Annotated in this window: 98 protein-coding genes and 1 pseudogene (2 of these 99 cut by a window edge); 54 read left to right on the forward strand and 45 right to left on the reverse strand. The window is 74.2% G+C overall.

Translation table 11 applies throughout. From position 1 onward, the window contains the following. The 3 genes in view from ACLJTM_RS07585 to ACLJTM_RS07595 are tightly spaced (at most 55 nt apart) and all read left to right on the forward strand, a layout consistent with a single transcriptional unit that may run on beyond the window. Positions 1-194, forward strand: partial view of an SDR family NAD(P)-dependent oxidoreductase gene (locus ACLJTM_RS07585; protein ID WP_411102643.1) — the end only. It extends 568 nt beyond the left edge of the window; 194 of the gene's 762 nt are visible here — the last part of the coding sequence; the start codon falls outside the window, past its left edge; the stop codon is at positions 192-194. Continuing rightward, positions 191-1,252, forward strand: coding sequence for a threonine aldolase family protein (locus tag ACLJTM_RS07590; RefSeq protein WP_411102644.1), 1,062 nt, complete (start codon positions 191-193; stop codon positions 1,250-1,252). The genes ACLJTM_RS07585 and ACLJTM_RS07590 overlap by 4 nt, the downstream gene beginning before the upstream one ends. Before the next feature lie 55 nt (positions 1,253-1,307). Continuing rightward, entirely contained in the window at positions 1,308-1,910 is a 603-nt protein-coding gene (locus ACLJTM_RS07595) for a transglutaminase-like domain-containing protein (RefSeq protein ID WP_411102645.1), read from the forward strand. Here ACLJTM_RS07595 and ACLJTM_RS07600 read toward each other — a convergent pair. Continuing rightward, positions 1,846-3,087, reverse strand: a complete 1,242-nt coding sequence (locus ACLJTM_RS07600) for an MFS transporter (RefSeq protein ID WP_411102646.1) — start codon at positions 3,085-3,087, stop codon at positions 1,846-1,848. The two genes, ACLJTM_RS07595 and ACLJTM_RS07600, sit on opposite strands and share 65 nt — an antisense overlap. Before the next feature lie 79 nt (positions 3,088-3,166). On the opposite strand from ACLJTM_RS07600, the gene ACLJTM_RS07605 reads away from it, so the two are divergent. Next, a complete protein-coding gene (locus ACLJTM_RS07605) occupies positions 3,167-3,727 on the forward strand; it encodes a CGNR zinc finger domain-containing protein (RefSeq protein ID WP_411102647.1) in 561 nt (186 codons plus the stop codon). A 187-nt stretch (positions 3,728-3,914) separates the two neighbouring features. Here ACLJTM_RS07605 and ACLJTM_RS07610 read toward each other — a convergent pair whose 3' ends face one another. Further along, complete coding sequence (locus tag ACLJTM_RS07610; protein ID WP_411102648.1) at positions 3,915-4,637, reverse strand: lysophospholipid acyltransferase family protein; 723 nt, start codon at positions 4,635-4,637, stop codon at positions 3,915-3,917. A gap of 221 nt (positions 4,638-4,858) precedes the next feature. Between ACLJTM_RS07610 and ACLJTM_RS07615 the strand changes: the two genes are divergently transcribed. The 5 genes from ACLJTM_RS07615 to ACLJTM_RS07635 all read left to right on the forward strand — a co-directional run bounded on the left by ACLJTM_RS07615 (position 4,859) and on the right by ACLJTM_RS07635 (position 9,602). Further along, positions 4,859-5,209, forward strand: coding sequence for a thioredoxin family protein (locus tag ACLJTM_RS07615; protein ID WP_411102649.1), 351 nt, complete (start codon positions 4,859-4,861; stop codon positions 5,207-5,209). A 326-nt stretch (positions 5,210-5,535) separates the two neighbouring features. After that, complete coding sequence (locus ACLJTM_RS07620) at positions 5,536-6,075, forward strand: flavin reductase family protein (RefSeq protein WP_411102650.1); 540 nt, start codon at positions 5,536-5,538, stop codon at positions 6,073-6,075. 201 nt (positions 6,076-6,276) lie between these two features. Further along, entirely contained in the window at positions 6,277-7,062 is a 786-nt protein-coding gene (locus tag ACLJTM_RS07625; protein WP_411102651.1) for an electron transfer flavoprotein subunit beta/FixA family protein, read from the forward strand. A gap of 58 nt (positions 7,063-7,120) precedes the next feature. Next, positions 7,121-8,095, forward strand: a complete 975-nt coding sequence (locus ACLJTM_RS07630; protein WP_411102652.1) for an electron transfer flavoprotein subunit alpha/FixB family protein — start codon at positions 7,121-7,123, stop codon at positions 8,093-8,095. Between the two features lie 208 nt (positions 8,096-8,303). Further along, positions 8,304-9,602 (forward strand): DUF6986 family protein, encoded by a 1,299-nt coding sequence (locus ACLJTM_RS07635; protein ID WP_411102653.1) that lies wholly within the window; start codon positions 8,304-8,306, stop codon positions 9,600-9,602. A gap of 95 nt (positions 9,603-9,697) precedes the next feature. Here ACLJTM_RS07635 and ACLJTM_RS07640 read toward each other — a convergent pair whose 3' ends face one another. Both ACLJTM_RS07640 and ACLJTM_RS07645 read right to left on the reverse strand, forming a co-directional pair. After that, complete coding sequence (locus tag ACLJTM_RS07640; RefSeq protein WP_411102654.1) at positions 9,698-10,348, reverse strand: DUF4360 domain-containing protein; 651 nt, start codon at positions 10,346-10,348, stop codon at positions 9,698-9,700. 165 nt (positions 10,349-10,513) lie between these two features. Continuing rightward, a complete protein-coding gene (locus ACLJTM_RS07645) occupies positions 10,514-11,500 on the reverse strand; it encodes a LacI family DNA-binding transcriptional regulator (protein WP_411103264.1) in 987 nt (328 codons plus the stop codon). Between the two features lie 188 nt (positions 11,501-11,688). On the opposite strand from ACLJTM_RS07645, the gene ACLJTM_RS07650 reads away from it, so the two are divergent. Continuing rightward, entirely contained in the window at positions 11,689-12,738 is a 1,050-nt protein-coding gene (locus ACLJTM_RS07650) for an NUDIX domain-containing protein (protein WP_411102655.1), read from the forward strand. 62 nt (positions 12,739-12,800) lie between these two features. Here ACLJTM_RS07650 and ACLJTM_RS07655 read toward each other — a convergent pair whose 3' ends face one another. Both ACLJTM_RS07655 and ACLJTM_RS07660 read right to left on the reverse strand, forming a co-directional pair. After that, entirely contained in the window at positions 12,801-13,529 is a 729-nt protein-coding gene (locus ACLJTM_RS07655) for an MBL fold metallo-hydrolase (RefSeq protein WP_411102656.1), read from the reverse strand. A gap of 471 nt (positions 13,530-14,000) precedes the next feature. After that, a complete protein-coding gene (locus ACLJTM_RS07660) occupies positions 14,001-15,365 on the reverse strand; it encodes a dipeptidase (protein ID WP_411102657.1) in 1,365 nt (454 codons plus the stop codon). A 410-nt stretch (positions 15,366-15,775) separates the two neighbouring features. On the opposite strand from ACLJTM_RS07660, the gene ACLJTM_RS07665 reads away from it, so the two are divergent. The 3 genes from ACLJTM_RS07665 (at position 15,776) to ACLJTM_RS07675 (ending at position 19,123) form a co-directional block, all read left to right on the forward strand. Then, positions 15,776-16,957 (forward strand): geranylgeranyl reductase family protein, encoded by a 1,182-nt coding sequence (locus ACLJTM_RS07665; RefSeq protein ID WP_411103265.1) that lies wholly within the window; start codon positions 15,776-15,778, stop codon positions 16,955-16,957. A gap of 446 nt (positions 16,958-17,403) precedes the next feature. Then, positions 17,404-18,405 carry a spherulation-specific family 4 protein gene (locus ACLJTM_RS07670; RefSeq protein WP_411102658.1) on the forward strand — a complete coding sequence of 334 codons (1,002 nt, stop codon included), beginning with the start codon at positions 17,404-17,406 and terminating at the stop codon, positions 18,403-18,405. Positions 18,406-18,544: 139 nt separating this feature from the next. Next, on the forward strand, positions 18,545-19,123 hold the full coding sequence (locus ACLJTM_RS07675) for a GNAT family N-acetyltransferase (RefSeq protein WP_411102659.1): 579 nt from the start codon (positions 18,545-18,547) through the stop codon (positions 19,121-19,123). A 132-nt stretch (positions 19,124-19,255) separates the two neighbouring features. On the opposite strand, the gene ACLJTM_RS07680 is transcribed toward ACLJTM_RS07675, so the two are convergent. The 3 genes from ACLJTM_RS07680 to ACLJTM_RS07690 all read right to left on the reverse strand — a co-directional run bounded on the left by ACLJTM_RS07680 (position 19,256) and on the right by ACLJTM_RS07690 (position 21,135). Continuing rightward, positions 19,256-19,597: a DUF5713 family protein gene (locus ACLJTM_RS07680; RefSeq protein WP_411102660.1), complete on the reverse strand. Its 342-nt coding sequence runs from the start codon at positions 19,595-19,597 to the stop codon at positions 19,256-19,258. Positions 19,598-19,759: 162 nt separating this feature from the next. Next, entirely contained in the window at positions 19,760-20,248 is a 489-nt protein-coding gene (locus ACLJTM_RS07685; protein ID WP_411102661.1) for a hypothetical protein, read from the reverse strand. Between the two features lie 146 nt (positions 20,249-20,394). Continuing rightward, positions 20,395-21,135, reverse strand: a complete 741-nt coding sequence (locus ACLJTM_RS07690) for a maleylpyruvate isomerase family mycothiol-dependent enzyme (RefSeq protein WP_411102662.1) — start codon at positions 21,133-21,135, stop codon at positions 20,395-20,397. A 39-nt stretch (positions 21,136-21,174) separates the two neighbouring features. Between ACLJTM_RS07690 and ACLJTM_RS07695 the strand changes: the two genes are divergently transcribed. Both ACLJTM_RS07695 and ACLJTM_RS07700 read left to right on the forward strand, forming a co-directional pair. Next, positions 21,175-21,882 (forward strand): alpha-ketoglutarate-dependent dioxygenase AlkB family protein, encoded by a 708-nt coding sequence (locus ACLJTM_RS07695; RefSeq protein ID WP_411102663.1) that lies wholly within the window; start codon positions 21,175-21,177, stop codon positions 21,880-21,882. A 43-nt stretch (positions 21,883-21,925) separates the two neighbouring features. Continuing rightward, on the forward strand, positions 21,926-23,203 hold the full coding sequence (locus ACLJTM_RS07700) for an ROK family protein (protein ID WP_411102664.1): 1,278 nt from the start codon (positions 21,926-21,928) through the stop codon (positions 23,201-23,203). Positions 23,204-23,420: 217 nt separating this feature from the next. Here ACLJTM_RS07700 and ACLJTM_RS07705 read toward each other — a convergent pair whose 3' ends face one another. Further along, a complete protein-coding gene (locus tag ACLJTM_RS07705; RefSeq protein WP_411102665.1) occupies positions 23,421-24,029 on the reverse strand; it encodes an ATP-binding protein in 609 nt (202 codons plus the stop codon). A 200-nt stretch (positions 24,030-24,229) separates the two neighbouring features. Between ACLJTM_RS07705 and ACLJTM_RS07710 the strand changes: the two genes are divergently transcribed. Continuing rightward, positions 24,230-25,357 carry a PLP-dependent cysteine synthase family protein gene (locus ACLJTM_RS07710; RefSeq protein WP_411102666.1) on the forward strand — a complete coding sequence of 376 codons (1,128 nt, stop codon included), beginning with the start codon at positions 24,230-24,232 and terminating at the stop codon, positions 25,355-25,357. Positions 25,358-25,508: 151 nt separating this feature from the next. Here ACLJTM_RS07710 and ACLJTM_RS07715 read toward each other — a convergent pair whose 3' ends face one another. Then, positions 25,509-25,997 (reverse strand): SRPBCC family protein, encoded by a 489-nt coding sequence (locus tag ACLJTM_RS07715; RefSeq protein WP_411102667.1) that lies wholly within the window; start codon positions 25,995-25,997, stop codon positions 25,509-25,511. Between the two features lie 144 nt (positions 25,998-26,141). Between ACLJTM_RS07715 and ACLJTM_RS07720 the strand changes: the two genes are divergently transcribed. Next, entirely contained in the window at positions 26,142-28,721 is a 2,580-nt protein-coding gene (locus ACLJTM_RS07720; protein WP_411103266.1) for a hypothetical protein, read from the forward strand. Here ACLJTM_RS07720 and ACLJTM_RS07725 read toward each other — a convergent pair. From ACLJTM_RS07725 to ACLJTM_RS07745, 5 genes are all read right to left on the reverse strand, one after another. After that, a complete protein-coding gene (locus ACLJTM_RS07725) occupies positions 28,663-31,116 on the reverse strand; it encodes a right-handed parallel beta-helix repeat-containing protein (protein WP_411102668.1) in 2,454 nt (817 codons plus the stop codon). The genes ACLJTM_RS07720 and ACLJTM_RS07725 overlap by 59 nt on opposite strands. 114 nt (positions 31,117-31,230) lie before the next feature. Continuing rightward, a complete protein-coding gene (locus ACLJTM_RS07730) occupies positions 31,231-31,842 on the reverse strand; it encodes a hypothetical protein (RefSeq protein WP_411102669.1) in 612 nt (203 codons plus the stop codon). Positions 31,843-32,059: 217 nt separating this feature from the next. Then, the gene (locus ACLJTM_RS07735) at positions 32,060-32,884 is read right to left on the reverse strand and encodes an MOSC domain-containing protein (protein WP_411102670.1); all 825 of its coding nucleotides are present in this window, start codon (positions 32,882-32,884) and stop codon (positions 32,060-32,062) included. Positions 32,885-32,942: 58 nt separating this feature from the next. Then, positions 32,943-33,443, reverse strand: a complete 501-nt coding sequence (locus ACLJTM_RS07740) for a DUF6643 family protein (RefSeq protein WP_411102671.1) — start codon at positions 33,441-33,443, stop codon at positions 32,943-32,945. A 246-nt stretch (positions 33,444-33,689) separates the two neighbouring features. Next, positions 33,690-34,868 (reverse strand): glycosyltransferase, encoded by a 1,179-nt coding sequence (locus ACLJTM_RS07745; RefSeq protein ID WP_411102672.1) that lies wholly within the window; start codon positions 34,866-34,868, stop codon positions 33,690-33,692. A 181-nt stretch (positions 34,869-35,049) separates the two neighbouring features. Between ACLJTM_RS07745 and ACLJTM_RS07750 the strand changes: the two genes are divergently transcribed. Next, the gene (locus ACLJTM_RS07750; protein ID WP_411102673.1) at positions 35,050-35,841 is read left to right on the forward strand and encodes a glutamate racemase; all 792 of its coding nucleotides are present in this window, start codon (positions 35,050-35,052) and stop codon (positions 35,839-35,841) included. 154 nt (positions 35,842-35,995) lie between these two features. Here ACLJTM_RS07750 and ACLJTM_RS07755 read toward each other — a convergent pair whose 3' ends face one another. Further along, positions 35,996-36,928, reverse strand: coding sequence for an ADP-ribosylglycohydrolase family protein (locus tag ACLJTM_RS07755; RefSeq protein WP_411102674.1), 933 nt, complete (start codon positions 36,926-36,928; stop codon positions 35,996-35,998). Beyond that, a complete protein-coding gene (locus ACLJTM_RS07760) occupies positions 36,925-37,509 on the reverse strand; it encodes a TetR/AcrR family transcriptional regulator (RefSeq protein ID WP_411102675.1) in 585 nt (194 codons plus the stop codon). The genes ACLJTM_RS07755 and ACLJTM_RS07760 overlap by 4 nt, the downstream gene beginning before the upstream one ends. A 93-nt stretch (positions 37,510-37,602) precedes the next feature. Here ACLJTM_RS07760 and ACLJTM_RS07765 point away from each other — a divergent pair, with 93 nt between their 5' ends. The 4 genes from ACLJTM_RS07765 to ACLJTM_RS07780 all read left to right on the forward strand — a co-directional run bounded on the left by ACLJTM_RS07765 (position 37,603) and on the right by ACLJTM_RS07780 (position 41,712). Next, entirely contained in the window at positions 37,603-38,727 is a 1,125-nt protein-coding gene (locus ACLJTM_RS07765; protein WP_411102676.1) for an FAD-dependent oxidoreductase, read from the forward strand. Positions 38,728-38,913: 186 nt separating this feature from the next. Then, complete coding sequence (locus tag ACLJTM_RS07770; protein ID WP_411102677.1) at positions 38,914-39,429, forward strand: hypothetical protein; 516 nt, start codon at positions 38,914-38,916, stop codon at positions 39,427-39,429. Between the two features lie 65 nt (positions 39,430-39,494). Next, a complete protein-coding gene (gene lnt / locus ACLJTM_RS07775; protein WP_411102678.1) occupies positions 39,495-41,189 on the forward strand; it encodes an apolipoprotein N-acyltransferase in 1,695 nt (564 codons plus the stop codon). Positions 41,190-41,226: 37 nt separating this feature from the next. Continuing rightward, positions 41,227-41,712, forward strand: a complete 486-nt coding sequence (locus ACLJTM_RS07780) for an NUDIX hydrolase (protein ID WP_411102679.1) — start codon at positions 41,227-41,229, stop codon at positions 41,710-41,712. Positions 41,713-41,771: 59 nt separating this feature from the next. On the opposite strand, the gene ACLJTM_RS07785 is transcribed toward ACLJTM_RS07780, so the two are convergent. Beyond that, positions 41,772-42,488, reverse strand: a complete 717-nt coding sequence (locus ACLJTM_RS07785; RefSeq protein ID WP_411102680.1) for a trypsin-like serine peptidase — start codon at positions 42,486-42,488, stop codon at positions 41,772-41,774. A gap of 383 nt (positions 42,489-42,871) precedes the next feature. Here ACLJTM_RS07785 and ACLJTM_RS07790 point away from each other — a divergent pair, with 383 nt between their 5' ends. Next, positions 42,872-44,161: an ATP-binding protein gene (locus ACLJTM_RS07790; RefSeq protein ID WP_411102681.1), complete on the forward strand. Its 1,290-nt coding sequence runs from the start codon at positions 42,872-42,874 to the stop codon at positions 44,159-44,161. A 388-nt stretch (positions 44,162-44,549) separates the two neighbouring features. Here the strand turns inward: ACLJTM_RS07790 and ACLJTM_RS07795 are convergent, their stop codons facing one another. The 5 genes from ACLJTM_RS07795 to ACLJTM_RS07815 all read right to left on the reverse strand — a co-directional run bounded on the left by ACLJTM_RS07795 (position 44,550) and on the right by ACLJTM_RS07815 (position 49,928). Further along, positions 44,550-45,200 carry a hypothetical protein gene (locus ACLJTM_RS07795; RefSeq protein ID WP_411102682.1) on the reverse strand — a complete coding sequence of 217 codons (651 nt, stop codon included), beginning with the start codon at positions 45,198-45,200 and terminating at the stop codon, positions 44,550-44,552. Continuing rightward, positions 45,197-46,849 carry a serine/threonine-protein kinase gene (locus tag ACLJTM_RS07800; protein ID WP_411102683.1) on the reverse strand — a complete coding sequence of 551 codons (1,653 nt, stop codon included), beginning with the start codon at positions 46,847-46,849 and terminating at the stop codon, positions 45,197-45,199. Before ACLJTM_RS07800 ends, ACLJTM_RS07795 begins: the two co-directional genes overlap by 4 nt. Before the next feature lie 116 nt (positions 46,850-46,965). Next, entirely contained in the window at positions 46,966-48,222 is a 1,257-nt protein-coding gene (locus ACLJTM_RS07805; protein WP_411102684.1) for a Tm-1-like ATP-binding domain-containing protein, read from the reverse strand. Positions 48,223-48,270: 48 nt separating this feature from the next. Continuing rightward, positions 48,271-48,750, reverse strand: coding sequence for an NUDIX domain-containing protein (locus tag ACLJTM_RS07810; RefSeq protein WP_411102685.1), 480 nt, complete (start codon positions 48,748-48,750; stop codon positions 48,271-48,273). Positions 48,751-48,821: 71 nt separating this feature from the next. After that, positions 48,822-49,928, reverse strand: a complete 1,107-nt coding sequence (locus ACLJTM_RS07815) for a cation diffusion facilitator family transporter (RefSeq protein ID WP_411102686.1) — start codon at positions 49,926-49,928, stop codon at positions 48,822-48,824. A 177-nt stretch (positions 49,929-50,105) separates the two neighbouring features. Between ACLJTM_RS07815 and ACLJTM_RS07820 the strand changes: the two genes are divergently transcribed. Together ACLJTM_RS07820 and ACLJTM_RS07825 are read left to right on the forward strand one after the other, a co-directional pair. Next, positions 50,106-52,520 carry an FHA domain-containing protein gene (locus tag ACLJTM_RS07820; protein WP_411102687.1) on the forward strand — a complete coding sequence of 805 codons (2,415 nt, stop codon included), beginning with the start codon at positions 50,106-50,108 and terminating at the stop codon, positions 52,518-52,520. Then, positions 52,517-53,179, forward strand: a complete 663-nt coding sequence (locus ACLJTM_RS07825; RefSeq protein ID WP_411102688.1) for a hypothetical protein — start codon at positions 52,517-52,519, stop codon at positions 53,177-53,179. The genes ACLJTM_RS07820 and ACLJTM_RS07825 overlap by 4 nt, the downstream gene beginning before the upstream one ends. 116 nt (positions 53,180-53,295) lie before the next feature. Here ACLJTM_RS07825 and ACLJTM_RS07830 read toward each other — a convergent pair whose 3' ends face one another. Continuing rightward, positions 53,296-54,582, reverse strand: a complete 1,287-nt coding sequence (locus tag ACLJTM_RS07830; protein ID WP_411102689.1) for a streptophobe family protein — start codon at positions 54,580-54,582, stop codon at positions 53,296-53,298. 149 nt (positions 54,583-54,731) lie between these two features. On the opposite strand from ACLJTM_RS07830, the pseudogene ACLJTM_RS07835 reads away from it, so the two are divergent. Next, a pseudogene (locus tag ACLJTM_RS07835) lies at positions 54,732-56,033 on the forward strand (DUF6777 domain-containing protein); the annotation flags it as partial. A 264-nt stretch (positions 56,034-56,297) separates the two neighbouring features. On the opposite strand, the gene ACLJTM_RS07840 reads toward ACLJTM_RS07835, so the two are convergent. Then, positions 56,298-56,666, reverse strand: coding sequence for a hypothetical protein (locus tag ACLJTM_RS07840; protein ID WP_411102690.1), 369 nt, complete (start codon positions 56,664-56,666; stop codon positions 56,298-56,300). A 223-nt stretch (positions 56,667-56,889) separates the two neighbouring features. Between ACLJTM_RS07840 and ACLJTM_RS07845 the strand changes: the two genes are divergently transcribed. Continuing rightward, positions 56,890-58,974: a SpoIIE family protein phosphatase gene (locus ACLJTM_RS07845; RefSeq protein WP_411102691.1), complete on the forward strand. Its 2,085-nt coding sequence runs from the start codon at positions 56,890-56,892 to the stop codon at positions 58,972-58,974. 3 nt (positions 58,975-58,977) lie between these two features. Here the strand turns inward: ACLJTM_RS07845 and ACLJTM_RS07850 are convergent, their stop codons facing one another. The 5 genes from ACLJTM_RS07850 to ACLJTM_RS07870 form a co-directional block, all read right to left on the reverse strand. Further along, positions 58,978-59,766 (reverse strand): DUF4328 domain-containing protein, encoded by a 789-nt coding sequence (locus ACLJTM_RS07850; RefSeq protein WP_411102692.1) that lies wholly within the window; start codon positions 59,764-59,766, stop codon positions 58,978-58,980. Between the two features lie 352 nt (positions 59,767-60,118). Continuing rightward, the gene (locus tag ACLJTM_RS07855; RefSeq protein ID WP_411102693.1) at positions 60,119-60,712 is read right to left on the reverse strand and encodes a hypothetical protein; all 594 of its coding nucleotides are present in this window, start codon (positions 60,710-60,712) and stop codon (positions 60,119-60,121) included. A gap of 69 nt (positions 60,713-60,781) precedes the next feature. Next, positions 60,782-62,767, reverse strand: coding sequence for an ABC transporter permease (locus ACLJTM_RS07860; protein WP_411102694.1), 1,986 nt, complete (start codon positions 62,765-62,767; stop codon positions 60,782-60,784). A gap of 603 nt (positions 62,768-63,370) precedes the next feature. Further along, positions 63,371-64,192: a molybdate ABC transporter substrate-binding protein gene (gene modA / locus ACLJTM_RS07865; RefSeq protein WP_411102695.1), complete on the reverse strand. Its 822-nt coding sequence runs from the start codon at positions 64,190-64,192 to the stop codon at positions 63,371-63,373. Positions 64,193-64,401: 209 nt separating this feature from the next. After that, positions 64,402-64,797 carry a TOBE domain-containing protein gene (locus ACLJTM_RS07870; RefSeq protein ID WP_411102696.1) on the reverse strand — a complete coding sequence of 132 codons (396 nt, stop codon included), beginning with the start codon at positions 64,795-64,797 and terminating at the stop codon, positions 64,402-64,404. A gap of 134 nt (positions 64,798-64,931) precedes the next feature. Between ACLJTM_RS07870 and ACLJTM_RS07875 the strand changes: the two genes are divergently transcribed. The 3 genes from ACLJTM_RS07875 to ACLJTM_RS07885 all read left to right on the forward strand — a co-directional run bounded on the left by ACLJTM_RS07875 (position 64,932) and on the right by ACLJTM_RS07885 (position 68,452). Continuing rightward, entirely contained in the window at positions 64,932-65,333 is a 402-nt protein-coding gene (locus tag ACLJTM_RS07875; protein ID WP_411102697.1) for an RNA-binding S4 domain-containing protein, read from the forward strand. Between the two features lie 1,041 nt (positions 65,334-66,374). Next, positions 66,375-67,697: a serine hydrolase domain-containing protein gene (locus ACLJTM_RS07880; protein WP_411102698.1), complete on the forward strand. Its 1,323-nt coding sequence runs from the start codon at positions 66,375-66,377 to the stop codon at positions 67,695-67,697. 110 nt (positions 67,698-67,807) lie between these two features. Beyond that, positions 67,808-68,452, forward strand: coding sequence for an alpha-ketoglutarate-dependent dioxygenase AlkB (locus tag ACLJTM_RS07885; RefSeq protein WP_411102699.1), 645 nt, complete (start codon positions 67,808-67,810; stop codon positions 68,450-68,452). 160 nt (positions 68,453-68,612) lie between these two features. Here the strand turns inward: ACLJTM_RS07885 and ACLJTM_RS07890 are convergent, their stop codons facing one another. Further along, positions 68,613-68,906 (reverse strand): YkvA family protein, encoded by a 294-nt coding sequence (locus tag ACLJTM_RS07890; RefSeq protein ID WP_411102700.1) that lies wholly within the window; start codon positions 68,904-68,906, stop codon positions 68,613-68,615. A 32-nt stretch (positions 68,907-68,938) separates the two neighbouring features. Continuing rightward, a complete protein-coding gene (locus ACLJTM_RS07895) occupies positions 68,939-69,433 on the reverse strand; it encodes a MarR family winged helix-turn-helix transcriptional regulator (protein WP_411102701.1) in 495 nt (164 codons plus the stop codon). A 143-nt stretch (positions 69,434-69,576) separates the two neighbouring features. On the opposite strand from ACLJTM_RS07895, the gene ACLJTM_RS07900 reads away from it, so the two are divergent. Next, positions 69,577-70,140 (forward strand): DoxX family membrane protein, encoded by a 564-nt coding sequence (locus ACLJTM_RS07900; protein ID WP_411102702.1) that lies wholly within the window; start codon positions 69,577-69,579, stop codon positions 70,138-70,140. Positions 70,141-70,225: 85 nt separating this feature from the next. Then, entirely contained in the window at positions 70,226-72,067 is a 1,842-nt protein-coding gene (locus tag ACLJTM_RS07905) for a glycoside hydrolase family 15 protein (RefSeq protein ID WP_411102703.1), read from the forward strand. 127 nt (positions 72,068-72,194) lie between these two features. On the opposite strand, the gene ACLJTM_RS07910 is transcribed toward ACLJTM_RS07905, so the two are convergent. Then, positions 72,195-73,076 (reverse strand): NAD(P)H-binding protein, encoded by an 882-nt coding sequence (locus ACLJTM_RS07910; RefSeq protein ID WP_411102704.1) that lies wholly within the window; start codon positions 73,074-73,076, stop codon positions 72,195-72,197. A 125-nt stretch (positions 73,077-73,201) separates the two neighbouring features. Between ACLJTM_RS07910 and ACLJTM_RS07915 the strand changes: the two genes are divergently transcribed. Next, positions 73,202-74,104 carry a LysR family transcriptional regulator gene (locus ACLJTM_RS07915; RefSeq protein WP_411102705.1) on the forward strand — a complete coding sequence of 301 codons (903 nt, stop codon included), beginning with the start codon at positions 73,202-73,204 and terminating at the stop codon, positions 74,102-74,104. A 73-nt stretch (positions 74,105-74,177) separates the two neighbouring features. Here ACLJTM_RS07915 and ACLJTM_RS07920 read toward each other — a convergent pair whose 3' ends face one another. Continuing rightward, on the reverse strand, positions 74,178-75,584 hold the full coding sequence (locus tag ACLJTM_RS07920; protein WP_411102706.1) for an APC family permease: 1,407 nt from the start codon (positions 75,582-75,584) through the stop codon (positions 74,178-74,180). A 318-nt stretch (positions 75,585-75,902) separates the two neighbouring features. On the opposite strand from ACLJTM_RS07920, the gene ACLJTM_RS07925 reads away from it, so the two are divergent. Both ACLJTM_RS07925 and ACLJTM_RS07930 read left to right on the forward strand, forming a co-directional pair. After that, entirely contained in the window at positions 75,903-76,292 is a 390-nt protein-coding gene (locus tag ACLJTM_RS07925) for a VOC family protein (protein WP_411102707.1), read from the forward strand. A 97-nt stretch (positions 76,293-76,389) separates the two neighbouring features. Then, complete coding sequence (locus ACLJTM_RS07930) at positions 76,390-76,929, forward strand: GNAT family N-acetyltransferase (protein WP_411102708.1); 540 nt, start codon at positions 76,390-76,392, stop codon at positions 76,927-76,929. 3 nt (positions 76,930-76,932) lie between these two features. Here the strand turns inward: ACLJTM_RS07930 and ACLJTM_RS07935 are convergent, their stop codons facing one another. Next, on the reverse strand, positions 76,933-79,197 hold the full coding sequence (locus ACLJTM_RS07935; protein WP_411102709.1) for a SpoIIE family protein phosphatase: 2,265 nt from the start codon (positions 79,195-79,197) through the stop codon (positions 76,933-76,935). A gap of 216 nt (positions 79,198-79,413) precedes the next feature. Here ACLJTM_RS07935 and ACLJTM_RS07940 point away from each other — a divergent pair, with 216 nt between their 5' ends. Then, positions 79,414-80,154, forward strand: coding sequence for a class I SAM-dependent methyltransferase (locus ACLJTM_RS07940; RefSeq protein ID WP_411102710.1), 741 nt, complete (start codon positions 79,414-79,416; stop codon positions 80,152-80,154). A gap of 24 nt (positions 80,155-80,178) precedes the next feature. Here the strand turns inward: ACLJTM_RS07940 and ACLJTM_RS07945 are convergent, their stop codons facing one another. Beyond that, positions 80,179-81,087, reverse strand: coding sequence for an alpha/beta hydrolase fold domain-containing protein (locus ACLJTM_RS07945; protein ID WP_411102711.1), 909 nt, complete (start codon positions 81,085-81,087; stop codon positions 80,179-80,181). Positions 81,088-81,298: 211 nt separating this feature from the next. Here ACLJTM_RS07945 and tdh point away from each other — a divergent pair, with 211 nt between their 5' ends. From tdh to ACLJTM_RS07970, 5 genes are all read left to right on the forward strand, one after another. After that, positions 81,299-82,327, forward strand: coding sequence for an L-threonine 3-dehydrogenase (gene tdh, locus ACLJTM_RS07950; RefSeq protein ID WP_411102712.1), 1,029 nt, complete (start codon positions 81,299-81,301; stop codon positions 82,325-82,327). Between the two features lie 270 nt (positions 82,328-82,597). After that, on the forward strand, positions 82,598-83,875 hold the full coding sequence (locus ACLJTM_RS07955; RefSeq protein WP_411102713.1) for a glycine C-acetyltransferase: 1,278 nt from the start codon (positions 82,598-82,600) through the stop codon (positions 83,873-83,875). Between the two features lie 127 nt (positions 83,876-84,002). Next, entirely contained in the window at positions 84,003-84,917 is a 915-nt protein-coding gene (locus ACLJTM_RS07960) for a LysR family transcriptional regulator (RefSeq protein ID WP_411102714.1), read from the forward strand. A 640-nt stretch (positions 84,918-85,557) separates the two neighbouring features. Then, on the forward strand, positions 85,558-86,175 hold the full coding sequence (locus ACLJTM_RS07965) for a TOPRIM nucleotidyl transferase/hydrolase domain-containing protein (RefSeq protein WP_411102715.1): 618 nt from the start codon (positions 85,558-85,560) through the stop codon (positions 86,173-86,175). 75 nt (positions 86,176-86,250) lie between these two features. Then, on the forward strand, positions 86,251-86,778 hold the full coding sequence (locus tag ACLJTM_RS07970; protein ID WP_411103267.1) for an NUDIX hydrolase family protein: 528 nt from the start codon (positions 86,251-86,253) through the stop codon (positions 86,776-86,778). 788 nt (positions 86,779-87,566) lie between these two features. On the opposite strand, the gene ACLJTM_RS07975 is transcribed toward ACLJTM_RS07970, so the two are convergent. Beyond that, positions 87,567-88,346 (reverse strand): DeoR/GlpR family DNA-binding transcription regulator, encoded by a 780-nt coding sequence (locus tag ACLJTM_RS07975; protein ID WP_411102716.1) that lies wholly within the window; start codon positions 88,344-88,346, stop codon positions 87,567-87,569. A gap of 225 nt (positions 88,347-88,571) precedes the next feature. Here ACLJTM_RS07975 and ACLJTM_RS07980 point away from each other — a divergent pair, with 225 nt between their 5' ends. The 3 genes from ACLJTM_RS07980 to ACLJTM_RS07990 all read left to right on the forward strand — a co-directional run bounded on the left by ACLJTM_RS07980 (position 88,572) and on the right by ACLJTM_RS07990 (position 91,828). Further along, positions 88,572-89,474 carry an SIS domain-containing protein gene (locus tag ACLJTM_RS07980; RefSeq protein WP_411102717.1) on the forward strand — a complete coding sequence of 301 codons (903 nt, stop codon included), beginning with the start codon at positions 88,572-88,574 and terminating at the stop codon, positions 89,472-89,474. Further along, positions 89,471-90,307, forward strand: a complete 837-nt coding sequence (locus ACLJTM_RS07985) for a class II fructose-bisphosphate aldolase (protein ID WP_411102718.1) — start codon at positions 89,471-89,473, stop codon at positions 90,305-90,307. The genes ACLJTM_RS07980 and ACLJTM_RS07985 overlap by 4 nt, the downstream gene beginning before the upstream one ends. A 330-nt stretch (positions 90,308-90,637) precedes the next feature. After that, complete coding sequence (locus ACLJTM_RS07990; protein WP_411102719.1) at positions 90,638-91,828, forward strand: acyl-CoA dehydrogenase family protein; 1,191 nt, start codon at positions 90,638-90,640, stop codon at positions 91,826-91,828. A 169-nt stretch (positions 91,829-91,997) separates the two neighbouring features. On the opposite strand, the gene ACLJTM_RS07995 is transcribed toward ACLJTM_RS07990, so the two are convergent. Continuing rightward, positions 91,998-92,147: a hypothetical protein gene (locus tag ACLJTM_RS07995; protein WP_411102720.1), complete on the reverse strand. Its 150-nt coding sequence runs from the start codon at positions 92,145-92,147 to the stop codon at positions 91,998-92,000. Positions 92,148-92,180: 33 nt separating this feature from the next. On the opposite strand from ACLJTM_RS07995, the gene ACLJTM_RS08000 reads away from it, so the two are divergent. Genes ACLJTM_RS08000 through ACLJTM_RS08010 form a run of 3 tightly spaced genes read left to right on the forward strand, consistent with a single transcriptional unit; the run spans position 92,181 to position 96,789 of the window. Next, positions 92,181-93,107, forward strand: a complete 927-nt coding sequence (locus tag ACLJTM_RS08000) for an oxygenase MpaB family protein (RefSeq protein WP_411102721.1) — start codon at positions 92,181-92,183, stop codon at positions 93,105-93,107. Further along, positions 93,089-95,164 carry a protein kinase domain-containing protein gene (locus tag ACLJTM_RS08005; RefSeq protein WP_411102722.1) on the forward strand — a complete coding sequence of 692 codons (2,076 nt, stop codon included), beginning with the start codon at positions 93,089-93,091 and terminating at the stop codon, positions 95,162-95,164. Before ACLJTM_RS08000 ends, ACLJTM_RS08005 begins: the two co-directional genes overlap by 19 nt. Further along, a complete protein-coding gene (locus tag ACLJTM_RS08010) occupies positions 95,161-96,789 on the forward strand; it encodes a phytoene desaturase family protein (protein ID WP_411102723.1) in 1,629 nt (542 codons plus the stop codon). Before ACLJTM_RS08005 ends, ACLJTM_RS08010 begins: the two co-directional genes overlap by 4 nt. A gap of 17 nt (positions 96,790-96,806) precedes the next feature. Here the strand turns inward: ACLJTM_RS08010 and ACLJTM_RS08015 are convergent, their stop codons facing one another. The 3 genes from ACLJTM_RS08015 to ACLJTM_RS08025 form a co-directional block, all read right to left on the reverse strand. Next, positions 96,807-97,190 (reverse strand): VOC family protein, encoded by a 384-nt coding sequence (locus ACLJTM_RS08015; RefSeq protein WP_411102724.1) that lies wholly within the window; start codon positions 97,188-97,190, stop codon positions 96,807-96,809. Positions 97,191-97,244: 54 nt separating this feature from the next. After that, entirely contained in the window at positions 97,245-97,691 is a 447-nt protein-coding gene (locus ACLJTM_RS08020; RefSeq protein ID WP_411102725.1) for a nitroreductase family deazaflavin-dependent oxidoreductase, read from the reverse strand. 106 nt (positions 97,692-97,797) lie between these two features. Continuing rightward, positions 97,798-99,654, reverse strand: coding sequence for a serine hydrolase (locus ACLJTM_RS08025; protein ID WP_411103268.1), 1,857 nt, complete (start codon positions 99,652-99,654; stop codon positions 97,798-97,800). 273 nt (positions 99,655-99,927) lie between these two features. Here ACLJTM_RS08025 and ACLJTM_RS08030 point away from each other — a divergent pair, with 273 nt between their 5' ends. The 3 genes from ACLJTM_RS08030 (at position 99,928) to ACLJTM_RS08040 (ending at position 104,057) form a co-directional block, all read left to right on the forward strand. Continuing rightward, the gene (locus tag ACLJTM_RS08030; protein WP_411102726.1) at positions 99,928-101,034 is read left to right on the forward strand and encodes an NAD(P)H-dependent flavin oxidoreductase; all 1,107 of its coding nucleotides are present in this window, start codon (positions 99,928-99,930) and stop codon (positions 101,032-101,034) included. Positions 101,035-101,046: 12 nt separating this feature from the next. Further along, entirely contained in the window at positions 101,047-102,615 is a 1,569-nt protein-coding gene (locus tag ACLJTM_RS08035) for an acyl-CoA synthetase (protein ID WP_411102727.1), read from the forward strand. 227 nt (positions 102,616-102,842) lie between these two features. Further along, positions 102,843-104,057: a calcium:proton antiporter gene (locus ACLJTM_RS08040; RefSeq protein ID WP_411102728.1), complete on the forward strand. Its 1,215-nt coding sequence runs from the start codon at positions 102,843-102,845 to the stop codon at positions 104,055-104,057. A gap of 536 nt (positions 104,058-104,593) precedes the next feature. Here ACLJTM_RS08040 and ACLJTM_RS08045 read toward each other — a convergent pair. From ACLJTM_RS08045 to ACLJTM_RS08055, 3 genes are all read right to left on the reverse strand, one after another. Continuing rightward, positions 104,594-105,484: a YhjD/YihY/BrkB family envelope integrity protein gene (locus ACLJTM_RS08045; protein ID WP_411102729.1), complete on the reverse strand. Its 891-nt coding sequence runs from the start codon at positions 105,482-105,484 to the stop codon at positions 104,594-104,596. Between the two features lie 112 nt (positions 105,485-105,596). Next, positions 105,597-106,904, reverse strand: coding sequence for a phenylacetate--CoA ligase PaaK (gene paaK / locus ACLJTM_RS08050; protein ID WP_411102730.1), 1,308 nt, complete (start codon positions 106,902-106,904; stop codon positions 105,597-105,599). A 262-nt stretch (positions 106,905-107,166) separates the two neighbouring features. Beyond that, on the reverse strand, positions 107,167-108,798 hold the full coding sequence (locus ACLJTM_RS08055; RefSeq protein ID WP_411102731.1) for an acyl-CoA synthetase: 1,632 nt from the start codon (positions 108,796-108,798) through the stop codon (positions 107,167-107,169). 199 nt (positions 108,799-108,997) lie between these two features. Between ACLJTM_RS08055 and ACLJTM_RS08060 the strand changes: the two genes are divergently transcribed. From ACLJTM_RS08060 to ACLJTM_RS08075, 4 genes are all read left to right on the forward strand, one after another. Next, the gene (locus tag ACLJTM_RS08060) at positions 108,998-109,798 is read left to right on the forward strand and encodes a crotonase/enoyl-CoA hydratase family protein (protein ID WP_411102732.1); all 801 of its coding nucleotides are present in this window, start codon (positions 108,998-109,000) and stop codon (positions 109,796-109,798) included. 412 nt (positions 109,799-110,210) lie between these two features. After that, positions 110,211-111,185, forward strand: coding sequence for a Zn-ribbon domain-containing OB-fold protein (locus tag ACLJTM_RS08065; protein ID WP_411102733.1), 975 nt, complete (start codon positions 110,211-110,213; stop codon positions 111,183-111,185). Next, positions 111,185-112,252, forward strand: a complete 1,068-nt coding sequence (locus tag ACLJTM_RS08070; RefSeq protein WP_411102734.1) for a thiolase domain-containing protein — start codon at positions 111,185-111,187, stop codon at positions 112,250-112,252. The genes ACLJTM_RS08065 and ACLJTM_RS08070 overlap by 1 nt, the downstream gene beginning before the upstream one ends. After that, a protein-coding gene (locus tag ACLJTM_RS08075; RefSeq protein WP_411102735.1) for a thiolase domain-containing protein crosses the window boundary here: on the forward strand, positions 112,249-112,580 show its 5' end (the start). It continues 835 nt past the right edge of the window; only the first 332 of its 1,167 coding nucleotides appear in the window; it begins with the start codon at positions 112,249-112,251; the stop codon falls past the right edge of the window. Before ACLJTM_RS08070 ends, ACLJTM_RS08075 begins: the two co-directional genes overlap by 4 nt.

The following is a 112,580-nucleotide window of genomic DNA, read 5'->3' on the forward strand; positions in this document are numbered from 1 at the left end:
ACGGCCCGGGCGCCGCAGCTGCGATCCTGGTCATCAAGGCACTGGTGCACGACGCGATGCGCGCCGAGCGTCCCAATGCGAAGTTCGCGGGCTTCACCGACGTCCAGGAGCTGGCCGAGGCCATCGCCGGCGTGTGGGAGCGGCCCGCCACCGATGTGAACGGACAGCGTCTGTGGCTCACTCCGCAACCGTGAGGACCGATGCCCGCCGGCACCACGACCCGGCGGTGCGCGGTTTCGCGAGCGACAACTACGCGGGGGTGCACCCGGAGATCCTGGAGGCCATCGCGCTCGCCAACGGCGGCCACCAGGTGGCCTACGGCGACGACGAGTACACCGAGCACCTGCAGAAGGTCTTCCGCAGCCATTTCGGACCGTACGCGCAGGTCTTCCCGGTCTTCAACGGCACCGGCGCCAACGTCACGGCCCTCCAGGCCATGACCGACCGCTGGGGCGCCGTGGTCTGTGCCGAGTCGGCGCACATCAACGTCGACGAGGGCGGCGCACCGGAGCGGATGGCCGGCCTGAAGCTGCTCACCGTCCCCACCCCGGACGGCAAGCTGACCCCCGAGCTCATCGACCGGCAGGCCTGGGGCTGGGAGGACGAGCACCGGGCCATGCCCCAGGTCGTCTCGATCACCCAGAACACCGAGCTGGGCACGGTCTACACCCCGGACGAGGTCCGGGCGATCTGCGAGCACGCGCACGCCCTGGGCATGAAGGTGCACCTGGACGGGGCGCGGATAGCCAACGCCGCGGCCTCCCTCGACGTGCCGATGCGCACCTTCACGAATACGGCCGGCGTGGACGTGCTGTCCTACGGCGGCACCAAGAACGGCATGATGATGGGCGAGGCGGTGGTCGTGCTCAACCAGGACGCCGTCCGCCAGATGAAGCACATCCGCAAGATGTCGATGCAGCTCGCGTCGAAGATGCGGTTCGTGTCGGTGCAGCTGGAAGCCCTGCTGGCCAAGGACCTGTGGCTGCGCAACGCCCGGCACGCCAATGCCATGGCGCAGCGGCTGGCGGCGGGCGTCCGCGAGACGGACGGGGTGGAGATCCTCTACCCGGTGCAGGCCAACGCGGTGTTCGCCCGGCTGCCCCACGAGGTGTCGCGGCGGCTGCAGAAGCGCTACCGCTTCTACTTCTGGGACGAGATCGCCGGTGACGTCCGCTGGATGTGCGGCTTCGACACCCAGGAGGAGGACGTGGACGGCTTCCTCCAGGCGCTGAAGGAAGAGCTGGCGCGCTGATTCCATAAGCATGCACATGCACATGCAGATATCTGCATAGGTATGCTCCTGGATCATGGAACTGATCCAGGAGCATCCCGGCCTCGCCCGCTATCTGGCGGCCGACGAGGCCATCGACCACGGCCATCCGCTGGTGCAGGAGACCGCCGACGCCCTGTGGGCCGCCGCGGACGGCGATGCCGAGGCCTACGCACGGGTCGCCTTCGCGTTCGTCCGTGACACCGTGCCCCACTCGGCGGACTCCGGCGACCTGCGCGTCGTCTGGCGCGCCTCCGACGTGCTCGCCGCCCGGACCGGCATCTGCCACGCCAAGTCCCACGCGCTGGCCGCCCTGTTGCGGGCCCGCGGCATCCCCACGGCCCTGTGCTACCAGCGCCTCGCCGAGGACGACGGGACCGGGCACCTCCTGCACGGGCTGATCGCCCTGCGGCTGCCCGGGAGCGCCCGGTGGTCGCGCCAGGACCCCCGCGGCAACAAGCCCGGCGTGGACGCGCAGTTCCGTCTCGACCGAGAGCAGCTGGCCTTTCCCGTACGCCCGGAACTGGGGGAGGTCGACCACCCCGTGCTGTACGCCGCCCCGCACCCGGGCGTCCTCACCGCCCTCCGCGGCTCCGCCGACCGGCCGGAACTGTGGCGGACGCTGCCGACGGCCCTGTAGGGCCCTGCGGCGGCGAACCCGGCCGTGCCACCAGCACGTGCAGCAGGGCCGCGGCCAGCTGGAGCGCGGCGATCCCGGCCAGCAGCACCCGCGGGGGCGCGCCGGCCGCGAACCCCACCAGGGCCGCGCCGGCCGAGGCCGCCGTCAGTTTGAGCCCGGCGCCCAGGGTGAAGACCTGCGTACGGGCCTGCGCGGGCGCGTAGTCGGAGCGGATGCGCAGCGTGGCCGTCAGCAGCGGCCCGTCGCAGACCCCCGCCACCAGGAACAGCGCCGCCGTGACGGCCACGGACGGGCCCGCCGCCGCCGCGGCCAGCGCGGCCCCCGTCCCGGCCAGCGCCCACTGCACGAGGCGGCCCGGCGGCACCGAGGTCATCCGCCCCAGCGTCAGCGAACCCGCCAGCGCCCCCACCGCGAAGGCCGTCACCAGCACGCCTCCGGCACCCGGGCTGCCGAGGTCCGCGGCGAGCAGGACCGAGGTGGTGGTGAGCGAGCCGATCCCGACGAAGGCCAGCGTGGTGGCCGCCGTGACGGCCCGCAGCTCCCGGACCTGCCACAGGGCGCGGAGCCCGGCCGTCAGGCCGGAACCGGCCGCGGGCCCGCGGGTCCGCACCTGCGGCCCCCGCTGCTCGTACGGCAGGCCGGCCGCCAGCGCCGCGGCGAGCGCGCCGGAGGCGGCCAGGACCGCCATCGCGGGGGCGGCGGAGGCCAGGGCGGCGACCAGGCCGACCACCGCCGGCGCGGTGACCGCCGCGGCGTTGTACGTGGAGGCGTCCCAGCCGTAGGCCCTGTCCCGCCGGGGTCCCTCCGGCACCAGGCCGGCGACCAGGCTGGACAGCCCGCCGGTGACCATGGGCCCGCAGGACCCGCCGAGGACCGCCACCACGGCCACCAGCGCCACCGGAGCCCGCCCCAGCAGCAGGGACAGTGCGGCCACGGCGGCGGTGAAACCGGCCAGGGCGCCCACGTGGAACAGCCGCGGGCGGCGGGTCCGGGCCGCGGCCGCACCAGCCAGCGGGGCCGCCAGTACGTGCGGGGCCAGCCAGGCCGTCAGCAGGAACGCCCCGTGCGCCGCGCTTCCGGTCCGCTCCAGGGCGAGCAGCACCACGGCCATGCCCATGCCCTCCGAGGCGAACCGGGCAGCTAGCGCCGCCGCCAGGTACCGCCAGAACCCGCCCATCGGACCCCCCAGCCGCCGTGTAACGTGATAAGTGGACAAGACGTTACGCGATACAGGTGTGAGGCGGAAGGATTCAGGGATGGCGGACCCCGGGGCGGGCTTCTCGGCCGGCCGGCGCCTGTTCGACCTGGCCGAGGCCGTGCGTGCGGACCCGGGCCTGTCGCGCGCGGCCCTCGTGGAGCTGCTGGCCCGGCACGGGGAGCACCCGGACGACCTCGCCGAGGAGGCCTTCGGCGAGGCGGACGCCGCGGACCTGCGCGCCGCGGCCGGGAGGATGGCGGCCCTGCTGGCCGAGCCCGACGAGGACCGGGCCGCCGAGGCCCTCAACGGCCTCTTCGCCGCCCACGCCACCCGGCCCCGGCTGACCCGGCACGACGGCAGGGCCTGGCACCTGCACGTGGATCGGGGGGACGGGGCGGGCTGGGGCGACTGGTTCCTGGCCGCCGGGGCCCTCGCGCTGGCCCAACTCCTCACCGAGTACGGCCGGATCGTCTGGGGGGCCTGTCCCGCCGGGGGGTGCGGCCGGATCTTCCTCGCCACCGGCCCGGGCAGCGCGCGCCGGTACTGCTCCACCACCTGCGCGACACGCGCCCGGGTCGCCGCCCACCGCCGCCGCAAGCGGGCGGACGCGGCCGGCTGAGAGGGGCGACGCGGACGGGCCGCGCGGCGCGGCCCGCGATCGTGCCGCACGACCCGGGTCCCGTTCCCGCGCGCTGCGGCGCAAGGGGCCTCGGCCCGGGGCCCGGGTTCCGGGAAGGACCTCCGCAGGAGCACCCGGGGGAAGGCGCCCCGCAGCCGGGCCGGGGAACCACGCTGCGATGGGCGGTTCAGCCCGCCTCGCGGACCTCGGCGGCCGTCGGCGCGGTACCGCCCAGGTGGGCCGGCAGCCACCAGGAGTCCTCGGCGCTGCGGGGCTTCTCCGGGTACGCGCGCTGCGCCGCGTCGAGCAGTTCCTGCACGCGCTCGCGCAGCCGGCGCGTGATGGCTCCCGCGTACTGGTCGGCCGGAGCCTCCACCGGCTCGCCCACCCGCATCGTCACCGGGATGTGGCTGCGCTTGAGGTTCTTCGGCCGGCCCTTGGTCCACAGCCGCTGGGTGCCCCACAGGGCCACCGGGATCAGCGGCACACCGGCCTCCTGGGCCATGCGCGCCGCGCCCGACTTGAAGCTCTTGAGCGTGAAGGACTGGGAGATGGTGGCTTCGGGGAAGACCCCGATGATCTCGCCCGCCCGCAGCGAGTCCAGGGCGTGCTGGTAGGCCGTCTCACCCTGCTTGCGGTCCACCGGGATGTGCTTCATGGCGCGCATCAGCGGTCCGGACACCTTGTGGCGGAACACGGACTCCTTCGCCATGAAGCGCACCAGGCGCTTCTGCGGCCGGGCGGTGAGCCCGGCGAAGATGAAGTCGAGATAGCCGATGTGGTTCGACACCAGGACCGCCCCGCCCGTGCGCGGGATGTTCTCGGTCCCCTTCATGTCGATGCGGACGTCCAGCGCGCGGAAGAGACCGTGCGCGGCACCGATCACCGGAGGGTAGACGAGCTCAGCCATGGTGGGGAGACCCCGCTTTCTGCCTGGGGAGGTTCTCCCGGCCGGAAGTTACGGCAGCGTAGGTTACGCAACCATGGGGATGGTGCCCCATACGCGGGCTGCTGGCCAGCCCAGATGACCGTACCCAGGGAGATTCTCGTCACGCAGGGAATGCGGGGCAAGCACGCGGCGCTCCGCAGAGAGGTGCCTGCCGAGAACGGTGTGGGACGGGTGGGAACAGGGTGACGACGACTGGAGTACGGGTGCGCGGACAGGACGACGGGGAGATCCGGCTGGGGGCCGCCGAACTGGGTGCGCAGCCCGGTCCGCGGGCCAGCCTGGTGCAGTTTTCCAGTGCCTTCTGCCAGCCGTGCCGCGCCACGCGGCGGATCCTCGCGGAGGTGGCGGCGATGGTGGAGGGGGTCGCGCACATCGAGGTCGACGCCGAGCGCCACCTCGGCCTCGTCCGGGCCCTCGGCATCGAGAAGACCCCGACGGTGCTCGTCCTGGACGGGGCGGGGCGGATCGTCCGGCGAGCCGCCGGCATGCCGCGGAAGGCGGACGTCATCGCCGCCCTGGGCGCCGCGGTGTGAGCGCGGGGGTGCACGGGCGCAGGAGCGGCGGGAATGTCAGCAGCATCAGGAGTGCAGGAGGACGGGCTTCCGATCGGGGGCGCCGGAGCCCCGCGGCGCTCGTGGGCACTCCCGCACGCAGCGTGACGCACCTGACATCTGCCCCTTCTCGCTTGACTGGGTACACGGGACATCGCGAGGCTGGCCGCATGCGGTATGAACTCCTGCTCCACGGGCGGGTCCACGTGGACCTCGTCCGGCACGCGAGCGCGCGCTGTCCGGGGCACTGAACGCCCCGACCCCCTCCCGCCAGCGCCCGCCCTCCGTGGCAGTAAGGAAGTTTCCCCATGACGGTCCCGACGGTTCCGACGGTCCCTCCGGCCCCGTTGCCCCGCCCCCGTGCCGGCCGGCCCGGCTCGCCCGACCTCCTGCGCTCCGTGTTCCGGCGGCACGCCGCCGGGGTCGCGGTGATCACGGCCCAGGACGCGGGCCGTCCGGTGGGCTTCACCGCCACCTCGCTCAACTCGGTGTCCGCCGACCCGCCGCTGCTGTCGTTCACCATCGGGACCGGGGCCTCCAGCTGGCCCGCGATCCGGGACTCCGAGTACCTCGGCGTCCACATACTGGGGGAGCACCAGGAGGAGCTGGCCGGCCTGTTCGCCCGTAGCGGAGCCGACCGGTTCGGGCCGGCCACGGCCCACACCCCGGGCCCGTACGGAGTCCCGGTGCTGGACGGCGTGCTGGCGTGGCTGGTGTGCCGCGTGGTGACGCGGGTACCTGCGGGGGAGCACCGGGTGATCATCGGAGAGGCGGTGGCGGGGGACCCCGCGGGAGCGGGCCGCCCGCTGCTGTACCACCAGGGACGCTTCAACGCGTTGCGCGACTGATTCGTGCCGGGTGGAGCGGGTCCGTCCGGCGTTGGCAAGGTCACAGTTCACCGGCCTTGCCCCTCGGTGGGACCCGATGTGTACTGACGAGTAACATTCCCTTCGGAGCGCGGGCCGCCCCGACCGGGATCCGCCCCACATGGCGCCTATGCTGCCTTCACAAGGCGGTACCAGAAATGACGATGCGGTAGGAGAGCCGGCGTGAGCCTGAGGATCGTTGTCTGTGTGAAGTACGTGCCCGACGCCACCGGCGACCGGCAGTTCACCGAGGACTTGACCGTCAACCGTGACGACGTCGACGGCCTGCTGTCGGAGCTCGACGAGTACGCCGTCGAGCAGGCGCTGCAGATCGCCGAAGAGGCCGACGACGCCGAGGTCACCGTCCTGACGGTGGGCCCCGAGGACGCCAAGGACGCGCTGCGCAAGGCGCTCTCCATGGGCGCCGACAAGGCCATCCACGTCGAGGACGACGACCTGCACGGCACCGACGTCATGGGCACCTCGCTGGTGCTCGCCAAGGCGATCGAGAAGGCCGGCTACGACCTGGTCATCACCGGCATGGCGTCGACCGACGCCGCCATGGGCGTGCTCCCGGCGATCCTGGCCGAGCGCCTGGGCGTCCCGCAGGTCACCCTGCTCTCCGAGGTCAAGGTCGAGGACGGCACCGTGACCGGCCGCCGCGACGGCGACACCGCGAGCGAGCAGCTGGAGGCCTCCCTCCCGGCGCTCGTCTCGGTGACAGACCAGTCGGGCGAGGCCCGCTACCCCTCCTTCAAGGGCATCATGGCCGCCAAGAAGAAGCCGGTCGAGTCCTGGGACCTGGAGGAGCTGGAGATCGAGTCCGACGAGGTCGGCCTGGAGGGCTCCTGGACCGCGGTGGACTCCGCGGCGCAGCGCCCGGCCCGCACCGCCGGCACGATCGTCAAGGACGAGGGCGACGGCGGCAAGCAGCTGGCCGAGTTCCTGGCCGGCCAGAAGTTCATCTGAGCTTCGGCCAACCCCTCTCAAGCCCCCAGACACTTCGCAATCGCAGGAGAGCAGTCCCATGGCTGAAGTTCTCGTCTATGTCGACCACGTGGACGGCGCCGTCCGCAAGCCCACCCTTGAGCTGCTGACGCTGGCCCGCCGCATCGGCGAGCCCGTCGCCGTCGCCCTGGGCGCCGGCGCCGCCGACACCGCGGCCGTGCTCGCCGAGCACGGCGCCGTCAAGGTCCTGACCGCCGACGCCCCCGAGTTCACCGAGTACCTCGTGGTACCGAAGGTGGACGCGCTCCAGGCCGCGTACGAGTCCGTGTCCGCCGCCGGCTCCCTCGCCGCCGTGCTCGTGCCCTCCTCCGCCGAGGGCAAGGAGATCGCCGCGCGCCTCGCGCTGCGCATCGGCTCCGGCATCATCACCGACGCCACCGACCTGGAGGCCGGTGAGGAGGGCCCGGTCGCGACGCAGTCCGCCTTCGCCGCTTCCTTCACCACCAAGTCCCGTGTCTCCAAGGGCACTCCGGTCATCACCGTCAAGCCGAACTCGGCTCCGGTGGAGGCCGCCCCGGCCGCGGGCGCCGTCGAGGCCCTCGCCGTCACCTTCGGCGCCCTGGCGACCGGCACCAAGGTCGTCTCCCGCACCCCGCGCGAGTCGACGGGCCGCCCCGAGCTGACCGAGGCCGCGATCGTGGTCTCCGGTGGCCGCGGCGTCAACGGCGCCGAGAACTTCCACGTCATCGAGGCCCTCGCGGACTCCCTCGGTGCCGCGGTCGGCGCCTCGCGCGCCGCGGTCGACGCCGGCTGGTACCCGCACTCCAACCAGGTCGGCCAGACCGGCAAGTCGGTCTCCCCGCAGCTGTACATCGCCTCGGGCATCTCGGGCGCGATCCAGCACCGGGCCGGCATGCAGACCTCGAAGACCATCGTCGCCGTCAACAAGGACGCCGAGGCGCCGATCTTCGACCTCGTCGACTACGGCGTCGTCGGCGACCTGTTCGCCGTCGTCCCGCAGCTGACCGAGGAGATCAAGGCGCGCAAGGGCTAGTCCGCCGCCCGGCGGATCCCCACCGATCCGCCGTATCGGCTTGACCTGCGTATCTCTGTGCCTCCGGGGCCGTGTGGTGATTCTCACCGCGCGGCCCCGAGTCGTTTGCCCGTCAGGAGGGAGGGACCATTGACGGAGCGGAACCCCGTGACTAAATTCTGCAATGCGGATCTAAGCTTCCGTGAAGCGGAAAAGAGGAGAGTGCACGATGGGTCAGCAGGAGAAGGTGGCGACGAGCCTCGCAGGCGCGGTCAGCGAAGGCATCAGCGCCTCCCTGGCGCCGGTGGACGCAGAACTCGCGCGCCACTACCCTGGCGACCCCGGCACCCGCCAGCCCATCCACACGGTCTACGTGCCCGGTGACGTCTTTGCCGCGGACACCATCCGCTCCTGGGGCGACCAGGCCCTGGCCGCGCTCGACGAGCACGCTCCGGACGCCGCCACCTTCGCCAAGGTCCTCGGCATCTCCGACGAACTGGCCGTACCCGTCTACGACCGGGTCCGGGCCAAGCTGGCCTCCGAGCCCGTCGAGGACCTCCGCGTCGACTTCGAGGACGGTTTCGGCGTCCGCTCCGACGAGGAGGAGGACCAGGCCGCCGCCCGCGCCGCCCGCCTCGTCTCCGAGGCCTTCTCCAACGGCACCAACGCCCCGTACATGGGCATCCGCATGAAGTGCATGGAGTCCAACGTCCGCGACCGCGGCATCCGCACCACCGACATCTTCCTGTCCGGCCTGCTCGCGAACGGCGGCCTCCCCGAGGGCCTCGTCCTGACCCTCCCCAAGGTCACCTACGCCGAGCAGGTCAGCGCCTTCGTCACGCTGCTCGAAGCCTTCGAGCGCGCCCGCGGCCTGCGCCCCGGCCGGATCGGCTTCGAGATCCAGATCGAGACCAGCCAGTCCATCGTCGCCTCCGACGGCACCGCCACCGTCGCCCGCATGATCGAGGCGTCGAAGGGCCGCGCCACCGGCCTGCACTACGGCACCTTCGACTACAGCGCCTGCGTCGGCGTCTCCGCCGCCTACCAGTCGAGCGACCACCCCGCCGCCGACCACGCCAAGGCCGTCATGCAGGTCGCGGCCGCGGGCACCGGCGTACGCGTCTCCGACGGCTCGACCAACGTGCTGCCCATCGGCACCACCGAGCACGTCCACGAGGCCTGGAAGCTGCACTACGGCCTCACCCGCCGCGCCCTGGCCCGTGCGTACTACCAGGGCTGGGACATGCACCCGGCGCACCTGCCGACCCGCTACGCCGCCGTCTTCACCTTCTACCGCGAGGGTCTGGAAGCCGCCGCCGGCCGCCTCAAGGCGTACGTCGCCAAGATCGAGGGCGACGTGATGGACGAGCCGGCCACCGCCAAGGCGCTCGCCGGCTACCTGGTGCGCGGCCTGGACTGCGGAGCCGTCGGCGCCGAGGAGGTCACCTCCCTGACCGGCCTGACCCGCGCCGAGCTGGACGCCTTCGCGATCCCGCGCCGCTCGGCCACCCTGAAGGCCGGCAGCTGACCGCCGGAACACCCGAAGGGCGTACGCCCCGCCGCGCGGCGGAGCGTACGCCCTTCGTCGTGCGCGGCCGGGCGGACCCGGCCGGGCACCGCGGCTCAGCGCGCCGGGCACTGCTTCCACGAGAAGTGGTACTTGCTGTTGAAGCTGCCGTCCGTGGAGTCGAGCGCCATGAAGCTGGTCCTCGCCGGGTCGGAGGTGCCGACCTCCGCGCGCAGCTCGGTGTTGATGTTGAAGTTCCGCTTCTCCCCGCACGGCGCGAAGACCAGGGCTTCGATCCCCGTTTCGTCGGTCGCCTGCCAGTTGTCGTCGAGCGCACCGCGGAACTGGTGCGTCCGGTAGGCGGTCTGGCTCATGCCCTGGAAGTAGTAGCTGGCCTTCTGCGTGCCGACGGCGCCGGGCTGCAGGCTGCCGAAGCCCCGGTAGTCGACCTTGCTGACCGCGTACGTGAAGCCCTGCGGGACGTTCACGACCAGGGACAGCAGGCAGTTCTTGCGGCCGTCGACCGCGGCGACGCTCCCGCCGGCCTGGGCGATGTACTCGCTGTAGGTCACGGTGAAGGCCGTGTTGTCCGGTGCGACGGCGACGGCCGCGCTGCCGGGACGGCAGCCCGAACCGTTGACGGTGGCGACGTCCACCGTGATCTGACCGGGCGGCGCGGGCGCGGGCGCAGCCGCCCCGGCCGGTGGGGCGAACGCGGTGAGCAGCAGGACCGTCGCCGATCCGGTGAGGAGCACCGGCTTGAACATGGGACATCCCTTCTCGTCCTGGCGGGCCCCGCGTGGTGGGGGGCCCGTGCCGCCTCCGGGCGGGTGTGGGACGCACACCGGAGGGACGGGACTCAGCCTGGAAGAAGGGCACCGCGCGCGCACCCGAAGGTGGGCCGTCTGGCGCAGCACGGGCAGCCCGCGGGGTCAGGGGGCGGGCGGGAACTCCCCGGAGCCGCGGGGGATCAGCCGGGTCGGCAGCTCGATACGGGCCGCCGGGAGGTCGGCTCCCGCGAGCCGCCGGAACAGCCGGTCCGTCGCCACCCGGCCCAGCGCCGCCGCGTCCTGGGCCACGACCGTGACCCCTGGACGCAACAGGTCCGCGAGCTCGAAGTCGTCGAAGCCCACCAGCGCCACCGCACGCTCCCGGGAGGCCAGGACCCGTACCAGGGTGACCGTCACCCGGTTGTTGCCTGCGAAGACCGCGGTCACCGGCTCCGGGCCGGACAGCATGTCCGCGGCGGCCACCGAGACCCGGCCCGGGTCCGTCGAGCCCAGCGACACCCAGGATCCGGCCACCGCGAGCCCCGCGTCCGCCATCGCCGCCCGGTAGCCGCGCAGCCGCTCCGTCGCCGTGTGGATGCGCGGATGGTCGCCGATGAAGCCGATCCGGCGGTGGCCGCCGGCGATCAGGTGCGCCACCCCGTCGCGGGCTCCGCCGAAACTGTCCGACAGCACCACGTCCGCGTCGATCCGACCGGCGGGCCGGTCCACGAACACCGTCGCCACGCCCGCCCGCATCTCCGGCTCCAGATAGCGGTGGTCGTCCCCGGCCGGGATCACGATCAGCCCGTCCACCCGGCGGGCGCACAGGGCCAGCGCCAACTCCCTTTCCCGGGCCGGGTCCTCGGCGCTGGAGCCGTTGATGAGCAGGGCGCCGTGCGCCCGCGCCACCTCCTCGACGGCCCGGTTCAGCGGCCCGTAGAACGGGTCGGCGAGATCCTCCAGGACCAGCCCCACGGTGGCGGTACGGCCCTTGCGCAGCACGCGCGCGCTGTCGTTGCGGCGGAACCCCAGGGCGTCGATGGCCTCTTGGACCCGCCGTTCCGTGTCGGCAGTGACCCCGGGCTCGCCGTTGACCACCCGCGACACCGTCTTCAGGCCGACGCCGGCCCGGGCCGCCACGTCCTTCATGGTCGGCCGGTTGCCGTAGCGGGGCTCGGACGGGCGGCGGCTCTGGGGCACGGCGGGGAAACCTCCGGGGGATCTGGCACGGCTCTGACCTTGAGGATAAGCACTCGGCTGATAGTGGGGTTTCCGTGGCAGGGTGAGGCGGGCAAGCCATGGGGGGCTCCGGACGAGCCATGGGGAGAGGGGTAGACGTGATTGTCTGGATCAACGGCACCTTCAGCGCCGGGAAGACCAGCACGGCCCGCGAACTGACCGGAATCCTCCCGGACAGCACCCTGTTCGACCCGGAGTCCGTCGGCGACGCGCTGCGGGCGCTGCTCCCGCGCAAGCGCATGGCCGAGGTCGGCGACTACCGGGACCTGCCGGGCTGGCGCCGCCTCGTGGTGGACACGGCCGCGGCGCTGCTCGCCGAAGTGGGCGGGGTGCTCGTCGTACCGATGACCCTGCTGAGGCAGGACCACCGGGACGAGATCTTCGGCGCACTGGCCGCCCGCCGGATCGCGGTGCGGCACGTGCTGCTGGCCCCTGAGGAAACGATCCTGCGGCAGCGCATTGCCGCCCGTCAGGAACCCGGCGCCCCCCAGGAGGCGGACCTCAACGTGCGGCAGTGGGCCTCCGACCACCTCCCCGCCTACCGGCAGGCGCTGGGCTGGCTCACCGCCGACGCGCACGTCATCGACAACGGCGGCCTGACCCCCCGCGAAACCGCCGAGCGCATCGCCGAAGCCGTCCGCACCGACCGGGCCGCGGTCTGCGACATCGTCCAGACACCCGAACCGACCCGCGAGACCGTGGCGGCCGGGGTCCTGCTCTTCGACGAACAGGACCGGGTGCTGCTCGTGGACCCCACGTACAAACCCGACTGGGAGTTCCCCGGCGGCGTCGTCGAGGCGGGCGAGGCCCCGGCGCGCGCGGGGGTGCGGGAGGTCGCCGAGGAACTGGGTCTCGTCCTGGAGAGCGTGCCGCACCTGCTGGTCGTCGACTGGGAGACCCCGCAGCCCCCCGGCTACGGTGGCCTGCGCCTGCTCTTCGACGGCGGCCGCCTCCCCGAAGGCGCCGCGGCCCGGCTCCGCCTCCCCGGACCCGAACTGCGCGCTTGGCGCTTCGTCACGGAGGCCGAGGCCGCCGGCCTCCTCCCGCGGCACCGCTACGCCCGCCTGCGCTGGGCCCTGCGCGCCCGCGAGCAGGGCCGCCCCCTGTACCTGGAGGCGGGCACCCCGGTCGGCACCCCGGTCGGCTGACCGGCAGCAGGGGGCGGGGGCGCGGGCGGGCCGGACCCGGACCCAGGGGGCTGTGGCCCCGGTCAGTCGGCCTGGGGCGTCGCCGACGGGGGCACGGAGGGGTCGGACGCGGCTGCTGCCGCGGCCAGTGCGGCGGCCGTGTCCACCGTCAGGGGGTCGCCGTGGCCGAAACAGGCCACCGAGGGCGCCAGCGCCGCCAGCCGCCGGAAGGACGCGAGCGCCCGGCCGGGATCCACGTTGAACACACCGAGCATCACGGGTCCCACGGCCGCGGCGCAGTCACCCGTGAACAGCACCCCGTGGCGCGGGAGATGGATACCGATGCTGCCGTCCGTGTGCCCCGGCGCATGCACGACGTACGCGCCGTCGCCGAAACCGAGCTCCTCACCGTCCTCCACCTCCCGGTGGACGGGGGTCGGCGGGGCCGCCGGAACGGTCAACCCGCGCTCCCACACGGGGAGTTTCCAGTCGGACAGCACGGGGTCGGGTACCGGCAGCTCCCCGCGGACCACGGGTGCGTCGAGCCGGTGCGCCAGGATCTGCGCGTCCCGCCGGGCCGAGAGCTCACCGGCCGAGCCGACGTGGTCGCGGTGGCAGTGGGTCAGGACGATCCGCTCCAGCCGTGCGGGCAGCAGCCCGAGGGACCGTATCGCCCCCTCGATCTCGTCGGCGGCCCCGGCGTGGCCCGAGTCGACCAGGGTCAGGGCCCCGCCGTCCTGCCAGAGGTACGCCTGGCCGATGGGGAAGCGGAGCATGTGCAGCCGCTGCGGGAGAACTTCCACGAGATCCATGACGCCGACGCTATGCAGCAGGGCCCGCCCCGGGCAGGCGACTTCGCCGTCGGCGCAGTACGCCAGTGCGCCTGAGGCGCGGTGCGTCTGGAGGGCCAGTGCGGCTGAGGCGTCGTATGCCTGGAGCGTCAGTGCGCCTGAGGCGCGGTATGCCTGGAGCGTCAGTGCGCCCGCGAGGCGGTGCGCTTGGAGGGCCAGTGCGCCTGAGGCGCGGTATGCCTGGAGCGTCAGTGCGCCCGAGGCGCGGTACGCCCGGGAAGGCCAGTACGCCCGACAGGCGGTATGCCCGGGAGGGCCAGTGCGCCTAGAGGCGGTATGCCCGGGAGGGCCAGTGCTCCCGAGAGGCGGTGCTTGGAACGCCAGTGCGCCCGAGGCGCGGTGCGCCCCAGACGCAGACGCCCGAGGCGCAGACGCCCGAGGCGCAGACGCCCGGGGCGCCGTGCGCCCCGGGCGAATCGCTGGCCCGCGCGGTCAGCCGCGCTTGGACTCCGCGTAGTTGACGAGGAAGTGGGCCTCGGCGACCGACAGGCGCTCCAGCTCCTGCGGCGAGACGCTCTCGTTCACCGCGTGGATCTGCGCCTCCGGCTCGCTCAGGCCGATCAGCAGCATCTCGGCGTCCGGGTACAGCGACGTCAGCGTGTTGCACAGCGGAATCGACCCGCCCATCCCGCTGACCTGCATCTCCTGGCCGGGGTAGGCCACCCGCATGGCCGCGGCCATCGACGCGTACGCCGGGCTGTCCGTGTCCGCCTGGAAAGGCTGGCCCTGGCCGACGACCTCCAGCTCCAGGCGCGCCTTCCACGGGGTGTGGGCCACCATGTGCGCCTCCAGCAGCTTGATCGCCTCCGTGGTGTCCACGCCCGGCGGCACGCGCAGGCTGATCAGCGCACCCGCGCTCGCGTGCACGGACGGCGTGGCCCCGACCACCGGCGGGCAGTCGATGCCCAGCACGGTCACCGCGGGACGGGCCCACAGCCGGTCGGCGACGGTACCCTCACCGATCAGCTCGACCCCGTCCAGCACCCGCGCATCGGCGCGGAAGTCCTCCTCCGGGTACTGCAGCCCCTCCCACACCGCGTCCGAGGCCAGCCCGTCCACCGTGGTGGAGCCGTCCGCCGCGCGCAGCGAGTCCAGGACGCGGATCAGCGCGGCCAGGGCGTCCGGGGCGGCTCCGCCGAACATGCCGGAGTGCAGGTTGCCGCCCAGCGTGTCGATCTTCACCTTGAGCAGGGTCATCCCGCGCAGGGTGGCCGTCACCGTCGGCAGGCCCAGACGGAAGTTGCCCGCATCGCCGATCACGACGGTGTCCGCGGCCAGCAGCTCGGGGTGCGCCTCGGCGTACTGCTGGAGGCCGCCGGTGCCCTGCTCCTCGGAGCCCTCGACGATCACCTTCACGCTCACCGGCACGCCCCCGTTGGCCTTCAACGCGCGCAGGGCGAGCAGGTGCATGATGAACCCGCCCTTGCAGTCGGCCGAACCGCGCCCGTACCAGCGGCCGTCGCGTTCGGTCAGCTCGAACGCGGGGGAGATCCAGGCGGCGTCGTCCAGGGGCGGCTGCACGTCGTAGTGCGCGTACAGCAGCACCGTCGGCGCACCCTGGGGGCCCGGCAGGAAGCCGTACACCGACTGGGTGCCGTCCGGGGTGTCGAGCAGTGCGACGTCCTGGAACCCCTCGGCGCGCAGCGCGTCGGCGACCCAGCCGGCCGCGGCCTCGCTCTCGCTCCTGGGGAACTGTGCCCAGTCCGCGACCGACTGGAAAGCCACCAGCTCGGTGAGCTCCTGCTTGGCGCGGGGCATCATCGAGGCGATGGTCTCGGCGATCGGGTTCTGGGACATGGGCACGCTCCTCTTGGGTGCGACGTTGTCGTATGTGTACGCCGCCCGCATCCGCGTGGTACGCGTGCGCCGGGCAGGCGAAAGTCAGTCCCGATCCTCGCACAGCAGGACGAGGCGGACGCGCGCCGTAGGATTTCCCCGGCATCGGAGCAACGGGTGATCAGGAGCAGCAGCACATCGTGAGCAGCGACGACGGACGCGACGCAGGCACGGGCGCAGGCACGGGCGAGGACTCAGACCGGGCATCGGCCACGGGGCCGGGCACGGCGCCGGGTGGGGAATCGGGCGCGCTGGGCGAGCAGGACGAGCAGGACGAGCACGGCGAGCAGGACGAGCACGGCGGGCAGGGCGGCCCGGCTGAGCAGGGTGCGGGCGACGGGACGGCAGGCGGGGCCGGCGAGGTCTGGGACGTGGTCGTGGTCGGGGCCGGACCGGCCGGCGCCTCGGCCGCGCACGCCGCAGCCACGGCGGGGCGGCGCGTGCTGCTCTTGGAGAAGGCCGCCCTGCCCCGCTACAAGACCTGCGGCGGCGGCATCATCGGTCCCTCGCGCGACGCCCTCCCACCGGGCTTCGTCCTGCCGCTGAAGGACCGCATCCACGCGGTCACCTTCTCGCTCAACGGCAGACTGGCCCGCACCCGGCGCTCCCGGCAGATGCTGTTCGGGCTGATCAACCGGGCGGAGTTCGACGCCGGACTGGTCGAGGAGGCCGAGAAGGCGGGCGCGACCGTGCGCACCGGCACCGCCGTCGCCCGGGTCGAGCAGCACGGCGCCGCCGTGCCGGACCGGCGCACCGTCGCCGTGGTGCTCGCCGACGGGGAGACCGTCCTGGCCCGCGCCGTGGTCGGTGCGGACGGCAGCGCCAGCCGGATCGGCGCGCACGTCGGGGTCGAGATGGACCAGGTGGACCTGGGCCTGGAAGCGGAGATCCCGGTACCGGCGACGGTCGCGGAGGACTGGAAGGGCCGGGTGCTCATCGACTGGGGCCCCCTGCCCGGCAGTTACGGCTGGGTCTTCCCCAAGGGGGACACCCTGACCGTCGGGGTGATCTCGGCGAAGGGCGAAGGCGCGGCCACCAAGCGCTATCTGGACGACTTCATCGCCGCGCTGGGACTCGCCGGCTTCGAGGCGGCCGTCTCCTCCGGGCACCTGACCCGCTGCCGCACGCCGGACTCCCCGCTCTCGCGGGGCCGCGTACTGGTCGCGGGAGACGCGGCCGGACTCCTGGAGCCGTGGACCCGCGAGGGCATCTCCTTCGCGCTGCGCTCGGGACGGCTCGCGGGGGAGTGGGCCGTGAAGATCTCCGAGGCGCAGGACGCGGTCGACGCCCGGCGCCAGGCCCTCAACTACGCCTTCGCCGTCAAGGCCGGCCTGGGCGTGGAGATGGCGGTGGGCAAGCGGATGCTCACCGCCTTCGAGAGCCGCCCCGGCCTCATGCACGCGGCGATCACCGGCCTGCGTCCCGCCTGGCTGGCCTTCGCGCAGATCACCCGCGGCAAGGCGACCCTGGCGGACATGGTCCGCACCTACCCGCTGGCCCGCAAGGCCCTGCACCTCCTGGACGCCCGCCAGGCGGGCCGCACCGGCAGGTAACCGAAACCCGCGGCCCGGCCCCGCGGAGCTGCGAACCGGCGCCCACCCCGCCGCACCGTGCGTGGACACCCCGGGGGTACGGGCCTCGCGGCCGGGCCCCGTAGCGACCGGCCTCCCCCGGGGGCAGGGGCAGGGGTTGGGGGCCGGGGCCGGCCGCGCGGAGCACGGCCGCGTGGGCACGGGGCCAGGCAGCCCGCCTCTCGCGGGGGCCGACCGGGCCGTGCGCCCACACCGATGCCGGCAAGGGGCCGGCGACCAGTCGGCGCGGGCCGGGGGCTTCCTGCCGCATGAGTCGTCCCTGCGCGTCATCCTGGCGGAAATTCACCTGACGGGACGCCAGGTCGTACTCCTGTTCCCCGGGGCGATGAAGGCGTTCCCTCCTGCGGGGAGGAGAGCGCGTCTAGTGTTCTTCGGGTCGCCCCCCTGCCGCCGCCGGAGGAACGTTCATGCGCCGCGCCGTCAAGGCTCTCTACGCCATCCTGGTCACCGCCGTGCTGGCCGCGCCGGCACCTGCCGTCACGGCGTCGGCCCGTGGCGAGGATCAGGCGACGGCCGGTGACGCGCAGCGGTCGGACCGGTCACGGCCGCAGACCGGGCGGATCGCCCCGGCCCCGGCGCCCAGCGTGCCTCCCGTCCCGCGGGCGCCCGGCGTAAGGGGGCTGGAGATCGCGGTCCCCGCCTACGTCTGGGCGAACGACCACATGCTGAGCGACCTCACCGCGACCGGCCCCGCCGCCTCGATCGTGGTCCTCAACCCCGGCAACGGGGACGCTCCGTTCGACGCACCCTGGCAGGCCCGCGCCGACGCCCTGCGCGGCGGCACGACCGCCACCGGCGAGAGGACCAAGGTCCTCGGGTACGTCCACACCGACCACGGCAACCGCGACCCCGCAGCCGTACGGACCTCCGTCGACAACTACCTGAAGACCCGCGACGGCCGGCTGCACGTCGACGGCATCTTCTTCGACGTCGTCAGCCGCGACTGCGGCCCGGGCAACGCCACCCGCGACCTCTACGCGGACCTGCGCCGCTACGTCCAGGACAGCATGGACGCCGTCGACCCCGCCGCCCCCGACCTGGTGGTCAACAACCCCGGCACCGCCATAGCCGACTGCTACCTGGACCCGGCCCGGCGCACCGCGGACGTCTTCGTCACCTACGAGGACACCTACGCCGCCTACACCGCCGGCGGCTGGCTGGGCGGCAACGTCTTCGACCACCGCTCCGGATACCGCGCCGGATCCGAACTCGACTCCGACGGCACGGCGTTCTGGCACCTGGTCCACGAAGTCCCGGACGTCCAGGCGATGCAGACCACGCTGCGCACCGCCTTCGAACGCGGGGCGGGCTACGCCTACGCGACGGGCGCACGCATGCCCAACCCCTGGAACACGGGCCCGTCCTGGAAGTACCACCCCCAGACCAGCTACGCCGCCACCCTGGGATAAGGGTCTCCGATGCACCGCGCGAAGGGGGTCGCATGCCGCGCGGTACCGCCGAAGTCGAAGTCGAAGCCGAAGCCGAAGCCGAAGTCGAGGGGTGATGGCGCCGCGTTGGTGCTCCACGGCTTGCCGTAGGTTGCCGGGCATGACCGCAGTCGGCCCCGTCGCCTGGCCGCCCGTTCCGCTACGGACCGAGCGGCTCGTGCTCCGCGCGTCCGAGGCGCGCGACCGGGCGGTGTTCATCGAGCTGTTCGCCTCACCGGAGGTACGCACGTACCTCGGAGGCCCCCGACCGCGTGAGGAACTGGAACGGGTGGTTCCCGAGGTTCCCGGCCGGCGTCCCGGCGTCTTCGTGATCGAACGGGCGGGGGCGATGATCGGCACCGTCTCGCTCGACCGCCGCGACGCGGCCCGTCCGGGGCACGTCCGTCCCGAGGCCGACGAGGCCGAACTCGGCTACCTGCTGCTGCCCGAGGCGTGGGGGCGCGGATACGCCGCCGAGGCCTGCGCGGCGGTCCTCGACTGGTGTGACGCCGCGCTTCCCACCGAGCCGGTGGTGCTCTGCACCCAGACCGCCCACGTACGCTCGATGCGCCTGGCGGCGAAGCTGGGGTTCGCCGAGGCGGACCGGTTCGAGGAGTTCGGCGCCGAGCAGTGGTTCGGCGTACGGCCCCCGGCACGGGCCGCCGCCGCGAGTACCGCCTCGACCGCGGTCCCGGGGTGAGCGGGGGCCACGGTCGCGAGGTGAGCGGGGACGCGAAGGCCGCGCCGGGGCGCCCCGCGGGCCGCGTACGGGCGGCCGCCGCTGCCCCGCGGCCGGTGGATGCCGCCCGACGGGTCGTCGCGGGGGTCCGCTTCACCAGTCGCGGTTGGCGATCAGTTCCTCCAGGTCCGCGTCCGGGAAGCCGTACGCCGACGCCACGAACCAGAAGTCCTCGGCGATCGCCTCACGCGCCGTCGTCTCGATCCCGCTCCCGACCGCCTCGAACTCGGTGTCCAGGAGGTTGAACTCCTCCGTCGCGGCCTGGGTGAGCGGGTACAGGGCCGACAGGTCCGGCGGTTGTTCGGCCTCGATCCGCGCGCACAGCCGCAGCAGGACCGCCCTTCCGCGGTCGACGACCTGATCGGGGAAGTACGGGTCCCGGTACAGCGGGCGCAGGAACGCGTGCCCGGCCACCTGCTCGTTCGTGATCGACATGGTGCCTCCCCGTCGCGGTCGTCAGGGGCCGATCATGCACGACGGCTCTGACAACGACGCTCTGACAACGACGTTCGGACGACGACGCTCTGACCATGAGGCTCTGGCAGCGGCGCGGCCCGCCCGCCCGCCGGTACCCGCGGGCGCGCCGCACGTCGTGCGTCAGCGGTAGTCGTCCGGGTGGCCCTGCATCCAGGTGTTGATCTTGTCGCGGGTGCCCAGCAGGGACGTCTGGTGCTTCTTCAGGTTCTCGAAGGTGCGGTCTCCGCCGAGTTCCTTGTCGAGCGCGGCGATCTGGGCGATCGGCTCGGGGAAATGACCGGGGCCCTTGGCGTCGGCTTTCATCGCGCGGTCCAGCCGGTGGAGTTCGTCGTAGACCCGGCCCAGGAAGTAGGCGCAGTTGCCCGGGGTGCAGGAGTCGTTCAGGGTGGCCTGGAGCCCTGCGAAGGCGTCCCGGACGAGTTCCGGCGGCAGGGACGCCGACGCGGACGGGGCGTCGGGAGACGCGGAGGGCGCCGATCCCGACGAGGACACGGACGCGGGCCCGGCTGAGGACGAGGCTGCGGTGGCCGGATCGGACGCGTCCGAGCTGCAGGACACCGCGAACGCCGCCAGCGCGACGGCGAGCACCGCCGCGCTCCGGAACCTCACTGTGGAAACCGACATCGACTACCCCCGTGATCGTTTGAGACAGCCGACCCTATCCAGCGCACGCGACATCCGGCACCCCCGGCCGGGTCCCGGCCCCGGCTGCGGGCCCCCGCCCCGGCCGTCCGCCCCCGACCGTCCGCCCTGCTTCAGATGCCCGCCGTCTCGGTCCACAGCCGGGCCAGCTCCGTATCGCCCGTGACGGCCGGCCCCGCCAGCGGGACCCGGTTCCACAGGGCGGCGTACAGCCAGGACGCCTCGGCCGTCACCTCGCAGTCCGCGGGGGCCGCGTCGCCCAGGACCGTCCGGGCCGGCGCGGGCGACAGGTGTACGGTCCACGCCGCGCCGGTGTCGGCCGCCCGCACCCGCAGCACCCGGGGCTCCGGGCTCCGCACGCGGCTGCGCGGCCGCGCGTGGAAGCCCGTCAGCAGCTCGTCCACCCCGTCCTCCGCGAAACGCGCCTCCAGCGGGGAGAAGAGCGTGCCGAGCGCCGACTCGGCGTCCATCCGGTGCACGGCGGTCTCGTGGGCCTGGCGGCGGGCCCAGAAGGCCAGCGGCGAGGGCGGCGCCGTCGGCAGGAAGGTCCAACACTGCACATCGGCCGGAGCCTCCTGCAGGGTGCGCACCAGATCGGCGTGGCCCGCGCGGAACCACGCGAACAGCTCCGCCCCGGTCAGCTCCGGCGCGTCCGGGAAGGGGCCCGGCTCCGACTGCGCACCGGCGACGTATCCCGCCGCCCAGCGGTGCACCGAGCCGGTGTGCCGCAGCAGGTCCGCGATCCGCCACTGCGGGCAGGTGGGTACGAGGGCATCGGGGCCGGCCTGTTCGGCCGCGTCCGCGAGCAGCCCGCCCTCGTGCTCCAGGGCCTTGACGAAGTCGTTGATCTCCATGGGGGGAGTCTGTCAGAGCAGGTCCGCCACAATGGAGGGATGGACGGGGAACTCTTCCCGCGCGAGCGGACCCTGATCGCCCCCGGCGCCGTGCACGTGCCCGACTGGCTCGGGCCCGGCCGGCAGCGGGAGTTGCTGGCGGCCTGCCGCGCATGGGCCCGGCCACCGGCCGGCCTGCGCACGGTCCACACCCCCGGCGGCGGCGCGATGACCGCCCGGCAGGTCTGCCTCGGACTGCACTGGTACCCGTACGGCTACGCCCGGACCGCCGTGGACGGCGACGGGGAGCCGGTCAAGCCGATGCCGCCCTGGCTCGCCGCACTGGGGCGGGAAGCGGTGGCCGCCGCGTACGGGGACGGTCCGCAGGGCCCGCGGCAACCGGGGGAGCCGCACCTGCCGTCGGGTCCGGGGGAGCCCGGGGCCGGGGCGGCGTACGACATCGCGCTGATCAACTTCTATGGCGCCGACTCCCGGATGGGCATGCACCGCGACTCCGACGAGAAGTCCGCTGCACCGGTCGTCTCGCTGAGCCTCGGCGACACCTGCGTCTTCCGCTTCGGCACCCCGGCCGGGCGCGGACGCCCGTACCGGGACGTGGAGCTGCGCAGCGGTGACCTGTTCGTCTTCGGAGGTCCGAGCCGTCTGGCCTACCACGGGGTGCCGAAGGTCCTGCCGGGTACGGCGCCCCGGGGACTCGGGCTGACCGGGCGGCTGAACATCACGCTCCGCGTCGGCGGGCTCGGCTGAGGGTGGGCGTCCGGGGCCCTCCGGGCGTGCGAGGATCGCTGTCATGAACGGCAACGGGGCCCCGCCGCGGGTGGGGGACGTGACCACGGTGTCCAGTGCTTCCACGAGTTCCACGAGGACCAGACTGGAACGGGGCCGGGGCGCGCTCGGCCCGGCGCTGGAGCTCGTCCACACCGGCCGGGCCCCGACCCGGGCGGTCCTGACGGCCGAGCTGGGCGTCACCCGCGCCACGGCCGGGGCCGTCGCCGCCGAGCTGGAGGCGCTGGGGCTCATCCGGGTCGACTCCCGGCCCGGCGGCGCGGGTGGAGGCGGCACCCAGGGCCGCCCCTCGCACCGGTTGTCCGTGGACGAGAACGGCCCGGTGGCGCTGGCCGCTCAGGTGCACTCGGACGGTTTCCGGGCCGCGCTGGTCGGCCTCGGCGGCCGGATCGTGGCCACCGCCCCCGGCAAGGTCACGGTCTCCGCCGACCCGGCCCAGGTCCTCGGCGCGGTGGTGCGGGCGGGCGCGGAACTGCTCGACCGCACCGGCCGGCGCTGCATCGGCGCGGGACTCGCGGTGCCCTCGGCCGTGGCCGAGCCGGACGGCACCGCGCTGAACCCGCTGCACCTGGCCTGGCCCGCCGGTTCGCCTGTACGGGCCATCTTCGCCGAGTGCGTGAAGGAGGCCGGCATCGACGGCCCCGCGCTGACCGGCAACGACGTCAACCTCGCGGCGCTGGCCGAGCACCGGCACGGCGCGGGCCGCAGCGCCCAGCACCTGCTCTGCGTGGCCACGGGGCACCGGGGTGTCGGCGGGGCGCTGGTGCTGGACGGGCGCCTGCACAGCGGCAGTTCGGGGCTGGCCCTGGAGGTCGGCCACCTCACGGTCAACCCGGAGGGGCGCGCCTGCCACTGCGGAAGCCGCGGCTGCCTGGACGTGGAGGCGGATCCGCTGGCCTTCCTGACCGCGGCGGGCCGCACGCCCGGCCCCGAGGTGTCGCTGCTCCAGCAGGCCCGCGAGCTGCTGCGCGGGGAGTACGCGGAGCCGGCGGTACGGGCGGCCGCCGAGGAGCTCATCGACCGTCTCGGGCTGGGCCTCGCCGGCCTGGTGAACATCCTGAACCCGGACCGGATCATCCTGGGCGGCCTGCACCGGGAACTGCTGGACGCCGACCCGGAGCGGCTGCGCGCGGTGGTCGCCGACCGGAGCCTGTGGGGGCGCAGCGGCGGCGTGCCGATCCTGCCCTGCACCCTGGACCACAACAGCCTGGTCGGCGCGGCGGAACTCGCCTGGCAGCCGGTGCTCGACGACCCGCTGGGCACCCTGGGCGCGGCGGCCTAGGCGACGTCCTGCCGGCTGGGCCGGTCAGGCTGGTCAGGCCGGTCAGGCTGGTCAGGCCGGCCGGCGCCCCAGGCCCTCGGCCGACCGGCGCCGGGCCGGCCGGACGGCCCCGGCCGCCCCGACCACCCGTCCCGGTTCGTGGCCGTCCCCGCTCGTGCCCGTCCCGGTTCGTGCCCTGCCTGGGAGAGACGGTTCAGCGCGGCGCGGCAGAGACGGCTCAGCCCGGGCGGGCGCCGGCCGACGCGCCAACCGACGCGGCGACCGACGCACCAACCGACGCGCCGACCGACGCGCCGACCGACGCGGCCACCGGTACGGCCGCCGGGGCGGCCCCGGGTTCCACGGCCACGACCACCGTCCGCGCCGGTTCCCGTACGGGTTTCGCGCCGATCGACACCGGGTGCGGGGGCGCCGAGTGCGCGGGCTGCGCGCGCAGCGAGAACCAGACCACTTTGCCGGGGCCGTCGCCCTGGAGCCGGGCGCCCCAGGCCTCGCTGACCGCGGCGACCAGCGCCAGACCGCGTCCACAGGTCTCCAGGGACCCCGGACGCGTGTCCCGCAGCTCCGGGAGCCGGGGATCGCTGTCGAAGACCGAGACGGTCAGCCGCCCGAGGCGGAGCTCGATCTCCACGATGCAGGTCTTGTCCGGTTGCGCGTGGCGGTGGACATTGCTGAGCAGTTCCGTCACGCCGAGCGCGGCCCGGTCGATGAGCGGATCGAGCTGCCAGTGGCGCAATTGCGCAGAAACGATTCTGCGGATCTGGCCTATCCGCGACGGCAAGGCCTGCAGTTCGACGACGCAGTGCCTGCGGGAATGACTGATCACGGCTGCGACTCCCCGACATGAGTGTTACGGGTGCTGCACCCTCGGTAATGCTCCACCAGGGTCACCCACGGTGCGCCACAGTGCAACCGAACGCGACCGAAAGCGATCCGCATGGAAACCCAAAGTGACTGTTTGCGCAGGTGAGGGAGGTACATTGCGAAAGCAGGGGGCGAAAAGAAGCACACGAAGGAGCACGGCGCATGAGCACGACCCGTACGACTGCCACGACCGCCGACGTCGACCGCAGCGACGCGGACTACCGCGCCTGGCTGAAGGAAGCCGTCCGGAAGGTGCAGGCGGACGCCAACCGCTCCGCCGACACCCACTTGCTGCGCTTCCCGCTCCCCGAGGCCTGGGGCATCGACCTCTACCTCAAGGACGAGTCCACGCATCCGACGGGCTCCCTCAAACACCGACTCGCCCGTTCGCTCTTCCTGTACGCCCTCTGCAACGGCTGGATCCGCCCGGGCCGCCCGGTCATCGAGGCCTCCTCCGGTTCCACCGCCGTCTCCGAGGCGTACTTCGCCAAGCTGATCGGCGTCCGGTTCATCGCCGTCATGCCCCGCACGACCAGCCCGGAGAAGTGCCGGCTGATCGAATTCCACGGCGGCGAATGCCACTTCGTGGACGATCCGATGAAGATGTACGAGGAGTCGGCCGAGCTCGCGGCCCGCACCGGCGGGCACTACATGGACCAGTTCACCTACGCGGAGCGGGCCACCGACTGGCGCGGCAACAACAACATCGCAGAATCGATTTATCAGCAGCTGCGCCTGGAGCGCTACCCCGAGCCCTCCTGGATCGTCGCCACGGCGGGCACCGGCGGCACCTCCGCGACCATCGCCCGCTACGTGCACTACATGCAGCACGACACCCGCGTGTGCGTCCCCGACCCGGAGAACTCCTGCTTCTTCGACGGCTGGACCCGCCACGACCCCCATGCGAGCAGCGACTGCGGCTCCCGCATCGAGGGCATCGGCCGGCCGCGGATGGAGCCGAGCTTCGTCCCCGGTGCCATCGACCGGATGATGAAGGTCCCGGACGCGGCAAGCGTCGCCGCCTGCCGGGCGCTGGAGGCGGCCATCGGCCGCAAGGCGGGCGGTTCGACCGGCACCGGCCTGTGGAGCGCACTGAAGATCGTCTCGGAGATGGCGGCGGAGGGCCGCAAGGGCAGTGTCGTCACCCTGCTGTGCGACCCGGGCGACCGCTACCTCGACAAGTACTACTCCGACGAGTGGCTGGCGGCCCAGGGGCTCGACATCGCCCCGTACGCCGCGACCCTCGACACCCTGCTGGCGAGCGGCGTCTGGCGCGAACCGGCCGCCTGACCGGCCTCCTGACCGGCCGGGACCTGACCGCCCGGGCCCGACCCCGCGGCCGACCCCGCGGCACGAGCCGTGCACCGGCCGGAGGTCGGCCCGTCGGACCGGACGACGAGCCGTGCACCGGCCGGAGGTCGCCCGTCCGACCGGACGGGGGCTACCGGCCCGACCCGCCACCCGCGGTGAGGCGGCGGTCCAGAGTGCGCACGGCCGTGCGGAACGCCTGGCCCAGGCCCGGACGGGCGGCCCTGAGCGCCAGCCGGAAGGGGGCCGGGCCGTCGGCGGCGAAGGTCCAGCGCACGCGCGTTCCCGTACCGTCCGGGACCAGCCGCCACTCCTCCAACAGGGCCCGCACCCCGGGGGCGTTGGTCTCGTCCACCCGGTACGCGTAGCGCTGCTCCGGGTCCGCCGTCATGACCGTCTCCTGGAAGCGGACCCCGCCCCGCAGCCGGATCTCCCGTCCGGCCCCGCCGTGCGCAGGGCGGGCCAGGGTGACCGCCCCGAACCACCGCGGCCAGTCCTCCACCTCCTGGGCCAGGGCCCGGTACACGTCCTGCGGCGGCGCCGCCGTACCCGCCGTGAAGACCAGGCGGACCGGCGCCTCCTCGGCGAAGTCCAGTCCCACCGGACGGAGTCGGCGAGCCATGGGGGTACCTCCTGCGGCGTTGCCCCGGCACGCGGAGTCCGGAGCGCGAATGCGGGCCACCCTAACCGTGCCGCCGTCAGATGTCCGCTCCGCAGGGGGAATCGGCCGCGGGGGGCTTGGCCCGGCCGTGTCCTGCACGGGATGATGTACCGCGCACACACCGCCCCGCGAGCGGAGCCCGCCGTGCCGGACAGCCCGGAAACCAGCACCCCCCTGACGCCTGCCAGCACCCCCCTGACGCCCGCCCCGCCCCCCGCCGCCGTCCCTCCCCTCGCCCTGGAACTGCTGGTCCACGGGGTCGGCGGCGCCACCCCCGGCGAACTCCTCGGCGACCCGCGCACCGTCCGCGTCACGGGGGACTCCACCGCCGCCGTATTCCGCCGCACCGAGGACGTCGACGCCGAAGAGCACCCCGAGCGGTACGCGGCCCGGCCCGTCCCGGAGGCCTACTGCTGGTCCCGGCTCACCTCCGGCAACGGCGCCCGCGCCCTGTGGCTGCTGCTCCTGCCCTTCATGGTCGTCAACCTGGCCCACTGGGCCCGCCCGGCCGCCCCCGCCCCCCGCCCGGCCCGCCGCGCAGTGCGCGCGTACGGAGTCCTCGTGCGGATCCTCGCCCTCAGCCTCACCGTGCTCCTGGTGGCCGCCGCCTGCGAGGTCGCCCTCGACCTGGTCGCCTGGCAGTGCGCGGGCTCCGGATCCTGCGCCGGCCGCCATGGCTGGCTCACCTTCCTGCGGGACGGCTGGTGGTCGCAGCCCGGCCGCCGCCTCGCGCTCGGTGCGCTGGTCCCGGCCGCCCTGACCGGGCTCCTCTGGTACCTGTCGAACCGGACGTGGAGCGCGTACGAGTCCCAGCAGCCCCCCGACGGCTTCGCCGGCCCCCGGACTCCGCCCGACCCCGCCTCCGACGCCGTTCCCGCCCTCGGCCGCCCCGGGTTCTGGTACGGACGCAGGCTCGTGGCCCGGCTCCGCGCCGCCCACACCGCCGCCGGGCTGCTCACCGTCGCCGCCGCGGTCGCCCTGCCCACCGCCCGCCACGACCGCCGCGCCGACGCCCCGGTACTGGAGGCCCTGGGCTGGGTACTGGAGGCACTGCTGTGCGCCGGAGCCTTGTCGGTGGCCTGGGTCGTGTGCCGCCGCGGCCGCACCGAGGCCCGGCCCGACCACCACCTCGACCGCGCCGCCGTCACCCTGCTGCCGGGCGCCGCCCTCGCGCTCCTCCTCGCCGTGCTCCTGCACGCCGGATGGTCGCGGCCCGGCTGGGCCCCGGCGGGGCGGCTCCCGGGCGACTTCGCCTTCGGAGCCCTCATGCTGGGCCAGGGCCTGTGCGTCCTCGCCCTCGCCGCGGCCGCCGCGCACCTGTACCACCGGGCACCCGATCCCGCCGCCGCCCTGCGCGGCCTCGGCGGGCCCGCCATCGCGGTGCTGGGCTGCGCCCTCGGCGGGGTGATGTCCGGCGGGGTCGCCCAGCGCGTCGCCGACTGGCTCGACGGGGGAGCCACCCCCGGGATGGCCGGCGCGCCGCTGCCCGGACCGCCCGTCCTGCTGTCCTGGCAGGCCGCCGTACTGCCCCCGATGCTCCTGGTCCTTGCCCTGCTCGCCGCCTGGTTCGCCGGGCGCGGCGCCCGGGCCCGGCGCGAACTCGCCCGGGCCGTCGCCGCCGAGTACCCGGGGGCGCCGCCCGACCTCGCCCGCAGCCGGCACATCGCCGGAGCCCGGGCCGCCGCCGCGCTCACCGACTCCGCGCCCTGGTTCGTGGCAACCGTCTCCGGCATCACCCTGCTGCTCGGCGCCGGCGCCCTCGCCGGAGCCTGGGCCAGCGGGAAGGTCCCCGGGGAGGCCGCCCGCGGCACCCACCCGCTGTGGGAGACCGCCGCCCGAGCCGCCCAGGACACCGGTTCCTGGCTCGTCGGCTTCGGGTTCGTGCTCTTCGTCGCCTGGGGGCGCCGCGCCTACCGGGACCCCGCGGCCCGCCGCACCATAGGGATCCTGTGGGACGTGGGCACCTTCTGGCCGCGCGCCGCCCACCCGTTCGCACCGCCCTGCTACGCCGAGCGGGCCGTACCCGACCTGACGTGGCGGATGGCCGGCTGGACCGTCCGCACGGGCGGCCGCCTGGTGATCTCCGGACACTCCCAGGGCAGCGTGCTCGCCGCGGCCGCCGTCTGGCAGCTGCCGTCGGTGGTCCGCCGGCGGGTGGCCCTGCTCACCTACGGATCACCGATCAGCCGGCTCTACGGACGCTGGTTCCCCGCCCACTTCGGCCCCGGCCCGCTCGCCGTACTGCACCGGGAGGTCGACTGCTGGCGGAACCTGTGGCGGGCCACCGACCCCATCGGGGGACCGGTGTTCCCCGGCACCGCGGAGCGCGTCGACCGCGGCCCGCTCGCGGATCCGGTCGCCTACGGGCGCAGCGCCCGCCATCCGCTGCCCGCCCCGATCCTCGGCCACTCCGACTACCAGGCGGACCCTGCCTTCGCCGCCGAACGCGACGCCCTGCTCAGCCGGCTCGCCGAGTCCGCACGCGCCGCCGTACCGCACGGCCCGCAACACGGCCCGGACGGTCCGGCAGGCCGGCCCGGACCGCAGCGACCGCAGCCACCCGAGCGGGCGGGCGGGCCGCAGGTGCCGCAGGCGCCGGACGGGACGGACGTGCCCGGTCAGCGGCTCAGCACGGAGCGCCCACGGCCGGCAGCAGGGGCAGATCCGCCGGGAACAGCAGGGTGAGCTCGTCCTTGTTCGGCTCCGACAGCTGCGCCACCCGTCCCGCGTGCCGTTCGACCATCGACTCGAAGGTCTGGCGCGCGGTGCGGCCGTTGCCGAAGGCCGGGCCCTTGGGCAGCTGCGTGAAGTAGTCCAGCAGTGCCTCGGCCGTGCCCTCGCCCAGCCGGTACTCGTGCTCCTCGGCCTGCTGCTCCACGATCCGCAGCAGCTCCTGCGGGCCGTAGTCGCCGAAGGTGATCGTCCGTGAGAACCGGGACGCCACCCCGGGGTTCACGGTCAGGAACCGCTCCATCTCCGCCGTGTACCCGGCGACGATCACCACCACTGCGTCCCGGTGGTCCTCCATCAGCTTCACCAGCGTGTCGATCGCCTCGCGCCCGAAGTCCCGCCCCGAGTCCTCCGGAGCCAGCGCGTACGCCTCGTCGATGAACAGCACCCCGCCACGCGCCCGTTCGAAGGCCTCCTGCGTACGGATCGCCGTGGACCCGATGTGCTCGCCGACCAGGTCCACCCGGGAGACCTCGACCAGGTGCCCGCGCTCCAGCACCCCGAGGGAGGCGAGGATCTCCCCGTACAGCCGGGCCACCGTGGTCTTGCCGGTGCCGGGGGAGCCCGTGAAGACCAGATGGCGCCGGACCGAAGCCGCTTTGAGCCCGGCCTGCTGCCTGCGCCGGCCCACCTCGATCATGTCGGTCAGCGCACGCACCTCGCGCTTGACGCTCTCCAGCCCGACCAGGGCGTCGAGCTGGCCCAGGACCTCGCCGGAACCCCGTACGGGCCCTCCCGCCGCCGGGTCGTCCGGCAGGTCGGCGGGCCGGGGCGCGGGCATGGCCGACGCACCCGGTACGGCGCTCTGCGCCGCGGTGGCCGTCCGGATCGCGGGCTGCGCTCCGGCCGAGGCGCCCGCCGCCTGGGCGGCCGACCGGGCACCCGACCCGTCGCTCGTGCACTCCTGCGCGAGGGGGCCGTCCTCGGCGAACTCGTAGCCCCCGCGCGCGCACCGCTCGGTGTGGCAGCGCGTGAGCGTGGTGCGGCAGCCGTCGAGGACGTGGAAGCCGAAACCGGAACTGTCGGTGACCCGGCAGGCGGTGAAGGTGCCGCGGCCGCCGGCCGACACGTAGAACCCGGCCTCGGCGGGGGAGCTGACCGTGCACCGCTCCAGCGTGGGATCGGCGCCCTTGGTGACGATCACACCGGTCTGGACGGCGTCGACGGTGCAGTTCGCGAGGGTGCCGCCGCTGCCGTGGTCGCGGAACCATGCGCCCGTCGCCGCCTCCCGAATACGGCAGTCGTCGAGCTGGGCGGTGGCCCCGTCGCTGACCGAGACGGCCGTGTTGCGCACCTGGGACAGGTCGCTGTCCACCACGTCGGCGCGCGAACCGCGGTCCAGCACGAACACCGCGTCCGGAACGTCGTGGACCCGGCAGGCGTGCAGTGAGGCCGTGGCCCCGTCGCTGATCCACACCGCCGGGTAGTCGCCCGTACTGTCGTGGATCTCGCAGGACTCCGCGTCGACCCGGGTGCCCGGGTCCCACACCGACAGGCCGTTGCGCCCGAACCGGCGCACCGTGGTGCGGCTGAGCGTGAGCACCGAACGGGACCGCAGGTCCACCGCGTTCTCCGGGATGTCGTGGATGTCGCAGCCGGCCAGCATCAGCACCGCGTCGGTGTCCAGGGTGACGCCGTCCGCCGAGGTGCGGTGCACGGCGCAGTCCGTGAGGCGGGCCGTGGCCCGCGCGGCCACCTGTACTCCGGCTCCCTTGATCTCGTAGACCTCGCAGCCCAGCGCCTCCAGGCCCGAGCCCTCGCCGGTCACCGCGATGCCCGCGCCCGTGGCGTGGTGGACCCGGCAGCGCTCCAGCCGCGGGTGGCCGCCGCCGCGGACCGCGATCCCGCTCTGTCCGGCGGCCACCACCTCGCACTCCTCGAACACCCCGCCGCCGCCGTCCAGTACGGCGATGCCGACCCCGGTCGGATTCTCGACGGTGCACCGCCGCACCAGGGGCCGGGCCCCGCTGCCGCGGACCTCGATCCCGGCCGCCGAGCGGGTCTGCACCCGCAGGTCGGTCAGCTCCGGTGCGCCGTCCTCAACGAGCAGCGCGGGAGCAGCCCGGTCCTGCCCCTCCAGGTGCAGGTCCTGGACCACGGCCGAGGCGCGCACGGTCAGCGCGATACCGTCGAGCGGGGCGATCCGCACCGACCCGAGCCCGCCCTCGGGGCCGCGCAGGGTGACGGCGTGGTGCAGCACCAGGTTCTCCCGGTAGGTGCCGGGCGCGATGGACAGGACGTCCCCGTCGCCCGCGACGGCCAGCGCGGCGGTCAGCGTCGGATACTCACCGGAGCGGCGCCGCCACCGCGATGTGCCGCCGTGCGTCACCTGGACCGTGCCCTGAGCCATGGTGCTGTCGTGCCCCCACCCTCGTCCTCACGCTGTCGCAGCGACCGGAGCCGCACGAAGCCGACTGATCTGGCCGTCCCACCGTAGCGCGCGCGGAGCCGGTGAGTTGCCAGGTCAGCTGCCCGCACCCGCCCGGCCCCAGTCCGGTCCGGCCGCCGCCCACGCACGGTCCAGACATATGTACCGCCGATGCATGAGCCGGCGTACGACCAGCCGCCGGACCGTCTCCACCAGCACGGCCGCGCAGATGGCGGCCGCCAGACCCGCCACGCCCGCATGGAAGGAGGCCGAGGACGGGTCGAGCGGCTGTCCCACCACCCGGCCGTGCGTGTCGGTCCAGATCCGGAACCGGTCGCCGGGGCGCGGGGGTTCCTCCGCGGCCGGCACCGTGCCCTCGTGCGGGCTGCCGTCGGGCGCCGTCCAGGATGCCACGATCGGCGTGCGCTCCGGGGCCTGCTGCTGCGCCGACGGGTCGGCCGAGGCGCCCGCGAGTGACGCGGGAGCCCGGCGCACCACCGTCGCCGGCACGAGGTACCGCTCCTGCTGCTGCTCCCGCGCCGCCTGCTGCAGCGTGCTGTCCACCCGGATTCCCGCGAGGCAGCCCACGGCAGGGGCCACCACCAGCAGGCACACCAGGGCGGCGAAGGCCACCCAGGCCTCGACGAGGTCGGTCGGTCTGCGCAGCGGATTGCGCCGCCAGCGCCATACACCCATCACTGTCCGCACGGTCCGGCTCCCCCTCGCCCCCGTCTGTCCGTCAGTCCTGCTGCCGTCCCGGTCCGGTGCGCGGTCGACGCACCGTCCCGGCAGGCCCCACTCCCTCATGACGCGTCACGGGTGTGCAAGGCCTCGGTTGATCCAACGGCCCTGCCGTGCACGTTGGTTCCAGTCGTTCTCGAGAGCCCCTCGAAGGTGTCATTCCCGCAGGGGTGTTCGTGGGGAGTCATCCCAGGACGCGGACTTCGTCCCCCACGCGCACGGTGCCCGGCCGCACCGGCACCAGCTGTCTGCCGAAGGCCAGCGACGTGCCGATCCGCCGGTGCCGGGCCAGCGTCGCCAGCGGCTCCTTGCCCCGCCGCGCCGTGCGCTGGTCGGTGGTGGTGACGATGCACCTGCCGCACTCGCGTACCCCGCGGAAGACGGCGTCGCCGATGGCGAGGCGCTCCCAGGCGTCCTCGGCCCACGGCTCTCCGCCGCCGACCACCACGCTGGGCCGGAACCGGTCCATGGGCAGCGGGCCCTCCTGCGGATGGTCCCCCTGCGCGATCAGCGCGTTCAGTGCCTCCAACGAGGCGAGGGTGGTGGCCAGCAGGGGATAGCCGTCGGCCAGGCTCACGGTTTCGCCCGGCAGTGCGTAGTGCGGGTCCACGGGCCGGCGTACGGCCGGATCGTCCAGGTGCACGAGCCGTGCGGGGACCCCGAGGTAGGCGCCGAACCAGTCGGCCGCGGCGCCGGCCGCGGCCACGGTCGGGACCTTCTTGCCGAACAGGAGGACCGGCTCCAGCCTCCCGTGCACAGGCACCTCCACGACCAGTTCGGCCATGCCCGGCGCGGACACCGCGACCGCCCCGCCCCCGGCCGGACGGGCCGAGGCCAGGGCGAGGCGCGGCTGCTGGCGCTGGGTGATGACCGTGCCCCCGGCGTCCACCAGCGCCCACCGCCGGTCCCCGGACAGGCCCCAGGGCTCCACGACCGCCTCGCCGGGGGCGGTCCCCGCCAGCGACTTGACGGGGTGCATGTGGAGCGCCTGGACATACAGATTCGCCATGGGGGCATCCTGCCAGCCGCCCCCGGTGCCTCCCCAGTGGGTGTGTCCGGCGGGTCGGTCAGTAGCCGCGCCCCTGGTACGGGCGGCCGTACGGGTCCTCGTACAGGGCTCCCGGAGCCTGGGCCTGTGCGGGGCGCGGCGCGGCGGGGCGCATGGCCTCGTACCCGGTGCCCGCGGCGACCGGGCGGGGCTGCTGCTGCTGGGGGTGCGGCACGTACCCGGCGCGGGCTGCGACGGGCTGCTGCTGGGGGATGTACGGCGCAGGGGCGTGCTGCAGGGGCATCGGCTGCGGCGCTGCCTGCTGCTGGTACGGGTAGCCGTACGCCGGGGCCTGCTGCTGGGGCATGGCCGGGGGCAGCGCGGGCAGGGAGGAGGCGAGGGCCGGCAGGTACCCGCCGCTCGAATACCCGGCACTCGGGGAGTCGTAGGCGGCGGGGACGCGGATCGGGGCGATCTGCGGGGTCCCGCGTTCGGCGACGAGGGAGTCGTAGATGGGGGTGTCCGGGAAGGAGGGCGCGGAGTAGTAACCGCCGCCATAAGTGGAGCGGGGGGAGGTCATGGGACCTAAGTTAAGCCCACGACTTCACGGGGTCCATAGCGAGGTGTGACCAACACCGCCCTGACCTGCATATTCGCAGGTCAGAACCCCAGGTTCCCCTGGGCGATCACGTGCACGATTCGCCACTTCCGCCCCATCTTGCTCCTACTCGTACTCATCCGTTGTGCCGTGCACCGACTTGCTGTTGACGCACCGTCACCACGCGATGACCTCGCAGAACGCCCTTGAGCACCGCAGTTCACCGCGTCAGGCGTCGCTCGGGCGGGCGTAGGTCCGTCCCTTCCAGGCGGCCCCGCGGCCCTGGTAGTGGCGGACGGCCGAGTCGACGGTCATCAGCAGGTACAGCAGTGCCGTGAAGGGGAGCAGCAGCGCCAGCGCCGCGGGCTGGCGGTAGTGGCGCACCATCGGCAGGTAGGTGCCCGCCATCAGCAGCCAGGCCAGGCCGCCGGCCCAGGCGAGGACCGGCCGGCCGGCTCCCAGCCCGCCGAGCAGCGCCGCCGGCGGCACCAGGTAGACGAGGACCAGCCCGGCGACCGTGCCGGCCAGCAGCGCCGGCCGGTGGCGCAGTTGCGCGTACGCGCTGCGCGCAACCATCCGCCACAGGTCGGCGAGGGCCGGGTACGGGCGCACGCTGTCCACCCGCTCCGCGAGCCCGAGCCAGATCCGGCCGCCGGCGCCCTGGACCGCGCGGGCGAGCGACACGTCGTCGATGACGGCCTGCCGGATGGAGTCGGGCACGCCCGCCCGGACGGCGGTGGCGGTGCGCAGCAGGACGCAGCCGCCCGCGGCCGCCGCGGTGCGGGAGCCCGGGCGGTTGATCCGGCGGAACGGGTAGAGCTGGGCGAAGAAGTAGACGAAGGCCGGGACGACGAGCCGCTCCCAGAAGCCCACCGTGCGCAGCCGCGCCATCTGGGACACCAGGTCGAGGTCGGCGGAGGTCGCGGCGGCCACCAGTTCGCGGAGGCTGTCGGGCTCGTGCGCGATGTCGGCGTCCGTGAGCAGCAGGTACTCGGGCTCATCGGCGTGCGCGGTACGGGCGAGCGCGATCCCGTGCCGCAGCGCCCACAGCTTTCCGGTCCAGCCGGGGCCGGGGTCACCGGGGGAGACGACCGTCAGGGGCAGCCCGGGCTGCTCGTGGGACAGCCGCCGCGCGAGCTCGCCGGTGCCGTCCGTGCTGCCGTCGTCGACCAGGATCACCTCGGCCTCACCGGGATAGTCCTGGGCGATGAGGGAGGGCAGGCTGTACGGCAGCACCTGCGCCTCGTCCCGGGCCGGGACGACGATCGCGACCGAAGGCCACCGGGCCGGTGCGGCGCGCGGCGGCAGACGCACGTCGGTACGCCAGAACATGCCCTGCGCGAAGGTCAGCCAGAGCCAGGCGCCGAGGGAGGCGCAGGCGGCACAGACGGCGAGAAGGGTCCCCATGGCGGCAGTGTCCCGCGCTGCGCCCCGGCTGTCGCGCACCCGCGCGGCCCCGCGCGCCGCGGGCTCCCGGCGGAAGGCCCCCGGCGGAGGGCCCCCGGCGGAGGGCTGCCCGGTGGCCGGACGGCGCCCCGGGCGGCCGGACCGGGCCGGTGCCCGCAGGGGTGTCGACTAAGGTGGCCGCGTGAAGATCGCGCTCATGGACTCCGGAATCGGCCTCCTCGCGGCGGCCGCCGCGATGCGGCGGCTGCGGCCGGACGCCGATCTGCTGCTGTCCTCCGACCCCGACGGAATGCCCTGGGGGCCGCGGACCCCCGCCTCGCTCACCGGACGGGCGCTGTCCGTCGCCCGGGCCGCCGCGGCCCACCGGCCCGACGCGCTCATCGTGGCCTGCAACACCGCCACCGTGCACGCCCTGCCGACGCTGCGGGCCGAGCTGGAGCCCGCAATCCCCGTCATCGGGACCGTCCCGGCGATCAAACCCGCCGCCGCCGGCCGCGGCCGCGTGGCCATCTGGGCCACCCCCGCCACCACGGGCAGCCCCTACCAGCGCGCACTGATCCGCGACTTCGCCGACGGAGTCCCCGTGACCGAGGTGCCCTGCCCCGGGCTCGCCGACGCGGTGGAGCACGCGGACGGGGCAGCCGTCACCGCCGCCGTGGCCGCGGCCGCCGCCCTCACCCCCGCCGAGGTCACGGACGTGGTCCTCGGCTGCACCCACTACGAACTGGTCGAGACGGCCATCCGGGCCGCCCTCGCCGACCGGACCGGCGGCGCCGGCCTCACCTTCCACGGCTCCGCCGACGCCGTCGCCGTCCAGGCGCTGCGCCGCATCGGCGCCCGGCCCGAGCCCGGCCCGCCCGCCACCGGCACCCTGACGGTCCTGCGCAGCGGCCGCCAGGAGGACCTGCCGGCCGCCGCCTTCGCCTACGCGGAGGGCCGCCTCCTCGCCGGCCGGGGCGCCGTCGTCGCCTAGTGCCGCTGACCGGAGAGGTTCACCGGGTCGCGGCGGCCCGGCACGGTACCTCGCGGCGTTGTCGGACCCCGCACGTCCGGTACGAGACATGGCCTCCGCCTTGCGATGAACCGCACCGGACGCCGCGACCCGGCACACCTCTCCGGTCACGGCACTAGCGGCCCCCCGGGCCGGCCTCCGCCAGCCGGCGGGCCAGCTCCCGCAGGTCGCCGGCGTCCAGCACACGGCCTCCGTGGCCGGGCAGCGGGACGTGCAGGGGGCCGGTCCACTGCTCCGGTACCGCGTCCTGTCCGTACCGGGCCCCGGCGAGCGCTCCCGTCACGGCCGCCACCGTGTCGGTGTCCCCGCCCAGGTCCACGGCTGCCCGGACGGCCTCCGCGAACCCCCCGGTCGTCCGCACGGCCCAGACGGCCGAGCCCAGGCAGGGCCAGACCGCGCCGTTGAACTCGGTGGCCAGGTCCGGGTGCCAGTCGGGGTCCAGCACCCGGCCGTACCGCTCACGGTGGTCCGGGTGCACCGCGGCCAGCGCCCCGGGGAGGGCGGCCAGCGGATCGGCGCCGTCCAGGGCCGCCCGTACCAGCTCGTGCAGCAGGGCCGTCCCCTCCCATGCGGCCCGGTCGCCGTGGGTCAGGGCGGCGATCCGCCGGGCCGCGGCCATGCTCCGCTCCCGGCCGGCGGCGGCGAAGTACACCGCCGAGGTGGCGGCCCGCATCAGCGAACCATTGCCCGCCGCCCGGATGTTGACCTGAAAGTGCAGGGCGGCAGCCGTGTCCCACGGGTCGCCGCTCGTCAGCACCGCCTCGGTCTGGAGTCCGATGTCCTTGGGCTCCCCCGCGGCCCACCGCCGGAACCGGTCGAAGACGTCGGGCAGTTCGAGCCCGCCGCACTCCAGCAGGGACTCCGCCACCAGGACGGCCATCTGCGTGTCGTCCGTGGCCTCGCCGGGATCCCAGCCGCCGCCCCCGCGCATCTCCGTTCCGCCCGCGGCAAGTCGGCCCGCGGGGCCGAACTCGTACGGGGCCCCCAGGGCGTCCCCGGCGGCCGAGCCGAGGACGGCGCCCACGGCCCGGTCGAGCCGCGTGGTCATCTCGGCTCTTCCCGGCGCAGGGCGGCGACCAGGCCGCGGGCGAAGCCGTCCAGGTCGTCGAGGCCGGCGGCGGCCAGTGTGCCGGGGGAGTCGGCCAGCAGGTGCAGGAGGGCCCCGTGCAGGGCGAGCGTCAGGGTGCGGGCCTGCTCCGGCCCGCCGAGCAGCCCGGCGGAGCGCAGCAGCTCCGCGTGTGCGGCGAAGTCGGCCGCGCCGATCGGGTCGAGCAGGGCGCCCAGCCAGGGCTGCCGGGCCGCTTCCGTCCGGAGTTCCTGGTAGGCCAGGAGGCGCCTGCGGCCCGGCCCGCGGACGTCGTGGAGCATTGCGGCGAGCAGCGCCGCCAACTCCCCGGCGTCGGCGGGGCCGGGTCCCGTCAGTGCCGCGGCCAGGTCCCGGTACTGCTCCAGGCACCGTTCGGCCACGGCCCGCAGCAGTGCGTCACGCGTGGGGAAGTAGTTCTTGGCGGTACCGGCGGGCACCGCCGCGGCCGCATCGACCGCCCGGTGCGTCAGCCCGCGTCCGCCGGCTTCCGCGAGCACCCCGACGGCGGCATCCCGCAGCCGGTCCCTCCGTTCCGGATTCACCTGGCCAGGATAACCACATCCGTGGTACCACAGGTGTGGCACCACGGATGTGGTGGACGGCCGGTCGCGCACGCTGAAGGCGAAGGGATCGCCATGGGACGCACCACGGGCAGGAGCAGGGGCACGGGCAGGGGCAGGGCCGTCGTCGTCGGAGCCGGGGTCGGCGGGCTGGCCGTGGCCGTCGGCCTGCGCCGGGCGGGCTGGGAGGTGGCCGTCCTGGAACGCCGCAGCGCCCTCGACGGCTACGGGACGGCCTTCGGCATCCACCCCACCGCCCAGGCCGCGCTCGACCGCCTCGGCCTGGGCGACGCCCTGCGGGCCCGCGCAGTGCCCTACCGTGCAGCCCGGATCCGGCGCCCCGACGGCACGGTCCTGGCCGCCCTCCCGCTCGAACGGATCGAACGGAAGGCAGGTCGACCCGAACTCCTGATATCGCGGCCCTATCTGATGGACATCCTGCTCAACGGCCCGGACGGGCCCGGCGGCGCGGGGATCGCCTACGGGCAGCACCTCACCGACCCGGCCGCCCTCGACGCCGACCTCGTCGTCGGCGCCGACGGCATCAACAGCGCCGTTCGCACCGCCTGTTTCGGCCACCGCAGCCGCCCGCGCGGACTCGGCACGGTCGCCTGGATCGGCACCGCCGGATTCGAGGCCGGCCGGTACGGGGAGACCTGGGGTGCGGGCCGCTTCTTCGGGACGACCCCGGTGGAGCCGGGGCGCACCAACTGGTACGCCACCCTCCCCGGCCCCTTCCCGGCCTCCTCCACCACCGGCCCCGCCGAACAGCTGCGGGCGGCCTTCGCCGGGTGGCACGACCCGATCCCGCGCATCCTGGCCGAAGGCGACCCGGCCGAGTGGATCCGGTACGAGCTGCGCCACCTCTACCCGGCGCTCCCTGCCTTCACCGCCGCCGGCCGGGTCGCCCTCGTCGGCGACGCCGCCCACGCCATGACGCCCCACCTCGGCCAGGGCGCCTGCACGGCCCTCCTCGACGCGGAGGCCCTGACCCGCGCCGTGGCGGCGGCCGGGCCGGAGCGGCTGCCCGCCGCCCTGCGCGCCTACGACGCCGAGCGCCGCCGCAGCGCCCAGCGGGTGGCCTTCGCCTCGCGCACGCTGCACCGCTTCATGACCGGCCGCCGCCCGGCGCTGCGCGACGCCCTCGTCGCCCTGCTGCCCGGCGGGAGCCCCGCCGGGGACGCCGACCCGCGGCCCTGAGGCGCCGGGCCCGCTCGGCGTCGTCCCCATCGTCCGGACGGGCCAGTGACACCCGCGTGTCCCGGCCCCGAGGACCCCGGCTCCGGTCCAGGTCACGAGCGCGCGGGCGGGCCGTGCACGAGGCACGCCGAACCGGCGGGCCGGGAGGCGGTGGCGGGCCTGCGGAACGTGAGTACGCTGCTAGTCATGACCGGTCACCCCCCGGGTCCGCTCTGGACGGGCCGGGCCTCCAACCGAGCGCAGTGGCTGCTCGCGGCGGCCGGCGCCGCCTGCCTGGCCCTCGGTATCGAACTCGCCGTCGACAACGCCTGGACCGCCGGCATCATCCCGCTGCTGATGGCGGTGACCGGCTGCCTCGCCGCCGGACTGCTGATCCTCTACGGCACCCTCGCCTTCGTCCACGTCGCGGTGACCGTCGACTCCGAGGCCCTGGAGGTGCGCTGCGGCCACATGGGCCTGCCCCGCCGCACCATCCGGCTCACCCAGGTGGCCTCCGCCGAGTTCCTTCCGTGGGTCACCCCCCAGCAGTGGGGCGGCTGGGGCCACCGCTGGCGGCCGGAGAAGGGCACCGCGATCATCGTCCGGCGGGGCGAGGGCCTCCAGTTGCAGCTGGCCGACGGCAAGCGGTTCACCGTCACCGTCGACGATGCGGAGAACGCCGTCCTCGTCATCCGGGCCCACCTGCGGGCGCTGGCCCGCTGACGGCCGGGCGGACTCCCGGCGGTCCTTGACCGGCCCCCGGCCGGGGGCCACGTACACTCCGCCAGATGAGCAGCAGCGCCACCCGCGCGGCCGGGAACGAGCCCGCGCAGCCCCCCGACCGGACCGCACCGGACTCCGCGGCCCTCCGCGCCGGATCCGCCGGCCACGACGCCCCCGAGGCCGGGACGCCCGCCGCACGGAAGGCAGCGCAGAAGAGCGCGCGGAAGGCAGGGCGCAGGGACGCGCGCACGGCGTTCTGGCCGCGCGCCGCGGCGGCCGCGGCCGCCGGCGTCCTGCTCTACCTCAGCTTCCCGCCGCGCCCGCTGTGGTGGCTGGCCCCCTTCGCCTTGGCGCTGCTCGCCGGGTGCCTGTACGGCCGCCGCGCCCGGTCCGGCTTCGGCATCGGCTTCTTCGCCGGGCTGGGCTTCCTGCTGCCACTGCTCGCCTGGACGGGCGCGGAGGTCGGCCCAGTGCCGTGGCTGGCGCTGGCCGCCGTCGAAGCCCTGTACCTCGGCCTCACCGGCCTCGGCATCGCCCTCGTGAGCAGGCTCCCCGCCTGGCCGCTGTTCGCCGCCGCCGTCTGGGTCGCGGGCGAGGCACTGCGCGCCCGGGCGCCCTTCGGCGGTTTCCCCTGGGGCAAGCTCGCCTTCGGCCAGGCCGACGGGGTCTTCGCCCCGCTCGCCGCCCTCGGCGGCACCCCGGTGCTGTCCTTCGCCGTGGCGCTGAGCGGATTCGCGCTCTACGCCCTCCTGCGCACCGCCCGCAACCAGCCGCGCCGGACCGCCGCCGCGCTGGCCGTACTCACCGTCGCCGCCCCGATCGGCGCCGGCCTCGCCGCGCGCCCCTTGGTCTCCGACGCGGCCGAGGACGGCACCGCCGTGGCCGCCGTCATCCAGGGCAACGTGCCGCGCCTCGGACTCGACTTCAACGCGCAGCGCCGCCAGGTCCTGGACAACCACGCCCTGCGCACCCGCCAGCTCGCCGAGGAGGTCACGGCAGGGACCGTCCCCCGCCCCGACTTCGTCCTCTGGCCGGAGAACTCCTCCGACCTCGACCCGTACCTGGAAGCGGACGCCTACGCGGCCATCGACTCGGCCGTCAAGGCCATCGGGGTCCCGGTGGCGATCGGATCCGTCCTGGTGCCGGAATCCGGACCGCTGCGCAACACCATGATCCTCTGGGACCCGGTCGCGGGACCGACCCGGACCTACGACAAGCGCAAGATCCAGCCCTTCGGTGAACGCATCCCCATGCGGTCCGTCGTGCGCCTCTTCAGCTCCGACGTGGACCGGGTCCGCCGCGACTTCGGCCCCGGCAAGGAGCCCGGGGTCTTCGACATGGCCGGCAGCCGCGTCGGCATGGTCACCTGCTTCGAGGCGGCCTTCGACGACGCCGTCCGCTCCACCGTCCGGGCCGGGGCCCAGGTCATCGCCGTACCCAGCAACAACGCCACCTTCGGCCGGTCCCAGATGACCTACCAGCAGCTCGCCATGGACCGGATCCGGGCCATCGAGCACAGCCGGACCGTCCTCGTCCCCGTCACCAGCGGTGTCAGCGCGGTCATCCGCCCCGACGGCAGGATCGTGCAGCAGACGAAGCTGTTCACCGCGGACGCGCTGGTCGCCGAGATCCCGCTGCGCTCCTCCCGCACCCCCGCCACGGTCGTCGGACCGCTGCCCGAGTACGCCCTGCTGCTCGCCGCCGCGTCCGGTCTCGGCTGGGCCGTGACGCGCCGGATGCGCGACCGCCGCGCCGCGTGACCCCGTCCGGCCGCGCGGGGCCTCGTAGGGTCGGGGCATGACCACACCCGATTACATCCGCGCGATCCGCGCCACCGCCGGGCACCAGCTGCTCCTGCTGCCGGGCGTCACGGCCGTCGTCTTCGACGACCTGGGCCGGGTGCTGCTCGGCCGCCGGTCCGACACCGGCCGGTGGTCCGTGATCGGCGGGATCGCGGAGCCGGGCGAACAGCCCGCGGAGACCGCGGTGCGCGAGGTGTACGAGGAGACGGCGGTGCGCTGCGTCCCGGAACGGGTCGTCCTCGTCCAGATGCTGGCGCCCATCACCTACGGGAACGGCGACGTCTGCCAGTTCCAGGACATCACCTTCCGCTGCCGGGCGACCGGCGGTGAGGCGCGGGTCAACGACCACGAATCCCTCGAAGTGGCCTGGTTCGCGGTGGACGCGCTGCCCGAGCTGGAGCCTTTCGCGCTCGACCGGATCCGGCAGGCACTGCGCGACGAACCGACCTGGTTCGAGGCGCCGGGCCTGGTCCTCGACTAGACCGCGGCTCGCGGCTCGCGGCACTCTCGGCTGTCGGCTCCCGCCGGGGCGGACGGCGGTCAGCCGGCGTCGGACGCCTCCCGGTACAGCTCCACCGCCCGGTCGCCCAGCACCGCGCTGTACGAGACCTCCGGCACGGCCCCGCCCTCCTCGTACCCCCCGAGCACTCCGGCCAGCGCACCGTCCACCAGCCAGGGGCTGCCGCTGGTGCCGCCGCTGAGGTCCGGGCAGCCGATCCGGCGCTGCGTCTCGGAGAACAGGTCGGTGGTGTTGGCGCAGCGCACCGGGGCCTCGTCGTCCCGCGGGTACCCGAGGACGGTCACCGTGGCCTCGTCCGGCTGCCCGGCGGCCACCGGGAAGCCGCCCACGAGGTCCTCGACGTTCCCGGCCGCACCGTCCCCGGCCGGGGCCACCGTGGCGAAGGCGACGTCCGCGTCCGGGTCCCCGCCGTCGGTCCAGGCCCGCGCCACGTACACGCCGGTGACCTGCCAGGTGCCGTACGGGGCCCTGCCGTCCCGGTAGCCCGGCGCGAAGACGGTGCCCTCCGGGTCGTCCAGGCAGTGCGCGGCCGTGGCGATCACGTCGTGGCCGTCGCTGCGCACCACGGCGGCGGTGCAGAAGTGCCCGCCGTCCAGGCCCCCGGCGAACAGGGCGCCGACCCGGTCGGCCGTGGCGCCGGGCGCGGCCGGAGCACTCTCGCCGAGCGGCGGGAGTGCCGGGGCATCGGGCAGGTCCACGCTGATCAGCGCGGCCATCGCGGCCAGCGCGAGCAGCATCCGGGACGCCCGTCGGGCACGGGCTCGGGTCCGGCGTGCCGGGTGGGGGCGCGGGGGCATGCGGTGGATCATGCCCCGAGCCTGCCCGTCGAACCTTTGCCCGGAGCAAGAAATTCCGTATGAATCCGCTGTGAATCCGGTGCGCCCGGTGTGAAACCCGGACCAGGCGGCCCTTTCCGGCCGGTGAGGCTGCGCCGGCGGACCGTGCCCGTCCATGTCGGCGTCCATGCCGGCGTTCATGCCGGTGTCCATGCCGGTGTCCGCGCCGGTCTATGGACGCGGCGGAGGGTTTGCGGACCCGCTGTTGTGCACCACGGAGCGTGAGCGCCCGGGCCGGGCGCCCCTAACCTCGCCGCAGGAGCACGAACGAGGGGCGGTACCCGGTGAACTGGCTCATCCACGACTACCGCGAGAGCGATCTCGCAGCGGTGGTCCACCTGATCGACACCACGGCCGAACTCGGCCAGGAGTCGGTCTTCTCGCTCGCCGAGTGCATCAGCGCCCTCACCGACCGGCAGCCCTGCGTGGTCGCCGTCCACCAGGGCGTCCCGATCGGCGCGGCCCTGGCCTGCGTCACCGGGGAGCGCGCCTGGGTCATGCGGATCGCCATCGCCGGCGGGTGGCGGGGCCGCGGCCTGGCCTCCGCCCTGCTCGTCGAGCTGGAGCGGCGGCTCATCGCCGCCCGGGTGGGCCGCATCGCGTACGTCCTTCCCGAGGAGGACCTGCTCGGCGAGGGACTGCTCAACGCCGGGTACACCCGGCAGCCCGCCGTCGCCTACTTCGAGAAGACCGAGCCGCTGCACGGGCCGTCCGCGGGCCTCCTCGACGACCTCGGCGGCCGTTTCCTGCCCAGTGGCCTGTGGGCCGCGGTCGCGGGCATGGAGAAGGAGAAGGACCTCATCGAGCGGCGCGTGGTGCTGCCGCTGGCCGAGCCGGAGCGCGCCGCCTCCCACGGGGTCCGGCCGCCCCGCGCCATCACCCTCTTCGGCCCACCCGGCACCGGCAAGACCACCTTCGCCCGGGCCATCGCCTCCCGGCTGGGCTGGCCCTTCGTGGAACTGCTGCCCTCCCGCCTCGCGGACGAGGGCAACCTGGCCGCCGCCCTGCGCGACGCCTTCGCCCGGATCGCCGAACTGGAACGGGTCCTGGTCTTCATCGACGAGGTCGAGGAGATCGCCCCGGTGCGCACCGAGCCGGCGCAGCCCGGCGGGATCCACGGGGTGACCAACGAGCTGCTGAAACTGATACCCGGCTTCCGCGAGGGCGACGAGCGGCTGCTGGTGTGCGCCACGAACTCGATCCGCTCCCTCGACCCCGCCTTCCTGCGACCCGGGCGCTTCGACTACCTGATCCCGATCGGGACCCCGGATGCCGGGGCGCGCGCCGCGATCTGGTCGCGCTACACGGCGGGGCGCGCGGGCGTCGACGTGGACGCCCTGGTGGAGGCGACGCACCTGTTCACCCCCGCCGACATCGAGCACGCCGCACGGATCGCAGCCCAGGTGTCCTTCGAGCGGGACCTGGAGGCGGTGGGTGCGCGCGGCGCGTCGGCCGCGCAGCTCGGCGCCACCACACAGGACTACCTGGCGGCGGTCCGGCAGTGCCGGCCGACGGTGACCCCGGCGATGACGGACGCCTTCGAGGCGGACATCACCGCCCACGCCAGGTTCTGAACCCCGTCCCCCGGTTGCGGCGGGGGACGGACAGGCGAGGCGGCCCGCAGCCACTCCCCAAAGCGGCTGCGGGCCTCCCCGCACGGACATGGCGTCCGTGCGGGACGGTCACGTTCCGGTTGGGGTGTTCGCCGGCTGGAACGTGACACGCAGGGTTGCCCGAGGACGGCCCTGAGCCCTCGTCAACACCTGTGAGTCAACCAGCGGACGGCAGGTCCGGGCTTCGGCCGGACGGCCGGAACCGCCTCGGTCGAACGGCCGAAACGAGCCCACCGCAGCGAACGCCCGGCGGCGAGCACCCCCGCCGCGACCACCCCCGGCGAGCCCCCCGCGAGCGCCGCCGCACCAACCGGACCACCGCGCACCGGCAGAAGCCGGCCGGGACGGACTACGGGCGGCAGCTGTACGTGAAGTCCACCGCGGCCGTGCGCCGCTCCGGGGAGACCAGGTGGAGCTCGGCCCGCGCGCGGTGGCTCCCCGCGCCCCGGAAGGTCCACAGCAGGTGCAGCCGCGCCTCGTGCCGACCGCGCGGAACCCGCTCCGTCAGCTCCTCCGAGCGCGTTCCGTCGCTGCGCACCCAGCGGTACGTCAGGGTCCCGGGCCGCCCGTCGGTCTTCACGACGGCCACCACGTCCGCCGTCGTGTCGCAGGTCGGTCCCGCGGGGTCCGTGGTGACGGCCAGGTCCCGGACCCCGACCGTGGGGGAGAGGCGCTGCCAGCCCAGGTACCCGAGGACCGCGAGCAGGACGCATGCGGCCAGCGCGTACCGGCGCAGGCCCCCGCCCCGGCGGCGCCGCGGCGGGGCGGCGGCGGCCACCGGGAACGGCGCGGGCAGGGCCGCCGTCACCCCGGGCCCGAACCGCAGCACGGACCCGTCGACCCGGTCCGGCGCCACCTCGGCGGGCGCGGCGGGCCCTACGGACACGGCGGGCGCGGCGGGCGCTGCGGGCCCGGCGGTCTCGGCGGGACCGCTGAACCAGTGGCTGCCGAGGACGGTGGCGCTGTAGTCCTCGTCCTGCGGCGGGCGCGGATCGCTCATCGGGGGACCTCCTGGCAGCGCGGAAGGTACTGCGAGGCGGCCGCGGAACCGTTGCCCGCCGCCGGCTTGGTGGTGACCCGGACCCCTCCGTAGCAGCCGCGGTCCCTGCTGAAGGCGTGGGAGCGGACCACGGAGGACGAGCCGGCGGGGAGCACGACCGTCTCCGTCCCGTCGGGCACGGTGTACGCACCCTGCACCCCGCCGAGGAACCACTCCAGGACGACGGTGACCGGACCGGCGGGCCCGGACGTGGCGATCGAGACGGTCGCCTCCCCCCGGTACACGCCGGTCCGCAGCGACACGTCCACCGCGGTGACCTTCAGCGTCGGGGTCGGCATGGGGGTCGGCGTCGGCGTCGGGGCCGGGGTCGGAGTGGGTGTGGGCGTGGGCGTCGGGGTCGGCGCCCCGCCGGCCGTCGGCTTCGGCGTCGTGGTCCCGCTCGCGGAAGCGGAGGGCGAGGCGGAAGCGGAGGGCGACGGGGACGCCGAGGCGGTGGCCGACGCGGAGGTGCTCGGCGACGCGGACGGTCCGGCGCCCGGCGCGGGCGACGGCGGGGCCGAACCCGCGGCGGCCGGGCCCGTCGTCGCGAACGCGCTCAGCGCCGAGGCGCCGCCCGCGGGCGTACCGATCGCGTCGGTGGCGACCAGCAGCACCGTGCCCAGTACCAGCGCGATCCCCGCCGCCAGCCAGCCGCGCCGGCCGGGCGCCCAGCCCGAGCCGCTGCTCAGCGTGGTCGTCGCCAGGGCCGTGGTGCCCGCCGCCTGGGCGGCCGCCGACGGGAACAGCAGCGGCAGCAGGGCCGCCAGCGCGGCCAGCTTGCGCTGGCCGCGCTCCTCCCACTCGGGTCCGTACGCGGCGAGGGCCACGCCCTCCAGCTCCGCCACGAACGCCTCCGCGTTCTCCGGCCGCTCCTCGGGACGCTTCGCCAGGCCCCGCCGGATCAGCGGGCGCACCGGCTCCGGGGCCTCCGTCTCCGGCACCGGCGCCTCGATGTGCTGGACCGCCAGCTCGGCGAAGTTCTCGCCGTCGTAGGGCTTGCGACCGGTCAGGCACTCGAAGAAGGTCGCGGTCGCCGCGTACACGTCGGCCGCGGGCGAAGCCGGACGGCCCTGCCACTGCTCGGGCGCCATGTAGGCGGGCGTGCCGGCCACCCCGGGTGTCGCCCCGTGGTCCGCCGCGATGCCGAAGTCCACCAGCTTCGACGAGCCGTCTCGGGAGACCAGCACGTTCTCCGGCTTGTAGTCCCGGTGGACGACCCCGGCCCGGTGCGCGGCGGCCAGCCCGAGGAGGGAGCCCTTCAGCACCACGAGCGCGGCCTCGGCATCGGCCCGACCGGACTCCTTCAGCACGGCGCGCAGGGAGATCCCGTCCACCAGCTCCATGACGATGGCCGCGCCGCCGGGCGCCTCCACGTACTCGTACAGCCCCACCACACAGGGCGACCGGAGCCCCCCGAGCAGGCGTGCCTCGGCCCGGAACCCGCCCACGAAGGCCGGGTCACGGCGCAGCCGCTCGCTGAGGTACTTCACCGCGACCGCCGTGCCGGTGGCCTCGTGCACCGCCAGCACCACGCGGCCGCTGCCCCCCGAGCCGAGCTCCCTGACCTCCGTGTACCCGGGGACCGACCATGCCGTCCACGTGTCCTTCATCGTTCCCGTCCCCCCTGCCGTGGCGCCGTCGTGTCCCACGGGCGGCCGGTCCCCTGACCGGCCATTCCCTGGGACACGATTTCCGCCACGGCCGGTTCCCTGCCGTGGGGGGTGTCTCAGGCGGCGGCCGAAACCGCTCCGATCATGGCGTGCAGCCGGTCGGCCGCGGCCCGGCCGAACACCGGGTCGTTGATGTGGGTGTCGTAGTCGTAGAGCCGGGCGGCGCTGCCCCGCAAGCCCTCGCGCAGCGCCGAGAACAGGGCCCGGTCCGCGCCGGGGTCATGGTAGGGGCCGCCCGGCGCGCCGAGCGTGGACAGTCCGCGGAGCGGGACGCAGACGGCCGACGGCCCGGTCGACGCCCGCAGTTTGGCGGCGACCCGGCGGCCGAGCTCCGTGCACTCGGCGGCGGTCGTGCGGATCACCGTGATCGACGGGTTGTGCACGTGCACGCGCCGGTAGCGGGCCCGGTCGGGCAGGGTCTCGAACGGCCCGAACTTCACCATGTCCAACGCGCCCAGGCTGACCACCTGCGGTATCCCGGCGCGTCCGGCCGCGGTGAGCCGGTCGGGGCCTGCCGTGAGGATGCCCCCGCACAGGTCGTCGGCGATCTCGCTGAGCGTCAGGTCGAGGACGCCCGCGAAGACCCCCTGGCCTGCCAGGGTCTCCAAGGTCCGGCCGCCGGCGCCGCTGACGTGGAAGACCAGTACCTCGTAGCCGAGCTCGGTCAGCCGTTCGCGGGCCGCGTCCACCCCGGTGGTGGTCACGCCCGCCATGCTCGCCGCGATCAGGGGGCGGGCCCCGCTGCCGAGCCGCGGCGGGCGGCGCCGCTCCCGGCCGGCGCGGGCGTAGGCCCTGGCCATCCCGGCCACCGCCTCGACCGCGTTCGCCAGGACCGGCTCGGAGATGCTGTTGATCCCCGCGATGTCCACCACGCTGTACATCATCGTGATGTCCGCGGTGCCGACGTAGGGGGAGACGTCCCCCGACGCCATGGACGAGACCATGAGCTTGGGTACGCCCAGCGGCAGGGCCCGCATCGCCCGGGAGGCGATGGACGTGCCACCGCTGCCGCCGATCGCGAGTACGCCGTGCAGCCGGCCCTCGGCGTGCAGGCGCAGCAGGGTCGCCTCCGCGCCCCTTGCCATCGTGGTCACGGCCGCGCCCCGGTCGGCGGCCGTGCGCAGGTGCGTCAGTTCCGTTCCCGCGGCCCGGGCCACCGCGTCCCGTGGGACGTCGGCGGGCACCCGCGGCTCGCCCATGATCCCTGTGTCGACCAGTACCACCTCGACGCCGGCGCGCAACAGCCTCTCGCGCAGCCAGCCGTACTCCTCACCCTTGGTGTCCAGGGTTCCCACCAGCACGACGTTCGTCATGTGTGTAATGTCCACGCAGCTCGCCTTCGTTGGCAAGTCAAGGTCGGGTCAACCCTCCAGAAGTTCCTGCAGCCTTTCCAGGAAGGGGACTTGAGGGGGCATCACCTTGACGGCGGCCACCTCGGGGGTGAACCAGGCAACGCTGTCCAGCTCGGGGAAGTCCTGCATCGTCCCGGAGTGCGGGGGCCACTCCATGGAGAAGGTCCCGGGCACCATCAGGGCGGGGTCCAGGTCCGCCTCCACCGCCCAGATGGTCACGAGTTTCCCGCTGGCCAGCCGCACGTCCCCCAGCGGCAGGTACTCGCCCTCCGGCGGCGGCAGCCCGATCTCCTCGGTGAACTCCCGGCGTGCGGCGTCCCGCGGGGTCTCGTCCGGCCCGTACTCGCCCTTCGGAATGGCCCAGCCGCCGGTGTCCCGGCCCGCCCACAGCGGTCCGCCCATGCGGCCGAGCAGGACCTCGAACCCGGGGCCGGGGCCCTCGCCGGTACGGCGGAAGAGGAGCAGCCCGGCACTGCGTTTGCGCGTCATGGGTCCATCCATGCCCCGCCCGCGGCCGGTTCAGTGATCACTGCGCGGCCCGTCGGCGCGGTGGGCTGCGCTCAGTGGTCGTGCGGGCCCTGCCGGTGGACCGGCCCGTGGGCGTCCGCGCAGTGCGGATCGCGGTCGGCGGGCTCCTCGCCGGCCCGGCCGACGGTCAGCACGGAGTCCTGGACGTGGTCCACCTGGAGGGTGGTGTGCGTGATGCCGTACTCCTTGGCCAGCAGCTCCTCCAGGTCGCGCCGGACGGCGTGGCAGTCGCCCTCCTGCTCCACCAGGACGTGAGCGGAGAGCGCCGCCTGCCCGGAGGTGATGGTCCAGATGTGCAGGTCGTGCACCTCGGTGACGGGCGGCTGGCTGACCAGCCGGTCACCCACCACGTCCGGTTCCACGTGGGCCGGAGCAGCCTCCAGGAGGATCCGCCCGGACTCGCGGACCAGGCCGTAGCCCGCCTTCACCATCAGCACCACGACCACGAGCGTGGCGATCGCGTCGGCCTGCCGGAAGCCCGTCGTCAGCACGACCAGACCGGCGACGGCGGTCCCGATGAAGGCGAAGAGGTCGTTCAGGATGTGCTGGTAGGCGCCCTCCACCGCGAGGGAGGAACGATTCGCCCGAGAGATGCACCAGGCCGCCGCCACATTGACCACGATGCCGGCGAGCGCCGTCACCACGACCAGACCGCCCTCCACCGGCGGCGGGTCCACCAGCCGCCGCACCGCCTCGTACGCCAGCCAGACGGCCAGCAGCAGCAAGGTCAGCCCGTTGGCCTGGGCGGACAGTATCTCCGCCCGCTTGAGTCCGTACGTGAAACCGCCGCGCGCCGGGCGGGCGGCCAGCCGCATCGCGATCAGGGCGAGGACGATCGAGACGGCGTCCGTCAGCATGTGGGCCGCGTCGGAGATCAGGGCCAGCGAATGGGCCATGATGCCGACGACCACCTCGACCGCCATGAACGCGGCGATCAGCGTGAGCGCGATCGCCAGCCACCGGCGGTCCGCGTCCGCCGACACCCCGTGGCTGTGGCCACCGGGCCCGTGGCCGTGGTCATGGCCGCCGTGACCACCGTGACCCTGCGCGCCCCGGCCGCCCGGCGCGGGGCCGTCGCCGTGCCCGTGCGCGTGCTCCGGCAGCCGGTCGGCCCCGTACGCGTGGTCGTGCCCGCTCATGACGTCTCCCCCGTCCGGTCGGACCCGCTGGTTCGGTTCCGTCGCGTGAAGTGAAGCGCACCCCGGCGAGATGGGCAAAGGCTGCAACGGGGACCGTTGTCATTACCCATAAGACCGCTCTGACCTGCGCCGACGTCCGCCGCTGCCGGGCGGGGCGGATCGTGGGAAAATCTGCTCATGGTCCAGCGCCCCGGTGTGCCGACCGCGCCCGAGCTTCTCCTGGAGACCGACTCGGGCTCCACGACGATGAGCCCGGACCGCACCTACCACGTCGGCCGCGACCCCCTCTGCGAGATCTGCCTGGAGGACGCCCGCGTCTCCTGGCACCACGCGGTGCTGCGCTCCGTGGGCGACCACTGGACGGTCGAGGACGAGGACAGCACGAACGGGACCTGGGCCGACGGCCACCGCATCCACGCATGGAGCATCGGCGCCGGCACCGAGCTCCGCTTCGGCAACCCCGCGGACGGACCCCGCGCCGTCCTCTCCGGCACCGCGCAGCCGGCCGCGCCCGCACCCCCCGGGCCGCAACCATGGCCCCGCCCGGCGCCCCCGCCCCCGCCGGCAGCGCCCGCGCTGGTCTCCCGCCCCGCCCTGACCGGCACCTTCCGGCAGCCCGCCGCGGTCCGCCCGCTGGCCGCACGCACCGCCGTACGCATCGGCCGCGCCCCCGAGAACGACCTGGTCGTCGACGAACTCGTCGTCTCCCGCCGGCACGCGGAACTGCACTCCCTCGCCGACGGCGGCTACGAGATCACCGACCTCGGCAGCCACAACGGCACCTACCTCAACGGCGCCCCCGTCGATGGCGCCGCCCGCGTGCTGGAGGGCGACATCATCGGCATCGGCCGCTCGGCCTTCTGCCTCATCGGCGACCAGCTCCAGGAGTACGTGGACACCGGCGAGGTCTCCCTCGACGTCCAAGGCCTCACCGTCACCGTCGACCGCGGCCGAAAAACCCTCCTGGACGGGGTCTCCTTCCCGGTCGGCGCCAAATGCCTGCTCGCCGTCGTCGGCCCCAGCGGAGCCGGCAAGTCCACCCTCCTCGGCGCCCTCACCGGCCTGCGCCCCGCCGACCACGGCAGCGTCCTCTACGACGGCCGCGACCTCTACCGCGACTACGCCGAACTGCGCAGCCGCATCGGACTCGTCCCGCAGGACGACATCCTGCACACCCAGCTCACCGTCCGCCGCGCCCTCGGCTACGCAGCCGAACTCCGCTTCCCCCAGGACACCGCCCCGGCCGAACGCCGCGCCCGGGTGGAGGAGGTCATCACCGAGCTGGGGCTCCGGCAGCGCGCCGACCAGAGCATCCACAGCCTCTCCGGCGGCCAGCGCAAACGCGTCTCCGTCGCCCTGGAACTGCTGACCAAGCCCTCGCTGCTGTTCCTCGACGAGCCCACCTCCGGCCTCGACCCCGGCATGGACCGGTCCGTGATGCACATGCTGCGCGGCCTCGCCGACGACGGCAGGACGGTCATCGTCGTCACCCACAGCGTCCTCAGCCTGGACGTCTGCGACCGGCTGCTCGTCCTCGCCCCGGGCGGCCGCACCGCCTACTTCGGACCGCCCGGCGAAACGCTCGGCTTCTTCGGCCACACCCAGTGGCCGGAAGCCTTCGAAGCCTTCGAGAACGAACGGGACCGCGACTGGGCGGGGGAGTACGCCGCCTCACCGCTGCACCGCACGTACGCCGACAGCGCCGGCTTCCCGCACAGCCCCGGCGGGGACCACGCCCACGGCGGATTCCCCGCCGCGCCCCCCAAGGCCCAGAGCTGGGGCTCCCAGCTGTCCACCCTGGTCCGCCGGTACGCGGCCGCACTCAGCGCCGACAAGACCTTCCTCGCCATCATGGTCGCGCTGCCCTTCGTCATGGGAGCCATGGCCCGCGCCCTCGCCGGCAGCTCCCTCACCCGGGAGACCGCCATCAACGCCCTGCTCATCCTGTGCGTCGGCGGAGTCCTGACCGGCGCGGCCAACGCCGTGCGCGAACTGGTCAAGGAGAGAACGATCTACCAGCGGGAACGTGCCGTCGGGCTCTCACGCTCGGCCTACATGATGTCCAAGGTGGTCGTCCTCGGCGCCATCACGGTGGCGCAGGCCGTGGTCCTCACGCTGGTCGCCCTGCTGGGCGTGGACCTCGGCGCCCCGGCCGGCCAGGGCGTCTTCCTGCCACCCCTGGCCGAGATCACCCTCGTCGTCGCCCTGCTCGCGTTCACCGCCATGATGCTCGGCCTGCTGGTCTCCGCCCTCGTCGGCAAGGAAGAGGTCACGATGCCCCTGCTGGTCCTCCTCGCGATCGTGCAGGTGGTCTTCTGCGGAGCCCTCCTCCCGCTGAACGGGGTCCCGGTGATCGGGCAGCTCGCCTGGCTCGTCCCCTCGCGGTGGGCGCTCGGCGCCATGGCGGGCACCATCGACCTCGGCGCGATCGTGCCGGGCACCCTCACGGACGACCCGCTGTTCGCTCACCGCGCCGGAGTGTGGCTGCTGAACGTCGGGATGCTGATCGCCCTGTCCGTCCTGTTCGGCGTCCTCGTCGCCCGCCTGCTGCGGCGCCACGAGCCGGCGATCATGCGGAAGCAGGCCCGATGACCGGCACAGCGGAACCCGGCGGCGAGACGGCGGACTTCCGGCCCACCCACGTCGTGCCCCAGGACGGCATGCCCGCCTGGGAAGCCCCCGACGTCGACCGGCCGACCGCACCCCTGGACCCGTTCCTCCCGGTGCAACTGCTGTCCCGGCGCGGGGCGTGGGCAGAGATCCTCTGCTCCAACGGCTGGTCCGCCTGGGTGGACGGGCGCCTGCTCGTCGCCGTACCGCAGCCGCCGCCGACGGCCGGGGACGAACCCCTGCTGCGCGCCGAGGACCCGCGGCCCCTGCTCGCGCGGAGCGCCGCAGGCCTGGAGCGCTACCGGCAGGCCGTGGAGGAGCTGGCCGCGGGAAACACGGACGCCGAGGGCTTCGGGCGCTCCGTCCACGGCCTGCGCGCCGGGGTCGTCCTCGACGGGGAGTCCGTGTGGCTGTACGACGCCGCCGGCGGGCGCTGGGTGTACGGCGACGGGACCCGCCTGGCGACCTACGCCGTCGACGTACCGCAGGACTCGCAGCCCGACGCACAGACCTCGCCCGCCGGACCCGCCGGACCCGCCGACCCCGTCGAGGTCCAGCTGGACGTCCTGCCCGAGCGGACCGCGGGGAGCGGCCCGACCCGCGTCACGCCCGCACCGGGCGCCGACCCCAGGGAGCAGTGACCGGTACGGGTCACGGGTACGGGTCAGCAGTGACCCGTACGGGTCACGGGTACGGGTCAGCAGTGACCGGTATGGGTCACGGGTACGGGTCAGCACGGGGGCTGCGCCCGCAAGCGTCAGTGGGGGGCGGTCGCAGCGCCCTCCTCGACGCGGCCACCGCGGCGGACCCGCCGGGCCAGAAGGCCGCCCAGGAAGCCCGCGAGCGCGCCCCACAGCAGCGCGAGCCCCACCGTGCGCCACAGCACCGGGTCGAGCGCGGCCGTCCCGCCGAGCCCGTCCACCGACCCGATGCCCAGCAGCGAGAGCCCGAAGCGGGCCTGCACGCGCCCCAGCAGGCACACCGCGAACGTGGCCAGCGCCAAGGACACGCCCAAATGAAGGGCGTGCCCACGGGGCCGGACGTGAGCGGGGGAGCGGACGGCGGCCAGTACACCCGCCGCCAGCAGCAGGCCGGCCGCGACCACCACCAGCCACCAGGCCCGGGAGTCCCGCTCCGCGAGCGAGGCCACGTCGACCGTGGAGGGCGCCGGCCCGCGCAGCAGCTCGTCCAGCAGCTGCGGCACCGGCAGCCCGAACGGCCCCTCCACCCGGCCCTCCCAGGCACCGCCGAACCCGACGGTGAGCGCCATCCAGGCCAGATTGGGCAGCCCGAGCAGCAGCACGGCCCAGGTCCGCGCCGGATGCCCCTGGGTCACCGCCACCACGATCCCGACACCGAGGCCGAGGACGACGTACGCGAGCAGCAGCGCCACCGTGGCGAAGGCCGCGGGGCGCACCGCCGTGTGGAAGCGGACCAGTCCGGCCGGCAGCGGTGCGCGCCGGGAGACGAGCAGCGCGGTCAGCAACAGGCCCAGGATCCAGAGCAGTCCGTACAGCAGGGTGGCGGGCAGGGCGGCACGGAAGCCCGCGGTCGGTGCCGAGTCCAGGAGTTCGCCGATCTCGGAGACGGGGGAGTCGCCGGTCGACAGGCCGAAGGTCCGGCGGGCGAGGAGCCCGGTACCGGTGAGGGCGATCAGCCACAGGACGACCATCGGGACGGCTCGGGCCAGGAGTTCCCCCGGGGCGGCCACCGCCCGGTTGTGCAGCGGGCGCAGGAAGCAGGAGCCGGCCGTGAGGGCGCCGGCCAGGCTCACCGAGAGCGGCACCACCGCCAGGCCCGCGTCCGCCTGCGCCAGGAAGCCCGCCCCGCCGGTGACCTCGACCGAACCCCCCGCCGCCAGCACCACGACGGCCGCCACCACATGCGGAAACGCGCCGTCCGGCAGGTCGCCGGCCCCGGCGCACGCCAGTCCGGCCGCCGCGACCGCGGCCATCACGGCGAAACCCGCGACGACGGCCACCAGGGCGGCACGCCACGCACTGCCGGTCCCTCCGGGCGACGCTGGTGTCGGCGTACGGCTCACCCTCCACGGTAGGCACCCCCGGCGGGCGGCCACCACCCGGACGGCCCAGCCCATGGGCCGCCCGAGTGCACGGCACGGTGACGATCCCGTGCAATGGGTGTGGAACCTTCATCGAGGACCGGAACTCCTCCGCCTGGGAAGAAGAGCCCGTGACCACGCAGCCCGACCACCAGCCGCCCCGCCGTCCGCCGCCGTCCCAGCGCCCCACCACACCGCCCGCAGGCCCCCCGTCCGGCCCCCTCTCGGGCGGCCGGCAAGGACCCCCCGCCGCCCCGCCGCCCGCCCCGCCGTCCGGGCCCGCCGGCCCCGGGCCCGGCAGCACGGGCGGCCCGCCCGCCGGAGGCACCCCGCCGAAGGGGCCCTGGTGGCGGTCCGTCCCGCGGCTCGTCACCGCCCTGGTCGCGGTGGCGGCGGTGGCCGCACTGGTCGTCGTGCTGACCCGGCCCGGCGGCTCCGCCCGGGCCGACGGCGAGGTCTTCCTCCAGCCGGCCGCCGACTCGGGGCCCGACCCCTTCACCGCGTCCACCGCCGCCGACCGGGCCACGCCCCCGCCGACGACGGCGCCGCCCCCGGACGCCACCACCGGGCCCGCCACCGGCACGACGGCCACCCGCAGCGTCAGCGGCGCGGCGCCGGGGCTGTACGGCGGCACCGCGTCCGTCGCGAGCTGCGACGTCGAGAAGCAGATCACGGCCCTCTCCGCGCAGCCCGCCAAGAACAGCGCCTTCGCCTCCGCGCTCGGCCTCCAGCCCGCGGCCGTACCGGGCTACCTGCGCACGCTCACCCCGGTACAGCTGCGCTGGGACACCCGGGTCACCAACCACGGCTACCGGGACGGCGCCGCCACGGCCTACCAGGCGGTCCTCCAGGCCGGCACCGCCGTCCTGGTGGACGGCCGCGGGGTGCCGCGGGTGCGCTGCGCATGCGGCAACCCGCTCGGGACCCCGGTGCCGCTGAAGAGCGATCCGAAACGGACCGGGCAGCCGTGGGCCTCCTACCGGCCCGCGCAGGTCGTGGTCATCGCGCCCTCGGTGAAGATCGTGAACAAGTTCGTCATCTACGACTCCCACGACCGGCGTTGGTACGAGCGCAGCCGCGGCGACCACCAGGGCCGCAACGACAGGCCGGTACCCCCGCCCGTGGTGCCCACCCCGCGCCCCACCCCGACCGGCAGCGTGTCGCCCGGGACCAGCAGCACCCCCTCCGGCCCGACCACCGGCCCCGGCACCTCTCCGGCCGCGCCCGACGGCTCCGGCACCCCCGGGGACGGCGGGACGCCCACCGGCACGCCCTCCGACCCGGACAGTCCGTCGGACTCGGGCACGCCCTCCGATCCGGGCACGCCGTCGGACGCCGACACGCCCTCGGACGCGGGTACGCCCTCCGATTCGGGCTCGTCCAAGGACCTGCGCAGGGACGGGGACGGCACGCCCTCGGACACCGCGACGCCGACGCAGGCGCGTTCGGACACGCCCTCCGACGCCGGCACGCCGGGGGAGCGCACCGAGGACACCGGTACGCCGACGGGTACCGGCACGCCGACCGCGACCGGCACCCGCGCGCGTTCCGGGAAGCCCGCCACCACGGCCACCACCGCCACCGGTTCACCCACCGGTACGGCCACGCCCGGCGGTTCGGCCGCCGCGCCGTGAGGCCGCTCGGCGCCCTCGCGGGCGGAGCAGCACCACAGCGGCCCACGCCCTGCGGCCGGAGCGTCAGCCGATGCCCCGGCCCTGCCCGCCGCCGGACGTGACCGTGCAGTGCGTGGCACCGCCCGTCGCGGGGAGGATCGCGAAATCGGTGCTCTTGCGGAGCCGGACGACGGTGAAGGAACCATCGGGCGCGACGTTCTCCAACTGCGCGACGCCCCCGCCGCCGTCGATCTTGAGCGGCAGGTCCTCGGGGGCCCAGCCGGATCCGCTGACGGTGACGCTCAGCCCGTTGTCCGCCGGCCTCACCGTGCAGGAACCGGAGGCGGCCGCAGGCACGGAGGCCGCCGCCGGCGCCAGTGCGGCCCCGCCGGAGGCAAGGACGGAGCAGGCGAGGAGTGCGACGACCGCGGTACGGCGACTGCGCCGGTTCATGATGGCGTTCTCCCTCGCGCAGGTCCGGTCAAAGGACGGGACGGCGCCCGTGCGGTCCATCGTCTCCCCTGCGGACCAGAGTGTCGATCGGGATGCGGGGCGCGTGCGGAACGCGGTACGGGGGGCTGGGGGAACGGGGCCGCGGGGCCGCCGCGCACCGGCCGGTGGCCCGGTCCGGCCCTCCCGTGGGGACAGGGTCGGGTGGGAGTGAGACCCTGGCAGCATGGCCCAGAGGGGATCTCACTCCGAGGTCGACTGGCCGGCGCGGCCGGACACCAGCCTTGCGCTCAACCGCATGGGCACCTTCGACTGGGACCTCGACAGCGGTCGGATGCACCTGGATCCCACCGCCCTCGAGGTCATCGACCTGCGTCCGGACGAGTTCGACGGCACCCCCGCCGGACTGCGGGCCCGCATCGTCCCCGAAGACGAGGCCCGGCTCGACGCCCGCGTCGCCCAGGCGCTGCGGAACGGCCACAGCCACTACGGGGCCTACACCCGGGTCCGGGGCCGCGACGGCGGCACCGCCTGGCTGCACGTACAGGGCCACATCCTGCGTGACCCGCACGGGCACGCCTACCGCGTCATCGGCATCCTGCGCGACGCCGCGCACGACCCCGCCGACCCCGGCGCCGGCGGCAACCAGGAGGACGACCGCCGGCGGATGACCGGCGTCGTCGAACGGACCACCGCCATCCTCGCCCACGCCCGCACCGTCAACGACGTCACGGACATCCTCAAGGACCCCGAGGCCCTCGGGCACCTCGGCGCGGTCAGCGTGATGCTGGGCATCGTCGACGGCGTCCGCATCCACCTGGTCGCGGAGGGCCAGCTGGGCTCGTACGTCCCCGAGATCGAGTACACGCGCATCGACGCCCGGTTCCCGATGAGCGAGGCCGTACGCAGCATGCAGCCCGTCTTCCTCTCCTCCCGCGAGGAGTTCGAGAACGGCTACCCCCAACTGTGGCCGTACATCGAGCCGCTGGCCGTCCGCAGCGGGGTCTACCTGCCGCTGATCGCCCAGGGCCGGCCCATCGGCGCCCTCGGCCTGCTCTACCGCCGCAACGGTGACTTCACCGCCGAGGAGCGCAACGTGCTGATGGCACTCGGCAGCGGCATCGCCCAGAGCCTCCAGCGCGCCATCCTCTTCGAACAGGAACACGACCTCGCCGAGGGCCTCCAGCGGGCCATGCTGCCCCGCCGCATCCCCGAGGTGCCGGGCGCGCGGATCGCCGTACGCTACCGCGCCGCCCGGATGGGACGGGACATCGGTGGCGACTGGTACGACGTGATCCCGCTGGGCGAGGGCCGGGTCGGCGTGATGATCGGCGACGTGGAGGGCCACGACACCGACGCGGCCGCGGTCATGGGCCAGCTGCGGATCGTGCTGCGCGCGTACATCGTCGAGGGCCACACCCCCGGCACGGCGATGGAGCGGGCCTCCGCCTTCCTGCGCGACCTCGACACGGAACGGTTCGCGACCTGCACCTACGCCGAGGTCGACCTCACCACCGGCATGCTCCGCATGGTCCGCGCCGGGCACCTCGACCCGGTCGTCCGGCGCGGCGACGGCAGCTGCCACCGGATCCAGGTGGCGGGCGGACTGCCCCTCGGACTGCCCGCGCGTGAGCAGCCCGGAACCGGCACCGGCTATCCCGTCACCAGCCTCGAACTGCACCCCGGCGACACCCTGCTGCTGTGCACGGACGGCCTGATCGAACGCCCCGGCGACGACGCCGACACGGGCATGCGGGAGTTCCTGGAGGCCGCCCGCAACGGCCCGGCCGACGTGGAGGAACTCGCCGACGTGCTGTGCGACCTGCTCGGCGACGCGGGCGGTGGGGACGACATGGCCCTGCTCCTGCTCCGCCGCCGCGGCACCGCGACCGCACGCGGCGGCGGACCCCTGCGCCACCGGCTGGACGCCGGAGACCAGGAAGCCCCCGCCCTGGCCCGCCACCTCATCCGGGCGGCCGTGGCCGCCTGGGGAGCGGAGGACAGGGCCGACGCGATCGTGCTGGCGGCGGACGAGCTGATGACCAACGCCCTGGTCCACACCGAGGGCGGCGGCGAGGTCAGCATGCGGCTGACGGCGGAGGGACGGATCCGCATCGAGGTGGAGGACCACAGCAGCGCCCTGCCGCAGCGCCGGGAGGCGGACGACTGGGCGGTGTCGGGGCGCGGGCTGATGCTGGTGGAACAGCTCGCGGACGCCTGGGGCGTGGAGCCCCGGGGCGGCGGGAAGGGCGTGTGGTGCGAGTTCGCCGTCCCCACCCCCGGGAAGCCCGCCGCCGAGCGGCCGGCGTGAGGATCAGACGACGGCGTACGGACCCTCCGCGGCCTTGGTGTTCTGCAGGGCCGTGATCCTGCGCACGACGGCCACGGCGAGGACGGCGGCGACGACGCGCAGCAGGTCCGTGCCGACCCCGAGGGCGTAGGCGTCCTGCATCTCCTCATGGGTGTCCCCGTTGAAGAACAGCCGCCCGGAGACGCGTCCGACGAGTTCCGCGCTCACCCACACCAGCCACCAGGCCGTGACGGGTGCGGTGGAGTACCTCCGGAACGATCCGTCAGGTCCGAGCTGCACGCTGGCCTGCAGGGTCTGCTTGGAGATCAGGTAGGGGAGGACGAGGTTTCCGATGGGGACGAACCACGCGCCGATGGCCCAGCCCGGGCGGTAGGTGAAGGCGTCGGGGCCGAGGATCTCCCCGTTGCAGCGCACCCGGTGGAACCAGACGATGAAGACGGCCGCGATGGCGATGACCGCCAGGGTCTGGAAGACCCCCGCCGCGGCGCTGAGCAGATCGGCCGTGTCGAGGTCGGCGACGGCAGGGGCGGTGGCGGGATCCGCGACGTAGCCGCGCTTCACCGAGTAGCCGTACACGCCGACTCCGACCGCGAAGAGGTCGATGAGGCCCCCCGCCGCGAGCATGACGGTCAGGGCGGTGGCGAGGCCTTGCGGAGAGCGCAGGACCCGGTGCGGTGGCCCGCCGGGTACCGGGGCGGCCGTCCACCCCGGCCGTCCCGGCAGTGCCGGGTGCCCGGACGCAGGTGCGGGCGCGGGCGGCGGCGGTGGCTGGCCGGGTGTGCTGAAGGACATGACGGAGTACCCCCCACGGGTCGTGTCACCGGTGTGTGCCCGCAGACGTGCGCGGGCCCGGTTGAACCTATGCCACCCCGACCGCTCGGTCCAGCCGGTTACCGCTCCCACTGGAGGGCCGAACCCGCAGGTCGGGGCGGTGCGGTCCGCTTCGTCAGGGGATGTCGGGGAGGACCCGGGGCCGGTGCGTGCGCATGGACGGCGGCCGCCGCCGCACGGAGCGCGGACGGGCAGACGGCGGGCGGCGGGCGGGCTCACGGCCGGTTCGGGCTCCGGCGTCGGCCGGGCGGGCCGGGCGGGCCGGGCGGGCCGGGCCCCGGCACGATCCGGAAGAGACGGCCTGGGTGGCCGGTCAGCACTCCTGTTTCTGCAGGGAGTCCTTGACGACCGTCCAACCCCGCGGACCCTTCTCGAAGGTGACTCCGGCCGTGTAGTGCAGGAGCGGTCGGGCCGGCCTGGGGGCTTCTCGCCCCGTGCTCCGCTCGACGGCCTTCCACCGGCTGACGTCGACGCAGTCCGTCAGCTGCGCGGTGCGCACCTCCTGGCCCTCCCTGTGCTCGACGGAGAAGGCCAGGGAGGTGTGCCCGTGCCCCGTCGTGCCGGTGACGGCGTGTCCGCCCTCGCGCAACCGGGCCAGCTCCGCCTCCTTCTGCGCGTACACGGAGGGCGAGGCGACCTCCTCCAGTGCCGTGCCCTTCACGTCCGCCTGCGCATAGGCGGCGGACAGCGCGCTCCAGTACCGGTCGTAGACCGCGAGGACCTCGGCGTGGTCGGGGTCCTGCGCCTGCGCCGCGGACGGTGCGCCGGAAGAGGCACCCGGGCCGGCCGGTGCGGCCGCGCCGCCCCCCGGCGACCCGGCGCAGCCGACCGCCAGGGCGGCCAGGCCGGCGGCGGCGACCACCCGCGGCAGGGCGGCAGGGGCGCGGTGCTCTCGGACCGGTCTCACGCGGATGCTCCACTCGGGCAGGCGGGGTGCACGGGCGCCCCCCGGTGCAGACAGTAGCCGGGCCCGCTGCTAGAGCCGTACCAGGGTGACCTCGGTGGCCTTCACACTGGTCCACACCTCGGAGCCCTCGACGATGCCCAGTTCGGCGGCCGCCTCCGGGGTGATCTCCGCGACCAGGTCGGGTGCCCGGGTGGAGGCGATCAGCACGCGCAGCCGGCTGCCGACCGCCGTGATCTCCCGTACGGTCCCCGGCCAGACGTTGCGGGGGCTGCCGGCCGGGCGTTCGCGGTGCACGGACACCGCCTCCGGGGCGATGATCGCGAGCGCCTCGGCGCCTTCCGGCAGGGCCTCGGCGACCACCAGCCGGCCCCCGCCGGGCAGTGCGAGGCCGTCGGCGGAGGCGGTGCCCGGCCAGGCGTTGCGGCCCAGCATCCGGGCCACCCACGGCGAGCGGGGGTGGCGGGCCACCTCGGAGGGCGGGGCGTCCTGCAGGGTGCGTCCGTCCGCAAGGACGAGGACCCGGTCGGCCAGCGACACCGCCTCGACGGGATCGTGGGTGACGATCAGGCAGACCCCGCCGAAGCCGGCCAGGTGGGTGCGCAGGGTGTGCCGGACGCGGGCCCGGGTGGTCTGGTCGAGCGCGGCCAGCGGTTCATCCAGCAGCAGCAGCCGGGGCCGGGCGGCAAGGGCCCGGGCGAGCGCCACGCGCTGGGCCTGGCCACCGGAGAGCTGGGCGGGCCTGCGGTGCGCGAGGTGGCCCACGCCGAGCCGGTCCAGCCACTCCAGGGCCTCGCGGCGGGCCCGGGCGCGCGGGACCCCGCGGGCGCGCAGTCCGTACGCGGTGTTGGCCGCGGCGGTCAGGTGGGGGAAGAGGGCCCCGTCCTGCGGAACCCAGGCCACCTGCCGCTTGTGAGGCGGCAGCGCGGTGACGTCGGTGTCGCCGAGGCGCAGTTCCGCACGGGCGCGCGGGCTCAGCCCGAGCAGAGCGCGCAGCAGGGTCGTCTTGCCCGCGCCGTTCTCCCCGACGACCGCGATGGTGGTACCGGGTTCGGCGTCCAGGGACAGCTCGTTGAAGCCGGTGACCGAGGCGTGCAGGGGCCAACGGCCCCCGCCGGCCGGGTCCGCGGCGGCGGCCACGGGTTCGGAGGCGGGCCTGGAGGCGGCGGGGTCCGGGTCGGCAGGGTCCTCGGCCTTCGCCGCGGACGCCGTGTCATCCCGGACGGCGGGGGTGCCCGTCCAGCGGCCGCGCAAGGCGATGAGCACGCCCATCGCGATCGCCAGGAGCAGCAGGGAGACGGACGTGGCCGCCTCGGGCTGGTCCTGGAGCAGCAGGTACACCTGGAGGGGGAGGGTCTGGGTGGAGCCGGGCAGGTTCCCGGCGAAGGTGATGGTCGCGCCGAACTCGCCCAGCGCGCGGGCCCAGGTGAGCGCCGCGCCGGCGATCAGCCCGGGCGCGACCATGGGGAGGGTCACCGTGAAGAACACCCGGACCGGCGAGGCGCCGAGGGACGCGGCGGTCTCCTCATAGCTCTGCTTCAGTCCGCTCAGGGCCCCCTCCAGGCTGATGACGAGGAACGGCATCGCCACGAAGGTGGCCGCGACGACGGCGCCCGACGTGTGGAAGGGCAGGGTGATCCCGAACGTGCCCTCCAGCCACGGCCCGAGCAGGCCGCGCCGGCCGAAGCCCAGCAGCAGGGCCACACCGCCGACGGTCGGGGGCAGCACCATCGGCAGGAGCACGAGGGAGCGCACCAGGACCTTGCCCGTGAACTCCACCCGGGCCAGCAGCCAGGCGAGCGGTACGCCCAGGAGGAGCGACAGCCCGAGGGCCCACAGCGACACCAGCAGCGACAGCCGCAGCGCCTCGACCACGCCGGGGCTGCCGAGATGCGCGCCGAGCTCGCTCCACCGGGTGCGGACCAGGATGCCGAGGAGGGGCAGCAGCAGGAACGCCACGGCGAGCAGCGCGGGGAGCGCGAGCGTCACGGGGAGCCGGGCGCGGGGGCGGGAGCGGGGGCGCGTGCTGGTGCTGGTGCTGGTGCTGGTGCGGGGCATCTGGGTTCCTGGCGGGGGAGTCGGCGGCGGGAAGCAGCGTACGGCGGCCGGTGCGCCGCTGCGGACGGTACGTCAGGTCCGGCGGGTACGCACGGTGCGTCAGGCCGGCGGACGGTGCGTCGGATGCCGCCGGGCCGCACCGTGGGGCCGCACCGCCGGGCCGCGCGGCTGGTCCCGGGCTGGTCGTGTCCGGGGCGGCACCGGGCCGCGCCGCGGGCCGCGCTGCCGGGCCGCGCTGCCGGGCCGCGCCGCCGGGCCGGCCGCCGGGCCGCGCTGCCGGGCCGCGCCGCCGGGGCGCGCTGCCGGGCCGCGCCGCCGGGGCGCGCTGCCGGGCCGCGCGGCTGGTCCCGGGCTGGTCGCGTCCGGGGCGGCACCGGGCCGCGCTGCCGGGCCGCGCCGCCGGGCCGCGCGGCTGGTCCCGGGCTGGTCGCGCCGGGGGTGGCACCGGGCCGCGCCGCCGGGCCGCGCTGCCGGGCCGCGCTGCCGGGCCGCGCTGCCGGGCCGCGCTGCCGGGCCGCGCTGCCGGGGCGCGCTGCCGGGGCACGCGGCTGGTTTCGGCTGGTCGCGCCGGGGGCGGGCCCGGTGGCGGCGGGCCCCCGGCGGTCAGGCCTGCTGGAAGCCGGCGTCCTGAAGGATCTTCTGCGCCTCGGGCGTGCTCAGCCAGGCGACGAACGCGGCGGCGGCCTCGGCGTGCCTGGACTCCTTCAGGGTGGCGGCCGGGTAGGAGGCCACGGCGTTCTGGGCGTCCGGGATGTCGACGGCGACGACCTTGTCCCCGGACTTGGCGGAGTCCGTCTTGTAGACGAGGCCCGCGTCGGCCTCGCCCAGCTCGACCTTGCTCAGCACGGCGCGGACGTTGGGCTCCTGGGAGACGGGCTTCACGGCAACGCCCTGCTTGTCCAGGATCTCCTTGCCGTACCGGCCGACCGGGACCTCCGGAGCGGCGAGCACGACCTTGATCTTGGGGTCGGCGAGGTCCTTCAGGTCGTCGATCTTGAAAGGGTTGCCCTTGCCGGCCGCGATCACCAGACGGTTCTTCGCGATGACCTTGGCCTCGCCGGTCTCCGCCCTGAGGCCGTCCATGGTCCTGGCGTCGGCGGTGACCAGCGCGTCGGCCGGCGCGCCCTGCTTGACCTGCGCGGCGAGTTCCTGGGAGCCGGCGAAGGAGAAGGTGACCTTCGTGCCCGGGTGGGCCTTCTCGTACGCGGCGCCGGCGGTCTTGAAGACGTCGGTGAGGGAGGAGGCGGCGAGGACGGTCAGGTCGGCCGCCTTCGGTCCGGCGGAGGCGGTGGCCGCACCCGCGGCGTTCGGGGAGCCGTCCGCTGCGGGCTCCGAGCCGCCGTCACCGCAGGCGCTCAGCGGCAGCAGCAGGGCGGTGGTCAGGACGGCGGCGGCGGTACGGCGGCGGATCGGGGTCGCGGACATGAGCGGGGTGCTCCTCGGTCGGGTCGGGCGGGGCGGGGCGGTTCGGGCCGGTAGCGGTCGGGGCGGGACGCCGGGTCCGCACCGTGGTGACCCGCACCGGCGACGGGCGGAGCGGGCGGGCGCGCCCGGGCTGGGGCGCCCGGGCTGGGGCGCCCGGGCTGGGGTGCGGTCGGACGGGCGCACGTGCGGGTGGCTGCGGTCAGACGCGGTCAGATGCGGTCGACGTGCACGCTGGTCGACTTCACGCGGGCGGTCGCCTGCATGCCGACCTCCAGTCCGAGCTCCTCCACGGCCTCCCGGGTGAGCAGGGAGACCAGCCGGTGGGGACCCGCCTGGATCTCGACCTGGGCCGCCACGTCGCCGAGGGTGACGGCGGTGACGATGCCGGGGAAGGCGTTGCGCGCCGAGGTGTACGGCTCGGCGTCCTCGCTGTGGGCCCCCTGGCCCACCTCGACGGAGAAGGCGGCCAGATCACGGCCGCTGATCAGGCGCCGGCCCGCCCCGTCACGATGGGTCACGACCCGGCCGGCGTCGGCCCAGCGGCGTGCGGTGTCGGGACTGACGCCCAGCAGACGGGCCGCCTGGCCGATGGTGTAGGACTGCATGAGCGATACGGTAGGGCCATTTCTCCCGCACATGCAATCCTCTTAGGATGATCTGCATGGCAGGTGCGATTCCCATTGGCGTATCTGCCAAAAGTCATTCCGCTGTCGCGGGACCTTCTCGCTACAGTCGGGGCATGGCTGATGAGGTATCCGGAACGGCAGCGGCAGCAGGCGGAGGCACCGTCCGGGTGGACGCGTGGATCTGGTCCGTCCGCCTGACGAAGACCCGCTCGACCGCGGCGACCGCCTGCCGGGCGGGCCACGTGAAGGTCAACGGCGAGCGTGCCAAACCGGCGCAGCCCGTGCGTGCCGGTGACGAGGTGCGGCTCTTCCACGCGGGGCGCGAGCGGATCGTCGTGGTCCGGCGGGCCGTCTCGAAGCGGGTGGGGGCTCCGGCCGCCGCGGAGTGCCTGATCGACAAGAGCCCGCCCGCGCCGACCCGCGTCGAGGCGGCCGTGGTCGGCATCCGCGACCGCGGCGCGGGCCGCCCCACCAAGCGCGAACGCCGCGAGATCGAGAGCCTGCGAGGCCGCTGACGGGGAAGCGGGCGACCGGAATCGCCGGGCGCCGCAACACCCCTCGACCGGACACACCTCGGACCCAGAGGACCCCACCCGGCCCCGCGAACATCTCCCAGCGGCGCCGACCCCGCCCGGCGGCGCACGGCCGCGCCGGCTTCTGCCGGCGGCGCCGGCCTCCCCCCGGCTCCGGCCGTGCTCGGCTCACCGGGCCGCGCTGGCCCCCCCGGCCCAGCCCGGACGTGCCCGGCCTCGCTGGCCGGGGTGACCCCACCTGGCCGCGTCGACCCCGCCCGGCCGCGCCAGCCCTGCGCGGCCGTCCCCCGGCCGTGCTCGGCTCACCGGGCCGTGCTTGGCCGGCCGCGTTGGCCTCCCCGACCCCGCCCCGCTGCCCTCGGCCGTGCTTGGCTCACCGGGCCGCGCTGGCCTCCCTGCCGCCCGGCCCCGCCCGGACCTGCCCGGCCTCCCTGGCCGCCGCGACCCCGCTCGGCCGCTCCCGGCCGTGCTTGGCTCACCCGGCCGCCCCCGATCCCGCTGGCCCAGCTCGACCCGTCCCGGCCACGCCGATCCCGCTGGCCCAGCTCGACCCGACCCGGCCACGCCGACCCCGCCTGGCCGCGCCGACCCTGCCCGGCGGCGCACGGCTGCGCACGGCTGCGCCAGCTTCTCCCAGCGGCGCCGGCCTCCCCGGCCACGGCCGGCCGCCCTCGGTGGTGCTTGGCTCACCCCGGCGGCGCTGGCCACGCTGGCCCCACCCGGCCGCGCCGACCCCGCCCCGATCCCGCCCAGCCGCCCCCGACCCCGCCCGGCCCCGCCCGGCCTCCCCGGCCCCGCCCGGCCCCGCGCCGACCCCGCGCGGCCTCCCCGGCCCCGCGCGGCCTCCCCGGCCCCGCCCGACCGCCCCCGGCCCCGCCCGGCCGTCCCCGGTCGTGCGGTTCCGCCGTGCGGGGCGGGGGCGTGCATGCCTACGCTGGTGTGTCGTCCGTCCCCGCCCGGCTCCTCGTACGACAGGACAGGAGGCGCGTCGTGAGGCCTTCACACCCGCACTCGCACCCGCCCGTGAGCCCGCCCGTCCGCCCCCGTACGGGGCCCCGCGGGATCCGGTTCGCCGCGGCCGCCGCGGCGGCCCTGCTCGGACTCTCCTCGCTCGCGGGAACGGCGTACGGCGCTCCCACCCCGCCACCCCCGCCCTCCGCTTCCTCCCCGGCGGCGGACGGCGCGGACGCCTTCCGTGAACTCACTCCGGCCGTCGCGGCGCAACTGGACGCCGCGGTCCGGCGGACCCTGCGCGAGAGCGGGGTGCCCGGCGTGACGGTCGGCCTGTGGGCGCCCGGCAAGGGCAGTTACGTCCGGACGTTCGGTGTCGCCGACAAGGCCACGGGCGCCCCCATGCAGACCGACTTCAACATCCGGATCGGCAGCGAGACGAAAACGTTCACGGTCACCGCCCTCCTGGAGCTGGTCGACCGGGGCAAGCTCGAACTTGACGACCCCATAGGCAAGTTCATCAGCGGTGTGCCGAACGGGGACCGCATCACCCTGCGCCAGCTGGCGGAGATGCGCAGCGGGCTCTTCAACTACACCGAGGACGCGGGCTTCGACAAGGAGTTCGCCGCGCACCCCGAACGGCCCATGACTCCGCAGCAGTTGCTGGACTACTCCTTCAAGCACCCGGTGCAGTTCGCGCCCGGCGCCCAATTCGAGTACTCCAACACCAATCTGATCCTGCTCGGACTCGTGGTCGAGAAGGCCGGCGGCCGGCCGCTGCACGAGTTCATCCGCCAGAACGTGCTGGAGCCGGCCGGGCTGCGGCACACGGTCTTCCCCACCGACGCGGCCTTCCCCGACCCGCACCCGCAGGGCTACACCGACCAGTCGGCCTCGGGCAAGACGGTGAACGCCACGCACTGGAACCCGTCCTGGGCGTGGGCCGCCGGGGCGATGATCTCCGACCTGCAAGACCTGCGCAGTTGGGCGCGCACCCTGGCGACCGGCACGCTGCTGACCCCCGAGACCCAGGCCGAACGCCTCAAGACCCTGCCCATCGGCGGCATTCCGGGCGCCGGGTACGGGCTGGGCATCTTCGACGTCCAGGGCTGGATCGGCCACAACGGCTCGCTCCCCGGGTACGAGACGCTGACCGTCTACCTGCCGCAGGCCGAGGCGACGATGGTGGTCCTCCTGAACACCGACATCCTGCACGACGGCCAGGAGCCCAGCACCCTCTTCGGCGAGGCGATCACGAGCATCGTCAGCCCCGGCCACGTCTACCCCGGCCACAAGGCGGTCGAGCCGAAGGGCACCCCGACCCCGGCCCCCACCCCCTCGGCGGCCCCCACCCCCTCGGCGGCCCCCTCCCCGGGAGCGCCCGCAGTGCAGTGACGTACCACCTCGCAGGACGTCCTCCCCGCACCCCATCCCTCCACCCACCCCCACAACCCACCCACCCCCATATTCGGGCAGACGTTCGAATGTGGGGGTAGGCTGGTCCCATGCACGCGCTCCACGGCCTCCACAACCTCCAGGGCTCCCTCTTCGACCAAGGCGACGAGATCACCCTCGGCCCGCTGTCCGGCCTGCGGCGTACCGAACTCGGCGAGGGGGCCTGGGTCGACCACCTGCCCGGCTGGCTGCTCGGCGCCGACGCCCTGTTCGAACAGCTGGCCGCCGACGTGCCCTGGCGTGCCGAGCAGCGGCAGATGTACGAGCGCCAGGTCGAGGTGCCCCGGCTGCTCGCCTTCTACGGCGAGGACGCGGAGCTGCCCCACCCCGCGCTCGGTCAGGCGCGCGCGGAGCTGGGCCGCCACTACGCCGCCGAACTGGGCGAGCCCTTCACCACGGCCGGGCTCTGCCTGTACCGCGACGGCCGCGACAGCGTCGCCTGGCACGGCGACCGCATCGGCCGCTCCTCCACCGAGGACACCATGGTCGCCATCGTCTCGGTCGGCGACCCGCGCGACCTCGCCTTCCGCCCCCGGGCCGGCGGCCCCACCCTGCTGAGACTGCCGCTGGGGCACGGAGACCTCGTCGTCATGGGCGGCTCCTGCCAGCGGACCATGGAGCACGCCGTACCGAAATCCGCGCGAGCCGTCGGCCCCCGCATCAGCATCCAGTTCCGCCCGCGCGGCGTGCGCTGAGCACGCCGGCCGGGCGTCAGCCATGGGTGCGCCGCCCGTGGAGCCGCGCCCGGTCGATCCCTGGCCACGGGGCCTCCGGACTACGAGGCCTCCGGGCGGCAGGGCTGCAGGGCTACGGGCTACGGGCTGCAGGGCTACGGAGCCTCCGGTCTCCTCCGGGCTACAAGGTTCCCGGCTCCTTCGCGGGCCGGACCGCCGAGGCCGCCGCGTGCAGGGACCGCAGGGCCAGCAGCAGGACGCCGATGTCGTCCAGGTACACCGGGTCCGGAATCAGGTCCACCGGGGAGACGGTGTAGATCACGGCAGCCCAGAACAGCGCCTTGTCCCGCAGCGGGATCCCCGCGTCGAGCAGGAGCCGGCGCGCCTTGAAGACCCGTACGAGCAGTACGGCGGCCGCGACCGCCAGCGCGGCCGCGACGAGCACGGCGACCGTGAGCCAGACCTTTCCGTCCATGAGGCCCGTATACCCGGATCCCCCGACCGATATCACGGCCGCCGCCGGGGCGGTTGCGGGGTGTGGCCGCCCGGCTCCCGCAGGCGCCGGCTGACCTCGCCCAGCCCCGCGGCGACCGCGTCGAGCTGCTCGGGGGTCAGGACGTCGACGAGGATCTCCCGAACCGTCGCCACATGGCCCGGCGCGGCCTCCTCCAGCCGTGAACTCCCCGCGTCGGTGAGGACGGCGAAGACCCCGCGCACGTCGGAGGGGCAGCTGCGGCGGCGGACCAGCCCGGCCTTCTCCATCTGGGTGATCTGGTAGGTCAGCCCGCTCTTGGAGTTGATCAGGCCGTTGGCGAGCTCGGTCATGCGCAGTTCGCGCCCGGGCGCGGCGGCGAGCCGCACGAGGATCTCGTACTGCGGGTGCGACAGCCCGGAGTCGTCCTTGAGCTGCTGGTCGAGCCGCCGGTTCACCAGGGCCGAGGCGGCCAGGAATCCGCTCCAGGCCCGCATCTCACGCTCGTCCAGCCATCTCGTTTCAGCCATGGGGCCAGCGTACACAGGTTGTTCGAATTTGAATCAATGGTTAGGGTGCGGCCTAGTGGTTCGAATGTGAACAACCCGCAGGGTCGCCCCGCCCCTGCACCCTCCCGACCCCTGACCGGACCACCCGACCGGAAGGACCCCCCATGACCAGCCCCTCCGTCTCCCCGGCGAAGCCGCAGGCCACCGCACCGGCCGCCCCGCCCGCCCCCGCCGCAGCCCTCACCGCCGGCTCCGACGCGGGCCTGCTGCTCCTGCGCCTCGTCCTCGGCCTGACCATGGCCGCCCACGGCTCCCAGAAGCTCTTCGGCTGGTTCGGAGGCGGCGGCATCAGCGGCACCGGCCAGTTCTTCACCGCGAGCGGCTACCCCGCCGGCGACGCCATGGCCGTCCTCGCCGGACTCACCGAGACCCTGGGCGGACTTGCCCTCGCCCTCGGCCTGCTCACCCCGCTCGCCGCCGCCGCCCTCGTCGGCACCCTCGTCAACGCGCTCGCCGTCCACGGCACCGGCTCCTTCTTCGCCCCCAAGGGCATGGAGTACGAACTGCTCCTCACCGCCGGCGCCGCAGCCCTCGGCCTGACCGGCCCCGGCCGGTACGCCGTCGACCGGCTGCTGCCCGTCCTGCGCACCCCGCGACCGGCCCTCGGCGCCTTCGCCGTCCTCCTCGGACTGGCCCTCGGCGCCGTCCTCCTGCTCATCCGGAATTAACCGGCCGACACGGGGAACCAGCGCGCACGAGGGTGCCCGGGGCCTGCGCTGATTGGCCCCGGGCATTCGGGGGAAGAGCGCACAAATGACACAACCCATCGAAGACTACGCACTCATCGGCGACCTGATGACCAGTGGACTGGTCGGCCGCGACGGGTCCATCGACTGGCTGTGCCTGCCGCGCTTCGACTCGGGGGCATGTTTCGCCAAGCTGCTCGGCGACGAGGACAACGGACACTGGCGCCTCGCCCCCCTCGACGCCGCCGACGGCGAGCGGTGCACCCGCCGCGCCTACATCGACGGCACCCTGGTCCTGGAGTCCTACTGGGAGACCGAGACCGGAACGGTCAAGGTCATCGACTTCATGCCGCAGCGCGACGTCGCCCCCGACGTCGTCCGCATCGTCGAGGGCATCAGCGGCCGGGTCCAGATGAGCAGCACCCTGCGCCTGCGGTTCGACTACGGCCACGTCGTCCCCTGGCTGCGCCGCAGCGACGGCGACCGGGTCGCCGTCGCCGGACCCGACTCCGCCTGGTTCCGGAGCGAGCCCCCCGTCCGCACCTGGGGCGAGGACAACAGCACCCGCTCCCGGTTCCCCGTCGCCGCCGGCGAGCGCGTCGCCTTCGTCCTCACCTGGCACCCCTCCCACGAGCCGCGCCCCAAACCCGTCGACCCCTACGAAGCCCTGGAGCAGAGCCTCGCCGGCTGGCAGGAATGGACCGCCCAGTGCCGCTACGAGGGCCCGTACAAGGAAGCGGTCACCCGCTCCCTGATCACCCTCAAGGCACTCACGTACGCCCCGACCGGCGGCATCGTGGCCGCGGCCACCACCTCCCTGCCCGAGGAACTCGGCGGAGTCCGCAACTGGGACTACCGCTTCTGCTGGCTGCGCGACTCCACCCTCACCCTGGGCTCCCTCCTCGCCACCGGCTTCCTCGACGAGGCCCGCGCCTGGCGCACCTGGCTGCTGCGCGCCGTCGCCGGCGACCCCGCCGACCTGCAGATCATGTACGGGATCGGCGGTGAACGCCGGATCCCCGAGTCCGAACTGCCCTGGCTGCGCGGCTACGCCGACTCCGCCCCCGTACGGGTCGGCAACGCCGCCGTCGACCAGCTCCAGCTCGACGTGTACGGGGAAGTGCTGGACTCCCTGCACGTGGCACGCTCCGCCGGACTGCCCACCGAACGGCACGCCTGGCAGCTCCAGCTCGCGCTCCTCGACTTCCTGGAGAAGAACTGGCAGCGCCCCGACGAGGGCCTGTGGGAAGTGCGCGGCCCCCGCCGCCACTTCGTCCACTCCAAGGTGATGGCCTGGGTCGCCGCGGACCGGGCCGTGCAGGCCCTGGAGAAGGACCCCTCCCTCCCCGGCGACGTGGAACGCTGGCGGACCATGCGGGACGCGGTCCACCTGGACGTGTGCGAGAAGGGCTTCGACCCCGAACGCAACACCTTCACCCAGTTCTACGGCTCCGACGAACTGGACGCCGCGACCCTGCTGATCCCCCGGGTCGGCTTCCTGCCGCCCGACGACCCGCGCGTCGTCGGCACGGTCGACGCGGTGCGCGAAGAGCTCGGCCGCAGCGGCCTGGTCCGCCGCTACACCACCGAAGGCCCCTCCGTCGACGGGTTGCCCGGTGACGAAGGAGCCTTCCTGGCCTGCTCGTTCTGGCTGGCCGACGCCCTCCACATGACGGGCCGGGAGGAGGAGGCGCGGGAACTCTTCGAGCGGCTGCTGGACGTCAGCAACGACGTGGGCCTCCTCGCCGAGGAGTACGACCCGATCGCGGGACGCCAACTGGGCAACTTCCCGCAGGCCTTCAGCCACGTCGGCCTGGTGAACACCGCCCTCACCCTGGGCCACGCGCAGGGCCGGGCCCGGAAGCAGGCCGAGGAGCAGGGCCGGCAACAGGTCCAGGAGCAGGGCTAGGGCCGTGACCGGAAGGTGTGCCGGGCGCCGCGACCCGGTGAGCCTTCCCGGTCACAGCACCAGGTGTATGGCCCTGTGCGGTTGCAGGCGCGGCTGACGGGTGGAGGGCCGCCGACCGGCGTGCCGGTCAGGACTGGACGGCCGGCTTCAGGACGTCCTGGCACCACTGGCGGAAGTCGGTGGTGGTGGCGGGGGCCGGGTCGCGCGGTTCGGCGTCGTAGATGCCGTTGTTCTGCGCGTGGACCATGCCGGCCATGTCCTGGGCCAGCGAAGGGCTCGCGCCGTGCTGCACCATCCGGGCCTGGAAGTCCGCGAGCGGCACCTGCCGGTAGCGCACCGTGTGGCCCAGGGATTCGGAGATGATCTCGGCCATGGCATCGGGGGTCAGGTCGTCGGGGCTGACCAGGGGAACGCGGGCCTGACCCTTCCAGGTGGCGTCCAGCAGAAGGGCTGCCGCGGCGGCGGCCACGTCCTGGGTGGCCACGAGCGGCAAGGGCCGGTCCGCGGTGTTCGCCAGGGAGAACACACCCTGCTGCGCGATCGGATGGACCTGGCGGAGGATGTTCTCCATGAAGAAGGGCAGGGCCAGGGCCCGGTACTGCGCGCCGGCGCTTTCGATCAGCTCGTCCATGGCGAGCGCGGCCGACAGCAGCCCGGCCTCGCCGATGTACCCGTGGCCCAGTGAGGTGACGTGCACCATCCGCACGCCCCGGCCCGCGGCTTCCTGGGCTACGGCCCGGGTGAAGTCCAGGTAGTGGTTCTCGGCGGGGCCGGCGTCCCGGAAGCCGGCCGGGGGCACGAGCCAGAACAGGCGGTCCGCGCCCTCCAGCGCCTTCGCGATCGTGTCCGCGTCGGCGTGTGAGCCCTCCACCACCTCCGCCTGCGCGCGCACGTGCTCCGGGAGGCGGGAGGGATCGCGGGCGATCACCCGGACCGGCTCACCGCTGTCCAGGAGACGGTCCAGGACCTGTCGGCCGACGTCACCGGTCGGCGTGGTAACAACGATCATGAGGGCCTCCATACAGGGGGTCGACGGCGCACCCCAAGGGGCGTGCCGAGCAGTCGCTGTCCAGTGAACCCGGAGCAAAGACACAGGTGAAGGACCATCTGGGTCCCCATTGATACCCTGGAGGTATGAAAGATCCGGAGGTACGGCAGCTCCGCTACTTCGTCGCGGTCGCGGAGGAACTGCACTTCGGGCGCGCTGCCGACCGGCTGGGGATGGCGCAGCCCCCTCTGTCCCGAACGATCCGCGACCTTGAACGACAACTCGGTGTGACACTCTTCGAACGGACCACCCGGCAGGTGAAACTCACCGCCGCCGGAGAGGTCCTGCTGCGCGACGCCAGAACCGCTCTGGAGGCGGTCACCGCCGCCGCCCACCGAACCCGGCACGCAGGCAGCGCCACGCCCCGGCTGCGCATCGCCCTCAAGGCCGGCATCGACGGCGGCCTGCTACCGCAGATCCTGGACGCCTACAGCACCGACCCCGCAGCCCCGCCCCCCGACCTGGTCCTCGGAGGGTTCGGCGCTCAACCCCAGGCACTGCGCGATGGCCTCGCCGACGTCGCCCTCGTGCTCCGCCCCATCGACGACCGCGGGCTGGACAGCGAGCCGCTGCTGACCGAGCCGGTGCTGGTGGCCATGGCCGCCACCGACCCACTGGCCGCCCGTACCCGGCTGCGCCTGGCCGACCTGGCCGGCCGGAACCTCCCCAACGGCGCACCGGCCGACGACGGCCGGACCACGCCACCCCAGCCCGGAACAACGAGACAAGCCTCCAACTTGTCGGAGATCTTCAGCCTCGTCGAGACAGGCAGCATCGTGTTCTTCGCGCCCGCCTCGGTCGCCCGACACAATCCGCGCCCCGGGGTCGCCTACCGGCCGGTCAGCGACCTGCCGAACTGCACACTGGCCGTCGCATGGCCCCAGGAAGCCCGCTCACCGGCCGTCGCCGCCTTCGTGCGCGCCGCTTGCGCGATCGCAGCCGCCCACCGCGCACAAGCGGAGGCCCGCATGCAGGGCACGCCCGCCTGAGGCCCGCCCCCCACCACGATCGGCCAGAGCGTGCGGGGGTACCGGGGCCGCGCGCGGCCCCGGTCCGGCGACCCTACGCCACAGCGTCCTGGCCGTCCTCCGGAATGCTGACCAGCCAGCGCGTGGCCCGCCGCGGCCGCAGGTACAGCGCCCAGTACAGCGTGGCGGCAGCGGTGATCCCGCCCGTCCACAGCAGGTACTGGACCTCCTGCCGGGTCAGGATGTAGGCGAGCACGGCGATCAGCACCACCGGCACCGCCGGCCACAGCGGCATCCGCCAGGCCGCCGCTTCCTTGTGGGCGCCGCGCCGGCTGAACAGCGAAGCCACCGCGACCAGCAGGTACATGCCGGTCACCGACACCCCGGTGACCCCGTACAGGGTGTCGAGGTTGACGAAGCACAGGGCGGCGCCGGGCACGCCGACGACAAGGGTCGCCACCCACGGGGAGCCGAACCGGCCGAGCTTCGCCAGTGCGTGGTTCACGGGCTCGGGCCAGGCGCGGTCACGGGCGGAGGCGAACAGCACCCGCGAGTTCTGGATGACCATCACGATGCCCGCGTTGACGATGGCGAGGGCCACGCAGAGGCTGACGAAGGTGCCGACGGCCGAAGTGGACCAGGCCGTCACCATCGCGCCCAGGTCGCCGGCGGCCAGCGCGCCCAAGTCCGGGGCGCCCAGGGTGATGGCGACGACGGGGACCAGGATGACCGCGGTGGACAGGGCCAGCGTGGTCAGCACCGTACGGGCCACGTTGCGCCGCGGGTTCTCCAGCTCCTCCGAGAGGTACACCGCCGTGGAGAACCCCTGGGTGACGAACAGGGCGATCGCCAGGCCGGAGACGACCATCATCGCCGTGACGGTGGAGTTCCCGCCGCCCTCCGCGGCGACCGTGCCGTGCACGAGGGCGCCGGCGCCCCGCTCGCCGTGCGAGAAGCCCAGGACGGCCACGAGCGCCGCGGCGACCACTTCCAGTACCAGGAAGACGCCGGTGATCCAGGCGTTGGCCCGCAGGTCGAGGAGTCCGGCGAGGGTGGCGAGCAGCATCACCGCGGCGCCCGCCGCCGGGGCGGGCACCTCGATCAGGGGAGCCAGGTAGTCGGCCGTGCCCATCGCGATCACCGGCGGCACGATCATGACGACCAGCAGGGACAGGACGAAGACCAGCCATCCGGCGAGCCGGCCGGCCAGGGTCGAGACCATCGCGTACTCACCGCCCGCGCTCGGGATCAAGGTCCCCAACTCCGAGTAGCAGAAGGCGACTCCGATGCAGAGCAGCGAACCGATGGCGATGGTGAGGGCCGTCCACGTGCCGAGGCTCGCGAACAGGTCGGGCACGACCACGAAGAGGGTCGAGGCGGGCGTCACGCACGAGAGCGTGAGCAGCGTTCCGCCCACGACGCCGATGGAACGCTTGAGCTTCTGCGGGACGGGCCCGGTGGCGGGGGAGAGTGCCTGGGGGGCGCTGAGCGTGTCGGTCATCGGTGCAGGTTCCGATCGGCAGGTGCGGGGTGTGAGCGGGGAGCGCTATCGCCTCCGAGGCGCTGGCGGGTACGTGGTTCCGTGCTCCCGGGCGCACATGCAATCCCTGCGAGATCTGCTGGTCAAGAGCCGTCCATCGACGGAATCCGTCGTCCGCCGACGCGGCCGGGCCCCGCTTCGTGCGTCAGGACCGCATCAATGCTGCGCCGCAAGCGGGTGCGGGAACCGCAGCCCGCACCCCGCGAATTTTCCCCGGCTTTGCCGAGCCGGCTCCCCGCCGGTCCGTGTACGGACGGCAACGCCGGGTAAGCGCGCGCCATGACTGTCGCGAAGACGAGCGTTCTCGTACTGGACTGCGCCGAACCGGAGTCGCTGGCCCACTTCTACGCCGAGCTGCTGGGCGCCGACATACGCCCCGGGGACGGCTTCGACATGGTCGAGGTGGTCGGCGGGCCAGGCGTCCACCTCGCCATCTGCCGCGACCACGGCTACGCGCCGCCGAGCTGGCCCCGCCCGGAGGACTCCCAGCAGGCTCACCTGCGGATCCTGGTCGCACCCGAGGACCTGGACGAGGCGGAGCGGGAGGCGGTCTCCCTCGGCGCCCGCCCGGTGTCCGCCGACGCGGAGGAAGGCCCGCGCGACGCCCGCCTGTTCAGCGACCCGGCGGGCCACACCTTCACCCTCGCGGCCACCGGCGTGAAACGCTGACCCGGCCCGCGCCGACCACGGCCACGACCACGGCCGCAGCCGCAGCCGCAGCCGCAGCCGCGGCCCCGGTCCGGCCCCGGCCCCGGCCCGAAAGGAGATGCGCCAAGATCACGCATCTGCGAGAGTCGCGCCCGTGAACAGTTCCGAGCCCGTCATACGTCGCGCGGTCGCCTCCGACGCGCCCGAAGTGGCCGAGGTGTGGCTGCGTTCTTTCACCGCGGCCCTGCCCGGCGTACGCCGCGCCCACGACGACGACGCGGTGCACAACTGGTTCGCCCACGTGGTCGTGCCGCAGTACGAGACCTGGGTGGCCGTCGCCGATGGCGCCGTCACCGGACTGCTGGTGCTCGACGGGGCCGAGCTCGAACAGCTCTACCTCGACCCTTCCCGGCGCGGCCGCGGGCTGGGGGACCGGTTCGTCGACCTGGCCAAACAGCGGCGGCCCGCCGGGCTGGGGCTGTGGACCTTCCAGGTCAACGGCCCGGCCCGGCGCTTCTACGAACGGCACGGCTTCACCGCGGTCGAGCACACCGACGGACTGCGCAACGAGGAGCAGGAGCCGGACGTCCGCTACACCTGGCAGCCGCAGGCCGCGCCCACACCCCCGCGCACACCCCCGCGCACACCCACGCCATGACGGTCAGGCCGCCTCGGGGCCTCCCGTACGGGACGCCAGCAGCAGGGCGATGTCGTCCGGGCGGTCGTCGCTGCCCGTTCCGCTGATCAGCCGGTCGGCGGTCTCGGCCAGCGGGGAGGGCCGGGCCGAGGCCAGCGCCGCGCGCACCCGCTCGATCCCCACGTCGATGTCCGCACCGGGCCGCTCCACGAGCCCGTCCGTGAACAAGGCCAGCACCGCGCCCCGCGCAAGCCGCAGTTCGGTGACCGGATAACCGGCCTCCGGGTCGATGCCGAGCACCACCCCGCCCGGCAGGTCCAGCACCTCCGTCCGGCCGCCCGGGTGGCGCAGCAGCGGCTGCGGATGCCCGGCCCGCACGGCCGCGGCGCTGCCCGACACCGGGTCCAGCAGGACGTAGCAGCAGCTCGCGAACTGCCCCGGATCCAGGTCGATGAGCAACTGGTTGGTACCGCTGACCACTTGTTGCGGACTGCTGCCACTGAGCGCGAAAGCCCTTACCGCACTGCGTAGTTGGCCCATCGTCGCCGCCGCGGCCACCCCGTGCCCCTGGACGTCGCCGATGACCAGCGCCAGCAGGCCGCCGCCCGTCTCGATGACGTCGTACCAGTCGCCGCCGACGTCCATCCCCTGCGTGCCGACGAGGTAGCGGGCGACCGTCTCCACATGCTCCAGCACCGGGAGCCGGTGCGGCAGCAGGGCCGACTGGAGACCGCGGGCGAGCGCCGCCTCACTGTCGTAGCGCCGCGCCCGCTCCAGGGCCTGCGCGATCAGCCCGGCCAGGGCGGTCAGCACCGTGCGCTCCTCCGGGCTGAACCCGCGGGGCGCGTCGAAGCCGAGGATGCACGAGCCGACCGGGCGCCCCGAGGCGATCAGCGGCAGAAATGCGCGCGCCCCCACGTCGGTGTCCAGCGGGATGCCCGGATAGGCGGCCGCCAGGTGCTCCATCGACTCGAAGAACAGCGGCCGCCCCGAGGTCAGGCACTCCACGCCCGGCAGCCGGGCGTCCAAGGCGACCCCGTCGAACTGGTGGAGGAACCCGCGGGGGAAACCGATCTCCCAGGCCATGTGCAGATGCCGCTCGTCGAGCAGGTAGATCGCCAGCTGGCGGCCGCCGAACGCGGGCAGCAGCTCCTCGGTGACCACCGCCGACACCTGGCGGGCGGTGACCGCCTCGGTCAGGGCGATGGCCAGGGCCACCGGCCGGTACAGGGCGCCGGCCCGGTCCGCGGCCGAACCGAGCCCCGCACCCGGCCGGGTCACCGAGGCCGGCGTATAGGCGGGCCGGTCCGTCGTGCCGATCGTCAGCGTCACCCCCGTGCGCCCCGGGTACAGGCCCACCGCAAGCCACTCCCCGGGTGGCTCGGAAGCCCGCCTGGCCGAGAAGTGCACCGGCTCGCAGGACATGAAGGCCGCCCGGAAGTGGTCCTGGTAGGCGGGGTGTCCGAGCCAGGGCAACGCCTCCCACACCACCTGCCCCAGCAGCTCCCGTCCATCGGCGCGCAGCAAGTCCTCCGCCGCCGTGTTGACGAAGGCGATCCGGCCCCGCCGGTCCACCGACAGCACGCCCTGCGCGAGACGGTCCACGGCCTCACGGCCATCCCGGTCACGGCCACCCCGATCATCACGGCCACCCCGGTCACCGCCACCCCGGTCACCGCCGCCGCGCGCCCCCTCGGCCGCGTCCCCGCCCGCCCCCTCGGCCGCGTCCCCGCCCGCGCCGCCGCCCGCGTTCCCGGTCGGCGGCTCTGCCAGCACCGGGTCGCCCTCCCAGAGCACCGCCGTGCCCGCCTCGGCCAGCGCGGCGAGGTCCCGCCCCAGCCGGTCCGCGGCCTCCCGCAGCCGCTCCCGGTCGCGGGAGGACACCGGCAGGCCCGGGGTCGCCCCGCGCAGCACCAGCAGGACGCCGAACCGCTCCTGTCCGGCCGTCACCGGCTCGTACAGCGAAGCGAAGGGGAAGGGCAGCCCGGCCATCAGCTGGGGGAAGCGGCGCATCGCCCCCTCCGCGTCCGTCAGGTGCACCGACTGCCCCGACCGGTACGCCTCCGCCACGGGGTACGGCCGGTTCACGTGCATCCGCCACCAGGGGCGGAACAGCGGCCCCGGAAGCCCCGTGAGCACCGCCATCAGGAGCAGCCCGGGCGTGCCGGAGCGCAGATACACCCCGCCCGCGTACCCGCCTGCTGCCGCCACCGCCTCGGAGGCCGCCCGCGCGAGCACCTCGGCCACGGCGTCAGGGGCGGGGCCGTCGCTGTCCGGTCTCGCCGTCACACCGCCAGGATGCGCCCTCCGCGGCGGTGACCGCACCCCGGGCCGCGCCCCCGCCGTCCCGGGCAGAACCGCCGACGGGAAGCCCCGGGCGCCGCGATAGGCCGACCGCGTCCCCGTCCGAGGGACGCACGGGTGTACGGACCGCAGCCCGCAAGCGGCGCAGGGCACGATACGGACGCATCGCACCCACCCCCGGCCCGCCCCGGAAGGCACACCATGCGGTTCCAGTACGACACCCTCGGCGAGCGCTACGCGGAGTCCACCGTCACCTCGGCCGCCTTCTCGGCGGCCGACATGTACACCCTGCACGGCGCCCTCGACGCGCTGGGCGGCGTACACGGGCTGGACACCCTCGACCTGGCCTGCGGACACGGCCACAACACCCGCCTGCTGGCCCGCGGCGGCGCCCGCCGGACCGTCGGGGTCGACGCCTGCGAACAGCTGATCGCGCTGGCCCGCGAGCACGAAGAGGCCCGCCACGTCCCGGACATCGAGTACCACGTGACCGACGCAGCCGGCCTCCCCGACCTCGGCCCCTTCGACCTCGCCACCGCCGTCTACCCCTTCAACCACACCCCGGACCGCACCTCGCTGCACGCGACGTTCCGGTCCCTGCGCGCCAGCCTGCGCCCCGGCGGACGGCTCCTCGCCATCGTCCCCAACGCCGGAGCCTTCCCCCGCGTGGACTGGTCGCCGTACGGGGTCCGCATCCTCGACCGGGTCCACGCCGGGGACGCACCCCTGCTCAAGGCGCACTTCCTCATCGACCCGCCGGTGCCCTTCGAATTCCACGAATGGGCCCACGCCGATCTCGCCGAGGCAGCGGTCGAGGCGGGCTTCGGGACCGTCGGCTGGCAGCCCAACCGCACACCGCCCGCCGACTCCGTCCGCGACGAGGCGTACTGGACGGCCTACCGCGCCTGGCCCATCAGCTCGCTCATGACCTGCACGGCCTGAACCGTGACGGACAGCCGCCCGGCGTCATCCCGCCGGTGCCGACCGGACCAGCTCCACGATCCGCTCGCGCGCCGCCCGGCCTTCCGGCACCGGCATCAGCGGGTACACGTGCGGCAGCCCCGTACCCACGTGGAACTCCACCTCGACCCCGGCCGCACGGGCCCGCTCCCGCAGCTCCCTGCTGTCCGTGTGCAGCAGGTCCCGGGTCCCGGTGAACACCGTCAGCGGTGCCAGACCCTCGAACGACCCGTGCAACGGGCTCACCCGGGGATCACCCACCGGCAGGTTCCCCGCGTACAGGCGACCCGCCTCCCGCAGACCCGGCCGGGCCAGCATCGGATCGTCCGCCTCGATCGCCGCCTGGTCCGGATGGCTCGTGCTCACGTCCAGCCACGGCGAGATCAGCACGATCCGCGAGGGCTGCGCCCCGGTACGCTCCTGCAGCCACTGCGCCGCGGCCAGCGCCAGCCCGGCGCCCGCCGAGTCCCCGACCAGCACCGTCCCGCCCGGGCCGCCGCCCGCGATCAATCCGCTCAGCAGATCGGCGGCCACCGGCACCGTACGGTCGGCCGTCCCGCGCGGAGCGAGGATGTACGCCGGTACGACGACCCGCGCCCGGGCCTGCGTCACCAGGGTCCGGATCAGCGCCCAGTGCGGCCGCACCAGCTCGCCGACGTAGGCGCCGCCGTGCACGTACAGCACCCGGGCCGCCGGCTCGGCGCCGCGCGGGCAGACGTCGTACACCGGCCAGGCCCCCACGAAGGTCCGCGAGATCTCCGCGACCCGTCCCAGCGACCGCGGCGGGAGATGGGAAGCGGGCCGGCGGGCGGACTGCGCCACCCGGGTCCGAACCGCTTCGGCACTCGCCAGCCGTCTTCGCCGTCCCGCCGCGGCCAGCGCCGCCGACAGCGCCCTGCTGCGCAGACTCGGCACGCCCCCCACCTCCCCTTTTCCCCCGCGCCGCCACCGGCCGGGCCCCACCACGTCACCCCAGGAGCATAGGTGTGAAGCTGCGCTGTCGGCCCGCTTAAGAAAGTCTCGATGGACTGATCACCACGCATCTCGGCAGATTGGTGACCGTCACCGACGCCGTCCGCGCCCCGCGCCCGCGCGGCGCCTCCTTCCGCATGCCTGGAGCCACCCCATGAAGGCACTCGTCAAGCACAAGGCCGAGCCCGGGCTGTGGCTCATGGACGTTCCCGAGCCCGAGTACGGCCCCGGCGACGTGCTGATCAAGGTGCTGCGCACCGGCATCTGCGGAACCGACCTGCACATCCGCGCCTGGGACGGCTGGGCGCAGGGCGCCGTCAAGACGCCTCTCGTCCTCGGCCACGAATTCGTCGGCGAGGTCGCCGCGCTCGGCTCCGACGTCCGCGACATCGAGGTCGGCGCCCTGGTCAGCGGCGAGGGCCACCTGGTGTGCGGCAGGTGCCGCAACTGCCTGGCCGGCCGCCGGCACCTGTGCCGCAGCACCATCGGGCTCGGCGTCGGGCGCGACGGAGCCTTCGCCGAGTACGTCGTGCTGCCCGCGCAGAACGTCTGGGTGCACCGCACCGCCGTCGACCTGGACGTCGCAGCGATCTTCGACCCGTTCGGCAACGCCGTGCACACCGCCCTGTCCTTCCCGCTGGTCGGCGAGGACGTACTGATCACCGGCGCCGGACCGATCGGGATCATGGCCGCCGCCGTCGCCCGGCACGCCGGAGCCCGCAACGTGGTCATCACCGACGTCAGTCCCGAGCGCCTCGAGATCGCCCGCAAGGCCGGCGCCACCCTCGCGGTGAACGTCGCCGAGACCTCCATCGCCGACGCGCAGGCCCAACTCGGCCTGCGCGAGGGCTTCGACATCGGCCTGGAGATGTCCGGCCGCGCCGAGGCCATGCGCGACATGATCGACAACATGACGCACGGCGGCCGGATCGCCATGCTGGGCCTGCCCGCGCAGGAGTTCCCGGTGGACTGGGCGAAGGTGGTCACCTCGATGATCACCATCAAGGGCATCTACGGCCGCGAGATGTTCGAGACGTGGTACGCGATGACGGTCCTGCTGGAGGGCGGGCTGGACCTCGGCCCGGTCATCACCGGCCGCTACTCGCACCGCGACTTCGAAGCCGCCTTCGACGAGGCGTCCACCGCCCGCAGCGGCAAGATCATCCTGGACTGGACGGCGTAACGGCGTGACGGCGTAACACCGTCCCCTCCACCGGGCGCTCCGGAGCATGCGGCGCAACGCCGCCGGCTTCCGAGAACGTCCCGGACCGGCCGGCGCAACGCCGCCGGCTTCCGAGAACGTCCCGGACCCGCCGGCGCGACGCGCCGCCTCCCGACCCGTAGACCATCCCCCTCCGGCCGGGCCCCGCACACCCTCTCCCCTCCGCGGGGCCCGGCCCCCCTCGCCCCTCCGCCGCCTTCGCCGCCCGTGCCGCACAAGGAGAAACCCACCATGTTCGAGTCCGTCCGCGAGGACCTGCGCACCACCCTCGACGAGATCCGCGCCGCAGGCCTGCACAAGCCCGAGCGCGTCATCGGCACCCCGCAGAACGCCGCCGTCACCGTCACCGCGGGCGGCACCGCCGGGGACGCGGCCGCCGGGGACGCGGCCGTCGGGGCCACGACCGGGGACGGCTCCCGCCCGGTGGCCGGGGGAGAGGTCCTCAACTTCTGCGCCAACAACTACCTGGGCCTGGCCGACCACCCCGAGGTCGTCACAGCGGCCAAGGACGCCCTGGACCGCTGGGGCTACGGCATGGCCTCCGTCCGCTTCATCTGCGGCACGCAGGAAGTCCACAAGGAACTTGAGGCACGGCTGTCAGCCTTCCTCGGCCAGGAGGACACGATCCTCTACTCCTCCTGCTTCGACGCCAACGGCGGCGTCTTCGAAACCCTTCTCGGCGCCGAGGACGCGGTCATCTCCGACGCCCTCAACCACGCCTCGATCATCGACGGCATCCGGCTCTCCAAGGCCCGCCGCTTCCGCTACGCCAACCGCGACATGGCAGAGCTGGAAGCCCGGCTGAAGGAGGCCGCCGACGGCGGCGCCCGACGCAAGCTCATCGTCACCGACGGCGTCTTCTCCATGGACGGCTACGTCGCCCCCCTCGACGAAATCTGCGACCTCGCCGAGCAGTACGACGCCATGGTCATGGTCGACGACTCCCACGCCGTCGGCTTCGTCGGCCCCGGCGGCCGCGGCACCCCCGAACTGCACGGCGTCATGGACCGCGTGGACATCATCACCGGCACCCTCGGCAAGGCCCTCGGCGGAGCCTCCGGCGGCTACGTCGCCGCCCGTACGGAGATCGTGGAGCTGCTGCGCCAGCGCTCGCGCCCCTACCTGTTCTCCAACTCCCTCGCCCCGGTCATCGCCGCGGCCTCCCTCAAGGTCCTCGACCTGCTGGAGTCGGCCGGCGACCTGCGCGACCGGCTCGCCGCCAACACCGCGCTCTTCCGCGCCCGGATGACCGAGGCCGGATTCGAGATCCTGCCCGGCGACCACGCCATCGCCCCGGTCATGATCGGCGACGCCGCCGAGGCCGCGAAGATGGCCGAGCTCCTCCTGGAGCGCGGCGTGTACGTGATCGGCTTCTCCTACCCCGTGGTGCCGCTCGGCGCGGCACGCATCCGCGTGCAGCTCTCCGCCGCCCACTCCACGGCGGACGTGGAACGCGCGGTGGCGGCCTTCACGGACGCCCGCGCGGCGCTGGCAGCCACCGGGGCCTGACCGGCCGCGCCCGCGCAGGTACGCGCGCCCGCCCCGCAAGCAGAATCCGAAGCCGGCAACCTTGCGGGGCGGGAACGGCGGGGCGGCAGAGGCCGGTGAGCTGCGAGCGGCCTGAGACAATGGCAGGGTGATCGACCCCCGCCGGCTGCGCATCCTGCGCGCCGTGGCGGACCACCGTACGGTGACCGCCGCGGCCGCAGCCCTCTACCTGACCCCGTCCGCCGTCTCCCAGCAGCTCGCGGCGCTGGAGCAGGAGACCGGCCACGCCCTGCTGACACGCAGCGGCCGCGGCGTACGGCTCACCGCGGCCGGCGAGATCCTCGTCGGACACGCCAACGAGGTACTGGCCCAGCTGGAGCGCGCCGAGGCGGAACTCGCGGCGTACGCGGCCGGCGCGGCGGGCGAGGTCACGGTGGCCGCCTTCGCGACGGGCATCGCCGAGGTGCTCGCCCCGGCCATCGCCCGCCTCGCCCTGGACCAGCCGGGCATCCGGCTGCGGGTGCGGGACGCCGAAGGCGACCAGAGCCTGCCGCTGCTGCTCGACGGCGAGGCCGACCTGGCGCTCGCGGTCGAGTACCGCGGCGGCCCCGGCGCGGACGACGCCCGGCTCTCGGTCCTCCCGCTGTACGCGGAGCCCTTCGACGCGGTCCTGCCCGCCGGACACCCGCTGGCCGACCTGCCCGCGGTATCCCTGGCGGACCTCTCCGACTCGGACTGGGTGGGCCAGTACCCGGGCAACCCGTGCCATGACGTGACCCTGCTGGCTTGTGAACTCGCGGGATACCAACCCCGGTTCAGGCACTGCTCCGATGACTTCCGGGCGGTCACCGCCTTGGTGGGCGCGGGCGCCGGCGTGGCTCTCGTACCGCGATCCGCCCTGCGGGGCATGGACCTCAAGGAGGTCCAGGTCCGCCCGGTGACGGGCCCGGCGGCCACCCGCCGCGTCTTCGCGGCCACCCGCCGCGGCGCCGAGTCCCACCCACTGATCGCCCCGGTCCTGGCCGCATTGACCCGCGAAGCGGAGCGGTTGCCCACGCATTAGCGGTCGCGCACCCGAGGAGCCGGTGGCCCTGGGCGGGGGCGGCTTGGCCGGGCGGGGGCTTCGGGGGGCTCTGTGCCGCCTGGGCGGGATCGGGGAGGTGTGGGGGTTTCCCGTCAGTCCCAGGGTCCTTCCGGGTCGGGCCGTCCCCTCAAGGGCGCTCCTTCGTCGCGTCGCTGCGCGATGGCCTGCGGCCACCCTTGACCGGCCGTCCCGCCCCGGAAAGACAAGGACTGTCGGGAACCCCCCAAAAGGACGCTCACCGGGGACAGGCCAACATTCGGGCCGGCCAGCGATGGGCGGGTGAGTCGGGGGACGCATCAGACCATGACCCCTGCCACTCGGCATAGCGTCTGCACCCCGTCTGTGGCCGTACATAGGCCGCAACAGATCGCTACACACTGCCACTCGGCTCAGCGACTGCGAGCCGTCTGGGACTGGGCATAAGCAGCCCACGGTCCGGTGCCCCCTGCCACTCGGCTTGGCGGCCGGCACCCGCCTGTGGTCGTACGTACGCCGCACGCCGTGCGGTGCTGGCCGGTCGGCGGCGGGGGGTAGTTGGCGGCTGGGAGCACTGCCGTGTGCCGCACGGGGCCGGAGAAAATCGCTGCCTCCCGGCGCGCAAAGGGCGGAGACTCTCCTCATGTCTGACATGGGATCTTTCCGGGACGCGGTGACCGCATGGGCAGCAGGCGGCCCCGGCGGGCGCGCGCGTGAGCTGGCCTCCGAGCTGTCCGTCCGCGTCGTCGTCCTGCTGGAGGGGCCGAGCGACGTCGCCGCGGTTGACGCGCTGGCCGAAAGCCGGGGCCGGAACCTGGCAGACGAAGGGGTCTGCGTGCTCTCGATGGGCGGAGCGATGAGCGTGGGGCGGTACGCCGGCCTCCTCGGTCCGACCGGTCTGGGCCTGCGGCTCACGGGTTTGTGCGACGAGGCGGAACGGGGCTTCTATGCCCGCGGCTGGGAACGGGCAAGTGCCCCACAGGAAGGGTTCTTCGTCTGTGCAGCCGATCTGGAAGACGAACTCATCCGTGCGTTGGGCGTGACGCGGGTGGAGGAACTCGTGGAGGCAGAAGGCGATCTGCGCCCCCTCCAGACCTTTCTTCGCCAGCCGGCTCAGCAGGGCCGCAGCCCACAGCAGCAGTTGCGGCGCTTCTTCGGCACGAAGAAGGGGCGCAAGATCCGCTACGGCCGCGTCCTGGTCGAAGCCCTCCTGCCCGACCGCGTTCCCGCCCCGCTTGACGGTCTGCTCACCGGCCTCTGACCACCTCGCAACGACTGGTCCGCGCTGGTCCCTGCGGTCGCAGCACCCGGAAAGTATGATCGAGCAATGTCTGACATGACCGAGACCACGCCCGGCTGGCTTTCCACGGATGAGCTGGAAATGGCCAGGGCCCGCATGCCGATCCTGTACGTGGAAGCCGTACCCGTACGGGTGGACGACAGCGGTGAAGTCACCAGCATCGGGCTGCTGCTGCGGATCGGTCCGGACGGTACGGTCAGCCGGACCCTGGTGTCCGGCCGTGTCCTGCACCACGAGCGTGTCCGTGACGCGCTGCTGCGGCACTTGGAGAAGGACCTCGGCCCGGTGGCCCTGCCCCGCGTCCCCGCTTCCCTCCAGCCCTTCACGGTCGCCGAATACTTCCCCACGGCCGGTGTCACCTCATACCACGACCCCCGCCAGCACGCGGTGTCCCTTGCCTACATCGTGCCGGTGGCAGGCGATTGCCGCCCCCGTCAGGACGCCCTGGACCTCGTCTGGTTCAGCCCCCAGGAGGCGGCCTCCTCTGCAGTGCAGGACGAGATGCCGGGCGGGCACGGCGTGCTGCTGAAGCAGGCACTCGCCCACGCCGGACACATCTACTGACCATCCGCCCCCACACACAACACCACCCGGTCGTAGGGCAATTGGCACCACCCATCCCTCAGCCGACCGCTGGATGCCCTACCCAGACACCAATACGACGATGAGGGCCTACCGGAGGCCATCGGGGTGGCGGCAGGCGTCTCCATCCATGCGGCCCGCACACGCCAAACCGAGCAGCATAGGGCAGCGGAGACTCTGCGGCCTATGCCCAGCCGCAGACAACCGGCGGCCGCCAATCCGGGAGCCGGAGGGCAGCGGACCGTGGGCGGCCTATGCCCAACCCCAGGCGACCGGCGGCCGCCAAGCCGAGTGGCAGGGGGCACCGGACCGTGGGCCGCTTATGCCCAGCCCCAGGCGACCGGCAGTCGCCAAGCCGAGTGGCAGGGGGCACCGGGGAGCCCGCGGCCTATGTACGGCCACAGACGGGGTGCAGACGCTGTGCCGAGTGGCAGGGGGCATGGTTTGATGCGTCGCCCGACTCGGCCGCCCATCGCTGGCCGGCCCGAATGTTGACCGGTCCCCGGTGAGCGTCCTTTTGGGGGGTTCCCGACAGTCCTTGTCTTTCCGGGGCGGGACGGCCGGTCAAGGGTGGCCGCAGGCCATCGCGTAGCGACGCGACGAAGGAGCGCCCTTGAGGGGACGGCCCGACCCGGAAGGACCCTGGGACTGACGGGAAACCCCCACGCTTCCCTGATCCCGCCCAGGCACCACAGAGCCCCCCGAAGCCCGCCCCCAGGCACCCACCCCGCTCCCCGAGCACCCGCCCCACCCCCTACACCCCCCACCCCCTACACCCCCCGCACCTCCACCCCCGCCGCCTCGAAGGCCTTGGCGGTTTGCGCCGGGAGGGCCGTGTCCGTCACGAGGATGTCCACCGACGAGGTCGCGCAGATGCGGGCGAAGGCGCGGGCGCCGAGTTTGCTGGAGTCGGCCGCGACCACCACCCGGCGGGCCCGTTCGCACAGCAGGCGGTTGACGGAGGCTTCGTCCTCGTGGCGGGTCGCCGCGCCGTCCACCGGGTCGAAGCCGTCCACGCCGAGCACCGCGGTGTCCACGCTGAGCTGGCCGAGGACCGATTCGGCGAGGGGGCCCGTGAGCTCGTACGACTGCGGGCGGGCCACGCCCCCCGTCAGCACGATCTTGAACTGCGGGCGGATCACCAGTTCGCCCGCGATGTTGAGGGCGTTGGTCACGACCGTCAGCGCCGGTGTGCCCGCGGCCAGGTCCGGGCGCGCGGCCAGGGCGCGGGCGACTTCGGTGGTCGTGGTGCCGCCGGTCAGGCCGATCACCTCGCCGGGGGTGATCAGGTCCGCGACGGCCTCGCTGATCCGCCGCTTCTCGGCGGCGCGGCGGGATGTGCGGTAGCGCAGCGGAAGTTCGTACGAGACCCCGTGCAGCACCGCACCGCCGCGAGTACGGACCAGGAGCTGCTGCTCGGCCAGCTGGTCCAGGTCGCGGCGGATGGTTGCCGCGGATACGCCGAGGGCCTCGGCCGCGGGCTCCACCTCCAGCTCGCCCCGGTCCACGAGCAGGTCCAGCAGTGCCTGCCAGCGCTCCTTGCGGGTCATCGGCCGCCCCCTTCGCTGAGCTCCATCGGCCTACCCGCCGACATTAACCCAGGGGATCGCCCCGGAGATGCTTGAAGTTGCGCAAAACTGCCCGCTACCGTGCAGGAAAGTGCAAGAATCCCCACCCGCCCAGCCACCCACCCGCCCACCCGCCCCGGAACATCGCCGCCGGAACATCGCCACCGGAACATCACCACCGGAACCTCGCCGCACCAGGGAGCCTGCATGAGTCACGTCGCGTACGAGTTGGGCACGCAGCCCGAATGCTGGGAGCGGGCCGCCGAACTGGCCCCGGCTCAGCGGACGGTGCTTCCGAAGCGGGGTGAGCGTACCGCGATCGTCGGCTGCGGGACCTCGTACTACATGGCCCAGGCGGCGGCCGCGCTGCGTGAGGAGGCCGGGCTGGGGGAGACCGATGCCTTCCCCGCCTCGGAGTTCCCCCGCCACCGGCGCTACGACCGCGTCGTCGCCCTGACCCGCTCGGGCACCACCACCGAAGTGCTGGACCTGCTGGCGGGGCTGCGGGAGGCGGGCGTGACCACCACTGCGGTCATCGGCGATCCGGCGACCCCGGTGATGGCGGTCGCGGACGACCTCGTCATCCTCGACTTCGCGGATGAACGCTCCGTCGTGCAGACCCGGTTCGCGACCACGGCTCTGACCTTGTTGCGCGCCCACCTCGGGCTGCACGGCGCCGGCGTCGTCGGCGACGCCCGGACCGCCCTGGCCGAGCCGCTGCCCGCCGGGCTGGAGAGCCGGGGCCAGTTCACCTTCCTCGGGCGCGGCTGGAGCGTCGGCCTCGCGCACGAGGCGGCGCTGAAGATGCGCGAGGCCTCGCTGTCCTGGGCGGAGTCCTACCCGGCGATGGAGTACCGGCACGGCCCGATCAGCATCTCCGGCCCCGGTACCGCCACCTGGTCGCTCGACCGGGCGCCGGAGGGGCTCGCCGAGCAGGTCGGCGCCACCGGCTCCCAGTGGGTGGCCGGCCGGCTCGATCCGCTGGCCGAACTGGTCCGGGTGCACCGGCTGGCGCTCGCCGTCGCCGCGCACCAGGGCCTGGACCCGGACGCGCCGCGCCACCTGACCCGTTCCGTCGTCCTCACCACGGGTGAGGAGGCGGTCCGATGAGCCTCGTCCCCGCGGGTCCGCTCGTCCAGGACGCGGCCGCCGCGGGCCGCGCCGTCGCCGCGTTCAACATCATCACGCTGGAGCACGCCGAAGCCGTCGTGGCCGGGGCGGAGCAGACAGGGCTGCCGGTCATCCTCCAACTGAGCGAGAACGCGGTGAAGTTCCGCGACGGGCAGCTCCTGCCGATCTCCCGCGCGGCCGCCGCCTGCGCGGCCGCGGCGGCCGTCCCGGTCGGCCTGCACCTGGACCACGTCAAGAGCCCCGACCTGCTGAGGCAGGCCTGTGACGCCGGTTTCAGCTCCGTGATGTACGACGCCGCGCACCTGCCCTACGGCGAGAACCTGGAGGCCACCCGTTCCGCCGCCGACTGGGCGCACGCCAACGGCCTGTGGATTGAAGCGGAGTTGGGCGAGGTGGGCGGCAAGAACGGAGCCGCGCCGCTGGACCCGCACGCGCCCGGCGCGCGTACGGACCCGGACGAGGCGCGGCGGTTCGTCGCCGACTCGGGGGTCGATGCACTGGCCGTCGCCATCGGCAGCAGCCACGCCATGACCAGCCGGACCGCCGCCCTGGACCACGCGCTGCTGGCCCGGCTGGCCAAGTCGGTGGAGGTCCCGCTGGTGCTGCACGGGTCCTCCGGGCTGCCGGACGCCGAACTTGCGGCGGCCGTCGCCGGAGGCATCCGCAAGGTCAACATCGGGACCGCGCTCAACCTGGCCATGACCGAGGCCATCCGCACCCATCTGACCCCGGCCGACCCCCGGCCGTACCTGGCGGCGGCCCGTACCGCGATGACCGCCACGGCCGCCGCCATGATCAGCGCGCTGACCTGACGGCGCCACGGGAGCCACCCTGCACGGCGTGCACCGACCTGACGGAAGCACGACAGCCGGGGGGGGCCTCCCCGGTCGGCACGACGCGGGGCAACCGACACGCGCGCCGTACGCCGGTTCACCGGCCCCCGGCCCCCGGCCCCGGCACCCCGAACCCACGGCCCCACCCCCCACACACACACACGCACGGCCCCCCGCACCCCCCATACCCCCAGGGTCGGCGGCCCGGAGCCTTTCCGGGTCGCCGACCCTTCCGCATTCTTGGAACAAGTTCTAGTCTGCCCCCGCCGCCACAGCGACCGGCTGGACCGCGAGACTCCCGGAGGGGCCGTGCACCTCGAATACACGCCAGAACAGCAGCAGTTGCGCGCCGAGCTCCGCGCCTACTTCGCCGAGTTGGTGCCCGAGGACGTCTACGCCCGCTACGAGGACCCGGCCGCCCAGAAGCGGTTCTACCGCCAGACCATCCGCCGGCTCGGTGCCGACGGCTGGCTCGGGGTCAGCTGGCCCACGGAGTACGGCGGCCGCGGCATGTCCCCGATGGACCAGTTCATCTTCTTCGACGAGGCCGCGCAGGCCGTCGTACCGCTGCCCCTGATGGCCCTGAACACCGTCGGCCCGACGATCATGCAGTTCGGCAGCGACGAGCAGAAGGCGTACTTCCTGCCGAGGATCCTCTCCGGCGAGATCGACTTCGCGATCGGCTACAGCGAGCCCAACGCCGGCACCGACCTCGCGGCGCTCACGTGCAAGGCCGTCCGCGAGGGCGACGAGGAGACCGGCACCTACGTCGTCAACGGCCAGAAGATCTGGACCACCAACGGCGACACCGCCGACTGGGTCTGGCTCGCCGTCCGCACCGACCCGGACGCACCCGCCCACAAGGGCATCACCATGCTCCTGGTGCCGACCTCCGACCCCGGCTACTCCTGCACCCTGATCAACACCCTCGCCTCGCACGACACGACCGCCAGCTACTACGAGAACATCCGGGTGCCCGCCCGCCACCGCGTGGGACAGGAGAACAAGGGCTGGCGCCTGATCACCAACCAGCTCAACCACGAACGCGTCACCCTGGCCGCGCACGGCACCATGGCCATCCGTGCCCTGCACGACGTCCAGCGCTGGGCGACCGCCACCAAGCTCGCCGACGGCCGCCGGGTCATCGACCTCGCCTGGGTCCGCGGACGCCTCGCCCGCACCCACGCCCGTCTCGACGCGATGAAGCTGCTCAACTGGCAGATGGTGGAGGCGGTCCAGAACGGCACCCTGACACCGCAGGACGCCTCCGCGGTCAAGGTCTACGGCTCCGAGGCGCGCCGTGACGCGTACGCCTGGCTCATGGAGGTCGTCGGTGCGGCCGGCTCCCTCAAGGACGGCTCCGCCGGGGCCGTCCTGCACGGCGAACTCGAACGCGGTTACCGCAGCGCCGTGATCTTCACCTTCGGAGGCGGCAACAACGAGGTGCAGCGCGAAATCATCTCCTGGATCGGCCTGGGCATGCCCCGCGTCCGCCGCTGACCGTATCCACCCGCCGCCCCGTGCGCCGCTCCCGCCGGATCCCCCGCCGACCACCGGCTCCACCCGCCCCCCGGACAGCCGTCACCCCGCCCGCGGACAACCGTCACCCCGCCCCCGGACAACCGTCACCCCGCCCCCGGACAACCGTCACCCCGCCCCCCAACGCACGTCACCCCGCCCCGCCTCCGCGCGTCTCCCCGACGTGGGCGGCATGCCGCCCCGCGCCGCCGGGTAGGTCCAGGGCGGGAGCGAGGAGGGCGGCGGCGGTGCGCGCGCGGCGGGCGTGGTCGGCGCGGTCGGCGCCTCGCTTCGTCCGCATTCCTGCGAATTCCTGCTCCCCGGAGGTGCGCTCGTGGCCGGACCCGACCCCGGGCTCTACGGGCCGGAGTCCGTGACCTGGCAGTGTCACGGGGATCCGATGATGTGGATCGCCGGGGTGCGGGCGCTGTACCTGCAGGCCCTGCACCCCCGGGCGGTGCGCGGGGTCATGGCGAACTCGGTCTTCGCGCGCGACGCCTGGGGGCGGCTGCTGCGCACCGCCGACTTCGTCGGCACCCTCACCTACGGCACCGCCGAGGCCGCCGAGCGGGCGGGGGAGAAGGTCCGGGAGATCCACCGGAGGCTGTCGGCCACCGACCCGGAGACCGGCCTGGCCTTCCGCGTGGACGAACCCGGACTGCTGCTCTGGGTCCACTGCGCGCAGATCGACAGCTTCCTGCACGTCCTGCGCCGCTCCGGCGTCCCCCTCGGCCCCGCCCAGGCCGACCGCTACGTCGACGAGAACCGGGTCAACGCCCGGCTCGTCGGCCTCGACCCGGCCGCGGTGCCCGCCTGCACCGCGGAGCTCGCGGCGTACTTCGAGCAGGTCCGCCCGCAGCTCGCCGGCGGGACCGACGCCCGTGCCGTGGACGCCTTCCTGCACAGCCCGCCCGTGCCCCCGGCCCTGGTGCCTGGCCGAAACCTGCTGTGGCGCCCGCTCGCTGACCTCGCATACGGTTCCCTCCCCGGCTGGGCGCACCAGCTGTACGGGAGGCCGGCTCCACCCCCTCGCACCATCACCCGCCGCATGCGCCTCACCGGCCGCGTGCTGCGCAGTATTCCCGCAGGTCTGCGATGGCAGCTGCCTCCAGGTCACATCTTGAAAGCGATGCGCCGCATGGGCCCCGGGAGTCGCCCCTCGCCGTACACACTGCGTACATCAGCGGCCATACTGGACGGGCCGGGGAGGGCGTGGCACGACGACGGGGGCGGCTTCAAGACATGGCGGAGTCCAGACTGATCCAGGGCCGGTACCGGTCGCTCGATCTGATCGGGCGCGGCGGCATGGGCGAGGTGTGGCGGGCCCGGGACGAGTCCCTGGGCCGGCAGGTCGCCGTGAAGTGCCTCAAGCCGATCGGCGCCGAGCAGGACGCCCACTTCACCCAGGTGCTGCGCGAGCGCTTCCGACGGGAGGCGCGGGTCGCGGCATCCCTCCAGCACCGCGGGGTCACCGTCGTGCACGACTTCGGCGACGACAGCGCCTCGGGCGGCCCCCTCTACCTGGTCATGGAACTCCTCGAAGGCCGCAACCTCAGCCAGCTCCTGGAGGACAACGAGACGCGCCCGCTGCCCGTGGACGTGGTCGTGGACATCGCCGAGCAGATGGCGGCGGCCCTCGGCTACACGCACGACCAGGGCGTCGTCCACCGGGACCTGAAGCCCGCCAACATCATGCGCCTCACCGACGGCACGGTGAAGATCTGCGACTTCGGCATCGCCCGGCTGGCGGCCGACATCGGCTTCACCGCCAAGCTGACCGGCGGCGGCATGGCCATGGGCACCCCGCACTACATGTCGCCGGAGCAGATCGCGGGCGGCGAGGTCGACCACCGCAGCGACCTCTACTCCCTCGGCTGCGTCCTGTACGAGATCGCCACCGGGGCCCCGCCCTTCGACCTCGGCGACTCCTGGTCCGTCCTGGTCGGCCACCGCGACACCGCGCCCGTACCGCTGCGCGAGCACCGTCCCGAGCTCCCCGGATACTTCGAACGGGTGGTCCTCGACCTGCTCGCCAAGCGCCCCGAGGACCGTCCCGGCGACGCCCGCCACCTGCACCGACGGCTCATCGAGGAGCGCATCGGCCCAGGCTGGCCGCCCGGCCACGCCGGACCGCTCCCCGCGTGGGCGCGCGGTATGACCGCCGGCCGCAAGGCCGGCACCGACGCCCGCCCCGCGAGCGGCGCCTGGGCCGTGCTGACCGGTTCCTGGACGGCCGGCCGGCCCGCCGGGCCGCCGCGGATCGTCCGCCCCGAACCGGCCGCGGACCCGCGGCTCACCGCCGTGTACGGGATCCCGCACAGCCGCGGCGCCGGCGGGACCTCGGGGCAGGACACCGGGGCCGCCGCCCTGGCCGCCGGCCACACCCGGGCCTTCGCGCTGAGCCGGGCCGGCCGGCCCGAGGCCGCCCTCGCCGTGTACCTGACGGTGGCCGAGGGGCGCGCCCGGGTGCTGGGACCCGACCACGCCGACACCCTGGCCGCGCGCCAGGAAGCGGCGTACGAGCTGGGCCGGCTCGGCCGCCACGAGGAGGCGCACGACATCTACCGTGCCGTGCTCGTCGCCCGGGAGCGCACCGCGGGCCCGCGCGACCCCGACACACTGCGCTGCCGCCACAATCTGGCCTGCGCGCTCGGCGCCCTGGGCCGGTACGCCCAGGCGTACGCCACCGCCGCGGAGGTGGCCTCGGTGCGAGCCGCCGTGCTGGGCGCGGAGCACGCCGACACCCTGCTGACCCGCTACGAGGCGGCGTACGCCCTCGGCCGGCTGGAGCGCTGGGAAGAGGCCCTGGACGGCTTCCGGCACGTGGCCGCCGTACGGGAACGCGTCCTCGGCCGCGACCACCCCGACACCCTGGCCGCCCGCTACGAGGTCGGCATCGCGCTGGGGCGCACCGGCCGCACCGCACAGGCCCTCGGCCTGTTCCGGGACCTGGTCCGCGACCGCACCCGCGCATACGGGGCCGCCGACCCGGAGACCCTGCGCGCCCGCCATGTCCTCGGCGTCAACCTGGGCCGGCTGGACCGCTGGGAGGAGGCCGCGGCCGAGGCGGGGCAGGTGGCCGCGGCGCGCGCCGCGGCCCTCGGCGCGGAACATCCGGACACCCTGGCCAGCCGGCGCGAACTCGCCGTGGGCCTCGGCCGGCTGGGCCGCTGGGAGGAGGCGCTGCCGATCTACCGCGAGCTGTCCGGCATCCGCGAGAGGTCCCTGGGCGACGACCATCCGGACACGGCCCTGGCCCACGCCGACGAGGCGCACTGTCTGGAGCGGCTCGGCCAGGTGTGCTACCAAGAGCCATGACTGTCACATGGCACTCCCAGGGCCGTTCCGAGGATCCGGCGCCCTCCGGGAGCGTGCGGCACACCGCCTTCGGCCAGGCCGTCTACGACGCGGTGATCGTGGGCGGCGGGCACAACGGCCTGGTGGCCGCGGCGTACCTGGCGCGGGCGGGCCGTTCCGTGCTGATCCTGGAGCGCCTGGGGCACACCGGCGGCGCCGCGGTCTCCACCCGCCCCTTCGTGGGGGTGGACGCCCGCCTGTCGCGCTACTCCTACCTGGTGTCCCTGCTCCCGGCGAAGATCGTGCGCGATCTGGGCCTGCGGTTCTCGGTGCGGCGGCGCACCGTGTCCTCGTACACCCCGGTGGAGCGCGACGGACGCCCGGGAGGGCTGCTCGTCGGCGGCGGGGAGGAGCGGACCCGGGAGTCCTTCAGGCGGCTGACCGGCTCGGACCGGGAGTACGAGAGCTGGCGGGAGTTCCACGGCACGACCGCGCGGGTCGCCCGCAAGGTGTTCCCCACGCTGACCGGGCCGCTGCCCTCCCGTGAGGAGCTGCGGTCCGCGGTGGACGACGAAGCCGCGTGGCGGATGCTCTTCGAGGAGCCGCTGGGACAGGCCGTGGAACGCTGCTTCACCGACGACCTGGTCCGGGGCGTGGTCCTCACGGACGGTCTGATCGGCACCTTCGCGGACGCGCACGACCCGTCGCTGGCCCAGAACCGGTGCTTCCTCTACCACGTCATCGGCGGCGGGACGGGCGACTGGGACGTGCCGGTCGGCGGCATGGGCGCGCTGACGGACGCGCTGGCCGACGCCGCCCGGCAGGCCGGGGCGGAGATCGCCACGGGGCACGAGGTGCTGCGGATCGACACGGACGGGACCTCACCCGCCGAGGTGGTCTTCCGGACGGCGGCGGGGGAGGGCCGGGTCGTCGGCCGGACCGTGCTGGTGAACGCCTCGCCCCGGGCCCTGTCCGAACTCCTCGGCCAGGCGCCGGAGCAGCCCGCACCCGAAGGCGCGCAGTTGAAGGTCAACATGCTGCTGCGGCGGCTGCCCCGGCTGCGGGACACCACCGTCGACCCCCGTGAGGCCTTCGGCGGCACCTTCCACATCGCCGAGGGGTACGCCGAGCTGGCGCGGGCCCACAAGGAGGCCGCGGCAGGGGAACTGCCCTCGGTGCCGCCCTCGGAGATCTACTGCCACTCGCTGACCGATCCGACGATCCTCGGGCCGGAGCTGACGCGGCAGGGATACCAGACGCTGACCCTCTTCGGGCTGCACACCCCGGCCCGGCTGTTCGGGCACGACAACCAGCAGGCCCGCGAGGTGCTGCTGACGGCGACCCTCGCGCAGCTCGACGCGCACCTGGCGGAGCCGCTCACCGACTGCCTGGCCTTCGACGGCGACGGCCGCCCCTGCATCGAGGCCAAGACGCCGCTGGACCTGGAACGGGAACTGCGCCTGCCCGGCGGGCACATCTTCCACCGCGACCTGTCCTGGCCGTACGCCGACCAGGGCGGCGCGGGCCGCTGGGGCGTGGAGACGGCCCTCCCCCGTGTCCTGCTGTGCGGGGCGGGCGCGGTACGCGGCGGAGGCGTCAGCGGAGTCCCCGGGCACAACGCGGCGATGGCGGTCCTGGGGCACTGAGCGGGGGGGGCCGGGGCTCAGCGGGGTGCGAGCCGGGTGTGCAGCAGGCAGAACTCGTTGCCTTCCGGGTCGGCCAGGACGTGCCAGCTCTCGGCGCCGCTCTGGCCGATGTCCACGCGACGGGCGCCGAGGGCGAGCAGCCGCTCCAACTCGGCGTCCTGGTCGCGGTCGGTGGCATTGACGTCGATGTGCAGCCGCAGCTTCCCGGCCCGCGGGTCCCTGGTGGGGCTGAAGACCAGGACCGGCTCCAGGCCGCCGTGGCCGGCACCGGGCGGCCCGATGGCGATGCTTCCGTCGTCCTCCCGGCCGAGTTCCCGGTAGCCGAGGACCCCGCCCCAGAAGAGGGCGAGCCGGTCGGGGTCGGCGGCGTCGATGACGAGTTCACTGATGCGGGATGCCATGGCCGCCAGCCTAGGGCCCGGGACCCGGACGCCGCCCGCGTACCCGCCGGAGAGCTAGCGGGCCGGCTCGATCACCACGATCGGGATCTCCCGGTCCGTCTTGGCCTGGTACTCGTCGTACGCGGGCCAGTGCCCCACCATCACCGGCCAGTACGCGGCGCGTTCCTCCGGGGTGGCCGTACGGGCCGTGCCCTGCATGATCTCGGGGCCCACCTGGATGCGGACCTCCGGGTGCTCGGAGAGGTTGCGGTACCAGAGCGGATGGGCCGGGTCGCCGCCCTTGGAGGCGACGACCAGGTAGCGGCCGTCGGCCTCGCCGTAGATGAGCGGGGTGCGCACGGGCTTCCCGGACACCCGTCCCAGGGTGGTGAGCAGGAGGGTCTGGGTGCCGTTCCAGAACTGGCCCTCGGCGCCGTTCGACGCCACGTACTGCCGGATGTGGTCCAGGGTCCAGCCGGGCTGGGGGTCGGACGGGTGGTCCCAGTCGATGGCACTGGTCATGGGCGTCTCCTGCCTTCGGGTCGAACGGTCGACGAACCTCCCCAACGAGTACCCGTGCGTGCGGTCACGATGCGCGTGCCGCACGGGGGGCCCGGCGCCGGAGGGGTCAGTCGGCGGACCGGGTCCAGCCCTCGGCCTCGATGCGGGCGGCGTCGGCCGGGCGGTCCTCGGCGAAGAGCAGCCCGGCGGGTTCGGCCACGCGCAGGACGTCCACGTAGATCCCGCGGCCGACGTAGCGGCCGGCCGCGGTGTGCCGCAGCCGCAGCCGGACGCGGCGGCCCGCCCGGTCGGCGGTGAGCGGCGCCTCCAGGCGGTGCCAGATCCGGCCGGACCAGCCTCCGGCGGTGCCGCGCGGCCACTGCTCGGCGGCGCCTCCGGTGGACCGGACGGTACGGAACGCCAGCGCCTCCCATGGTCCGTCGTCGGTGGATGCCTCCAGGTGGAAGGCCCCCTCGCCGGGGACGGTGTCCCACCACACGGCGCACCGCAGCCGGGCGGATGCGCCGGACGGGGTCACCGGCGGCAGGGTGAGGGTGCCCGAGGCGCCGGGTGCGGTCCCGGAGAACCAGGCCGGGCCGCCGTGCCGGGTCCGGACCGGGACGGCGCGGGCGAAGGCGGTGCCCGCGGCGACCCGCGGGGCGCTCCCGGCGCGCCAGGTCCGCACCGGGTGCACGGAGTTGCCGAGCAGGATGAGGAAGGAGTCGGTGGAGGGGTCGAGGACCAGGGAGGTGCCGGTGAAACCGGTGTGGCCGGCGGACTGCGGGGTGGCCATCGCGCCCATGTACCAGTGCTGGTACAGCTCGAACCCCAGGCCGTGGTCGTCCCCGGGGAAGGAGGTGTTGTAGTCGGTGAAGAGGAGTTCGACGGAGGCGGGGCGCAGGATGCGCCGGCCCGCGTAGGCCCCACCGTCCAGGAGGGTGCGGGCGAGGACGGCGAGGTCCCAGGCCGTGCCGAATACGCCGGCGTGGCCCGCGACCCCGCCCAGCGCGTACGCGTTCTCGTCGTGGACCTCGCCCCAGACCAGCCCGCGGTCCAGACCCGACCAGGGCGGCCGCTGCACCTCGGTGGCGGCGATGGTCCGGCGCCAGGACAGGGGCGGGTTGTAGCGGGTGCGGTGCATGCCGAGCGGAGCCGTGATCTCCTCGCGGAGCAGGACGTCCAGGGTGCGGCCGGTGATCCCCTCCAGGAGGAGCTGCAGCGTGATGAGGTTCAGGTCGGAGTACCGGTAGACGGTCCCGGGGGTCTCCTGCGGACGCACCGACCACAGCAGTCTCAGCTGACCCGCACGGGTGGACTCCTGGTAGAACGGCGCCCATGAGCGCAGCCCCGAGGTGTGCGTGAGCAGTTGGCGGACCGTGATCACCTCCTTGCCGCCGCCGGTGAACTCCGGCAGGTAGCGGCGCACCGGCGCCTCCAGCTCCAGCCGTCCGCGCTCCATCTGCTGCACGGCCAGGACGGAGGTGAACAGCTTCGTGAGCGAGGCCAGGTCGAAGACGGTGTCCTCGGCCATGGCGATCCGCTCGGCCGCGGGGAACTCCCGGACCCGGTCGGTCCTGCCGTCGTAGTCGGCATACCGGACGGCGTCCCCCATCGCCCGGTGCAGGGCGACGGTGCGGCCGCGGCCGGCGAGCACCACGGCCCCCGCGTAGTAGGGGTGTTCGGGCGAGGGGCCCAGGAACCGGCGGGCCTCCTCGGCCACCCCTTCGAGGTGCCGCTCCAGCAGCCCCGCCTGGCGCGCGGAACCGTAGCGCAGCCGCAGCCCCTGGAGGGCGCGCCGCTCGGCGGGGCCGCCCGCGGCCCCCGCGGACCCGGGCAGTGCGGCGTGCAGGACGAGGACCCCGCCGAGTGCGAGCAGCCGGGCCCCGAGCCGCCGCCGGCTCACCCCGACGCCCGGGCGTCCCCCGGCCGCGGGGGGCCCGTCCGGGCCGGGCCCGGGGCCGCCGGTCCGCTGCTGCGCCGCCATGCCGGCTGCGCTCCCGCCGTCGCGCGGGACGGCCGTCCTGGCGTCTCCCGCGACCGTGTTCCCCGTGCTGGTGCTCCTCTTCCCCGTGCCGCCGACCGACGCCCCCGTGCCCCGCGTACCGCCCATGTCCGGCCCTCCTGTCCGTGCCTGCGCACGCTAGTGGGTATCTGCCCGCCCACCGCCCGACCTCCGCACCGCAGGACCCGTAAAGAATCTGACACAGCATCAGAAAATCTCTTCCCTCGACTGCCGGGCTGCGGCATCCTGCGGGCCATGGAGACGGAGCTGAGCAAGAAACTGGGAGTCGAGCACGCCATCTTCGGCTTCACGCCCTTCCCGGCGGTCGCCGCCGCGATCACCCGCGCGGGTGGCTTCGGCGTGCTCGGCGCGGTCCGCTACACCGCCCCCGACGACCTCAAGCGCGACCTCGACTGGATGCAGGAGCACACCGACGGCAAGCCGTACGGGCTCGACGTGGTCATGCCCGCCAAGAAAGCCGTCGACGGCATCAGCGAAGCCGACATCGAGGCGATGATCCCGGCCGCCCACCGCGCCTTCGTCCGCGACACCCTCGCCAAGCACCACGTGCCCGAACTCGCCGAAGGCGAGGCATCCGGCTGGCGGATCACGGGCTGGATGGAACAGGTCGCCCGCAACCAGCTCGACGTCGCCTTCGACTATCCCGTCAAACTCCTTGCGAACGCCCTCGGTTCCCCGCCCGCCGACGTCATCCGGCGCGCCCACGACCACGACGTGCTCGTCGCCGCCCTCGCCGGAAGCGCCAAACACGCCCGCCGCCACGCCGAGGCGGGCATCGACGTCGTCGTCGCCCAGGGGTACGAGGCCGGCGGCCACACCGGCGAGATCGCCACCATGGTCCTGGTCCCCGAGATCGTCGAGGCCGTCGCCCCCCTGCCCGTCCTCGCGGCCGGCGGCATCGGCAGCGGCGAGCAGATCGCCGCGGGACTCGCCCTCGGTGCCCAGGGCGCCTGGCTGGGCTCCCTGTGGCTCACCACCACCGAGGCCGACCTGCACTCCCGCGCACTGACCCGCAAACTGCTCGCCGCGGGCTCCGGCGACACGGTCCGCTCCCGCGCCCTCACCGGCAAACCCGCACGCCAGCTGCGCACCGAGTGGACCGACGCCTGGGACGACCCGGAAGGGCCCGGCGCGCTCCCCATGCCGCTCCAGGGGCTCCTGGTCGCCGAAGCGGTCTCGCGCATCCAGAAGTACGAAGTCCAGCCCCTGCTCGGCACCCCCGTGGGCCAGATCGTCGGCCGGATGACCACCGAACGCTCCGTACAGGCCGTCTTCGACGACCTCACCCGCGGGTTCGAGAAAGCCGTCGACCGCATCAACCGCATCGCCGGACGAGCCTGAGGAGGCTGGGAGTTGACCACCACCACGACCGAGCGGCAGCCGCCCAACGGATTCTGGGCCCAGGCGGCCGCCGACCCCGACCGCACCGTCCTGATCACCGCCGAAGGCGAGGAGTGGAGCGCCGCACGGCTGCACACCGACGTCAACCGGCTCGTCCACGGGCTGCGCGCCGCCGGCCTGGAACGGGGCGACGTCTTCGCCGTCGTCCTGCCCAACGGCGTCGAGTTCCTCACCGCGTACCTCGCCGCCTCGCAGGCCGGCTTCTACCTCGTCCCCGTCAACCACCACCTCGTCGGCCCGGAGATCGCCTGGATCGTCTCCGACTCCGGAGCCAGGGTGCTCATCGCCCACGAGCGCTTCGCCGACGCGGCCACCGCCGCCGCCGACGAGGCGGGCCTGCCGGCCGCCGGGCGGTACGCCGTCGGCGCCGTCCCGGGCTTCCGCCCGTACCGCGACCTCCTGGAGGGGCAGCCCGGCACGCCCCCCGAGGGGCGCACCCTGGGCTGGGTCATGAACTACACCTCCGGCACCACCGGCCGCCCGCGCGGCATCCGCCGCCCGCTGCCCGGCAAGCTCCCGGAAGAGACGTACCTCGGCGGGTTCCTCGGGATCTTCGGCATCCGCCCCTTCGACGACAACGTGCACCTGGTGTGCTCGCCGCTCTACCACACGGCCGTCCTCCAGTTCGCCGGCGCGGCCCTGCACATCGGGCACCCGCTGGTGCTGATGGACAAGTGGGCCCCGCAGGAGATGCTGCGCCTGATCGACGCCCACGCGTGCACGCACACCCACATGGTCCCCACGCAGTTCCACCGGCTGCTGGCGCTGCCGCAGGAGACGAAGGACGCCTACGACGTCTCCTCCATGCGGCACGCCATCCACGGCGCCGCGCCCTGCCCCGACCACGTCAAGCGGGCGATGATCGAGTGGTGGGGGCACTGCGTGGAGGAGTACTACGCGGCGAGCGAGGGCGGCGGCGCCTTCGCGACCGCGGAGGACTGGCTGAAGAAGCCCGGAACGGTCGGCAAGGCCTGGCCGATCAGTGAGCTGGCCGTCTTCGACGACGACGGCAACCGGCTCCCGCCCGGTGAGCTCGGCACCGTCTACCTGAAGATGAACACCGGCGGGTTCAGCTACCACAAGGACGAGGGGAAGACCCGCAAGAACCGCATCGGCGACTTCTTCACCGTCGGCGACCTGGGGCTGCTGGACGAGGACGGGTACCTCTTCCTCCGCGACCGCAAGATCGACATGATCATCTCGGGCGGGGTGAACATCTACCCCGCCGAGATCGAATCCGCTCTGCTCACGCATCCGGCGGTCGCCGACGCCGCGGCCTTCGGCATCCCGCACGCCTCCTGGGGCGAGGAGGTCAAGGCCGTCATCGAACCGGCGGAGGGGTTCGCGCCGGGGGATGCGCTGGCCGCGGAGATCCTGCACCACTGCGAGCGCCGGTTGGCGGGCTACAAGCGGCCCAAGTCGGTGGACTTCGTCGAGACGATGCCGCGCGACCCCAACGGCAAGCTGTACAAGCGCCGGCTGCGGGACCCGTACTGGGAGGGCCACGAGCGCGCGATGTGACGGGCCGGGCGGGCCTCGCGGGTCCTGTGGTCAGGGTGCCGGGTGCCGGGCCCCGCGGTGCGGGTCCTGTGGTCCGGGTCCCGGGTCCCGGGTCCCTGGGTCCTGGGTCCGGGGTCGCTGCCACGTGGGGGCGCCGCGCCCGGGGGAATGGTGAGAATCGCCACGTCAAGGCCTCGGGGGCGCGCCTTGCACCGCACCGGGGGGACAGTTCTGGCAACTTGGCTGATATGAGGACGGCAACGCACAGATCCCCCCTGACCGACTGGACCGTCGTGGTCCCCGTGGTGGCCCTCGCCGCGCTCGCCTTCAGCTGGGGGCGCGATCTGCCCGCGTGGGCGGTGGCGGTGGTCTCGCTGTGCCTCGCGGGAGCGGTGCTGGCGGCCGTCCACCACGCAGAGGTCGTCGCCCTCCGGGTCGGCGAGCCCTTCGGCTCACTGGTCCTCGCCGTCGCCGTCACCGTCATCGAAGTGGCCCTCATCGTCACCCTGATGGCCGATGGCGGCGACAAGAGCTCCACCCTCGCCCGCGACACCGTCTTCGCCGCCGTCATGATCACCTGCAACGGCATCATCGGCCTGTCGCTCTTCGTCGGCGCCCTGCGCAACCGGGTCGCCGTCTTCAACGCCGAAGGCTCCGGCGCGGCCCTCGCGACCGTCGCGACCCTCGCCGTCCTCAGCCTCGTCCTGCCGACCTTCACCACCTCGGAGCCCGGCCCCCAGTTCTCCACCGCCCAGCTGACCTTCGCCGCCGTCGCCTCGCTCGCCCTCTACGGGCTGTTCATCGCCGTGCAGACGGTCCGTCACCGGGACTACTTCCTCCCCGTGGACACCCGGCGCAGCCGCGTCACGCAGCCCCCCGCGCCGGCCCCGGCCTCCGCCTTCGCCGTACCCGCCGCCGCCGGCCCGGGCCCGGCCGCGGAATCCGGCCCTGGCACGGGCTCCGGCCCGGTTGCCGGCGAGGACGACGAGCACGCCGAACCGCCCACCGTCCGCGCCGCACTGACCAGCCTCGGACTGCTCCTCGTCGCGCTCGTCGCGGTCGTCGGCAACGCCAAGGCGGTCTCCCCGACCATCGAGGCGGGCGTCGCCGACGCGGGCCTGCCGAACGCCGTCGTCGGTGTGATCATCGCCCTGCTGGTGCTGCTGCCCGAGACCCTGGCGGCCGTCCGCGCCGCTCGCCGCGACCGCGTCCAGACCAGCCTCAACCTGGGCTACGGGTCCGCGATCGCCAGCATCGGCCTGACCATTCCCGCCATCGCCCTGGCCTCGGTGTGGCTCTCCGGACCGCTCACCCTCGGCCTCGGCCCGGTCCACATGGTGCTGCTCGCCCTCACCGTCGTCGTCAGCGCCCTGACCATCGCCCCGGGCCGCGCCACCCTGCTCCAGGGCGGAGTCCACCTCGTCCTCTTCGCGGGCTTCCTCTTCCTCGCCGTCAGTCCGTGAGGGCCGTCGCGCCGACGGGGGCGTGAGCGGCACCGGCCCGGGCCCTGCGCCCAGGCCCCGGCGGCCGGCCGCATCGGGCGGAGCCCGGCCGGTCTGCCGCCGGAGCCGCATGCAGGCTTCGATCACGGTGCAGTCCCGAACGGACCGGCGGCGGCCCGCGTCACGGAGCCGGTACGGCGCCACACGGGCGACGGACGGGTCGGGGACGCGCACCTCGGGCGGTGTGCTCCACGCCTTGCGGCAGGTCGAGGATGCGCCGTACCCGTACCCGTACCCGCGATGGCGGAGGCGGCCGTGGCCGGGCTGCCCGACGAGCGGTGGGATCGAGGCCGTGACGGCGGTGGTGGTACCGGGCGCCGAGGTGACAGGGGCCGACCTGCCGGCGTACGGACCGGAGCGGCAGCGCACTTCAGGCGCCGGAGCCGGTGCTGTTCGTGGCAGCCCTGTCGCGCCACGCCGGCGGCAGAGATCCTCCGGCGGGGGCTGTGCGACCGCTTCCCGGGGCCGGTGGGCACGGCGGATTGAACGGGCCGAGCTCAGTCCCGTACCGGTCCGGAACCGGAACCGGAACCGGAACCGGTGTCCGGGTGGGGGGAGGGCGGGTCCTGCGGCGGTAGGAGTCCGCTGCCGCGCAGGCGCCGGAGCGTGAGGTGTTCGTGCAGGAGGCGGCCGACGAGCGCCCCGCCGTAGACCACGAAACCGACGCCGACCAGCCAGGACTGGACGACGAGGAGCGTGCCGAACGGGCCGTACGTCACGGCGTTCGAGGCGATCAGTGGGGAGAACACCAGCTGGGAGAAGACCCGCAGCCCCAGCAGCCCCAGGCTGGTCGCCACCGCACCCGGGACCAGGGCCCGCCAGCGGACCCGGCCGCCGAGCAGCAGCCGCTGCGAGCCCCAGAAGAACAGACAGGTGCCGAAGAGGTCGCCGAGGGTGCCGAGGACCGTGCCGACGGCGTCGTGCGAAGGGGCCGGGATCAGGACGAGCAGGGCAAGGTAGCAGACCAGCAGGGCGAGCCAGATGACGTGCCGCCACATGGTGTGCCAGCGGGCGGTCGGCACGTCCCAGACCTTCTCGTACCCGGTCTGCACCGCCGAGCCGAAGGTCAGGCCGAACACGGCGAGGGCGGCCAGGCCGAAGGCCGTGGTCCGCTCCAGGGCCAGATCGGCCGCGCCGAACACCATCTCGACCCGGGTGCGTGAGGACTCGGTGACCCCGAGGGCCTGGCCCAGCCACCGGCCGAAGCCCGAGCCGCTGCCGGGCGCGGCAGCCGCGACGACCACCAGCAGCGGCACCAGGGTGAGGAATCCGAGCGCGGCGAAACCCATCGCCCGGTGCATCAGCTCCATCTCCCGGCCACGGCTCCAGGCAAGCCCGGCAGGGGAGCCCTGGAGCCGGTCGTGGAGCCGCCGGAGGAACGAGGTCACGCCTCATGCACTACCCGCAGCACCCTCCCGGCTCCCGGGAGCGGACCCCAAGTGAGCCCGAAGGGGTGGTTTCCGTGCTCCGCAGGAGGCGGGGGAGGAGCGCCCGTACGCCTCAGCCCCGGTCCTTCTCCCGGAGGTCGACCAGCCGCCGGATCTTCCCCACCGAGCGCTCCAGCGTCTCCGGTTCGACCACCTCCACCGCCACGGAGAGCCCGATGCCCTCCTTGACCGCCCGGACCACGCGGGCCGCCGCGGCCTCCCGGTCCGCGGACCCGGTCTCCCGGCGGGCTTCCACCCGGACGGTCAGCGAGTCCATCCGCCCCTGCCGGGTCAGCCGGAGCTGGAAGTGCGGGGCCAGCCCCGGCGTCCGCAGCAGGACCTCCTCGATCTGCGTCGGGTACAGGTTCACCCCGCGCACGATGATCATGTCGTCGGTCCGGCCGGTGACCTTCTCCATCCGGCGGAAGGACGGCCGGGCCGTGCCGGGCAGCAGCCGGGTCAGGTCGCGGGTGCGGTAGCGGATGACCGGCATGGCCTCCTTGGTCAGCGAGGTGAACACCAGCTCGCCGGGCTCGCCCTCCGGCAGTACCGCCCCGGTCAGCGGGTCGATCACCTCCGGGTAGAAGTGGTCTTCCCATAGGTGGAGCCCGTCCTTGGTCTCCACGCACTCCTGGGCCACTCCCGGCCCCATGACCTCGGACAGGCCGTAGATGTCCACGGCGTCGATGCCGAGGCGCCCCTCCATCTCCCCGCGCATCTCCTCGGTCCACGGCTCCGCGCCGAAGACCCCGGTCCGCAGCGAGGTCGCCCGGGGGTCCATCCCCTGGCGCTCCATCTCGTCCAGCAGGGTCAGCATGTAGGAGGGGGTGACCATGATGACCTCGGGGCGGAAGTCCTGGAGGAGCCGGACCTGGCGGTCCGTCATGCCGCCGGACGCGGGGACGACCGTACAGCCGAGGCGCTCGGCGCCGTAATGGGCGCCGAGGCCGCCCGTGAAGAGCCCGTACCCGTAGGCGATGTGGACGAGCTGGCCCGGCCGTGCGCCCGCGGCGCGCAGGGACCGGGCCACGACATCGGCCCAGGTGGCGAGGTCTCCCTCGGTGTACCCGACGACGGTGGGGCGCCCGGTGGTGCCGCTGGAGGCGTGGATGCGCCGCACCTCGGAGCGGGGCACGGCGAACATCCCGAAGGGGTACTGCTCGCGCAGGTCGGCCTTGGTGGTGAAGGGGAAAAGGGCGAGGTCCGCGAGGGAGCGGCAGTCGTCGGGGTGCACCCCGGCCTTCTCGAAGGCCTGCCGGTAGAAGGGCACGTGCTCGTAGACCCGGTGCAGGGTCGCCCGGAGCCGGGTCAGCTGGAGCGCGGCCAGCTCGTCGGGGCCCAGACGCTCGCCCTCGTCGTGTCCCTCCGCGTACGCCGTCATGCCGCCACCTCACCGTGAGCCACCCGACCGATCATTCGGTAGATTGCCGGACCCCGGCGGGGAAATCAATGACTCGAACGAGTGATCGCCCATTTCCCGGCCCCGCCGCGCCCCGGACACGAGCCCCCGCCCCGGACGCGAGCCTCCGCCCCGGACGCGAGTCCCATCCCGGGCGCGAGTCCCGCCCCGGACGCGGGGAAGGACCCGCCCCGTCCGGGCGGGTCCTTGCGCGCGGCTCCCGGCGGGGCCTGGTGGCGGCGGCCTAGCAGGGCGTGTCGGCCTGGGTCGCCACCGACTTCGCCCAGCGGTAGTCCGCCTTGCCGCTGGGGGAGCGCTGGATGGCCGGGGCGATGACCAGCTGGCGCGGGATCTTGTAACCCGCGAGCCGGGTGCGGCAGTGCGTCTGGATCTCCTCCAGCGTCGGGGCCGGCGCGCCCGGGCGGACCTGCACCACCGCCGCGACGTGGCTGCCCCAGGTCGGGTCCGGGACACCGGCGACCAAGGCGTCGTACACGTCCGGGTGCGACTTCAGCGCCTGCTCGACCTCTTCGGGGTAGACCTTCTCGCCGCCCGTGTTGATGCACTGCGAACCCCGGCCGAGGACCGTGACGATGCCCGAGGCGTCGACGGTCGCCATGTCGCCGAGCAGTACCCAGCGGTCCGCGCCCTTCTGGAAGAAGGTCTCGGCGGTCTTGGCCGGGTCGTTGTAGTACCCGAGCGGTACGTGCCCCCGCTGGGCCAGCCGTCCGGGGACGCCCACCGGGACGGGCTCGTGCGTCACCGGGTCCACCACCCGGGTGCGTTCGTTGACTTCGAGGCGGAAGCCCTTCTCGGGGCCGGAGTCGGCGGCCGCCTTGCCGTTCGAACCGGATTCCGAGGAACCGAAGTTGTTCAGCAGGACCACGTTCGGGACGAGCCGCTGGAACTCGGCGCGCACCGTCTCGGACATGATCGCCCCCGAGGAGGAGACGCTGAACAGCGAGGACAGATCCGTCCCCCGGAGCGGCCCCTTCAACGCGTCGATGAGCGGGCGGAGCATCGCGTCCCCCACCAGTGACACGCTCGACACCTTCTCCTTCTCGATGGTGCGCAGCAGCTCCTCCGGCACGAACTTGCGGTGGATCACCACCCGCTGCCCGTAGTTGAAGGCGATGAACGAGGTCAGGGTCGACGTGCCGTGCATCAGCGGGGGAGCGGGGAAGAAGGTGAGCCCGGAACCCCGCCCGGCGGCCCGCTCGGCCAGCTCCTCGGGCCGTTTCACCGGCTCGCCCGAGGGCTCCCCGCCGAACAGGCCGGCGAAGAAGAGGTCCTCGGCCCGCCACATGACGCCCTTGGGCATCCCGGTGGTGCCGCCGGTGTAGATGATGAACAGGTCGTCCGGACTGCGGGGCGGGAAGCCCCGTTCCGGTGAGCCGGCGGCCTCGGCGTCCTGGAACGCGATCGGCTCCACCGCGGGCCCGGGCGCGCCCTCGGGGGCGGGTCCCACCCGGACCAGGTGCCGGAGCTTCGTGGTCTGCGGCAGCGCGGCGGCCACCCGCTCCGTGAACTCGCCCTCGTAGACCAGTGCGGCGAGGTCGGCGTCGTTGTAGAGGTAGACCAGTTCCTCCTCGACGTAGCGGTAGTTGACGTTCACCGGGACCAGCCGGGCCTTCAGGCAGGCCAGCACGGTCTGCAGGTACTCGACACCGTTGTAGAGGTGCAGCCCCAGGTGCTCGCCGGGCTCCAGTCCGCTGTCCAGCAGGTGGTGGGCGATCCGGTTCGCCGCGGCGTCCAGTTCCGCGTAGGTCAGGCGGCGCTCGGCGCCGGTCCCTGGGTGGTCCACGTAGACGAGGGCCTCACGGTCCGGGACCACGTCCACGACCGACTCGAACAGGTCGGCAAGGTTGTACTCCACCGTTCCTCCTGACCGCGGGAGTTCCCATGGCCGGCCCCATGGCCGGCCCCATGGCTGTTCTGCTCGGCGGTCATTAGAGCGCCGCCGCACCCAACTGGGAAGGGAGCCGCCCAAGAAAACTGACTGGGTGTCAGAAAACTATTGAACTGCACCCGCCCCTACTGCAACCTGTTCTAGGTCTTGAGACGGGAGGACGGCAATGGGTGGGACGGAACACCTGACCGTGGAACGGCACGGCGCCACGCTGGTGCTCACCATGAACAGGCCCGAGGCGAAGAACGCGCTCTCGCTGCCGCTGCTGGTGGGGCTCTACGACGGGTGGCTGGAGGCCGACGCCGACGACTCGGTGCGCTCGGTCGTCCTGACCGGCGCGGGCGGGGACTTCTGCGCGGGCATGGACCTCAAGGCGCTGGCCGGGAAGGGCATGGCGGGCGACGAGTACCGCGACCGGCTGAAGGCCGACCCCGACCTGCACTGGAAGGCGATGCTCCGCCACCACCGCCCGCGCAAGCCGGTAATCGCGGCCGTGGAGGGGTACTGCGTGGCCGGCGGGACCGAGATCCTCCAGGGCACCGACATCCGCGTCGCCGGTGAGGGCGCCACCTTCGGGCTCTTCGAGGTCAAGCGGGGACTGTTCCCGATCGGCGGCTCGACGGTGCGGCTGCCGCGGCAGGTCCCGCGGACCCACGCCCTGGAGATGCTGCTGACCGGACGGCCGTACTCGGCCGGGGAGGCGGCGCGGATCGGCCTGGTCGGCCGCGTGGTGCCGGACGGGACGGCGCTGGACGAGGCCCTGGAGATCGCCGAGCAGGTCAACGCGTGCGGGCCGCTCGCCGTGGAGGCCGTCAAGGCCTCGGTGTACGCCACCGCCGAGATGACGGAGACGGAGGGTCTGGCCGCGGAACTCATCCGGGGATGGCCGGTCTTCGACACGGCCGATGCGAAGGAGGGGGCGCGCGCCTTCGCGGAGAAGAGGCCCGCGGTGTACAGGCGCGAGTAGCCCTGCCGGGACAGCCCGGCGTGACGGGGTCGCCGTGCCCCACTGCCGGGGCTCCGCCCCCGCGCCCCGCACCCCGTGCCCCGCCCCTTCCGCGCCCCGCGGCCCGTGCCCCGAGCCCCGAGCCCCGTACTCCGTTCCCCGCGGCCCGAGCCCCGAGCCCCGTACTCCGTGCCCCCGAGCTCCGTGCCTCCGCACCCCGCGCCTCACGCGCCGGCGGGGCCGGATGGCCGGGTCCGGCGGCGCGTGGGGCCGCACGGAGGTGGCCTCAGGCGCGCCGGCCGGCCGGGCGGCCGGGCCCGGCGGTGCGTGGAGGGGGTGGCTGCGCGGCTCGTCCGCGGTTGTGCTCGTGCAGGTTTTCCCACCCACCCACCCACCCGTTCCGTTCCGTTCCGTTCCGAACATGGAGAGGCCCATGACAGCCGCCGCATCCCCGCCCGAGGTGCTCCGCGCGCCCCTCGTCGTCGAGTTCCCCTTCACCCGGTCCCTGGGGCCCGTCCAGTCCGCCTTCCTCACCGGCCTGCGCGAAGGCGTCCTGCTCGGGGTGCGGACCTCCGACGGCACGGTGATGGTGCCGCCCGCCGAGTACGACCCCGTCACCGCCGAAGAGATCCGCGAGCTCGTCGAAGTCGGCTGCACCGGTACCGTGACCACCTGGGCGTGGAACGGCTCCCCCCGCCCCCAGCAGCCCCTCGACACCCCTTTCGCCTGGGTGCTGGTCCGGCTCGACGGCGCGGACACCGCCCTGCTGCACGCCCTCGACGTCCCCGGGCCCGAGGCCGTCCGCACCGGCATGCGGGTACGGGTGCGCTGGGCGGCCCAACGGTCCGGTGCCATCACCGACATCGCCTGCTTCGAACCCCGCGACGCCCCCGCCGACCAGCCGGCGGCCGACGGGCCCGCCGCCCACGACGGCCGCTTCGAGGAGCCCGTCACCGGGATCGTCGCCCAGGCCCGCCTGGACTACACGTACAGCCCCGGCCGCGCCCAGACGGCCTACATCAACGGGCTGTCCGAGCGCAAGACGGTCGGCGAGCGCTGCCCCTCCTGCCACAAGGTGTACGTCCCGCCCCGCGGCGCCTGCCCCACCTGCGGGATCGCCACCACCGACCAGGTCGAGGTCGGCCCGGCCGGCACGGTCACCACGTACTGCATCGTCAACATCAAGGCGGCGAACCTCGACATCGACGTCCCGTACGTCTACGCCCACATCGCCCTGGACGGCGCCGGCCTCGCCCTGCACGGCCGGATCGGCGGCATCCCCTACGACCAGGTCCGCATGGGCCTGCGCGTCGAACCCGTGTGGACCGAAGGCGGCCGCTACCCCGACCACTACCGTCCCACCGGCGAACCGGACGCGGACTACGACGCGTACAAGGAGCTCATCTGATGCCGCCGACGCCGAGGTACGCCCGCGACGTGGCCGTCGTCGCCTTCGCGCAGAGCGACCACCTGCGCCGCACCGACGAACTCAGCGAAGTGGAAATGGTGATGCCGGTCCTCCACCAGGTGCTCGCCGCGACCGGCCTGAAAGCCGGTCAGATCGGCTTCACCTGCTCCGGCTCCAGCGACTACCTCGCGGGCCGGGCCTTCTCCTTCACCATGACCCTCGACGGGGTCGGCGCCTGGCCGCCGATCTCCGAGTCCCACGTGGAGATGGACGGCGCCTGGGCCCTCTACGAGGCCTGGGTCAAGATCCAGACCGGCGAGGCCGACACCGCGCTCGTCTACTCCTACGGAAAGTCCTCACCCGGATCCGTACGCGACGTGCTGACCCGCCAGCTGGACCCGTACTACCTCGCCCCGCTCTGGCCCGACTCGGTGGCCCTGGCGGCCCTCCAGGCCCAGGCCCTGATCGACGCGGGCGAGACCGACGAGAGCGCCCTCGCCGCCATCGGCGCCCGCAGCCGGGCCGCGGCCACCACCAACCCGTACGCCCAGCTCACCGGCGCCGTCCCGCAGGGCGACTACCAGGTGGCCCCGCTGCGCACCGGGGACTGCCCGCCCATCGGCGACGGCGCGGCCGCCGTCGTCCTCGCCGCGGGCGACACCGCCCGGCGGCTGTGCGGGCGGCCCGCCTGGATCACCGGCATCGACCACCGGATCGAGGCGCACGGCCTGGGCCTGCGCGACCTCACCGACTCCCCGTCCACCCGGATCGCCGCCGAGCGCGCAGGGCTCTTCGAAGGACCGGTCGACACGGCCGAACTGCACGCCCCGTTCACCTCCCAGGAGGTCGTGCTCCGCAAGGTCCTCGGCCTCGGCGAGGACGTCACGGTCAACCCCTCGGGCGGGGCGCTCGCCGCCAACCCGATGATGGCGGCCGGCTTGATCCGGATCGGCGAAGCCGCCGCGCGCATCCACCGCGGGGAGTCGCACCGGGCCGTCGCCCACGCCACCTCCGGCCCCTGCCTCCAGCAGAACCTGGTCGCCGTCCTGGAAGGGGACCGAGCATGAGCAAGGAGCCCGTGGCCGTCATCGGCGTCGGCCAGACCAAGCACGTCGCCGCCCGCCACGACGTGTCCATCGCCGGACTCGTCCGGGAAGCGGCGGTGCGCGCCCTCGCGGACGCCGAACTCACCTGGGCGGACATCGACGCAGTCGTCATCGGCAAGGCCCCCGACTTCTTCGAGGGCGTGATGATGCCGGAGCTGTACCTGGCGGACGCACTGGGCGCCGTCGGCAAACCGATGCTGCGGGTGCACACGGCCGGCTCGGTCGGCGGCTCCACCGCCCTGGTCGCCTCCAACCTGGTCGCGGCCCGCGTCCACCGCACCGTCCTGAC

It is taken from the genome of Streptomyces sp. cmx-4-9 (genome assembly GCF_046548835.1).
GTDB lineage: Bacteria > Actinomycetota > Actinomycetes > Streptomycetales > Streptomycetaceae > Streptomyces.

Bases quoted from the DNA above. Each gene is read 5' to 3' on its own strand.
- ACLJTM_RS07595 (WP_411102645.1), top strand. From the start codon at position 1,308: ATGGAACTGATCCAGGAGCATCCCGGCCTCGCCCGCTATCTGGCGGCC.
- ACLJTM_RS07600 (WP_411102646.1), bottom strand. From the start codon at position 3,087: ATGGGCGGGTTCTGGCGGTACCTGGCGGCGGCGCTAGCTGCCCGGTTC.
- ACLJTM_RS07605 (WP_411102647.1), top strand. From the start codon at position 3,167: ATGGCGGACCCCGGGGCGGGCTTCTCGGCCGGCCGGCGCCTGTTCGAC.
- ACLJTM_RS07610 (WP_411102648.1), bottom strand. From the start codon at position 4,637: ATGGCTGAGCTCGTCTACCCTCCGGTGATCGGTGCCGCGCACGGTCTC.
- ACLJTM_RS07620 (WP_411102650.1), top strand. From the start codon at position 5,536: ATGACGGTCCCGACGGTTCCGACGGTCCCTCCGGCCCCGTTGCCCCGC.
- ACLJTM_RS07630 (WP_411102652.1), top strand. From the start codon at position 7,121: ATGGCTGAAGTTCTCGTCTATGTCGACCACGTGGACGGCGCCGTCCGC.
- ACLJTM_RS07635 (WP_411102653.1), top strand. From the start codon at position 8,304: ATGGGTCAGCAGGAGAAGGTGGCGACGAGCCTCGCAGGCGCGGTCAGC.
- ACLJTM_RS07640 (WP_411102654.1), bottom strand. From the start codon at position 10,348: ATGTTCAAGCCGGTGCTCCTCACCGGATCGGCGACGGTCCTGCTGCTC.
- ACLJTM_RS07645 (WP_411103264.1), bottom strand. From the start codon at position 11,500: ATGAAGGACGTGGCGGCCCGGGCCGGCGTCGGCCTGAAGACGGTGTCG.
- ACLJTM_RS07655 (WP_411102656.1), bottom strand. From the start codon at position 13,529: ATGGATCTCGTGGAAGTTCTCCCGCAGCGGCTGCACATGCTCCGCTTC.
- ACLJTM_RS07660 (WP_411102657.1), bottom strand. From the start codon at position 15,365: ATGTCCCAGAACCCGATCGCCGAGACCATCGCCTCGATGATGCCCCGC.
- ACLJTM_RS07670 (WP_411102658.1), top strand. From the start codon at position 17,404: ATGCGCCGCGCCGTCAAGGCTCTCTACGCCATCCTGGTCACCGCCGTG.
- ACLJTM_RS07675 (WP_411102659.1), top strand. From the start codon at position 18,545: ATGACCGCAGTCGGCCCCGTCGCCTGGCCGCCCGTTCCGCTACGGACC.
- ACLJTM_RS07680 (WP_411102660.1), bottom strand. From the start codon at position 19,597: ATGTCGATCACGAACGAGCAGGTGGCCGGGCACGCGTTCCTGCGCCCG.
- ACLJTM_RS07690 (WP_411102662.1), bottom strand. From the start codon at position 21,135: ATGGAGATCAACGACTTCGTCAAGGCCCTGGAGCACGAGGGCGGGCTG.
- ACLJTM_RS07695 (WP_411102663.1), top strand. From the start codon at position 21,175: ATGGACGGGGAACTCTTCCCGCGCGAGCGGACCCTGATCGCCCCCGGC.
- ACLJTM_RS07700 (WP_411102664.1), top strand. From the start codon at position 21,926: ATGAACGGCAACGGGGCCCCGCCGCGGGTGGGGGACGTGACCACGGTG.
- ACLJTM_RS07710 (WP_411102666.1), top strand. From the start codon at position 24,230: ATGAGCACGACCCGTACGACTGCCACGACCGCCGACGTCGACCGCAGC.
- ACLJTM_RS07715 (WP_411102667.1), bottom strand. From the start codon at position 25,997: ATGGCTCGCCGACTCCGTCCGGTGGGACTGGACTTCGCCGAGGAGGCG.
- ACLJTM_RS07720 (WP_411103266.1), top strand. From the start codon at position 26,142: ATGTACCGCGCACACACCGCCCCGCGAGCGGAGCCCGCCGTGCCGGAC.
- ACLJTM_RS07725 (WP_411102668.1), bottom strand. From the start codon at position 31,116: ATGGCTCAGGGCACGGTCCAGGTGACGCACGGCGGCACATCGCGGTGG.
- ACLJTM_RS07735 (WP_411102670.1), bottom strand. From the start codon at position 32,884: ATGGCGAATCTGTATGTCCAGGCGCTCCACATGCACCCCGTCAAGTCG.
- ACLJTM_RS07740 (WP_411102671.1), bottom strand. From the start codon at position 33,443: ATGACCTCCCCCCGCTCCACTTATGGCGGCGGTTACTACTCCGCGCCC.
- ACLJTM_RS07745 (WP_411102672.1), bottom strand. From the start codon at position 34,868: ATGGGGACCCTTCTCGCCGTCTGTGCCGCCTGCGCCTCCCTCGGCGCC.
- ACLJTM_RS07755 (WP_411102674.1), bottom strand. From the start codon at position 36,928: ATGACCACGCGGCTCGACCGGGCCGTGGGCGCCGTCCTCGGCTCGGCC.
- ACLJTM_RS07765 (WP_411102676.1), top strand. From the start codon at position 37,603: ATGGGACGCACCACGGGCAGGAGCAGGGGCACGGGCAGGGGCAGGGCC.
- ACLJTM_RS07770 (WP_411102677.1), top strand. From the start codon at position 38,914: ATGACCGGTCACCCCCCGGGTCCGCTCTGGACGGGCCGGGCCTCCAAC.
- lnt (WP_411102678.1), top strand. From the start codon at position 39,495: ATGAGCAGCAGCGCCACCCGCGCGGCCGGGAACGAGCCCGCGCAGCCC.
- ACLJTM_RS07780 (WP_411102679.1), top strand. From the start codon at position 41,227: ATGACCACACCCGATTACATCCGCGCGATCCGCGCCACCGCCGGGCAC.
- ACLJTM_RS07785 (WP_411102680.1), bottom strand. From the start codon at position 42,488: ATGCTGCTCGCGCTGGCCGCGATGGCCGCGCTGATCAGCGTGGACCTG.
- ACLJTM_RS07795 (WP_411102682.1), bottom strand. From the start codon at position 45,200: ATGAGCGATCCGCGCCCGCCGCAGGACGAGGACTACAGCGCCACCGTC.
- ACLJTM_RS07800 (WP_411102683.1), bottom strand. From the start codon at position 46,849: ATGAAGGACACGTGGACGGCATGGTCGGTCCCCGGGTACACGGAGGTC.
- ACLJTM_RS07805 (WP_411102684.1), bottom strand. From the start codon at position 48,222: ATGACGAACGTCGTGCTGGTGGGAACCCTGGACACCAAGGGTGAGGAG.
- ACLJTM_RS07810 (WP_411102685.1), bottom strand. From the start codon at position 48,750: ATGACGCGCAAACGCAGTGCCGGGCTGCTCCTCTTCCGCCGTACCGGC.
- ACLJTM_RS07815 (WP_411102686.1), bottom strand. From the start codon at position 49,928: ATGAGCGGGCACGACCACGCGTACGGGGCCGACCGGCTGCCGGAGCAC.
- ACLJTM_RS07820 (WP_411102687.1), top strand. From the start codon at position 50,106: ATGGTCCAGCGCCCCGGTGTGCCGACCGCGCCCGAGCTTCTCCTGGAG.
- ACLJTM_RS07825 (WP_411102688.1), top strand. From the start codon at position 52,517: ATGACCGGCACAGCGGAACCCGGCGGCGAGACGGCGGACTTCCGGCCC.
- ACLJTM_RS07840 (WP_411102690.1), bottom strand. From the start codon at position 56,666: ATGAACCGGCGCAGTCGCCGTACCGCGGTCGTCGCACTCCTCGCCTGC.
- ACLJTM_RS07845 (WP_411102691.1), top strand. From the start codon at position 56,890: ATGGCCCAGAGGGGATCTCACTCCGAGGTCGACTGGCCGGCGCGGCCG.
- ACLJTM_RS07850 (WP_411102692.1), bottom strand. From the start codon at position 59,766: ATGTCCTTCAGCACACCCGGCCAGCCACCGCCGCCGCCCGCGCCCGCA.
- ACLJTM_RS07860 (WP_411102694.1), bottom strand. From the start codon at position 62,767: ATGCCCCGCACCAGCACCAGCACCAGCACCAGCACGCGCCCCCGCTCC.
- modA (WP_411102695.1), bottom strand. From the start codon at position 64,192: ATGTCCGCGACCCCGATCCGCCGCCGTACCGCCGCCGCCGTCCTGACC.
- ACLJTM_RS07870 (WP_411102696.1), bottom strand. From the start codon at position 64,797: ATGCAGTCCTACACCATCGGCCAGGCGGCCCGTCTGCTGGGCGTCAGT.
- ACLJTM_RS07875 (WP_411102697.1), top strand. From the start codon at position 64,932: ATGGCTGATGAGGTATCCGGAACGGCAGCGGCAGCAGGCGGAGGCACC.
- ACLJTM_RS07885 (WP_411102699.1), top strand. From the start codon at position 67,808: ATGCACGCGCTCCACGGCCTCCACAACCTCCAGGGCTCCCTCTTCGAC.
- ACLJTM_RS07890 (WP_411102700.1), bottom strand. From the start codon at position 68,906: ATGGACGGAAAGGTCTGGCTCACGGTCGCCGTGCTCGTCGCGGCCGCG.
- ACLJTM_RS07895 (WP_411102701.1), bottom strand. From the start codon at position 69,433: ATGGCTGAAACGAGATGGCTGGACGAGCGTGAGATGCGGGCCTGGAGC.
- ACLJTM_RS07900 (WP_411102702.1), top strand. From the start codon at position 69,577: ATGACCAGCCCCTCCGTCTCCCCGGCGAAGCCGCAGGCCACCGCACCG.
- ACLJTM_RS07905 (WP_411102703.1), top strand. From the start codon at position 70,226: ATGACACAACCCATCGAAGACTACGCACTCATCGGCGACCTGATGACC.
- ACLJTM_RS07910 (WP_411102704.1), bottom strand. From the start codon at position 73,076: ATGATCGTTGTTACCACGCCGACCGGTGACGTCGGCCGACAGGTCCTG.
- ACLJTM_RS07915 (WP_411102705.1), top strand. From the start codon at position 73,202: ATGAAAGATCCGGAGGTACGGCAGCTCCGCTACTTCGTCGCGGTCGCG.
- ACLJTM_RS07920 (WP_411102706.1), bottom strand. From the start codon at position 75,584: ATGACCGACACGCTCAGCGCCCCCCAGGCACTCTCCCCCGCCACCGGG.
- ACLJTM_RS07925 (WP_411102707.1), top strand. From the start codon at position 75,903: ATGACTGTCGCGAAGACGAGCGTTCTCGTACTGGACTGCGCCGAACCG.
- ACLJTM_RS07930 (WP_411102708.1), top strand. From the start codon at position 76,390: ATGCGCCAAGATCACGCATCTGCGAGAGTCGCGCCCGTGAACAGTTCC.
- ACLJTM_RS07940 (WP_411102710.1), top strand. From the start codon at position 79,414: ATGCGGTTCCAGTACGACACCCTCGGCGAGCGCTACGCGGAGTCCACC.
- tdh (WP_411102712.1), top strand. From the start codon at position 81,299: ATGAAGGCACTCGTCAAGCACAAGGCCGAGCCCGGGCTGTGGCTCATG.
- ACLJTM_RS07955 (WP_411102713.1), top strand. From the start codon at position 82,598: ATGTTCGAGTCCGTCCGCGAGGACCTGCGCACCACCCTCGACGAGATC.
- ACLJTM_RS07965 (WP_411102715.1), top strand. From the start codon at position 85,558: ATGTCTGACATGGGATCTTTCCGGGACGCGGTGACCGCATGGGCAGCA.
- ACLJTM_RS07970 (WP_411103267.1), top strand. From the start codon at position 86,251: ATGACCGAGACCACGCCCGGCTGGCTTTCCACGGATGAGCTGGAAATG.
- ACLJTM_RS07975 (WP_411102716.1), bottom strand. From the start codon at position 88,346: ATGACCCGCAAGGAGCGCTGGCAGGCACTGCTGGACCTGCTCGTGGAC.
- ACLJTM_RS07980 (WP_411102717.1), top strand. From the start codon at position 88,572: ATGAGTCACGTCGCGTACGAGTTGGGCACGCAGCCCGAATGCTGGGAG.
- ACLJTM_RS07985 (WP_411102718.1), top strand. From the start codon at position 89,471: ATGAGCCTCGTCCCCGCGGGTCCGCTCGTCCAGGACGCGGCCGCCGCG.
- ACLJTM_RS07995 (WP_411102720.1), bottom strand. From the start codon at position 92,147: ATGCGGACGAAGCGAGGCGCCGACCGCGCCGACCACGCCCGCCGCGCG.
- ACLJTM_RS08005 (WP_411102722.1), top strand. From the start codon at position 93,089: ATGGCGGAGTCCAGACTGATCCAGGGCCGGTACCGGTCGCTCGATCTG.
- ACLJTM_RS08010 (WP_411102723.1), top strand. From the start codon at position 95,161: ATGACTGTCACATGGCACTCCCAGGGCCGTTCCGAGGATCCGGCGCCC.
- ACLJTM_RS08015 (WP_411102724.1), bottom strand. From the start codon at position 97,190: ATGGCATCCCGCATCAGTGAACTCGTCATCGACGCCGCCGACCCCGAC.
- ACLJTM_RS08020 (WP_411102725.1), bottom strand. From the start codon at position 97,691: ATGACCAGTGCCATCGACTGGGACCACCCGTCCGACCCCCAGCCCGGC.
- ACLJTM_RS08025 (WP_411103268.1), bottom strand. From the start codon at position 99,654: ATGGCGGCGCAGCAGCGGACCGGCGGCCCCGGGCCCGGCCCGGACGGG.
- ACLJTM_RS08030 (WP_411102726.1), top strand. From the start codon at position 99,928: ATGGAGACGGAGCTGAGCAAGAAACTGGGAGTCGAGCACGCCATCTTC.
- ACLJTM_RS08040 (WP_411102728.1), top strand. From the start codon at position 102,843: ATGAGGACGGCAACGCACAGATCCCCCCTGACCGACTGGACCGTCGTG.
- paaK (WP_411102730.1), bottom strand. From the start codon at position 106,904: ATGACGGCGTACGCGGAGGGACACGACGAGGGCGAGCGTCTGGGCCCC.
- ACLJTM_RS08060 (WP_411102732.1), top strand. From the start codon at position 108,998: ATGGGTGGGACGGAACACCTGACCGTGGAACGGCACGGCGCCACGCTG.
- ACLJTM_RS08065 (WP_411102733.1), top strand. From the start codon at position 110,211: ATGACAGCCGCCGCATCCCCGCCCGAGGTGCTCCGCGCGCCCCTCGTC.
- ACLJTM_RS08070 (WP_411102734.1), top strand. From the start codon at position 111,185: ATGCCGCCGACGCCGAGGTACGCCCGCGACGTGGCCGTCGTCGCCTTC.